Annotated in this window: 113 protein-coding genes, 6 tRNA genes and 2 pseudogenes; 55 read left to right on the top strand and 66 right to left on the bottom strand. The window is 44.0% G+C overall.

The features are described 5' to 3' along the window. Window positions 1-44: 44 nt before the first annotated feature. The 4 genes from arsM to NZ952_01435 form a co-directional block, all read right to left on the bottom strand. On the bottom strand, window positions 45-881 hold the full coding sequence (arsM, locus tag NZ952_01420; protein ID MCS7119856.1) for an arsenite methyltransferase: 837 nt from the start codon (window positions 879-881) through the stop codon (window positions 45-47). A 77-nt stretch (window positions 882-958) separates the two neighbouring features. After that, window positions 959-1,132 (bottom strand): HgcAB-associated protein, encoded by a 174-nt coding sequence (locus tag NZ952_01425; GenBank protein MCS7119857.1) that lies wholly within the window; start codon window positions 1,130-1,132, stop codon window positions 959-961. Between the two features lie 588 nt (window positions 1,133-1,720). Continuing rightward, window positions 1,721-1,817, bottom strand: a tRNA-Gly gene (locus NZ952_01430). A gap of 54 nt (window positions 1,818-1,871) precedes the next feature. Then, window positions 1,872-2,780 (bottom strand): tetrahydromethanopterin S-methyltransferase subunit H, encoded by a 909-nt coding sequence (locus NZ952_01435; GenBank protein MCS7119858.1) that lies wholly within the window; start codon window positions 2,778-2,780, stop codon window positions 1,872-1,874. Window positions 2,781-2,858: 78 nt separating this feature from the next. On the opposite strand from NZ952_01435, the gene tmk reads away from it, so the two are divergent. Further along, complete coding sequence (gene tmk / locus NZ952_01440; GenBank protein ID MCS7119859.1) at window positions 2,859-3,512, top strand: dTMP kinase; 654 nt, start codon at window positions 2,859-2,861, stop codon at window positions 3,510-3,512. On the opposite strand, the gene NZ952_01445 is transcribed toward tmk, so the two are convergent. The 5 genes from NZ952_01445 to NZ952_01465 form a co-directional block, all read right to left on the bottom strand. Next, window positions 3,494-3,925, bottom strand: a complete 432-nt coding sequence (locus NZ952_01445; protein MCS7119860.1) for a hypothetical protein — start codon at window positions 3,923-3,925, stop codon at window positions 3,494-3,496. The genes tmk and NZ952_01445 overlap by 19 nt on opposite strands. Before the next feature lie 108 nt (window positions 3,926-4,033). Beyond that, on the bottom strand, window positions 4,034-4,396 hold the full coding sequence (locus NZ952_01450) for a hypothetical protein (GenBank protein ID MCS7119861.1): 363 nt from the start codon (window positions 4,394-4,396) through the stop codon (window positions 4,034-4,036). Window positions 4,397-4,486: 90 nt separating this feature from the next. Next, on the bottom strand, window positions 4,487-4,696 hold the full coding sequence (locus tag NZ952_01455) for a DUF1922 domain-containing protein (protein MCS7119862.1): 210 nt from the start codon (window positions 4,694-4,696) through the stop codon (window positions 4,487-4,489). A 75-nt stretch (window positions 4,697-4,771) separates the two neighbouring features. Further along, on the bottom strand, window positions 4,772-5,758 hold the full coding sequence (locus NZ952_01460) for a rhomboid family intramembrane serine protease (protein MCS7119863.1): 987 nt from the start codon (window positions 5,756-5,758) through the stop codon (window positions 4,772-4,774). 271 nt (window positions 5,759-6,029) lie between these two features. Next, window positions 6,030-6,290, bottom strand: coding sequence for a hypothetical protein (locus NZ952_01465; protein MCS7119864.1), 261 nt, complete (start codon window positions 6,288-6,290; stop codon window positions 6,030-6,032). A 191-nt stretch (window positions 6,291-6,481) separates the two neighbouring features. On the opposite strand from NZ952_01465, the gene NZ952_01470 reads away from it, so the two are divergent. Continuing rightward, the gene (locus NZ952_01470; protein ID MCS7119865.1) at window positions 6,482-7,243 is read left to right on the top strand and encodes an orotidine 5'-phosphate decarboxylase; all 762 of its coding nucleotides are present in this window, start codon (window positions 6,482-6,484) and stop codon (window positions 7,241-7,243) included. 63 nt (window positions 7,244-7,306) lie between these two features. On the opposite strand, the gene NZ952_01475 is transcribed toward NZ952_01470, so the two are convergent. After that, window positions 7,307-7,450: a ribbon-helix-helix domain-containing protein gene (locus NZ952_01475; GenBank protein ID MCS7119866.1), complete on the bottom strand. Its 144-nt coding sequence runs from the start codon at window positions 7,448-7,450 to the stop codon at window positions 7,307-7,309. Window positions 7,451-7,608: 158 nt separating this feature from the next. Between NZ952_01475 and NZ952_01480 the strand changes: the two genes are divergently transcribed. The 4 genes from NZ952_01480 (at window position 7,609) to NZ952_01495 (ending at window position 9,981) form a co-directional block, all read left to right on the top strand. Continuing rightward, window positions 7,609-8,811, top strand: a complete 1,203-nt coding sequence (locus NZ952_01480) for a GMP synthase (GenBank protein ID MCS7119867.1) — start codon at window positions 7,609-7,611, stop codon at window positions 8,809-8,811. A gap of 55 nt (window positions 8,812-8,866) precedes the next feature. Continuing rightward, window positions 8,867-9,190: an arcadin 1 gene (locus NZ952_01485; protein MCS7119868.1), complete on the top strand. Its 324-nt coding sequence runs from the start codon at window positions 8,867-8,869 to the stop codon at window positions 9,188-9,190. Window positions 9,191-9,236: 46 nt separating this feature from the next. Then, complete coding sequence (locus tag NZ952_01490) at window positions 9,237-9,512, top strand: acylphosphatase (GenBank protein ID MCS7119869.1); 276 nt, start codon at window positions 9,237-9,239, stop codon at window positions 9,510-9,512. A gap of 112 nt (window positions 9,513-9,624) precedes the next feature. Then, a complete protein-coding gene (locus NZ952_01495) occupies window positions 9,625-9,981 on the top strand; it encodes a DUF2153 domain-containing protein (GenBank protein MCS7119870.1) in 357 nt (118 codons plus the stop codon). A 95-nt stretch (window positions 9,982-10,076) separates the two neighbouring features. Here the strand turns inward: NZ952_01495 and NZ952_01500 are convergent, their stop codons facing one another. The 8 genes from NZ952_01500 to topA all read right to left on the bottom strand — a co-directional run bounded on the left by NZ952_01500 (window position 10,077) and on the right by topA (window position 18,372). Beyond that, the gene (locus tag NZ952_01500; protein ID MCS7119871.1) at window positions 10,077-11,204 is read right to left on the bottom strand and encodes a TIGR04084 family radical SAM/SPASM domain-containing protein; all 1,128 of its coding nucleotides are present in this window, start codon (window positions 11,202-11,204) and stop codon (window positions 10,077-10,079) included. A gap of 52 nt (window positions 11,205-11,256) precedes the next feature. Next, window positions 11,257-11,697 (bottom strand): hypothetical protein, encoded by a 441-nt coding sequence (locus NZ952_01505; GenBank protein ID MCS7119872.1) that lies wholly within the window; start codon window positions 11,695-11,697, stop codon window positions 11,257-11,259. A gap of 125 nt (window positions 11,698-11,822) precedes the next feature. Then, window positions 11,823-13,127 carry a histidine--tRNA ligase gene (gene hisS, locus NZ952_01510; protein MCS7119873.1) on the bottom strand — a complete coding sequence of 435 codons (1,305 nt, stop codon included), beginning with the start codon at window positions 13,125-13,127 and terminating at the stop codon, window positions 11,823-11,825. Between the two features lie 75 nt (window positions 13,128-13,202). After that, the gene (gene endA, locus NZ952_01515) at window positions 13,203-13,766 is read right to left on the bottom strand and encodes a tRNA-intron lyase (GenBank protein MCS7119874.1); all 564 of its coding nucleotides are present in this window, start codon (window positions 13,764-13,766) and stop codon (window positions 13,203-13,205) included. Window positions 13,767-13,807: 41 nt separating this feature from the next. Continuing rightward, on the bottom strand, window positions 13,808-14,833 hold the full coding sequence (gene mtnA / locus NZ952_01520; protein ID MCS7119875.1) for an S-methyl-5-thioribose-1-phosphate isomerase: 1,026 nt from the start codon (window positions 14,831-14,833) through the stop codon (window positions 13,808-13,810). A gap of 78 nt (window positions 14,834-14,911) precedes the next feature. Next, window positions 14,912-15,343 carry a hypothetical protein gene (locus NZ952_01525; protein ID MCS7119876.1) on the bottom strand — a complete coding sequence of 144 codons (432 nt, stop codon included), beginning with the start codon at window positions 15,341-15,343 and terminating at the stop codon, window positions 14,912-14,914. Between the two features lie 705 nt (window positions 15,344-16,048). Further along, window positions 16,049-16,288: a hypothetical protein gene (locus tag NZ952_01530; GenBank protein MCS7119877.1), complete on the bottom strand. Its 240-nt coding sequence runs from the start codon at window positions 16,286-16,288 to the stop codon at window positions 16,049-16,051. Further along, on the bottom strand, window positions 16,285-18,372 hold the full coding sequence (gene topA, locus NZ952_01535) for a DNA topoisomerase I (GenBank protein MCS7119878.1): 2,088 nt from the start codon (window positions 18,370-18,372) through the stop codon (window positions 16,285-16,287). Before topA ends, NZ952_01530 begins: the two co-directional genes overlap by 4 nt. A 175-nt stretch (window positions 18,373-18,547) precedes the next feature. Between topA and NZ952_01540 the strand changes: the two genes are divergently transcribed. The 4 genes from NZ952_01540 to NZ952_01555 are packed head-to-tail and all read left to right on the top strand — an operon-like array spanning window position 18,548 to window position 21,239. Then, a complete protein-coding gene (locus tag NZ952_01540; protein ID MCS7119879.1) occupies window positions 18,548-18,748 on the top strand; it encodes a hypothetical protein in 201 nt (66 codons plus the stop codon). A gap of 8 nt (window positions 18,749-18,756) precedes the next feature. After that, window positions 18,757-19,143 (top strand): holo-ACP synthase, encoded by a 387-nt coding sequence (locus NZ952_01545; GenBank protein MCS7119880.1) that lies wholly within the window; start codon window positions 18,757-18,759, stop codon window positions 19,141-19,143. A gap of 21 nt (window positions 19,144-19,164) precedes the next feature. Next, window positions 19,165-21,000, top strand: coding sequence for an HAD-IIIC family phosphatase (locus NZ952_01550; GenBank protein ID MCS7119881.1), 1,836 nt, complete (start codon window positions 19,165-19,167; stop codon window positions 20,998-21,000). Beyond that, window positions 20,997-21,239, top strand: a complete 243-nt coding sequence (locus NZ952_01555; GenBank protein ID MCS7119882.1) for an acyl carrier protein — start codon at window positions 20,997-20,999, stop codon at window positions 21,237-21,239. Before NZ952_01550 ends, NZ952_01555 begins: the two co-directional genes overlap by 4 nt. A 4-nt stretch (window positions 21,240-21,243) precedes the next feature. Here the strand turns inward: NZ952_01555 and NZ952_01560 are convergent. The 3 genes and pseudogenes from NZ952_01560 to NZ952_01570 all read right to left on the bottom strand — a co-directional run bounded on the left by NZ952_01560 (window position 21,244) and on the right by NZ952_01570 (window position 22,999). Next, window positions 21,244-21,411: pseudogene (locus NZ952_01560) on the bottom strand (sugar O-acetyltransferase). 291 nt (window positions 21,412-21,702) lie between these two features. Continuing rightward, window positions 21,703-22,524 carry a polysaccharide deacetylase family protein gene (locus tag NZ952_01565; GenBank protein ID MCS7119883.1) on the bottom strand — a complete coding sequence of 274 codons (822 nt, stop codon included), beginning with the start codon at window positions 22,522-22,524 and terminating at the stop codon, window positions 21,703-21,705. A 22-nt stretch (window positions 22,525-22,546) separates the two neighbouring features. Further along, window positions 22,547-22,999, bottom strand: a complete 453-nt coding sequence (locus NZ952_01570) for a VOC family protein (protein ID MCS7119884.1) — start codon at window positions 22,997-22,999, stop codon at window positions 22,547-22,549. A 132-nt stretch (window positions 23,000-23,131) separates the two neighbouring features. Here NZ952_01570 and NZ952_01575 point away from each other — a divergent pair, with 132 nt between their 5' ends. From NZ952_01575 to NZ952_01590, 4 genes are all read left to right on the top strand, one after another. Next, entirely contained in the window at window positions 23,132-25,654 is a 2,523-nt protein-coding gene (locus NZ952_01575; protein ID MCS7119885.1) for a hypothetical protein, read from the top strand. A 149-nt stretch (window positions 25,655-25,803) separates the two neighbouring features. Continuing rightward, entirely contained in the window at window positions 25,804-26,307 is a 504-nt protein-coding gene (locus NZ952_01580; protein MCS7119886.1) for a hypothetical protein, read from the top strand. A 17-nt stretch (window positions 26,308-26,324) separates the two neighbouring features. Beyond that, a tRNA-Arg gene (locus tag NZ952_01585) sits at window positions 26,325-26,420 on the top strand. A gap of 39 nt (window positions 26,421-26,459) precedes the next feature. Further along, window positions 26,460-26,666 carry a hypothetical protein gene (locus tag NZ952_01590; GenBank protein ID MCS7119887.1) on the top strand — a complete coding sequence of 69 codons (207 nt, stop codon included), beginning with the start codon at window positions 26,460-26,462 and terminating at the stop codon, window positions 26,664-26,666. A gap of 212 nt (window positions 26,667-26,878) precedes the next feature. Here the strand turns inward: NZ952_01590 and NZ952_01595 are convergent. The 3 genes from NZ952_01595 to NZ952_01605 all read right to left on the bottom strand — a co-directional run bounded on the left by NZ952_01595 (window position 26,879) and on the right by NZ952_01605 (window position 28,150). Then, window positions 26,879-26,956: transfer RNA gene (locus NZ952_01595), tRNA-Gly, on the bottom strand. Between the two features lie 61 nt (window positions 26,957-27,017). Further along, the gene (locus tag NZ952_01600; GenBank protein ID MCS7119888.1) at window positions 27,018-27,908 is read right to left on the bottom strand and encodes a glycosyltransferase family 4 protein; all 891 of its coding nucleotides are present in this window, start codon (window positions 27,906-27,908) and stop codon (window positions 27,018-27,020) included. Further along, on the bottom strand, window positions 27,881-28,150 hold the full coding sequence (locus tag NZ952_01605; protein ID MCS7119889.1) for a glycosyltransferase: 270 nt from the start codon (window positions 28,148-28,150) through the stop codon (window positions 27,881-27,883). Before NZ952_01605 ends, NZ952_01600 begins: the two co-directional genes overlap by 28 nt. Window positions 28,151-28,490: 340 nt before the next feature. On the opposite strand from NZ952_01605, the gene NZ952_01610 reads away from it, so the two are divergent. From NZ952_01610 to NZ952_01620, 3 genes are read left to right on the top strand one after another with little or no spacing between them, the layout of a single operon-like run. Further along, window positions 28,491-28,949 (top strand): AIR carboxylase family protein, encoded by a 459-nt coding sequence (locus NZ952_01610; GenBank protein MCS7119890.1) that lies wholly within the window; start codon window positions 28,491-28,493, stop codon window positions 28,947-28,949. 24 nt (window positions 28,950-28,973) lie between these two features. Then, window positions 28,974-29,855, top strand: a complete 882-nt coding sequence (locus NZ952_01615; protein MCS7119891.1) for a phosphoribosylaminoimidazolesuccinocarboxamide synthase — start codon at window positions 28,974-28,976, stop codon at window positions 29,853-29,855. Next, entirely contained in the window at window positions 29,852-31,024 is a 1,173-nt protein-coding gene (locus NZ952_01620; GenBank protein ID MCS7119892.1) for an AIR synthase related protein, read from the top strand. Before NZ952_01615 ends, NZ952_01620 begins: the two co-directional genes overlap by 4 nt. Before the next feature lie 56 nt (window positions 31,025-31,080). Here NZ952_01620 and NZ952_01625 read toward each other — a convergent pair whose 3' ends face one another. Further along, window positions 31,081-32,451 (bottom strand): amidohydrolase, encoded by a 1,371-nt coding sequence (locus NZ952_01625; protein MCS7119893.1) that lies wholly within the window; start codon window positions 32,449-32,451, stop codon window positions 31,081-31,083. A gap of 130 nt (window positions 32,452-32,581) precedes the next feature. Here NZ952_01625 and NZ952_01630 point away from each other — a divergent pair, with 130 nt between their 5' ends. Next, the gene (locus tag NZ952_01630) at window positions 32,582-33,238 is read left to right on the top strand and encodes an ATP-binding protein (GenBank protein ID MCS7119894.1); all 657 of its coding nucleotides are present in this window, start codon (window positions 32,582-32,584) and stop codon (window positions 33,236-33,238) included. Here NZ952_01630 and NZ952_01635 read toward each other — a convergent pair. Next, on the bottom strand, window positions 33,227-34,279 hold the full coding sequence (locus NZ952_01635; GenBank protein MCS7119895.1) for a hypothetical protein: 1,053 nt from the start codon (window positions 34,277-34,279) through the stop codon (window positions 33,227-33,229). The genes NZ952_01630 and NZ952_01635 overlap by 12 nt on opposite strands. A gap of 100 nt (window positions 34,280-34,379) precedes the next feature. Here NZ952_01635 and NZ952_01640 point away from each other — a divergent pair, with 100 nt between their 5' ends. From NZ952_01640 to NZ952_01660, 5 genes are all read left to right on the top strand, one after another. Further along, window positions 34,380-37,067 carry an ABC transporter substrate-binding protein gene (locus tag NZ952_01640; protein MCS7119896.1) on the top strand — a complete coding sequence of 896 codons (2,688 nt, stop codon included), beginning with the start codon at window positions 34,380-34,382 and terminating at the stop codon, window positions 37,065-37,067. A gap of 100 nt (window positions 37,068-37,167) precedes the next feature. Continuing rightward, window positions 37,168-38,238: an ABC transporter permease gene (locus tag NZ952_01645; protein MCS7119897.1), complete on the top strand. Its 1,071-nt coding sequence runs from the start codon at window positions 37,168-37,170 to the stop codon at window positions 38,236-38,238. A gap of 3 nt (window positions 38,239-38,241) precedes the next feature. Further along, window positions 38,242-39,648: an ABC transporter permease gene (locus NZ952_01650; GenBank protein MCS7119898.1), complete on the top strand. Its 1,407-nt coding sequence runs from the start codon at window positions 38,242-38,244 to the stop codon at window positions 39,646-39,648. A gap of 32 nt (window positions 39,649-39,680) precedes the next feature. Continuing rightward, window positions 39,681-40,625, top strand: a complete 945-nt coding sequence (locus NZ952_01655) for an ABC transporter ATP-binding protein (protein MCS7119899.1) — start codon at window positions 39,681-39,683, stop codon at window positions 40,623-40,625. Next, window positions 40,618-41,607: an ABC transporter ATP-binding protein gene (locus tag NZ952_01660; protein MCS7119900.1), complete on the top strand. Its 990-nt coding sequence runs from the start codon at window positions 40,618-40,620 to the stop codon at window positions 41,605-41,607. Before NZ952_01655 ends, NZ952_01660 begins: the two co-directional genes overlap by 8 nt. Window positions 41,608-41,825: 218 nt before the next feature. Here NZ952_01660 and NZ952_01665 read toward each other — a convergent pair whose 3' ends face one another. Further along, window positions 41,826-42,968 carry a DUF763 domain-containing protein gene (locus NZ952_01665; protein ID MCS7119901.1) on the bottom strand — a complete coding sequence of 381 codons (1,143 nt, stop codon included), beginning with the start codon at window positions 42,966-42,968 and terminating at the stop codon, window positions 41,826-41,828. 59 nt (window positions 42,969-43,027) lie between these two features. Next, entirely contained in the window at window positions 43,028-43,519 is a 492-nt protein-coding gene (locus tag NZ952_01670; protein ID MCS7119902.1) for a phosphopantetheine adenylyltransferase, read from the bottom strand. Between the two features lie 171 nt (window positions 43,520-43,690). Between NZ952_01670 and NZ952_01675 the strand changes: the two genes are divergently transcribed. The 4 genes and pseudogenes from NZ952_01675 (at window position 43,691) to NZ952_01690 (ending at window position 46,105) form a co-directional block, all read left to right on the top strand. Further along, complete coding sequence (locus tag NZ952_01675) at window positions 43,691-44,557, top strand: ECF transporter S component (protein ID MCS7119903.1); 867 nt, start codon at window positions 43,691-43,693, stop codon at window positions 44,555-44,557. A 50-nt stretch (window positions 44,558-44,607) separates the two neighbouring features. Continuing rightward, on the top strand, window positions 44,608-45,501 hold the full coding sequence (locus NZ952_01680; GenBank protein MCS7119904.1) for an FGGY-family carbohydrate kinase: 894 nt from the start codon (window positions 44,608-44,610) through the stop codon (window positions 45,499-45,501). A 124-nt stretch (window positions 45,502-45,625) separates the two neighbouring features. Continuing rightward, a pseudogene (locus NZ952_01685) lies at window positions 45,626-45,844 on the top strand (hypothetical protein). Then, window positions 45,845-46,105, top strand: coding sequence for a DNA-directed RNA polymerase subunit H (locus NZ952_01690; protein ID MCS7119905.1), 261 nt, complete (start codon window positions 45,845-45,847; stop codon window positions 46,103-46,105). 26 nt (window positions 46,106-46,131) lie between these two features. Here the strand turns inward: NZ952_01690 and NZ952_01695 are convergent, their stop codons facing one another. The 3 genes from NZ952_01695 to NZ952_01705 form a co-directional block, all read right to left on the bottom strand. Next, window positions 46,132-46,350 (bottom strand): hypothetical protein, encoded by a 219-nt coding sequence (locus NZ952_01695; GenBank protein MCS7119906.1) that lies wholly within the window; start codon window positions 46,348-46,350, stop codon window positions 46,132-46,134. 82 nt (window positions 46,351-46,432) lie between these two features. Beyond that, window positions 46,433-46,852 carry a Zn-ribbon domain-containing OB-fold protein gene (locus NZ952_01700; protein ID MCS7119907.1) on the bottom strand — a complete coding sequence of 140 codons (420 nt, stop codon included), beginning with the start codon at window positions 46,850-46,852 and terminating at the stop codon, window positions 46,433-46,435. Window positions 46,853-46,859: 7 nt separating this feature from the next. Then, window positions 46,860-48,029 carry a thiolase domain-containing protein gene (locus NZ952_01705; GenBank protein ID MCS7119908.1) on the bottom strand — a complete coding sequence of 390 codons (1,170 nt, stop codon included), beginning with the start codon at window positions 48,027-48,029 and terminating at the stop codon, window positions 46,860-46,862. A gap of 248 nt (window positions 48,030-48,277) precedes the next feature. Here NZ952_01705 and NZ952_01710 point away from each other — a divergent pair. The 6 genes from NZ952_01710 (at window position 48,278) to NZ952_01735 (ending at window position 51,469) form a co-directional block, all read left to right on the top strand. Beyond that, window positions 48,278-48,368: transfer RNA gene (locus NZ952_01710), tRNA-Thr, on the top strand. 369 nt (window positions 48,369-48,737) lie between these two features. Next, window positions 48,738-49,055: a UPF0175 family protein gene (locus tag NZ952_01715; protein ID MCS7119909.1), complete on the top strand. Its 318-nt coding sequence runs from the start codon at window positions 48,738-48,740 to the stop codon at window positions 49,053-49,055. A 2-nt stretch (window positions 49,056-49,057) separates the two neighbouring features. Next, complete coding sequence (locus NZ952_01720) at window positions 49,058-49,570, top strand: DUF3368 domain-containing protein (GenBank protein MCS7119910.1); 513 nt, start codon at window positions 49,058-49,060, stop codon at window positions 49,568-49,570. Between the two features lie 39 nt (window positions 49,571-49,609). After that, entirely contained in the window at window positions 49,610-49,738 is a 129-nt protein-coding gene (locus NZ952_01725; GenBank protein MCS7119911.1) for a hypothetical protein, read from the top strand. 143 nt (window positions 49,739-49,881) lie between these two features. After that, the gene (locus NZ952_01730; GenBank protein MCS7119912.1) at window positions 49,882-50,505 is read left to right on the top strand and encodes a hypothetical protein; all 624 of its coding nucleotides are present in this window, start codon (window positions 49,882-49,884) and stop codon (window positions 50,503-50,505) included. A gap of 151 nt (window positions 50,506-50,656) precedes the next feature. After that, window positions 50,657-51,469, top strand: coding sequence for a hypothetical protein (locus tag NZ952_01735; GenBank protein ID MCS7119913.1), 813 nt, complete (start codon window positions 50,657-50,659; stop codon window positions 51,467-51,469). Window positions 51,470-51,498: 29 nt separating this feature from the next. Here NZ952_01735 and NZ952_01740 read toward each other — a convergent pair whose 3' ends face one another. From NZ952_01740 to NZ952_01760, 5 genes are all read right to left on the bottom strand, one after another. Continuing rightward, entirely contained in the window at window positions 51,499-53,379 is a 1,881-nt protein-coding gene (locus tag NZ952_01740; protein MCS7119914.1) for an ABC transporter ATP-binding protein/permease, read from the bottom strand. A 2-nt stretch (window positions 53,380-53,381) separates the two neighbouring features. Beyond that, the gene (locus NZ952_01745; protein ID MCS7119915.1) at window positions 53,382-55,187 is read right to left on the bottom strand and encodes an ABC transporter ATP-binding protein/permease; all 1,806 of its coding nucleotides are present in this window, start codon (window positions 55,185-55,187) and stop codon (window positions 53,382-53,384) included. A 7-nt stretch (window positions 55,188-55,194) separates the two neighbouring features. Further along, on the bottom strand, window positions 55,195-55,788 hold the full coding sequence (locus NZ952_01750; protein MCS7119916.1) for a winged helix-turn-helix domain-containing protein: 594 nt from the start codon (window positions 55,786-55,788) through the stop codon (window positions 55,195-55,197). A 72-nt stretch (window positions 55,789-55,860) separates the two neighbouring features. Beyond that, window positions 55,861-57,999: a CDC48 family AAA ATPase gene (locus NZ952_01755; protein MCS7119917.1), complete on the bottom strand. Its 2,139-nt coding sequence runs from the start codon at window positions 57,997-57,999 to the stop codon at window positions 55,861-55,863. 63 nt (window positions 58,000-58,062) lie between these two features. After that, a complete protein-coding gene (locus NZ952_01760; GenBank protein MCS7119918.1) occupies window positions 58,063-59,601 on the bottom strand; it encodes a carboxypeptidase M32 in 1,539 nt (512 codons plus the stop codon). 187 nt (window positions 59,602-59,788) lie between these two features. On the opposite strand from NZ952_01760, the gene NZ952_01765 reads away from it, so the two are divergent. Next, the gene (locus NZ952_01765) at window positions 59,789-60,415 is read left to right on the top strand and encodes a hypothetical protein (GenBank protein MCS7119919.1); all 627 of its coding nucleotides are present in this window, start codon (window positions 59,789-59,791) and stop codon (window positions 60,413-60,415) included. Between the two features lie 5 nt (window positions 60,416-60,420). Here NZ952_01765 and NZ952_01770 read toward each other — a convergent pair whose 3' ends face one another. The 5 genes from NZ952_01770 to NZ952_01790 form a co-directional block, all read right to left on the bottom strand. Next, entirely contained in the window at window positions 60,421-60,969 is a 549-nt protein-coding gene (locus NZ952_01770) for an MFS transporter (protein ID MCS7119920.1), read from the bottom strand. A 166-nt stretch (window positions 60,970-61,135) separates the two neighbouring features. After that, window positions 61,136-61,954, bottom strand: a complete 819-nt coding sequence (locus NZ952_01775) for a sugar phosphate isomerase/epimerase (GenBank protein ID MCS7119921.1) — start codon at window positions 61,952-61,954, stop codon at window positions 61,136-61,138. A gap of 13 nt (window positions 61,955-61,967) precedes the next feature. After that, window positions 61,968-63,347 (bottom strand): Gfo/Idh/MocA family oxidoreductase, encoded by a 1,380-nt coding sequence (locus NZ952_01780; protein MCS7119922.1) that lies wholly within the window; start codon window positions 63,345-63,347, stop codon window positions 61,968-61,970. 461 nt (window positions 63,348-63,808) lie between these two features. Beyond that, window positions 63,809-64,015 (bottom strand): hypothetical protein, encoded by a 207-nt coding sequence (locus tag NZ952_01785; GenBank protein ID MCS7119923.1) that lies wholly within the window; start codon window positions 64,013-64,015, stop codon window positions 63,809-63,811. Between the two features lie 135 nt (window positions 64,016-64,150). Continuing rightward, window positions 64,151-64,228: transfer RNA gene (locus NZ952_01790), tRNA-Glu, on the bottom strand. A 232-nt stretch (window positions 64,229-64,460) separates the two neighbouring features. On the opposite strand from NZ952_01790, the gene NZ952_01795 reads away from it, so the two are divergent. Beyond that, window positions 64,461-65,000, top strand: a complete 540-nt coding sequence (locus NZ952_01795; GenBank protein ID MCS7119924.1) for a metal-dependent hydrolase — start codon at window positions 64,461-64,463, stop codon at window positions 64,998-65,000. Window positions 65,001-65,039: 39 nt separating this feature from the next. Here the strand turns inward: NZ952_01795 and NZ952_01800 are convergent, their stop codons facing one another. Next, window positions 65,040-65,990 (bottom strand): hypothetical protein, encoded by a 951-nt coding sequence (locus tag NZ952_01800; protein MCS7119925.1) that lies wholly within the window; start codon window positions 65,988-65,990, stop codon window positions 65,040-65,042. A gap of 243 nt (window positions 65,991-66,233) precedes the next feature. On the opposite strand from NZ952_01800, the gene NZ952_01805 reads away from it, so the two are divergent. From NZ952_01805 to NZ952_01820, 4 genes are all read left to right on the top strand, one after another. Continuing rightward, window positions 66,234-68,276: an OPT/YSL family transporter gene (locus NZ952_01805; protein ID MCS7119926.1), complete on the top strand. Its 2,043-nt coding sequence runs from the start codon at window positions 66,234-66,236 to the stop codon at window positions 68,274-68,276. 41 nt (window positions 68,277-68,317) lie between these two features. Then, the gene (locus NZ952_01810; protein MCS7119927.1) at window positions 68,318-70,225 is read left to right on the top strand and encodes an OPT/YSL family transporter; all 1,908 of its coding nucleotides are present in this window, start codon (window positions 68,318-68,320) and stop codon (window positions 70,223-70,225) included. Between the two features lie 117 nt (window positions 70,226-70,342). Next, a complete protein-coding gene (locus tag NZ952_01815) occupies window positions 70,343-74,851 on the top strand; it encodes a M28 family peptidase (protein ID MCS7119928.1) in 4,509 nt (1,502 codons plus the stop codon). 355 nt (window positions 74,852-75,206) lie between these two features. After that, window positions 75,207-75,473, top strand: coding sequence for a hypothetical protein (locus tag NZ952_01820; GenBank protein ID MCS7119929.1), 267 nt, complete (start codon window positions 75,207-75,209; stop codon window positions 75,471-75,473). Window positions 75,474-75,519: 46 nt separating this feature from the next. Here NZ952_01820 and NZ952_01825 read toward each other — a convergent pair whose 3' ends face one another. Beyond that, window positions 75,520-76,092 (bottom strand): flavodoxin domain-containing protein, encoded by a 573-nt coding sequence (locus NZ952_01825; GenBank protein ID MCS7119930.1) that lies wholly within the window; start codon window positions 76,090-76,092, stop codon window positions 75,520-75,522. A gap of 75 nt (window positions 76,093-76,167) precedes the next feature. Continuing rightward, window positions 76,168-76,244: transfer RNA gene (locus NZ952_01830), tRNA-Thr, on the bottom strand. Window positions 76,245-76,382: 138 nt separating this feature from the next. Between NZ952_01830 and NZ952_01835 the strand changes: the two genes are divergently transcribed. Together NZ952_01835 and NZ952_01840 are read left to right on the top strand one after the other, a co-directional pair. Further along, window positions 76,383-77,528, top strand: a complete 1,146-nt coding sequence (locus NZ952_01835; GenBank protein ID MCS7119931.1) for an oligogalacturonate lyase family protein — start codon at window positions 76,383-76,385, stop codon at window positions 77,526-77,528. 92 nt (window positions 77,529-77,620) lie between these two features. Beyond that, window positions 77,621-77,902 (top strand): Lrp/AsnC ligand binding domain-containing protein, encoded by a 282-nt coding sequence (locus NZ952_01840; GenBank protein MCS7119932.1) that lies wholly within the window; start codon window positions 77,621-77,623, stop codon window positions 77,900-77,902. A 42-nt stretch (window positions 77,903-77,944) separates the two neighbouring features. On the opposite strand, the gene NZ952_01845 is transcribed toward NZ952_01840, so the two are convergent. Continuing rightward, on the bottom strand, window positions 77,945-78,922 hold the full coding sequence (locus tag NZ952_01845) for a radical SAM protein (protein MCS7119933.1): 978 nt from the start codon (window positions 78,920-78,922) through the stop codon (window positions 77,945-77,947). A 24-nt stretch (window positions 78,923-78,946) separates the two neighbouring features. Continuing rightward, window positions 78,947-79,888, bottom strand: a complete 942-nt coding sequence (locus NZ952_01850; GenBank protein ID MCS7119934.1) for a deoxyhypusine synthase — start codon at window positions 79,886-79,888, stop codon at window positions 78,947-78,949. 58 nt (window positions 79,889-79,946) lie between these two features. Here NZ952_01850 and NZ952_01855 point away from each other — a divergent pair, with 58 nt between their 5' ends. The 4 genes from NZ952_01855 (at window position 79,947) to NZ952_01870 (ending at window position 85,266) form a co-directional block, all read left to right on the top strand. Then, window positions 79,947-80,996, top strand: coding sequence for a radical SAM protein (locus NZ952_01855; protein ID MCS7119935.1), 1,050 nt, complete (start codon window positions 79,947-79,949; stop codon window positions 80,994-80,996). 61 nt (window positions 80,997-81,057) lie between these two features. Continuing rightward, window positions 81,058-82,266 (top strand): DNA repair exonuclease, encoded by a 1,209-nt coding sequence (locus tag NZ952_01860; protein MCS7119936.1) that lies wholly within the window; start codon window positions 81,058-81,060, stop codon window positions 82,264-82,266. Beyond that, a complete protein-coding gene (locus NZ952_01865) occupies window positions 82,263-84,350 on the top strand; it encodes an SMC family ATPase (protein ID MCS7119937.1) in 2,088 nt (695 codons plus the stop codon). Before NZ952_01860 ends, NZ952_01865 begins: the two co-directional genes overlap by 4 nt. 13 nt (window positions 84,351-84,363) lie before the next feature. Further along, window positions 84,364-85,266: a DUF72 domain-containing protein gene (locus tag NZ952_01870; protein MCS7119938.1), complete on the top strand. Its 903-nt coding sequence runs from the start codon at window positions 84,364-84,366 to the stop codon at window positions 85,264-85,266. On the opposite strand, the gene carB is transcribed toward NZ952_01870, so the two are convergent. The 4 genes from carB to NZ952_01890 are packed head-to-tail and all read right to left on the bottom strand — an operon-like array spanning window position 85,241 to window position 92,455. Next, window positions 85,241-88,567, bottom strand: coding sequence for a carbamoyl-phosphate synthase (glutamine-hydrolyzing) large subunit (gene carB, locus NZ952_01875; GenBank protein MCS7119939.1), 3,327 nt, complete (start codon window positions 88,565-88,567; stop codon window positions 85,241-85,243). The two genes, NZ952_01870 and carB, sit on opposite strands and share 26 nt — an antisense overlap. A 5-nt stretch (window positions 88,568-88,572) precedes the next feature. After that, entirely contained in the window at window positions 88,573-89,715 is a 1,143-nt protein-coding gene (gene carA / locus NZ952_01880; protein ID MCS7119940.1) for a glutamine-hydrolyzing carbamoyl-phosphate synthase small subunit, read from the bottom strand. Between the two features lie 55 nt (window positions 89,716-89,770). Further along, window positions 89,771-91,249, bottom strand: coding sequence for an argininosuccinate lyase (gene argH / locus NZ952_01885; protein ID MCS7119941.1), 1,479 nt, complete (start codon window positions 91,247-91,249; stop codon window positions 89,771-89,773). A 3-nt stretch (window positions 91,250-91,252) separates the two neighbouring features. Continuing rightward, window positions 91,253-92,455, bottom strand: coding sequence for an argininosuccinate synthase (locus tag NZ952_01890; GenBank protein MCS7119942.1), 1,203 nt, complete (start codon window positions 92,453-92,455; stop codon window positions 91,253-91,255). Between the two features lie 97 nt (window positions 92,456-92,552). On the opposite strand from NZ952_01890, the gene NZ952_01895 reads away from it, so the two are divergent. The 3 genes from NZ952_01895 to NZ952_01905 all read left to right on the top strand — a co-directional run bounded on the left by NZ952_01895 (window position 92,553) and on the right by NZ952_01905 (window position 94,844). Continuing rightward, window positions 92,553-93,242 carry a hypothetical protein gene (locus NZ952_01895; protein MCS7119943.1) on the top strand — a complete coding sequence of 230 codons (690 nt, stop codon included), beginning with the start codon at window positions 92,553-92,555 and terminating at the stop codon, window positions 93,240-93,242. A gap of 249 nt (window positions 93,243-93,491) precedes the next feature. Continuing rightward, window positions 93,492-94,043 (top strand): hypothetical protein, encoded by a 552-nt coding sequence (locus NZ952_01900; GenBank protein ID MCS7119944.1) that lies wholly within the window; start codon window positions 93,492-93,494, stop codon window positions 94,041-94,043. A gap of 564 nt (window positions 94,044-94,607) precedes the next feature. Further along, a complete protein-coding gene (locus NZ952_01905) occupies window positions 94,608-94,844 on the top strand; it encodes a hypothetical protein (protein ID MCS7119945.1) in 237 nt (78 codons plus the stop codon). A 44-nt stretch (window positions 94,845-94,888) separates the two neighbouring features. Here NZ952_01905 and NZ952_01910 read toward each other — a convergent pair whose 3' ends face one another. Then, window positions 94,889-95,518, bottom strand: coding sequence for a hypothetical protein (locus NZ952_01910; protein ID MCS7119946.1), 630 nt, complete (start codon window positions 95,516-95,518; stop codon window positions 94,889-94,891). Here NZ952_01910 and NZ952_01915 point away from each other — a divergent pair. Both NZ952_01915 and NZ952_01920 read left to right on the top strand, forming a co-directional pair. Further along, window positions 95,481-95,849: a hypothetical protein gene (locus tag NZ952_01915; protein ID MCS7119947.1), complete on the top strand. Its 369-nt coding sequence runs from the start codon at window positions 95,481-95,483 to the stop codon at window positions 95,847-95,849. The two genes, NZ952_01910 and NZ952_01915, sit on opposite strands and share 38 nt — an antisense overlap. Before the next feature lie 252 nt (window positions 95,850-96,101). Beyond that, the gene (locus tag NZ952_01920) at window positions 96,102-96,458 is read left to right on the top strand and encodes a hypothetical protein (GenBank protein ID MCS7119948.1); all 357 of its coding nucleotides are present in this window, start codon (window positions 96,102-96,104) and stop codon (window positions 96,456-96,458) included. Here the strand turns inward: NZ952_01920 and NZ952_01925 are convergent. The 5 genes from NZ952_01925 to NZ952_01945 all read right to left on the bottom strand — a co-directional run bounded on the left by NZ952_01925 (window position 96,445) and on the right by NZ952_01945 (window position 100,064). Beyond that, window positions 96,445-97,272 carry an ABC transporter ATP-binding protein gene (locus NZ952_01925; GenBank protein MCS7119949.1) on the bottom strand — a complete coding sequence of 276 codons (828 nt, stop codon included), beginning with the start codon at window positions 97,270-97,272 and terminating at the stop codon, window positions 96,445-96,447. The two genes, NZ952_01920 and NZ952_01925, sit on opposite strands and share 14 nt — an antisense overlap. Further along, window positions 97,269-97,751, bottom strand: a complete 483-nt coding sequence (locus NZ952_01930; protein MCS7119950.1) for an adenosine-specific kinase — start codon at window positions 97,749-97,751, stop codon at window positions 97,269-97,271. Before NZ952_01930 ends, NZ952_01925 begins: the two co-directional genes overlap by 4 nt. 133 nt (window positions 97,752-97,884) lie before the next feature. After that, the gene (locus tag NZ952_01935; GenBank protein ID MCS7119951.1) at window positions 97,885-98,700 is read right to left on the bottom strand and encodes a glycosyltransferase family 2 protein; all 816 of its coding nucleotides are present in this window, start codon (window positions 98,698-98,700) and stop codon (window positions 97,885-97,887) included. After that, a complete protein-coding gene (locus NZ952_01940) occupies window positions 98,666-99,394 on the bottom strand; it encodes a glycosyltransferase family 2 protein (GenBank protein ID MCS7119952.1) in 729 nt (242 codons plus the stop codon). The genes NZ952_01935 and NZ952_01940 overlap by 35 nt, the downstream gene beginning before the upstream one ends. 16 nt (window positions 99,395-99,410) lie before the next feature. Further along, window positions 99,411-100,064: a class I SAM-dependent methyltransferase gene (locus NZ952_01945; protein ID MCS7119953.1), complete on the bottom strand. Its 654-nt coding sequence runs from the start codon at window positions 100,062-100,064 to the stop codon at window positions 99,411-99,413. 169 nt (window positions 100,065-100,233) lie between these two features. Here NZ952_01945 and NZ952_01950 point away from each other — a divergent pair, with 169 nt between their 5' ends. Both NZ952_01950 and NZ952_01955 read left to right on the top strand, forming a co-directional pair. Next, complete coding sequence (locus NZ952_01950) at window positions 100,234-101,277, top strand: flippase-like domain-containing protein (protein MCS7119954.1); 1,044 nt, start codon at window positions 100,234-100,236, stop codon at window positions 101,275-101,277. A gap of 155 nt (window positions 101,278-101,432) precedes the next feature. Continuing rightward, the gene (locus tag NZ952_01955) at window positions 101,433-102,392 is read left to right on the top strand and encodes a radical SAM protein (GenBank protein MCS7119955.1); all 960 of its coding nucleotides are present in this window, start codon (window positions 101,433-101,435) and stop codon (window positions 102,390-102,392) included. A gap of 49 nt (window positions 102,393-102,441) precedes the next feature. On the opposite strand, the gene NZ952_01960 is transcribed toward NZ952_01955, so the two are convergent. From NZ952_01960 to NZ952_01975, 4 genes are all read right to left on the bottom strand, one after another. After that, a complete protein-coding gene (locus NZ952_01960; GenBank protein MCS7119956.1) occupies window positions 102,442-103,995 on the bottom strand; it encodes a tagaturonate epimerase family protein in 1,554 nt (517 codons plus the stop codon). A gap of 227 nt (window positions 103,996-104,222) precedes the next feature. Beyond that, window positions 104,223-104,618, bottom strand: a complete 396-nt coding sequence (locus tag NZ952_01965; GenBank protein MCS7119957.1) for a DUF4342 domain-containing protein — start codon at window positions 104,616-104,618, stop codon at window positions 104,223-104,225. Beyond that, window positions 104,615-105,079 carry a GNAT family N-acetyltransferase gene (locus NZ952_01970; GenBank protein MCS7119958.1) on the bottom strand — a complete coding sequence of 155 codons (465 nt, stop codon included), beginning with the start codon at window positions 105,077-105,079 and terminating at the stop codon, window positions 104,615-104,617. Before NZ952_01970 ends, NZ952_01965 begins: the two co-directional genes overlap by 4 nt. Before the next feature lie 43 nt (window positions 105,080-105,122). Next, window positions 105,123-105,653 (bottom strand): GIY-YIG nuclease family protein, encoded by a 531-nt coding sequence (locus NZ952_01975; protein ID MCS7119959.1) that lies wholly within the window; start codon window positions 105,651-105,653, stop codon window positions 105,123-105,125. A gap of 112 nt (window positions 105,654-105,765) precedes the next feature. Here NZ952_01975 and NZ952_01980 point away from each other — a divergent pair, with 112 nt between their 5' ends. Beyond that, window positions 105,766-106,044 (top strand): MoaD family protein, encoded by a 279-nt coding sequence (locus NZ952_01980; protein MCS7119960.1) that lies wholly within the window; start codon window positions 105,766-105,768, stop codon window positions 106,042-106,044. Between the two features lie 496 nt (window positions 106,045-106,540). Here NZ952_01980 and NZ952_01985 read toward each other — a convergent pair whose 3' ends face one another. The 3 genes from NZ952_01985 to NZ952_01995 all read right to left on the bottom strand — a co-directional run bounded on the left by NZ952_01985 (window position 106,541) and on the right by NZ952_01995 (window position 110,213). Continuing rightward, the gene (locus NZ952_01985) at window positions 106,541-106,834 is read right to left on the bottom strand and encodes a hypothetical protein (GenBank protein ID MCS7119961.1); all 294 of its coding nucleotides are present in this window, start codon (window positions 106,832-106,834) and stop codon (window positions 106,541-106,543) included. 68 nt (window positions 106,835-106,902) lie between these two features. After that, complete coding sequence (hdrA2, locus tag NZ952_01990) at window positions 106,903-109,332, bottom strand: CoB-CoM heterodisulfide reductase HdrA2 (protein ID MCS7119962.1); 2,430 nt, start codon at window positions 109,330-109,332, stop codon at window positions 106,903-106,905. 17 nt (window positions 109,333-109,349) lie between these two features. After that, window positions 109,350-110,213 (bottom strand): 4Fe-4S binding protein, encoded by an 864-nt coding sequence (locus NZ952_01995; protein ID MCS7119963.1) that lies wholly within the window; start codon window positions 110,211-110,213, stop codon window positions 109,350-109,352. A 130-nt stretch (window positions 110,214-110,343) separates the two neighbouring features. Between NZ952_01995 and NZ952_02000 the strand changes: the two genes are divergently transcribed. Then, on the top strand, window positions 110,344-111,093 hold the full coding sequence (locus NZ952_02000; protein ID MCS7119964.1) for a ZIP family metal transporter: 750 nt from the start codon (window positions 110,344-110,346) through the stop codon (window positions 111,091-111,093). Window positions 111,094-111,439: 346 nt separating this feature from the next. On the opposite strand, the gene NZ952_02005 is transcribed toward NZ952_02000, so the two are convergent. After that, a complete protein-coding gene (locus tag NZ952_02005; protein MCS7119965.1) occupies window positions 111,440-112,501 on the bottom strand; it encodes a radical SAM protein in 1,062 nt (353 codons plus the stop codon). Between the two features lie 85 nt (window positions 112,502-112,586). On the opposite strand from NZ952_02005, the gene NZ952_02010 reads away from it, so the two are divergent. Continuing rightward, window positions 112,587-113,972, top strand: a complete 1,386-nt coding sequence (locus NZ952_02010; protein MCS7119966.1) for a glycerate kinase — start codon at window positions 112,587-112,589, stop codon at window positions 113,970-113,972. A gap of 47 nt (window positions 113,973-114,019) precedes the next feature. On the opposite strand, the gene NZ952_02015 is transcribed toward NZ952_02010, so the two are convergent. Together NZ952_02015 and NZ952_02020 are read right to left on the bottom strand one after the other, a co-directional pair. Then, entirely contained in the window at window positions 114,020-114,499 is a 480-nt protein-coding gene (locus NZ952_02015; GenBank protein ID MCS7119967.1) for a hypothetical protein, read from the bottom strand. A 3-nt stretch (window positions 114,500-114,502) separates the two neighbouring features. Next, window positions 114,503-115,156, bottom strand: a complete 654-nt coding sequence (locus tag NZ952_02020; GenBank protein ID MCS7119968.1) for a hypothetical protein — start codon at window positions 115,154-115,156, stop codon at window positions 114,503-114,505. Between the last annotated feature and the right edge of the window lie 187 nt (window positions 115,157-115,343).

Below are 115,343 nucleotides of genomic sequence, written 5' to 3' on the forward strand. Positions count from 1 at the left end.
TTCAAGCTGCAAATTCTGAAAATAGTTTTCAAAGGCCATAACGTTTAGCACCGCCGCGGTTTATTCGGCTTAATTCCATAAACGGTTATACTTACGATTAAGTTGGCATATTCTTTTGCATCTCGATTTGAAATGCAAAATCCTTCCATGAGAGCCTTTGTTGTTGGATCGTCAATTATAAGGTCAGTTGGAAACTGTGACTCCCTTAATATTTTTACATTTCTGAAACCTGCGCTTTTGATCAGCTCAAGATATTCATTATTCAATACTGCTCCGGAGATGCAGCCAACATACGCTTGCTCGTTTTCCCTTATCGCCTTGGGCAACTCTTTCAGCAAGACGATGTCAGAAATTATTAGCCTGCCGCCAGGCTTTAAAACCCTAAAAGCTTCTTCAAATATTCGCTTTTTGTTTGGTGAAAGATTAATGACGCAATTCGAAATTATCACGTCAACGGAGTTATCTGCAACGGGGAGATTTTCTATTTCTCCAAGTCTAAATTCCACGTTTCTATAATTACCATTCCTAGCGGCTTTCCTTGCCCTATCGATCATTTCAGGCGTCATATCGATACCGATAACTCTCCCTTTTTCGCCAACCTTTTTCGCAGCTAAAAAACAATCAAAGCCGCTTCCTGAGCCTAAGTCAAGCACAGTTTCTCCTTCTTTTAAAGATGCTAAGGCAACCGGATTTCCACAACCTAGACTGAAAACCTCATCGGAGAGAGATTTTAATTCTTCTTCAACATAACCGGGCTTCTTGTAACCTTCTTCTATATCTACGGGCCCTTTGCAACATGAGCTTGAACAACAGCTACTTTTCTTTTTCGCTATTTCAGCGTAACTTTTCCTTATCATCTCTTTTAATTCAACTTCATCCATGGTCATTATCCCTAACCTAAAACTTCTTTAAGAATCGGGCCTAGGAAACTTTTAACGGAGCTTCCAAGATTTTCAGCCTACACCATGATAAGGCAACACGCCTCATCACCGCTATGACAACTAATAATCGCCAATTTATCATTAGGCCTAAGCTTAATTTTCTCTCTAACATCTTTCGGAAGAACTATCTGACCCTTCGAATCAAGTGTAACAACAGCATCAATCCCGCAACATTTCACTTTATCGTTCAATGTTTAGCACCGTATAAGTTTAACTTTTCCTAATATTTAGATTTTTCTGAAAATCATAAAAATTACTACACGATTCAGATAGCAACGTCCAAATGAAAGACTGTTAGGTCAATTTAACTTTCAATTTGTCATTTTAACCTTGAATCCTTATCATCCCTGTTTCTGATGCTGAAGCGGACAGCTTCGTGCGGTATGGGCGTTTTCTTTGCGCTGCTTCCACATTTATATTAAACAACTTTCATCGCAACGAATTTTAAATCATCATAGGTTGAAGTTTTATAAGGCTGTACTTATGTCTACGCGATTACCCTTTCCTCTCATTCTCTCGAGACATGCCGAGGAGCAAACAGGCACATCCTGGATAGGTTGGATAAATGGTTTGGGTACTCCGCATCCCATACCTCTGGAAAGGCCCAGAGCTTGCAGATGAATGATGAAGTTCAATAAACACCCCGACTGAAGCTGTCCTCAGCCTCCACTTAGCACTCTCAACCCAATTTGAGCAATCATGTATGTCTTACATTCATATACGAGTGAGTATGTGGATTTAAATAGCGCGTAGAGATAGCGCACTTGAACACGAGGTACTGGTGCGGCCGCCGGGATTTGAACCCGGGATTGCAAGCTTGGAAGGCTTCCTCCGTTTGGTCTGTTTGAGTCCTAAACCAGGCTAGACCACGGCCGCAATATTCTTGAAAACGATTTTCGGCATGTTGATCTTAAGTTTTTTGGATGCATGTTAGAACCTTGATATCTTAAATCTTGGATGCTTCGGATCCAGCTTTTTTCCCTCTTCCAGGAGGATCTGTCCGTAAGTAGCGTTAATCAGGCTGGCTGCTGGGAAGATGTGATCGGCAGCGTCTATCGGCCCATAAAGTATGAAGTCTGCGCCTACGGCGAGAGGAAGCGTGTTGACAACGGCGGACAGGGCATTTTTAAGGTTTTTGTCCATCTTCTCTCTTAGGCTTTTCCATGATGATATCGCGTTATGTGCTCCACATCCGGAGGGATAACCGAACCTTTCCTTCACTTCGCGGATAGCCTTGCATGCCAATCCTAATGTGGCTACATCGACGACTACTGTGTCAACAAGAATCTTTTCGATGCCAGCCGCCTTAACCTTCGGTATCAAAGTCTCAAGAATCTTAACTCTTTCCGCTGATGAGATTATAGCCCTTGCACTGTATGTGAGGATGATGGCTGACTTCAAACCGGCCTCCCTAATTTTCGCGTACACAGTCTCTTTTGTCTCAGGGCTTATCGAGTTAAAAACGGTCCTCTCCAGTATCCCAAGATCCTGAGCTGCCTTAATACCGCTCACAGCCGCCTCTTCAGAAACCGCATCTATAGATACAGGCAAGTTTGTAGTATCCGCAACAAACTCTACATACCTATGGGCGGCTTCTGGATTGCTGCATACAATGTCGATCATCGCTGCCAACCCCGTCCTATCTACGAGTTCCTCGACCATCCTAATGCGCGTCTCAGCCTCTTCGCGGCTAAACTCACCAGTCTTCTCATCTTCGACAATCTTGTCCCCCCTGTAAAAGATGCTTCCTATCATTAGGGATGGATTCTCATAGGCTTCGCCGCCCACCCTGAAACCACCTATATCATAAACCTTCTGTTCCATCGAGAACTTCCACATTCCAATCATCTCATTATGTCATATAGAATCAGGTCCATAAATATAAAAGTACGCTGAAGTTTTTGCCAGTTGAAATAGGTGAAGAAGGAAGTCTTTTATGTTGTTAGGAGGATAAAAGAAGTCGTGAAGAAAGGGTTCTTCATCTGTATAGAGGGGATAGACAAGAGTGGGAAGACGACCCAATCAAGACTACTTGTGGATGCGCTGCGCAGGGAGGGAATTGAAGCTTACTACACTACTGAGCCAAGCGAGGGTGAAATAGGAAGATTCATAAGGCGTCAAATTCTTTATACTACGCATCGCGCCCCAGCAGTCGTTGAGGCCTTGCTCTTCGCGGCTGACAGGGCCGACCACATAGAAAGAGAAATTTTACCCGCTATCTCAAAAGGAAGTACTATTATCTGCGATAGATATGTTTATTCTTCAATCGCATATCAGGGCGCAGCCGGGCTGAGTATCGAGTGGATTAAGGAGATAAATCGGTTCGCCTTAAAGCCGGATCTAGCAATATACTTAGATGTGCCAGTTGAGGTTGCATTGGGTCGTTGCGGTGTCAAGAAGTCCATTATGGAGAGCCGGGAAACGCAAGAAAGGGTCAGGGAGATATATTTGAGATTCGTCGATTCCGGGGAAATGACTTTGATAGATGCAAGCGGATCGGTTAAAGAAGTGGCGGACCGTGTAAAAGGATTAGTACTCCAGAAGATGAGGGATTATGCTGATCGTATATAGCTCTGAATTAAGGGTTTCATCTCCATCCTCTCCAATTCAACGTTCACCGCTTGAACGACGAATTCCAATAGATCCTCTATAGCCAAGCGTCTAGTCCCCCTCTCATGATAAACTAATATTTGCATTTCACGGTCTTCAAAAACAAATCTCACTATATAATAATCGAATCTTAAAGGTAACCTTTTACCGCCACGCAGATTATAATATCTGACAATGCATAAGAAATCCAGCACCCTAACCTCTTCCTTCTCAATAGCTTCCAGACATCGATTAAGGACTTCCCTATCAATATATTCGAACGTTATTTCGTCCGCAACTCCAAATTCAACTATAATCTGAATCATGTGATCCATGAATTCCGGGAGTGATGGTCCTCTTTCAGACTTATTAAGCGTGTGTAGGGCATTGACCACAGATCTCTGCACAGATCTTAGTGGTGCCGAATAATGAAAACTTGCTATACAGTGATAGGTTTGGGGAAAGTTTTCATATACCCCTAGCAAAAGACCACCATTAAAAGGTTATCTTGAAGATTTCGCTATTCTTCTAACCCTTTCTAAATTTTCAAGGAGCAGAGAGGTAACTTCGCTTAACCTCTTGAGTTCTTCAACATCAGTCTCATCTTTGATTCTCATCTGAATCTCTTCTATCTTCATTAGAAGAATTGACTCTAAAGTATTGAGCGAAGACACTTGAATTGGCATCTGCTCTGAGGAACCCTCCTTCAATATTATGACTTTCTTGTTACAATGCGCGCACCATAATGTTCCATCCTTCATTCTGAATATGGGCGAAGCGCATGCTGGACACGAAAGATCCGTAAGAGTTGCACCGCTCCTCAGCATATCAGCCATGAGGCGTATCTCATCATTATCGCCGCTCAAGAAAATTCTCCTCTAAATTTTCTAGTATCCCAATTTCTCTTATAAGATTTAAAATGCCTGAGTCGGAAGTAGCATATTAAGATTTACAATCTATCGAGACGAGTGTAATCTCATCTTATATTTCTTTACAGCCTCAATCGCCTCATCTAGCCTATCTGTTCTCAGCAGTACTTTTGTTCTTGAATCTTGAATTGATATTTTTAGACCGCATGTGAAGCATTCCGCTGTACGCTGGCCTTGTTTCGCATATCTGACAGCTCCGCATCGAGGACATGAAAATATCAGGTAACGCCTCTCCAAGCCAGATACGCCTCAAATATTCTGGATTTCCCCATTCGTCTCAAAAGCTTTAGGATTAAAAGATTAGTCCAATATTTATCCATGCAGTCTATTTAATGTGAAACTCAGGACTCCATTCCTATACATTAGATTCTCTGGCTTCGGAATGACTGGGATAGGTAAGCCTACCCGCCTGTAGAGCTTTATGTCGCGATACTCGGCAGAAATCTCTATCTCCCACTCAGAAGCCTTAATTCTTATGGCCTCCTCTTCCACTCCGGGCATATAGGCCAATACAGTTATTCTGTCATCCTCAACTATTAGATCCACCAAAGGCGTGATAACCCAAGGCGCAACAACAGGTCTCACCGTTTCTGGAGCAACAAGTAATGGTCTTCTTTTAGGTCTAATGCGTACTAACCTGACAAGTGCCGAACCATACACGAATCCGCCGATATGTGCCCAGAACGCAACTGTCGAGGGCATGCCCAGCAACGCACCAAATCCCATCAAAAGCTGATATACAAACCAGAAGCCAAGATAATAATAGGCAGGAATTTTGATCACCGTAACAATATAGAAGTACCAGACTAACGTTCGAATTCTTGAGTTTGGAAAAAGAAGAAAATAGGCTCCTAAAACACCTGAAATTGCCCCTGAAGCACCCAAGGAGGGGATTAGAAGATCTGGAAAGAATGGATAAACACCGGCGGAGTAATACATTGATAAAAGAGTAGACCCAATATGCGCTAAGCTTGCAACAACGCCGCCCATAATGTAAAAGGCAAGATATTTAATATGACCGAAAGTATCCTCAACATTATCCCCAAAAACGTAAAGAAAGATCATATTTCCGAGAAGATGAGATATATCGCCGTGCATAAACATGCTCGTTAAAATTGTCCAAACTCTCTCACCTCTCAATATCTCAGCGGGGATGGCGCCATAAACGTAAAAAGCTTTATACATCGAGTCTTGCCCCTGAAGGAAAAAATAGAAGAAAACGATTACATTCGCTGTTATCAGCGCGTAATTCACTAATGGTTTGCTCAACGGTCTGTTCTCATCTCGAATCGGAAACAATGTTTATTCACACCAGCTCAAAGCGGCTTTCTCTACATCCGCCTTCCTTTTATAGCCCATTAAGAAAGGAAAAGTGTCTTTTTAATGTTTATCATTAATAAACTACAACATTTTAAATGTATCCTTACTCTCTTGCATCAGCCTTTCGTAATGGATAATTGGATGGCAAATTGACGTATGTATGCTTACTTTGCATCAAATAGGAAATAGGAAAATTTGTTTATTAATAGAAAAAGTGGAGGAAAATAGACAGGGGTTGATGAGATTTTTTCTATTTAGAAACTGCCAGCATTATCTCAACATTTTTGAAATATTTCAGAAGATCTAACCCTCTCTCAGTAACTTCATAGATCCTTTTGTTTCCCATACGAATCTCTCTAATTAACCCTCTACCAACCATTGATTGGAGAATCTCCTTTAGCGGTATCCAAGAAAGGTTACATCTGTACATTATGTTCGTGGGCTTATTAACGCCTGAAGATATCACTTCGAGAACGTCGAGATACATTTCTAGCTTAGATCTTTTCCACATACCTATTACTACCCCTGTTACAACAACATGGTAAGGATTCTTATCTTAATTATGAAAACTAAAACCGTAAGAATTCTAAATATAAAAAATATGTATAGTCCAACAATTTCCATTTTTTTATGTTTGAAAGTGTAAAGCAAATATCGGGGAGAAAACCTTGATAATTAGTTAGGTAAAAGGGCGGCCGGAAATTGACATTCAAACGTGTGATTGAGGAATCATCTAGGAGTAAGCGCACAAACATAGTCGTTGCGATCGATCAAATTAATTATAATAGGCGGGATCTAATAAGAAAGAGCATAGAGATTCTATATAAGGTTCACAACCATATATGCGCCGTGAAGCTAAGCTATCACCTAGTACTTCCAGTGGGGCTGGATGGTGCTAAGAAGATAATAGATGCCGCACATGACCTAAACCTGCCAGTTATAATGGACTGCAAGATAAACGATATAGGATACACTAATCGCGTGCTTGCTGAAACATTTTTCGACGCAGGCTTCGACGCGGTAACAGCAAACCCCTTTGTCGGATGGGAAGATGGGCTTGAACCAGTCTTTGAGGCTGCCAGAAAAACTGGGTGCGGCGTCATTCTTCTGGTTTTCATGAGCCATAAATCTTCATTGGATGGATATGGACAAAATGTCTATGTCCCTGATGCTGGAAAATTGGAGCCCCAATATGTACTCTTCGCCAAAAGAGCACTAGAATGGGGTGCAGACGGTGCAGTAGTAGGCGCAACATTCCCGGAAAAAATTAGGGAAATAAGGTCTATTCTGAGAGATGAAGTTCCCATTTACTCCCCTGGCATAGGTTTTCAAGGTGGCGATGCTCAACTTGCCTTCTCCTCTGGCGCAAAATACATTATCGTAGGAAGGACTGTTACGCTAGCAGACAAGCCTGAAGAGATCTTATTATATCTGAAGAGCCAGTTGAATGCTAATTTAGTATAGCAAAAGTGGGCATAAACATTAATAGCGTGATAAAAAGGGGCTGTAAAAATCCGTTGATGGTATCTATTTAGTCCAGAGCTCTCGTCTCAAGAGATCACGGACTGCAGCCCTAATCGCTGCACTTCGACTTGGATACATGTTTTGTCTCACTAACTCATCGAGCCCCTCAAGATAGGCTTCCGGCAACAATACTGTGACAAGTCTCATCATCTCATCCTCTCGTTTCTGTTATCAATTAATTCATTTATATGAATTTTTAAGCATATAAGATGTTAGGGTTAAGTTTAAAAGGATTTAGTCTTAACCTATGAGAAATTCATCATCCTGCTTAATGAGGTAATAGATTAGTAGTAGAGGAAGAATGTATGGAAAATTTCGATCCTAAAGGGTTTGTTGAAAAGCAGATAGAGGAGATTCGCAGATTAATCGGTAAAGAGAAAGCCGTGATCGCTATATCTGGAGGTGTAGACAGCTCAACCTGCGCCGTCCTAACCCACATGGCAATAGGTGAGAATCTAATCTGCATAATGCTTGACGACGCCTTTATGAGGGAAGGTGAACCTGAGCAGGTTGCGGAAATACTTTCAAGACCTCCTTTAAGCCTTCCAGTCCGTATTGAAAGAGTACAGGAAAGGTTTCTGAAGGCGGTTGAGGGGCTGAAAGATGCTGAGGAAAAACGTAAAGCATTTCGCAGAACATTTTACGAAACTCTGGGCGAGATAGCAAAAAAGGAAGGAAGCAAATACTTAGTTCAAGGAACAATATTGGCGGACATCATCGAAACTGTTGGCGGAATAAAGACCCAACACAATGTTTTGGAGCAGATGGGGATAAGAACAGATGAGCTATATGGGTTCAAAGTGGTGGAGCCCCTAGCGACGCTCTTAAAATGGCAAGTTAGAGAAGTAGCAAGATATCTGAAAATTCCCTCTGAAATCTCTGAGAGACAACCATTTCCAGGTCCAGGATTATTAGTTAGAGTTGTCGGTCAAGTGAAAAGGGAGAAGCTTGCATCGCTTAAAAAAGCCACGTCAATAACCGAAAAGGAGATGGCCAAACATAAACCTGACCAATACTTCTCGGTTATAATGGATAATGTGGATGAAGTGGAATTTGGCGGAATCGGCGAGATAAAAAGATTAGCTTCCAAGTTTGTGGGCCTGCACCAAGACTTGTTAGAGGTTAGAATACTAGCCAACAAGGCAACTGGTTTGAAGGAGAAGGAACGCAGATACGGGAACATCGTCAAGTTAAAATGCATAAATAGGAAAGGTCGTCTACTTCGTCCCAAGATTAGAGATCTCATAGATCTCCAAAAAGCCATCATCGAAAAAAATGACTCGGTAACTCGTGTATTGTACACTGTTGCCGAAAAGGAGGGGCATCTACCTTACATAGTGGCTATAAGAGCTGTTGTCACAAGGGATTTCTTGAAGGCAGATGTGGCGGAAATTCCATGGTCAACATTAGAAACAATAGCTCATAGCATTCTGATGGAATGCGAAAATGTCTCAGAAGTTTGCTATGATGTAACGCCTAAGCCTCCGGCGACAATAGAAATGGAATAGTTGCGCCTCATAGTTTTTAAGTAACCAAACTCGTTTTCTATTGGAGTGATATGGCATGAGAGTGACAGTACAAAGAATTGAGTCAATAAGAGATCAAGGTGGAAACCTTGGAAAAAGAATTGAGCTTGTAGAAGAGAACGTTATGCCGACATTCGCGATCCGTCCGCCCAGCGAAGAAGCTCAGGTGGTTCAAGAGGTCTTTAGAGTTTTACAACAGCAACTACCAATGCTAGGAATGCAGGCAAAGTTCAGCAACCCAAAGATCATATTATTCCTGACAGAGGAGGAGTATGAGGAGCTCGGTGTACGTTTTGATGTAAACCAAGTCTATGATGTTATTTTGGAGGATGGTTCAATAAAGTTTAGGAAGGTAACGTGAAAACTAAGTTAACTGTCGCTAAAGATCAAGTGGAGGATACCGTTAAATGCGGGCCAGAGTTCACGTGTTTATTAGCGGGCGTGTTCAAGGAGTCTTCTTTAGGCATGAGATTAGGAAGAGGGCTACAAGCCTAAATTTGACAGGCTGGGTGCGTAACCTTCCAGACGGAAGGGTTGAAGCCATCTTCGAAGGAGAACGAGAAGCCGTCGAAGAGATTCTTGAGTTCTGCAGGAGAGGTCCTCCTGGCGCGCTTGTGAGGAATGTTGAAACACGGTGGGAGGAGCCAAAGTGTGAATTTAGCTCCTTTCAAATACGGTACTGAAATAAGCGGAGAAGATAGACCAAAATGAATATTAGGAATAATCTACTGTTAAATGCTTGGAAAGTAAGTTGTTAAGATTGCTCTAAAATATATACTGCTTGGAGCGGTTAGAATGAGTGAAGGGTGGATACAAACCTGCGAAAGAATACTGGATCAAATTAGAAGATTTTCAGAGAAGAAGGACAAGGATAGGCTGGATCTAGTCCAGTCTATGAGATTTGCCCTCTATGCTCTCCATAGGAGCCTGCTTGGATGGCTAAACTGGGTTAATAATCCAGATATAATGGCGTCGTTTAACAGGGAGGAACTGGAGGAGATGAACAAAAAGCTCACCGAATTTATAGAAGAATTCATAAAGTATGATATTCAAGTGACCGAGAGGGGCGCAGAAAAAAACTTGGCAATGCAAAAGGCAAGACAGGAAGATGAGAGAATTAGGAGAGGCCCCGAAGACATATTCTACATCTAAAACTTTAGCAATTTTCCAAGGTTATCTCTAAGGCTAAAACTTGATGCGAGTAACTGAAGTTACAGTTAAATTTTTGAATTAGCTTATGCCCCGACTTATGGTATCACTTCGCAGCCATTATACTTTATGTGGTTAAACTGATCTATACTTATCCTTCCGGTGGAGATCATACTTTGAACAATTGGCATTGCAGCTCTAAGAGAGTCAATCATGTTTCTTACGGTTTGACATACCATCGTATAGGTTTCATCAGGCCATCTCTTAGTCAGGTTTGCGTATAGACATCTTCCTCCACAATCACCTAAAATATCGCATTCGGTACACGGATGCCCAACAAAGAGTTTCCTCAGCCTAAGAGGATGGGTTCTATTAATATGTCCGAGATAGAAGTCGCGCATACCATTCATTATTGGGCATGGTATTATATGCCCATCAGTCTGTATGCTGTAATTGATCCATCCTGATCCGCACCGCAGCGAACTTCTCTCCCCCTTTAGTAGAGATTCCATAATGTCTAAGAATGGGTAAATTCGTAGAACCTGTCCGTACCTGCGCATGTTCTCTACCCAAAATTTAATGAGCCTGCTTATTCCCGGATTATACACATTCTGAGACCAAACTTTGAATTTATCTCTTCGAGCTGGTAGATCGCTTTTCCAAAATCCAGCGTCAATCTGCCAATGAATGGATGAGAAGGGAAAATCAGGGTTTCTTAAAAGCCACATGACCTGTCTATATATGTCTGTTTCCTCCGTTACAGTCATTCTTGCAACGATTTCGCCCTTAAATCCATTATGCCTAATCTTACTCAAATTATCAATTATTTTCCTGTAAACGCCCCTTCCACGATTATGATCCGTCAATTTTTCATTCCCATCTATGGAAACAAATATTGTGGATATTCTCTTCAAGTACTCTATATCAAGTTCGGCTAGGTGTATACCATTTGTCTGAACAGTAAAGCTGCCAACATTAACTGAATCCATTATCTTTTCCATTTCATTCATGCAGAGTAGCGGCTCGCCTCCGTAAAAGATGATGTGGGCGTCTGGATCTTTCTCGATGAAATTTTTTAGGGCGTCAATGCTGTAACTGATGGTTTTCGGAACAGAGTAATCTACTTCAAAATCTCCAAAGTCCGTTTCAATCTCCTTGATAGACTTATCGTAGCAATATCCGCATTTTAAGTCGCAATCAGTCGTAAGAAGTATGTGATAGAACATCCTACATCAGCATGTATCGTTCACGTTAGATTGATGTATCTATGGTTCACAATTATGGCTTTCTTGGAACACGAAAATGCGAATCTTTACCCGCGCTGACATATTCCCCGCCGAGTTGATCGCGAACAATTGTAGCTATTCGCCTAAAGTTATCGGCTCCAAGATACTGGCGCGGCTTTACCAACACATACTCTTCATCTTCTTCAAAATAGATAACTGGCCACAAGTCTTCTGGAAAGGCTTTTTGAACATCCATTGCGGTTCGTCGCTCAAGAGCCGTGGGTGAAGGTGCCTGGTCTTGTATAACGTTGGTATGGACAACTGAAGACGCGGGGTGTCCAGACAGGGCGTCAGGTGTTGTGGGAGCTGCAAGATATCTCTTCAAATTTTTAGATATTTCTGACAAATCTTCTGAGAGAAACTTCAGGATACTTAGAAGCTCATCCACCCTTCGAAGAAATTCTTCAAACCTCTGCTTATCCTCGGTGCTCATGCATCTGCCTTCCATAGCAGATTGTAATCATGTCGTCAGAGTATAATGGAGTACTCCGGACACTTATAATTTTTCGCGAATATCACCAAAGATGTGATCTTAACGCTCACCATGAAACTTCATTGTCATTCATAGACGGGAAGCACTCCTAATAGATCATTTATGTTAACAACGTTTTGTTCTTCCTTTACTAGATCTCGCAGAACCACTTTCCCTTCCTTCGCTTCTCTTGAACCTACTATTACGGCATATTTTATCCCTTTTTTAGGAGCGTTGGAAAGTGCTTGGGATAATGAACGCCCAGTAATTTCAATTTCCGTGCAGATCCCGCATTCTCTGAGTATCGAAGCAATATTGAACGCTTCTCTAACCATATCGTCCCCAACTGGGATGATCAAAACCCTCTCGAGGTGCGACATAGTTTTGATCGGAGCGCCCTGTTTCTTGAGCGCCAGCAATATTCGATCAAGCCCTGGAGCTACTCCAATAGCTGGCGTTTTTCCTCCACCGAAAAGTTCGATTAACCTGTCGTATCTTCCTCCACCGCCCAGTGCATGGGTCATCTCTGGGACAAAGATTTCGAAGATTACGCCCGTATAATACTCTAACCCTCTGGCAAATCCCGCCTCGAGAAGTAATGTTAAATTTGATTCAGTATCCCGGATAAGATTAACTATTGCTTTGAGATTTTCAATGGCTGCTAGTGCTTCAGGATAGTTCCTTACAACTTCCTCCATCTCTAACAGCAGGCGATCCGCATCTCTCCCGCCCAAAGTAAACAGAGTCTTCATATCGTCTAAAGCTTGCTTGCTTGCGCCAACACCTTTAGCAAGATTCAATGCTTCCTCCCAGCATTTCTTGTCAAGCAACTGCATTATAGTATCTTGCCTTTCTTCTGTAACTTTCTCATGCTTTAGTATCCCTCTCAAGATGCCTACATGGCCTACCTTGAATTGATAATTCTTCAAACCTACCTTTTTCAAAAAGCTATTCGCCAAACAAAGAATCTCTACATCTGCCTCAGGTCTGTTGGAGCCGAAAAGTTCATAATTGGCCTGCCAGAACTCCCGGTATCTGCCGAATTGCGGTTCATCGTAGCGGTAGAGGCTGCCAACGGAAAAAAGTCTTAAGGGTTTCGGTAAACTTTGCATTTTTGTTGCTACAACTCTTGCAACTGAGGATGTGAATTCAGGTCTAAGAGCAACCTTACGGCCGCCTAAGTCTTCGAAGACATACATTCGTCTCCTGTTTTCTTCTCCAATTTTCGCGGCAAGCAATTCATAATTCTCGACGACGGGTGTGATGACTTCTCTATACCCAAAAAGTCTAGCAACTTTTCTTGCTACATCCTCGATAGACCTGAGAGCCTCGGCCTCATCAGGCAGAAAATCCCTCATCCCTCTAACTGTTCTTAGGAACCCAATCGACAAGGCTAAAACCTCAACTGTACTTCTCCGCTTAACGGGCCAATTACATGCTGGATTAGAAAGGCTATAAAGGTTTCCTTACTCAATTCTAGGCATCGAAAGCTGAGAAAGGGAGTAATAAACGATCTCCCCCCTCCGGCTTAGAACAGAAAGAATCAGCATCTTCTTCATGCTCTGAGACTGCTTAATAATGCGAGCGAGATTCTCAACAGGGATCGGTTGTCCCTCCTTTACACAGAGTATTAAGTAATCTGCGGTTGACTTCCCATATTCTCCTCTCTCATACACGCGGAAATCGATTCCCAAACCAAAGCCTTCTCTCACGACATATCCTCTGCTTCTAAGATCTCGATACACTAGGTATTTCGTCCAAGCATCCTCGTATTTCGAGCGGAACCTTTCGAGAAGATCCTGAAATGCTAGTTTCTCATTAGTCTTCTCATCTTCAATTTCTATGATGCCCTTGTATACGAGATAGAGAGCTTCGTAGAAAGCAAGTTTTAGAGAATCATCTTCCTGAGTTCCATATCCCCTAGAGGTTAAGCTCTCGGTATTCTCATGAGAGGAAACAAAAACATCCCCGTCCTTAAGGAAAGCCTTAATTCTTTCTTTACTTTCATTCTTTTCTGATTCAGATTCCATGAGTAGCCGCCTCAGACCCGGTACTACAATTTAATCTAATCTTAAATCTTAACTATTCTCTTAAGATTAGCAAGATCTCTCCTATCCAAAACGCCATTCTCACTTATTATAGCACTAACATATTTTAGTGGAGTGACGTCGAAGGCAGGGTTCAGAACTTTGACACCGTGAGGTGCAATTCTGTAGGGACCAATCATGGTAATCTCGTCTGGGCTTCGCTCTTCTATGATCACATGCTCAGAGCGCTTAGATAGATCGAAGCTTGAAGTTGGAGCTGCAACATAGAATGGAACTCTATTCTCTTTAGCAAGGATTGCTAGCGAATAAGTTCCAATCTTGTTTATCACCGCGTCCTCTACTATCCTGTCCGCACCCACGATAATTTTGTTAACTAATCCTTTGGACATGAAGTATCCTGCTGCACTGTCCGCTATTAGAGTAACAGGTATCCCATCACGCATGAGTTCATATGCTGTTAGCCTAGCACCCTGGAGCAATGGTCTTGTCTCATCAACAATCACCCTTATCTTCTTTCCGTCATTCCATGCCATCCTAATGACGGCAAGGGCGGTTCCATACTCAACGGTTGCAAGACTTCCAGCGTTACAGTGGGTTAGAATGGTATCACCATCCTCTATAAGCTTTGAACCCTCCCTCCCGATACGGAGATTTATATTAACGTCCTCATCGACTATTTTATTAGCCTCCCTTATTACAGCATGCCTTAAGCACTCTACATCACCTTCAGTCTCCACCGCAGCACGCATGACCCTATCTACAGCCCAGAAAAGGTTAATCGCGGTGGGTCTCGTCGACCTTAAGATCTCAGCTGACCTTTCAAGTTCATTGAGAAATTCATCCCTATTTCCAGCCCTCGACTTATAGGCGGCTAAAGCCAGACCTAAGGCCGCTGCAACCCCGATAAGAGGAGCTCCTCTAATCTTCATGTCTCTAATAGCTGAAGCCACATCTTCAGGGGTTCTCAATTTTATCCAGACTTCTTGATGAGGCAGAGCGGTTTGGTCAAGCGTTGTTACAACACCGTCATTCCACTCGATTGTCCTCAAGTTAAGCCCCCCAACATAACGGGCTAATATTAACGAGAATACAATATCAGAGAGTATTTAAAAAGTGAACCATTGACACTAGCTGCTCGGATAGTTGATCTTCCAGAAAAGGATAATCTCAATCATGACAAATGCTACAAGCAGAAGAATTACCCCAATCTTCAATAGAAGCGACGCTTGTTGCGGATTACGCGAATACCTTATACTGTAATAGACCATCAACAGCCCGGCTGAACCAGTAGCGTAAAGAAGCATCACACCTAAGCTTTCCATGAGCAGCTGCTCATGAATTCTCCAAGGAAGGAAAGAGATTATCCGCCCACCCGATGGTATATATGTTATCGGTGACATGAAGAGGTCGAAGACTCCGCCGCCAATAAGGAATATTGAAGCGATCATAACAATCGTTGCTATTAGCAGGGGAGAGGGCTTATAGGCGCTGATCCTTGAATACGTCTTCTTAAGACCATAACTGAAGGAGCTTAATCTTCGTTTAAGAGTCCTTGACATCTCTTAACCTTTCTCTTATATTTTTCCTAACTAATCTACTAATGACTGAATTTAAATTTTGCCTTTTGATGGTGAACTGCTGACCATTGGCTCATAGATGTAGTGTAACTGAAGAAAAGAGATCCGGAAGGAACATATTTAAGGAAGAATGTTTCTGTAGCAGCCGCTTTCTTAACGCTATCCCCTTTACTTATATTTTTACCATAATGTCACAATCACGTAATACTGTGCCCAAAGAAATTTTTCAAATAACCCTTTTTAACATTATTGATCGTCTACTCAATGATTTATGTGCCCAGGCCCATTGTTACATGGCTCTTCTACACATGGTCGGCACCAATTGTGGTCTACGGCAAGTTTTTACCATATACATAACTTATCGGCCATTCTTATTCAACCGTTTTAGGTACTGCCCCTCATGCCCATTGGCAGAGGTTTACGGATTGCTTGACAGAATTAGCTTGCTTAAGAAGATGTTGTATTTATTTAATAAGAAACGAAACAAGTGTAATAAAATAAGAGATTGGGGTCTCAGCACACTGCATATGATGGATACTATAAAAGCTGTAACCCTAAATTAACTTTTATAATCGCTTTTTAGAATTTGGTAGGGTTCAGTTTGGCTGATGACCTAATCATTTAATGCAACTGGCATGCTAAACCACATGCGATTATTTTATGCTACCTTCATAATCTACCATTACTTTAGGAATGATCAATTTTTTCCCGGTTTAGAGTTCGGTTCGAAGTCAGAATTTTTTGGATGACTTCTTTAACCCAAACCCCGGTGAACGGGTTCTTTAAGATCTCTTCTAAGTATTCTGTCCATGAAATACTCATTGACTTCCTCCAAGATTCGTATCCTTCGATCAAATTCTTATACGCCTCTTCATGGAGCTTGCAGAATCTACTCTCTGCCTTTCTGCCACAAACTTGACATTTCATTTCTGTTTTCCTTCCTTTGATGGGCAATTTGGGTTGATGCAGAATGTCCAGGGACGGCGACCTTGAACCTTAAAGGTGATCATCGGCCATTCGCATAGATGACAATTTCTCGCTGCAGGTTTAACTGTACCTTTTTGCGGAAGGGGGAATGATGCTTTACATGTTCCCTCAAAGAAATTTGTGCATCCAATGAACCGTTTTCCAGTTTTTTTAGAGTAGAGTATTACAAGATCCCCTGTTTTGCATAAAGGGCAGTCTCCTATCAAACGTTGCTCCATGCGGGCCTTTCTTATGGCCTCGCTTAGCTCTTGACCTAAAGACTCTTGTTGACTCTTCAGTTCCTTCAAGACGGTTCTAAGCTCAAGTTCCGCTTTGCTCAATACATTCTCTTTCACCTCATTTCCGTTTTGGATCTCCTCCATACTCCTTTCAAGGTCCCTTGTTAGTTCAACCGAAATAACTTTAGGACAGTATTTATCTAAAATCTCTGTAATGTTGAAGCCTAGCTCCGAGACCACTGCCCTCTCCCCACTTACATATCCCCTTCTGTAAAGCGTATCGATTATCTCCGCCCTTGTCGCTTTCGTGCCAATTCCTTCCTCCTCCATTTTTTGGAGTAGGCTGCTAGGATTATAACGTGGAGGAGGTTTAGTGAATTTGTCTTCACGAATAACCTCGACGACCTCGACTTCCTGCCCCTCTTTTAGGGCTGGCAAAATAACGTCCTCTGAGCGTATGAAAGGCTTATAGAAAATAATCCAACCTTCATTGATTATGTGTCTTCCTCGAAGATAGAACGTGTGACCGTTAACATCTATTAAGACCTTCATACTTTGCCTTACTGATGGCTGACCGAAAACGGACATAAAACGTCTAGTAATAAGATCCCAAATTCTCCTCTCATGAACGCTTAATTCCCGTTCCGGCAGGTTGCCAGTTGGGTAGATAGCTGGATGTGCAGGGTCATCTTTCTTTCCCTCATTAGGCACAAGATTTTCCTGTTCTAAGAGAATCTGGCAAAGCGGCTTGTATGTATTCTCTCGGCTTAGAGACTCGATTATCTCCCGGTAATTTATGGAAGGAGGAAGTTTTTGGCTTGAGGTTCTAGGATAAGAGATTAAAGCGTCTAGATACAGCCTTTCAGCAATGTCAACTGTCTGTCTAGGTGTATATTTGAAGTAACTGTAAGCTTCGGCTTGTAGAGTCCCGAGATCAAATGGTGCGGGCGGGCTCTGCTGGATCATCCTTGTCTCAACACTCTTTATCCTCCCCTTTTTGCCTGAACACTCATTTACAATAGACTGCGCAGTATCTTTCATTTCTATTACTTCACGCTCGTATTCAGCCTCCAATATTGTGCCGTCAACATTGATTCTAGCTTTTATGCTCCAGTACGGGGTTGGGACAAAGCAATTGATCTGCTTCTCTCTCTCAACTAAGAACTTTAAGGTTGGACCCTGTACTCTCCCGGTGCTAAGCAAAGCGTATCTTCCACTATAATTCTTGGCTGCAACTGTCATCGCACGTGAAAGATTAATTCCATACATAGCGTCCAGGAAGTGTCGGCACTCACCAGCCTCAACAATCCGATTATCAATATGCTCCAACAAGTTGCTGTATGCTTCCCGGAGCTCATCTGCAGTTAAGGTTGAAAATTTCATCCTCTTTGCTTCTACATCTTTTCCTCCGCATGCAAACTTAAGAATCGTGTACCCAAGAGTCTCACCCTCAATATCATAATCAGTTGCCAAGACAAATTCGTCCGCTTCTTTAGAAAGAGTGGAGATTAAATCGATCCAATTCTTGGTCTCCTTCGCATCCTTTTCTACCAGGTATCTAGGAGCCCATTCAAAATTGAAGACTGGAAAAATACTTCTTTCACGTATTTTGGGCGCTACTGTGTATAAATGCCCTAAAGCCGCTACTATTATCAACCTTTCATTATCCCTAAATGCTTCGTAATATGGTACACCGTTAAACTCCCTCTTTTTCGGCGTCCCCTTCGCGTCCAGTGCCTTGGCTATACGCTCCGCCGCGTTCGGTTTCTCAGAAAGCACTAGTATGGTCTTTACGCCCTTATCCAACACCTTTGCGTCATCCCTTACTGCTTTTCCTCATGGACAGATTAGACATCTCTATTGGTATACTAATAAACTTCAAACATGACATCAGGTAAATTAAACTTGTCTTGCGTTTGCCTTATTAAGTGGATTCTCCTCTAATTCTCTTAAGTGTAGTGTATTCCTTGGAGGTTAAACGTTGCCTCAACAAATAATCTGCCACAAGTGTGGGCACGTCTTGTATTACGGAGGCGAATTGAAATCGCCAGAAGAGATACACCAGATGTATGAAGGGAAATGTCCAAAATGTGGGAGAGACCTTTCCTCTAGCCCTATTAATGTTGATGTCAAGCCAGCTAACAACTCCGCTGCTTCAAAATTCATAAAAAGTGAGGTTTAGGCGACCCTATGTGGAATATTGGAGTAGACATAGTTGAGGTAGAGAGATTCAGAAAGATGGATTATGAAACTCATAAGAACTTCTACCAGAACATATTTACACTCAAAGAGATCGAATACTGTCTTTCACATAAAGATTCGGCTCAAAGGTTTGCCTCGACATTTGCTGGAAAGGAAGCGGTGTATAAAGCGATATCTGAGAGACTTAAGGTAGGTCTTAACGAGATAGAGATTGTCAGAGATTCTGGAATCCCCAAAGTGAATATTTATCCGGTGAGACGAGATGAATTGAATAGTTCTACAATAAAGGTTAACGTAAAAGTAAGCCTTTCACACACAAGGTCATTTGCAGTTGCATTTGCAATTGCAACATTCGAAGAGAATGAGCAAACCTGAAGAATTCGAGGAAGAAGATGGATGAGTAGAGAGGAAGTATTCGGCGAGATTAGTAAGATTCTTCAGACTGTTAGGCAGGACCCCTCATATCTCAATTATTGGCATGCTTACAAAAAGATACAGAATCTAGCACGAACAATTGAAATCCCTGAACGAAGAGGAGTGAGGATTGCCTTACTTAGCTCATTCACTATTGAACCCTTAGTCGCATGTTTAGATATAGAGTGCAGGTTAGCGGGCTTAAATCCAGAAATATACGTTGCACCCTTTGGTCAATATTCACAAGACATTATAGACATGAACAGCCGTCTCTACATTTTCAAGCCGGACATAATCTTGGTGGCTATCGATGCTGAATCACTCTTAAAAGATGACTTTTTTTCGAATTTTCCAAAAATTGGTGAAGAAGAGAAAAGAATCTTCCAAAATGAGGTAATAGAGCATCTAACTGGTTTAATATCGAAACTGACGAGTCAAACGAATGCGCTGGTGCTCCTTACTAACTTCATAGTTCCAGTTTTCTCTCCATTCGGCATATTAGATAGCAAGATTGTATTAGGATTGAAGGAGTTCTTTGTGGATTTGAACACAAAACTATGCAACATTTACAGAGAGAGTAGACAAGTATATGTCTTCGATCTTGAAGGTCTCGCAGCCAAGCATGGAAAAGAAAGATGCGTTGAGGCGGAGATGCGTTTCAGAGGATCCATATTGCTCAGCAGGTCTTTCATGCCTTTAGTTGCTAAAGAGATCGCTGGTTACGTAAAGGCGTTGAAGAACCTTACTAGAAAGTGCATAGTGGTCGACTTGGATAATGTACTATGGGGCGGCATCTTAGGCGAGGACGGGTTTGACGGCATAAAGCTTGGCAGTGATCCTGTGGGGAAAGCATACGTCGATTTCCAAAAACTTCTCCTTTCTTATTATAACAGAGGAATCATTCTGGCTATAAACAGTAAGAACAATTACGAAGACGCTATGAAAGTCATAAGGGAACATCCGAATATGATTCTAAGGGAAAAACACTTTGCTGCCATGAGGATAAATTGGAAAGACAAAGTTGAAAATATGATCGAACTTGCACAGGAATTAAATATCGGCTTAGACAGCATGGTCTTTGTTGACGATTCGCCGCAAGAACGTGAGCGGATAAGACAGGCTTTGCCGCAAGTGTTAGTCTTAGAGGTTCCAAGCAGCCCCTTTAGATATGCTGAAGCGTTGATGGAATTAAATGATTTTAACACTCTGGCAATATCTGAAGAGGATAAGCTCCGCGGAGAAATGTACTACGCAGAAAGGAAAAGGAGAGATCTCATGAAGTCAGTGAGCAACATTGAAGACTTCTTGAGATCATTAGATATGACGGCGGAGATAAGATATGCAGACAGCTTCTCGGTACCTAGAATAACAAGCCTAATCAATAGGACTAACCAATTTAACCTTACTACGAGGAGAAGAACACAGGTCGAAGTTGAAAGGATATGCTCTGAAAAAGATAAATATCTAGTTTATAGCATGAGGGTTACCGACAGGTTTGGCGACGAGGGAATCGTCGGCGTCGCAATCATAAAGAAGGGAGAGAAGGAATGGATTATAGACACATTCCTGCTAAGCTGTCGAGTTATAGGGAGAAGGGTAGAAACAGTCCTCTTGGCTAGAATAATTGAAGATGCTAGAAGAAGCGGCGTCTCTTTCTTGATTGGAGAATACATTCCAACAGAGAAGAACCAGGTTGCAAAATCCTTCTATAGCGATCACGGATTTAAATTTGAAAATGAGGAACAAGGGGTAATGCGATGGAGGCTTAATTTGCAGGAGTCAACCGTCAAAATGCCTGACTGGGTGAAAGTAATATGAGTGGAGAAGAAAAAAAATTGAAAGAGATAATCTCAAAAGTTCTTCTCTTAGATGAGACAAAAATATATGACGGAATCTCACGAAATGATGTTGAAGCATGGGATTCTCTCACTCATCTTATCCTAATAAGTGAAATTGAAACAGTATTTCAGATATCTTTTAGCGATGAAGACGTGATAGAGATTAATACAATAGGCGACTTAAAAGCCAAAATGAGAAAACACGGCATCCAAATTTGAGCTCCTATTTTAGTGTTCTAATCGGCCTAGCCGGATATCCAGCTACAAGAGTGTAGGGAGGCACGTCCCGGTTAACGACGGATCCGGCGGCGACGATTGCACCCTCGCCAACTGTAACGCCTGGAAGAATTATGGAACCAGCCGCAATCCATGCTCCACGCCCAATCTTGACTCGGCGAGGCTCCTCGTAATAAAGTTTTAGTCTCTGATGGAATGGGCTGGCGCCTGAATGCGCCATTATAATGACACCGGGACCTATGCTAGCCTCATCTTCAATCTCGATATAATCAGGGTATTCCCCGTCAAACATGGCAAGAAATCCTATATAGACGTTTTTTCCTATCTTTACACCACATCTTCTCCATAGGCTGCTCCTAAACTGGTATACGGGTGCGATCCAAGCGAGAATGCGAAAAAGTCTACCTGTAATCTTGCCCATGAAATAGTATTATTGGATCTTACCCTAAAAAAGCCTTGTCAAATACTCGAACAAGGTAAAATTGTCTATGTCTCCGGTTAGCAGGCAGCAAAAGGCAGCTCCATCTTTCCAGCAACCAAACTTCAGCCAATAATCCACTGACTCTGTTACCTTGGGAAACCAGCAATTGAGTTTTTCCCCGTATGCAAGTATGTCTTCAAGGATGCCGATGTATTTTTGCTGTCCAATCCTTATTGGATGCAAGTCGAACATAATTACGCCATGATCTTCAAAGGTTTCCTTCATCGTCTTTATGAAGAGTCTTGCGATTTTAGTGGGGCTGAGACCGTAGATGTCAATAAGCGTATCATCGGACCATTTGCATTGAGGTATGCAAACGAAGCTTGATTCTTTTCCATTAATCTTTATCCTAAAGAATCTTCTTAATTCGCGGTACTGCGGCCTGAAGCCTATGCTTCCCTCCCAGATAAAACCGAAACTGTCCAGAATTCTTGCAGTTTCATCTGGGCATGTATTGTAAGGAGCCCTGAACCCAGTAATCTTAACACCTAAAGATCTAAACGCGCGCAGAGCCTCCTCAATATCCCTTCTCTGTTGTTCAACGGAAAGATACCTGTAATTAAGATGCTTAAAGCCGTGGCATGCAATTTCTTGATCGTAGTCGAGGATATGGGAGATTATATCTTCATGTTTCAGGGCTATTGAGCCAACGATTGGAAACGTGAACCCTGCCCCAAATTTTTCTGTAACGGGCAGTATTTTCTCGAGTAGTTTTTTAAAGGACGTTCTGTGATATTTGATCATGTGGATGGCTTGGTCTAAGAATAAGGTTCTTCTCTCTTTCATAAGATACCTTAGCCAAGCAAGATTAGGAGACACTTGAAGCAACCACATCCTCTGAGTTATTCTCAGATGGATCCTCAAGGAACTCAACGAGGTAGCGGTCCTTCGTATAGACAAATGCTATTCTCTTGCCGTCATAAAGTTTCGCTTGAGATGGTCCGAAGACTTTTTTCGCTCCACTCTTTTGAGCTTTTTCAAGAGAGAGCTCCAGGTTACCGACCACAAAGCATAGGTGATAAAGGTTGAAGCCTCTCTTGAGTAGATTAGATATGGGAGAATCTTCACCTAATGGGCAGACAAGCTCGATTGCCGGGCCGATACTTCTTGAGTCCGAAAGAAGAACTACTTTAACCTTATTTTGCTCGTCGGCGACGATGTCAGAAACAGGCTCAAAATTGAAAAGGCTCTTGTGGTTCCTAATGGATTCATCTATATTATTTGTAGCTAATCCTATATGATGAAGTCTCAATTTCCTCATCCCGCAAACCTTGATACCTAATTTTCCCTAATAAATATTTGAAATGACCCCTGGAGTATGTTTCAACCATAAATTAAATATAAATGGTAAGTCAACCAATCAAATTAAGTCTATCTGCGGAGTTCAAGAGACTTGAAAGTTACATCAACATTCATTCAAGGTCTTAAGAAGATTCAGGCTCTACGACCAACGATCTCTCATCAAGTGATTATACGATATGGTTTGTTAACCCTCATCCTCATCATAGCTTTCAGTATCAGAATGCTTCCTGCAAGATGGGGCTATTACCTCAATGAATACGACCCCTATTATCAATACCGACAAACTAAGTATATTGTTGAAAACGGATTATTCGGCGAAAAGGGATATCTAAGTTGGCATGACTACTTAAGCTGGTGGCCATGGGGAAACGAGATTCGAAACCACGCCTATCCTGGACTCCCCCTCACGGCTGCGTCTCTCTTTATCACATTAAAAATTCTTGGCATACCAATAATATCAAGTACTCAGCTCCATCCTGTCTTCTCTGATCCTGTCTACAACTTCTGCGTAATATTCCCGGTCCTGATGGGGACATTGTCCTGCCTCGCCATCTACTATCTTGGCAAGGATCTTGGCGGCGTCGAGGTGGGTTTATTCTCCGCCCTATTCTTGGCCTTGGATTCATCACATATAGCAAGAACCTCGCTTGGATTCTTCGATGACGAAACAGTCGGAATACTTGGGATCATAGTATACATTGTCTTCTTCTTGAGGTCAATAGATCCGGGGAAGCCTCGTAAGATATCCATGTTGTATTCAGTAGCGGCAGGTTTAATGTTAGGATATCTCTGCATATCATGGGGAGCCTCTCGATACCCTCTTGTCATGACCGCTTTATTTGCCTTTGTCCTTTTGATAATTGGCAGGTATACTTCGCGTCTCTTATTATCCTACGGAATAACATTCCTTTTAGCTCTTTCGATTACAGCGAGTGTTCCATATACTGGCGTTGACTTTCTACTTCTAACCGAGGTGCTTCCAGTCTACGGAATATTCTCACTATTATCTCTCGCGGAGATTATTCGCCGCCTAAGAACAACTAGATCAAGACTCATCCTAGGGGTCATCATTATTGGCGCAGCTACGGGTCTCATATTTCTCCTATGGTCCAGAGGGATGATGGGGTGGCTGGAAGCAAAATTCCTCTCAGTTATACTCCCCTCTACGCGGTTCCAACATGCGATAATCGTATCGGTTGCTGAGCATAGCACTTCGGCATGGGGAACGTTTTATTATAACTTTGGGATAGCCATGCTCTTCTTGCCAATCGGCTTATTCTTCGCGGCGATTATGGGGACAAATCTAGGAATCTTCATGACCATCTATGGATTGACATCGGTATACTTTGCAAGTTCAATGATTAGACTTACTATTATGATGTCGCCTGCGGTCAGTGTGTTGTGGGCGCTTGCAATAGTACGTATAGCGAGACCGGTTGCATCGATTCTAAGGGAGAGGCCAACGCCTAAAAAGAAGGCTTTAATGGGCCTTGCATTTAGTAAAGAGGCCGCGGCTGGTGTGCTGGTGCTCCTACTTCTTATGCTCACGCTCAACTATGTTTTGGGAACAGATTTCGTGGCTGGACCATATGCTCATGGGCCTAGAGTCTATGTGCAAGCCTATACGCCTACAAGCCTTGCCGCGGCGGGCATGGTTGTGAAGCCGGAGGGTATAGCAAGAGACTGGATTGATGCGTTAGCATGGATGCGGGAAAATCTCCCTCCATCGCCCAGTAGACCCGGAGAGCCTGGGACGGTTGTTGCCAGCTGGTGGGACTATGGTTACTGGATAACTGCTATCGCAAATAAGACTTCGCTTGCCGATAATGGGACTTGGAATTGGACCCAGATTGAGCAGATTGGACTCATGTTCATGTCCAATGAAACTGTAGCGCTAGAGATTCTGAGGAAGTATAATGTGACGCATGTCGTTGTATTCACTACTTTCAATACTCAAGGTCAAATGGTGATGGCTGGCGGTGACGAGGGGAAGTGGACTTGGATGGCTAAGATTGCTGGTCTAAATGATACTGATTTTGGAAACTATACGCTTGGATGGGACTATATAGACGCGGATAAGAATGGGCGACTAACACTATACCCATACGGAAGCGACTACACTGTCGCGAACATTAAGGGTCAAGACTCTGTACTCTACAAAATGATGACCTATGGCAGAGAGATGACCATACAAGGATATTCAAGCATTATGCTTGAGTACTTCGAGAAGGCATACTTCTCTCAAAAGCCTGGAAGCCCCAATCCCGCGCCTGGAACAAGTTACGTTCCTCTAGTCTGCATCTATGAAGTCAAATACCCGGTCATGACAGTTAGGCTCTCACAAAATAGCGGCACAGCCGGGGCTCAGGTAACGGTAAGCGGGACCTTAGAAAACATTGGCGCCCAATTTAAGATATTCTGGGATTACGTTGGAGACTGGGATGGAAGAGGCGGCCTCATCGCTGAGGGGTATGCTAAAGGTTATAAGTACTCTGCAAATGTGACGATCCCCTCCGCCCATGAAGGTGAACATTACATAATTGTTAGGGACGAGGTTAGCGGTCTTGAAAGTAGAGTTGGATTCACATTAACTCGATTAACAGGGTCAGAATAGTTCAAATATTCAAATTATTTACCGTCGTTGGGTCAAAATGCCGTAATGGATTGAGATGCGAACTGTTGAAAGGGATTTCTTAAATGCTTATTAATGCTTCTTGAGAGAAATCTAATCTGACCCATACTCTGCAAGTTGGGAGAGGGGCAATGTCGGATACTGTGACATTAACAGTAAAGGTGCCAAAGAATATTTTCGCTGAGATCGCGATAAGGGTGCCTGAGGGGGAGAGAAGCAACTTCGTAAGAGACGCTATAATCGAGAAACTTCAGCGAACACCTGCCCCGGACAAGATTCTAGAACTTGAACGGAGAATCCGCCGGATAGAGGATGACTTAGCTCAAATAAAGAAAAGTCTCGCCGACCTTGAGCTTCTAACATATGAAAGGGGTAAAGTGAATCCATATTCATTTTGCATAGACGAGATAGATCACAAAATAATGGACTACTTAACCCGCTATAAAGCAGCAACAACAACGGAGCTTTCTGAAGCATTAAAACTTAATAGGTGGCTCATACTGAACCGTTTGAAAAAGATTAAAAGAAGGGCGATGAAGCAGATTGGCGAGCCAATCGTGAATTACTTCAGGATAGAGAAATCTGGCAAAAAAAGAGCATGGTGGATCAATCAGGAATTAATCGAGATGGGTTGATAATGGATAATTGGACCGGGCCCGTGGCCCAGACAGGATTAAGGCGCCGAGCCATAAAATGGCGCGCAAGCCTCCGGAGCCGGAGATCCTGGGTTCAAATCCCAGCGGGCCCGCTTATAAGTCCAGAAGCCTCTTCAATTTCATGTGGGGAAGTGAGAGGCGGGACGTACGACTATGATGCGAGGCTTGAGCGGTATAGGCGCCTACTGCCGAAGATGCCTAACGGACAACTTGCCATCCTCTTCTTAGACCACCTTAGCAGTCTAGGCTTGAGCCTGACAGCGCTGAGCAACTATGCCAGCCACTTGGTGTCGGTTCTGCGGCCCATAGGCTTTAACCCCGGGCAAGGCGATCTGTAGTGACGTAAAGCGAGTTGTGGTCGCCATAAACCGGAACCGGCTTTGGAAGGGCTCAACCTAACACATAAAAGGATTATGCTGAAGTTCATTCAATCTGCAAAGAGTGTTCTCGTTGTTCCTAATGGTATTGACCTGAACAAGCATCTCACCAATTAAACAACCTGTAGACTTTAAAATCGCAGATACGGAAAGAGCGTTAGAACTTGAGGTACTGGTGCGGCCGCCGGGATTTGAACCCGGGTCGTCGGCTCGGGAGGCCGGCGTCCTGGACCAGGCTGGACTACGGCCGCTTATTATTTTAAGTTAAATTGTATGATTATTTGTGGGATATGCGATAAGTCTTTCGTTGCTTCAGTTCGCGATATTCTCGTATACGCGCTCTACTTCTTCAGCAACCACGTCCCAATCATATCTTTTCCTCACAGTATATTTAGCCCTTAAGCCAAGAAACTCTGCAAGTTTGCGATCGCTTAATAGATGGATTATTTTTTCCGCTAGGTCTTTTATGTCCCCTCTTCTAAAGAGGAGGCCATTTAGCCCATCGGTTATGACTTCGGGTATTCCACCGACATTGGATGCTATTACTGGCTTTCCCGCTGCCATTGCCTCAAGGAGGGTTATTCCGAAAGATTCACAGTATAGGGATGGTAGAGCAAAAATGCTGCATTGACTATATAGGGCTGGTAGTTTCTCGTCTGGAACAGGTCCGATTAGCTTGACATTATCTTTCAGATCTAGACTCTTGACAAGCATCTTGAGAAAGTCTTCCATAGGTCCTTTGCCAGCAATGATTAGACTGCAATCTGGAAATTCCTTAATAATCTCTGGCATTGCTCGAATTAGAATATGAACACCCTTTCTATACACAAGGCGCCCAACATACAAGATTTTAAGCGTCTTTCTTTGAGGATCGTCTAAACTCCCTGGACACACAAATCTGTCAGCGTCCACCCCATTGGGAATGACGAGTATTTCTTTTTCTTGTGTAAAATGTTCTATGAAATTTGCGGCTGCCCTGCTAACGGCCGTTATTACATCAGCCTTATTTATATACTTCCTATAGGGGTATAACAAATAGCTGGTAGGAATCCAGAGATACTTCTCATCACTTGCAATGAAGATTGTATGATTCGTTAAAACGGACGGTGTACCAAGCCTCTCAGCAATATTGAGCGAAATAAGAGAGGTAGGGGTAAAAGCATGATGCGCATGGACTATGCCGACTCTTTCCTTCTTAAGCACCTCTTCAAGCCTTGAAGGATTGGGGGAACAATTATGACTGGCAATGGAAAGATAGGCTCTAACGGGACAATATTTCCGCATCTTATCCGTGCGAGATGCTCATGGGAAATGACACCTGCCTTCTTAGCAATTATTATGACTTCATGACCCCTTTTATCAAGCTCTGATGCTAGCCCTGCGACATGAGATTGTACGCCGCCGATCGTGGGATAAAAGTAGTCTGTGCATAGGGCGACTCTCATCCTCTCCTCACACTCTCATATATAGACGTGTCTAGCGAAAAATATGAATGCCTCATTTATGTAAACTTTCCTTGCACGACTCATCATTTATAGAATAATAAGCTTACTTCTGACGTTACAAATTCAACTGCTATCGCCAACATCGCATTCGACTATCTCATGTGAGGAGGATGAATGATCATCAAGATCGGATGTGACTTATATAATTTATTCAGTATCAGCAGCGTCTCAGATCTCGAGGCTTATAATTTTACTCGAAGATTCAAAGCTGGAGAGTAATCCATTTATGGATGTTGCTTAATTTCTCTACCTTATGGGATCTGAGAGATTAGTCGTGATAATGGGTTCCAAGAGCGACCTATCTTTCGCCGAAAGAATTCGCGGCTTCTTGAAAGAGGAGGGCTTCAGTCTAAACTGTGAGTTCGCCGTTTCTTCAGCTCATAGGACGCCGGAATATCTTCTAGAGAAATTGAAAAAATATGAAGAATCCGGAGATAACGTAGTCTACATAACTGTTGCAGGTCTTTCTGATGCGCTTTCAGGGGTTGTCGCGGGTTCATCTACTCGCCCAGTGATTGCATGTCCGCCAGACATCGACAAGTTTGGATGGGCAAAGGCTTTCTCATCTTTCATGACGCCTAAGGGTGTCCCGGTCTTGCTTGCTTCGGGGCCGGAGAACGCTGCCTTAGCGGCTGTGAGAATTCTTTCACTAACAGTTCCACAGTTCAGGGAAGAGCTTAAAATTTATATGAGGAAGAGAAGGGAGGAAGTTTTGTCTTCAGATAGGACGGTTAGTTGATAGGCTAAACTTGAGGTGAAAAATATGGAGATAGATCCGAAAAAAGTGTTACTGTACTCAGATCTTCCATATAAACTATTGAGAAGGGGAAAGGTCAGGGACATATATGATCTTGGAGACAATCTCTTAATATTTTCGACTGACAGAATCTCCGCCTTTGATGTTGTCCTACCGAACGGGATACCCTATAAAGGTGAGTCGCTGAATCTGCTATCGATCTACTGGTTTGAACAGACCGAGAAGATTGTTCCAAACCATATTGTTAAAGTTGTCGATTCTAGGAGTGTTCTAGTCAGAAAGGCTGATCCCATACGGGTTGAGTTTATTGTGAGAGGATACCTATACGGATCGGCATGGGAACGATATAGTCGTGGAGAGGAAATTTGCGGGGTTAAGCTGCCTCCGGGACTGCGTAAAGCGGAGAAGCTTCCTAACCCTATTTTGACACCTACAACCAAGGCTGATGTTGGACATGATGTAGATATTACAATGGATGAAGCGGCTAAGATGATCGGAAGGAGTCTTCTGGATACAATTGAAGATATAAGCCTAAAGATTTATAGTGAGGCCGCAGCAAGAGCGGAATCTAGAGGAATAATCATCGCTGACACAAAGTTCGAGTTCGGCATATGCGATGGAGAACTATTCCTTATTGATGAGCTGCTGACACCTGACTCTTCACGTTTCTGGCCTAAAGACCTATACACTGTTGGTCAGGATCAGCCGAGCTTCGACAAACAATTTGTCCGTGACTACCTCACCTCAATTGGGTGGAATAAGCAGCCACCAGCGCCGAATCTACCTGATCACATCATCATTCGAACAGCGCAGAAGTATATAGAGGCATATGAGCGGCTAACTGGCATGAAGATTGATGAGGCTATCAGTAAGGCAAAGAAGGGATGAATGAGCGTTTGTCTTATGGAAATTCGAAGTATGCAGAGGCTGGCGTGGATGTAAGGAAAAAGGGGATAGAGATCTTCAAGACAACTGTTGATAACCTCTATCCAGAAGCCTTCTGCGTTGTCACCAAAGACCCTGATCTTCCAGGATATGGACTTGTCACGCATGCTGATAGTGCTGGAAGCAAACCAGTGCAGGCCTACCTTAATTGGAGAGAATCGGGTAGTCTCGAGTGGTTTAAGGGTCTCGCCCAAGATGTACTTGCAATGAATATTAACGACATCTCTTGCGTCGGCGCTAAACCCATAAATTTCGTAGATTACTTAGCGCTAAATCCATTACGCATTCCAAAAGTTGAACTTCTAAGAGTGTTAAATGAAGGTTTCAGGGAGTGTTTTGGAACGCTGGATAAGCTCGGCATGAAAATACTCTTTTCGGGTGGGGAAACAGCGGATCTACCTGATATGCTAAGAACTCTTGATATTTCTGGGGCGGTAAACGGGAGGGTAGAGCTGAAGAAAGTGATTACTGGGGTGAGAATTAAGCCTGGCGACATAATCATAGGGCTGAGAAGCGGCGGCAGAACACGATACGAAAAGAAGGAGAACAGCGGCATTATGTGTAACGGGCTTACATTGGCCAGGCTCTGCCTTATGAGTAAAGAATATCAGGAGAAGTATCCTGAAATCGTTGATCCGCAGGGTAGAGGATACTATGGCAGGTTCAGGTTTGACCAGTATCTCGATGAACTTGGTATGACTGTCGGAGAAGCCCTCCTCTCCCCTATGAGGTTCTATGCGCCTGTTATACACGAGATATTGAAGAAGTATGGGCACTATGTTTCAGGTCTAGTCCACAATATGGGCGGCGGCTTAACTAAGGGTTTAAGAATCGGGAGAAACATAAATTACGTTAAGGACAACCTGTTCGAACCTGACCCAATCTTTAAGCTTATTAAGCATGAATCCGGCGAGTCCTGGCGAAACATGTATGAGATTTATAATATGGGGGTCGGCTTCGAAATCATTGCACAACCTGAAGCGGCTGAAGAAATAATAAGCGTATGCGAGAGTTATGGACTCGAGGCAAAAGTAGTGGGGAGATGCGAAAGAAGTGACGGACAAAATATGGTGACGATAATAAGCTCTCAAGGCAATTTTCAATACAAATAAAATCTTTTTCTTTTGAAACAATCATTTAAGCAACTATTTTCCCTCAGGACATTTCATCATCGGTTTGATTCTAATTGGTCGAGAAGATTCTCTTTGGCTTTTCTCGCTTTTTCCATCACTTCTACCACATCAACTGACTTAACTTCGCGGTTTTCCATAACTATCTCCCCATTTATTATTGTTGTCTCAACATCCGCACCTCTAACAGCATAGACAAGATGACTGGCGATGTTGTAGACTGGACACAAATGAGGCTTCTTAAAATCGATTATGATTAAATCGGCTCTCTTGCCAGGCTCCAATGATCCTATCTGGTCTTCCCAACACAGCGTCTTAGCGCCCTCAATAGTGGCCATTCTTAGAACCGTTTCTGCTGGCAGTATTGTTGGATCGGCATTTATGCCTTTATGTAGTATAGCTGCGAGCTTAACTGTTTCGAACATGTCTGCAACGTTATTTGAGGACGGGCTGTCCGTGCCTAAAGACACTGTCACGTTTGACTTTATCAACTTGGTGACGGGGCAAACTCCAGAAGCCAGCTTAAGGTTAGAGACTGGGTTATGTGACACCTTCACCCCTCTCCTTCTTAGAACTTCAATATCCTTGTCCGTTAAGTGCACGCAATGAGCGGCGACTACATCTGGTCCCAAAACTCCAAGCGAATCTAGGTAATCAACCACACCGTCTTTAATACGGATTCCAAATGCTTCCTCAACTTTTTTTGGTTCATCAATTGTCTCGGCGATATGCATGTGCCAAATAATTGGATTTTCTGCAGACCCATATTTCTCATTTAATTCGGCAGTCCATGATCTGATCTCCTGAAGGTATTCTGGGCTAACCGTGTACGGGGCATGTGGATCAACACTTATACGTATTGTGCCGCCCATTTTACCATGCCACATTCTTGTCAGCTCTTCAAGGTCTCGTCTATCACTGTCTCTATGCCAAGATAGGCAGCCGTGACCCACAACGCCTCTAACCTTAGCCTCTGCGAAGGCTCTAGCCTCATTATACTCCCCACGGTAAAAATACATGGTGTTAATTGTTGTCGTGCCAGTCATTATCGACTCAACCGCTGTTAGAAGCGCCCCAACATATATATCATAACCAGTCATATGCCTCTCGATAGGCCAAATCCAATTCTCAAGCCACTCTCTAAGAGGATAATCATCCGCATATCCCCTTAGTAAACTCATTGCGGCGTGCTGATGAGTGTTGATAAGCCCGGGCATCACCACCCTCCCTGCGGCGTCGATTTTCTCATAGCCAGCATATTTACGTTTAAGGTCTCTTTCTTCGCCTACGTCTATAATCGTGTCACCCTGGATCGCGACTGCACCATTTGTAATTACTCCTTTAACGCCCATCGAAACTATCGTTCCGCCAATTATGAGAAGATCCATACTCGATTCCTTCTCATTCACTTTCTATTAACCTGAGATACGCCGAAGATATTAAAATCATTTACATTGGGCATCATAAATCCTTGGAAGCAGTCACCGTTGAAGGGATAATGTTTTAAGGATATTAATTTAAAGTGTCTAGGAGATGGGCATGCTGATAATAATATGCGGCCTTCCAGGAACTGGTAAGAGCACTCTCGCCAAGCTTTTGGCCGGGGAGATGGGTGCGGATGTCTTGAGAACAGATATTATAAGGAATGAAATGTTCAAAGAGGCGACACTGGACGAGGTTTTGATGTCAACCGATCCGATGCAGTACAATCTAGAGCAGGTCTTCAATGGACAAAGGGTCATACCTTCTGAATATCAGAACATGATATGGCGGCAGAAACAGATGGTATATGATGAGCTGCTGCGAAGGACTGAGTCGCTATTGAGGAGAGGTCGAACTGTTATTTTGGACGGAACCTTTTACAGACGAGACTTAAGAAATCAGCTATACTTGATGGCTAAAGCTGAAGGGGTTCCAGCATACGTGATCGAATGCCGCTGCCCAATACGTATATTGAGGTATAGATTTAACATGAGACAGCGAATTCCCGACGACGCCTCACACGCGAGTAGCATGAAGGTCTATCGAAAGGTAAAGAGTGTTTATGAGAGCCCAGCGTTGGACAATGTACCTCTAATCATTTACGATTCCGGAAGGCAGAGGGCTAAAACCCTAAATGTTGCTGAAGGAGATGGTGGTGCAAAAGCAATCTTAGACATAATTAAGAGGAACCAATTGGAGGAGTTATCGCATTAGGTTTGCATACTCGAGGCTCAGGTCAAAGTATCTCTTGGCGGTGTCTCTAGCTTCCTCCTTTTCCTGATCAGGTATATGAGGGTCGGCGAGCTTGAAACTCGTCACTTTCCCCCTCACATAGGCTCTGTAACATTTGTAGAATGGTAGAACGTCCAAGAAGTCTTGGCTTTCACCGCTTAGCTCCAAATATCTGTCAAGAAAAACGTTCGCAAGTTTATCCTTTCCCTTAAACTCTAGATCCATCAATAGGAATGCAATATCCGAAGCAGTATCTGAGCATCTAAACCTCCTATTGAATTCTATTGCATCATAAATGTAGATTTTGTCGGCGATGAAGATGTTTCCTGAATGAAGATCTCCATGGCACTCTCTAATCTTGGACGTTTTCATTCTCATCCTAAATAGGTGCCGCCTGTTTCTCAAGAACCAATCGACCCTTTCACGTATGAGCGTGTATTCGTATTCAGAAATTGTCTTTCCTATGAAATCTCTTGTCTGTTCAAAATTCTCTACCCAATTGTACGTGATAGTCGATAGAGATCCATATCTTCGAATTTCATTATTGGTTTCCGCGGATCTGTGAAAAGCGGACAGAATAGAGGCCATCTCCTCAATATGTGATACTGCAACTCTATTTTCACTTAGCATCTTAGACATTAAGGCGTCCTGCGGCATCTCCCTCATTTTTAAAGTATATTCCACAATTCTCCCATCACCGCTAATCTTCACTGCACCACTCCGAACCGTTATCGGAAGAACAGCGATATACATATCTCCACAGAGCCTACGATTAAGCCTAAGTTCCTCATAGCAGTAGTACCTCCTCTTCCTCAACGTTGTGAAGTCAAGAAAGCCGAAGTCGACTGGTTTCTTAATCTTATAGGCATATTTCCCAGTTAAGAAGACATAGGAAATGTGTGTCTGAACAAGCCTAATATCATCAACTTTCTCATCGTAGGATTCCGTATTTTTTAAAGCCTGAATCAGAATGTCCTGCTGCACGGTTAATATTGGCCAATTTACTGATTTTAAACTTTCCAATTGCTCATTAGGGTTTAGTTGTGTTATCTGTAATTAATGAGAAAGTTTTTTAAATAAAAAGAAGGAAATAACTCTGAATAAAAAAATGAGGATATAGAAAATGGTCAAGGGATTTCTCGGAAAGGTTTTACTAGTAATTTTAGTGTTCATTCTAATGCTTCCATTAATTGCCATCCCTATAGATGCGCAGCAGGTTCCGAATGGCCCTTGGGTTGACAAGGTCGTATTCTCTTCTGTCACAGACAGTGCGCAAGCAATAACTATGCTTGAGGCAGGTGATGCTCACGCATACTATTTTGCTCTGGTAGATGCCCAGTTATTCCAAAGAGTTCGAAGGTCAACAAGCCTATGGTATGCTCTATCCTATGGAACATATAACGAATTTACTTTCAATCCGGTGGGTCCAGAGTTTCCAACCACAGGAAAATTAAACCCATTCTCAGTTCCAAGAATTAGAGAAGCTATGAACTATCTCATAGACCGAGACTATATAGCAAATGAAATTTGCGGAGGACTAGCCGTCCCAAGATATACAGTGTTGACGCCATCATTTCCCGACTACGCCCGCCTAATAGACGTATGCAAGAAGATTGAGCTGCAATACGCGTATAACTTTGATAAAGCTAAGGCGATAGTGACAGAGGAAATGCGGAGGCTAAACGCCACTCTCGTTGGCGGAAAATGGTACTATAAGGGAGAGCCAGTTACAATAATCCTGCTTATTAGAACAGAGGACGAAAGACGCCAGATGGGAGATTATCTAGCCAACCAATTGGAGCTATTAGGGTTTACTACTGATAGACAATATAAGAGGAGTGCTGAGGCAGCTCCAATATGGCAGGGAGATCCGAAACTGGGTCTGTGGCATATTTATACTGGAGGATGGGTAACTACAGCTATATCGAGAGATCAATCTGGCAACTTTGAATTCTTTTATACTCCGCGAGGGTTAGCGATTCCGCTCTGGCAAGCCTATACTCCAGATCCGGAATTTGATAATATTGCCCTTAGGCTAACAAAGCGAGACTTTGGATCATGGGAAGAAAGAAATGAACTTATGGCACGTGCGCTTGAACTATCGATGAAGGATTCTGTAAGGATATGGGTTGTTAACAGGATTAGCGCATGGGTGGCGAGAAATGAAATAATACAAACCTATGATCTTGCCGGAGGATTCTATGGTGCAAGGTTATGGCCCTATACTATCAGATATAAAGGTCAGATTGGAGGAACCGTTAAAATAATAACGCAGGCTGAGATACCGGGAATTGATCCTTGGAACCCCTTAGGAGGAAGCAACTGGGTATACGACACAATGATATATAGGGCAACGTTTGATCCGGCTGCTATGCCAGACCCCTATACTGGATTATTCTGGCCAGTGAAATTTGTCAGTGCAAAAGTATACGCTAAGACAGGAACTCCCATGACTAAGACCTTAGACTGGGTTACACTTAGCTTTGTAGATAAAATTGAAGTTCCTACTGATGCATGGTACGGTTGGAATGCGACGACTCAACAGATAGTGTATGCTCCTCAAGGATTAGAGGCGACAGCAAAGGTTGTAGTTACCTTTAGGAGTGACCTCTTCCAGCAGAAATACCACGATGGCACAAACATTTCGCTGGCTGATTTCATATTCAATTACATTATTACCTTTGATCGAGCTGATAAAGCAAGTCCTGTCTATGATGAATCATACGTTTCCACCGCAAAGGCATTCATGAGCTACTTCAAAGGGTTCAAGATAATCAGCCAGAACCCACTTATATGCGAATTCTATACAGACAATGTGTATCCAGATGCTGAATGGGTAGTTGCTGATGTTACAGGCTGGTTCGATCCAACAGCAGCCTTCGGCCCATCACCTTGGCATATCGTAACCATAGGGTTGCTCGCGGAAGAGAAGGGTCTCGCAGCCTTCACTAGTGCCAAAGCAACAAAGCTGAAGGTGGATAGGCTAAACTACATAGCTGGCGGGACGCTCACAACGCTTATGAATATGCTCACCGAGGCTATCAGCAAGAAATACATTCCATATGAAAACGTACTCAAGAATTACCTTACTCAGGACCATGCATTAGCTAGGTATCAAGCTCTCAAATCATGGTATGAGAGGCGAGGACATTTCTGGGTGGGTGATGGACCCTTCTACTTAAAGACTGTTAATCCAACCGCCCATATTGTCGAGATTGAAGCAAACAGGGAGTACTCTGACAGAGCTGACAAATGGGGAGGGTTCGGAGAGCCGAAGTTGCCAGAAATTACTATAGAAGGTCCCATCAGAGTAATTGGAGGACTGGGCGCAAAGTTTAACGTAAAGATAACTACGAAAGGTACTGCCTACAAGGTATCTGAAATAGAGTCTGTGAGCTATTTGGTTGTGGATGCTAGCGGAAAAGTGGGGCTAGTCGGTAAAGCTGAGCCCGTCGAAGACGGTTTGTGGACTGTGGGGCTTGAGGCTGCAGATACATCCGCTCTACCTTCCGGATCCAGTAAGTTGCTTGTTGTGGCTTCATCTAAGCTTGTGAGCATACCATCTATGAAGGAAGCATCCTTTGTGATGCTTTCTCTCGATGCATATATCGGTGAAAGGATCAGCAGTCCCTTAGCTCAGGTTCAGGCAAAGATTTCCACACTAGAGGGCTCGGTGAGTAGCTTAGAGCAACAAATCAAATCTTTGCAATCTTCGGTTTCAACTATGAATACGTTTCTAATGGTGTCAATTGGTATTGCAGTTTTTGCGGTGGCACTTGCTGCATTTTCAATTATAGTCAAAAAGAAATAAAAACCCCGTGTATCTCTTCCCCTCCTTTTTTTATCGCGAAAAGTTTTTATTTTCACCGGATTATCTTAAAAGGACTATTGAAAAGGCTATGGGGAATGAGTTGGATCGTGGAAGATATAGATTTGCAAAATATGTGTTTACACGTGCATGTTCCCTCCTACTAGTTGTGATTATGGCGGTGTATCTAACGGTTCTGATCGCAGGAATGGGTGGTTACGTGGACCAGATCATTAAGAATGATATTTTATACAATATTGGTGTGGAAGTAAATCAGAATCCAGCATATAGATCGTTAACGCCGACTGAGAGGAGAGAGCTTATGGATAAAATGTACGAACAAGCTATAAGGGCATTGGGACTTGATACGCCTTTTGAATATAGAAGTTACCAGTATTTGATTCAGGCAATAACGTTGGATCTTGGAAGAGCAATGTATTTGACGAGCCCTACAGGATCCAGTAGCGTGAGAAACATAATCCTTGAAAGGCTTCCAGTAACAGTGCTACTTTTCACGACTATAAACATGATTCTTTTCTTTATGTCATTATTTTTCGGACTATATGCTTCGAGAAGATATGGAGGCAAGTTCGACAAGATCATAATAATGCTTTCACCATTATCCTCAATACCGGGCTGGTTCTATGGAATCTTTCTCATTATAGTCTTCGCTTCAATCCTACATATTCTACCATATGGCGGTCTTGTCGATGTCCCTCCGCCTCAAGACCCACTCAACTATGCCATAAGCGTACTTAAGCATATGGTGCTTCCAGTCTTCTCATGGTTAATAAGTTACTCATTCATACAGATCTATGTAAAGAGAACATTCTTTCTTATGTTTTCTCAGGAAGATTATGTTGAATTGGCAAGGGCTAAAGGATTACCTTCAAATGTGATCGAGCGGAGATATATTTTGAGGCCCACGTTGCCGCCCATAATGACTGAGTTTGCTCTAACCCTTATAAGCTCTTGGATGGGTGCAATAGTTACTGAGAGGGTCTTCAATTGGCCTGGAATAGGCACATTGTTTTATCAAGCAGCAACAATGTTCGACTCGCCTGTAATTATTGGGGAGGTGGTAATATACGCCTATCTATTAGCGGTCACAGTTTTCATTCTCGATATGATATATGCGCTAGTTGACCCCCGAATAAGGATGGGAGCGAAATAAGGCTTGTCTTACAAATTAAGGGATCAGATAAAAGAGATATTCCAGTATAAGTTGGCATTAGCAGGGATCGGGATTCTTCTAATATTGATCGGAATATCTGTTTACGCAGTAGTAGCGATACCATACGATGTAGCAACTTATCTGTGGCGTGGCGGGGAGGGAATTTGGCTAGATTGTCCGAAAAATGCGTTGCCTTCGTGGATAAGTCTTTTTTCAGCAAAGAAAATCCCTGAAACCATAGTACTCGACACACAGAAAGGACAAGTTGGCGTGACGAAGATCATTTTCCCTATAACTGCGAATATGAGCAAATTGAGAATAGAATTTAACTTCTATTACGATTATGATGACTTTCCAAGCGAAATAAATCTCTTCTATACTGCAATCTATAATGAGCGGTCTCCTCTAGTAACTATATATTGGACAAAACCCACGGGTCAGCAGATCAAGATAATCGATATGGTTTTGAAAAAGAGTGGAGCATACTACCTCTCAATCGATGCAGTGCTTGCAAACACACTCCAATCTTACCTAACGCAAAAAACTGGGACAGAGCCAGAATACGCCGTGGTTCCCGTAATTGGATTGTTTGCTGTAGAAGATTCCTCCGTCTTAAAAATAAGTACAGTAACACCATTGAAGGGCAAATACAACGTTGTAATTGAAGGCACCCTCTTTGAGGAGAACTCTAATGTTGATGTTAAACTTGTGGTCTATGGAAAAATATACGGGCTAGCAGGGACAGATCATCTAAGAAGAGATCTGAGCATTGCTCTATTATGGGGGACACCAATAGCCTTATCGTTCGGAGTGGTTGCAGCGCTATCCATAGCAGTTATTCAGATGATTATTGCGGCCTTAAGTGCTTGGTTCTTAGGAAAAGTTGATTTCACATTCCAGAAGATCACAGAGATAAATATGATCCTGCCGTTTCTCCCAATATTGATAATGTTATCTGTCTTCTACAGCTTCAGTATATGGATGCTTCTAATCGTTGTGATCGCGCTAAACGTTTTTGGCTCGGGAGTAAAGACCTATCGGGCCGTTTTTCTGCAGATAAAAGAGTTTCCATACATAGAGGCGGCAAAGGCCTATGGAGCAAGTAGTCTCAGGATTATCTTCCTTTATATGATTCCAAAGATTCTGCCTACAATCATACCTAACCTTGTCATGTCCGTTTCGAGTTTTGTTTTTCTAGAGGCTGCAATGGCGCTGCTCGGTCTCGGCGATCCCATGGCGCCCACATGGGGAAAAATTATTGATGATGCCTACTCCTCGGGGGCCCTTTACAAGGGATATTACTATTGGGTTCTGGAGCCATCATTTCTGCTTATTCTAACTTCTTTGGGATTCGCATTACTAGGATTTGCCTTAGACAAAATATTCAACCCCAAGCTGAGGGAGATGTGAGCAGCATATTCCTAGAAGTCAAAGACCTGTACATGTACTATCGCACCAGAATGGGGCCGCTAAGGGCAGTGGATGGCATCTCTTTCAACGTGGAAAGGGGAGAGTCGATAGCGTTAATCGGAGAATCTGGATGCGGAAAAACCTCCTTGGCGAAATCATTGATACGTCTCCTTCCAAGGAATGTTGAGTTATATAAGGGATCGATATGCCTAGACGGTGTAGACATAATGACTTTAGATGACGCTGAATTCAGAAGAACCATACAATGGCAAAGGATCTCAATGGTTTCCCAGGCAGCTATGAATTCTCTTAACCCAGTGATAAAGGTGGGCGAACAAGTCGCTGAGCCACTAATAGTGCATAAAGAAATGGATAAGAGATCTGCAATGGAAAGAGCAAGAGAAATCTTCTCCCTTGTCGGCATTCCTGAAATATTCATTGACAGGTACCCATTTGAATTAAGTGGTGGAATGAGGCAGAGGGTAGTAATAGCGATGGCTTTGGTAATGAATCCGGAAATAATAATTCTTGATGAGCCTACCTCCGCCCTGGATGTCTTAACACAGGCAAATATAATGAATCTGCTTAAGAAGATAAGGAGAGAATCAAAAATCAATTATGTTTTAATAACGCATGATGTTGGGTTATCAAGTGAACTTGCGGACAAGGTAGCGGTAATGTACGCTGGACAGATAGTTGAGTTCAGCGATGCTGATCGCTTCTATGCATCCCCCCTTCATCCTTACTCACAAAAATTGATGGCGAGTGTACCGACACTTAGACAGGACAAGATGCCGCAATTTATTCTCGGGGTTCCAATAAGCCTCATTAATCCGCCTACGGGTTGCAGATTTGCTGAGAGATGCCCATCAAGAATGGAAAAATGCAGGGAAGACCCTCCCCTAAATGAGTTAGGGAAAGGGATGTTTGTCAAATGCTGGTTATACTCAGGGCAGGGGAAAGAATCAAGTGGGTAATGACGTCCTTTTGTCCGTGAAAGATTTGCGAAAGTGGTACAGAATAAAGAGAGGTCTATTCGGTAGGGTAGATTATGTGAGGGCCGTTGATGGTGTAAGTTTTGACCTAAGAAGGGGAGATGCAGTCTCCCTTGTTGGGGAAAGCGGTAGTGGAAAGACAACGTTAGGTAGAACCATACTCGGGCTTGAGAAACCCACGTCAGGCACGATATCATTTGATGGAAAGAATTTGACAACATTCGATCAAAAGACGCTGGCTTGGTACCGAAAGGACACCGGATTTGTTCAACAAGATCCATACGGCGCTTTACCCCCATTCATGACTGTGCAACGAATTCTAGAGGAGCCTATGATCATAAATAACATTAGCAAAGATGAAAGGCGTGAAAGGGTTTTCAAGGTTCTAAATGAGGTTAAGCTTACACCAGTAGAGGACTTCTTGAGAAAGTATCCGCACATGCTGAGCGGCGGGCAACAACAAAGGGTGGTTATCGCCCGCGCCATGATACTAAATCCAAAGCTCATAATAGCAGACGAGCCTGTATCAATGCTTGATGCTTCTGTCAGGATTGAAATACTAACCCTGCTGAGAGAACTTCAAAAGAGACATGACCTCAGCATAGTTTATATCACGCATGATCTTTCAACAACCCGATACTTTTCAGAGTGGATTTATGTGATGTATGCCGGAAAGATTATAGAGAAGTCGCTGACGGGAGAGCTGCTCAAGAGTCCGCTCCATCCATACACAAGAGCTTTGCTTCAAGCTCTACCAGACCCAGACGCAGAAAATAGATTCACATATAGGGAAATCCCGCTTGGAGAGCCTCCCAGTCTGATAAATCCCCCTGCTGGATGCAGGTTCAACCCAAGATGTACATTTGCAATAAAGGGACTGTGCGACATGAAGGAGCCGCCCGAAATCATGGTTGAGAAAGATCACCTTGTGAGTTGCTGGCTATATGAGAAACATGAAAAGTAATCCATACAATTGGATAGTCATAAGTGCAATACTAGTTATTCTTGGATTTATATTATCTTTCTTGATGGTTATAAATGTGCTTGAGAAGAGTTTTTTCCTTTCCTTCTTATCTTACGCAATCTCTTTTGCAGGTCTTACGCTAGGGCTGTTCGCCATACATGACATTATATCGACGGAGAAACGGAAAAGCGAAGCCGAAAGATAGAAGGTTTCCATTCTTAATAGTCAACTTTTCGGCTTGGAGGCGCAAATCTCATAAGTCTTCTCAATGATGAGAGTTTCTCCTTGTTTCCAAGTCGGGCGATTTCAATGCATTCACGCAGGACCTGAATTGACTCATCCATTGCCCCTCTATCAACCGGGAATGGGACACCATCTTTCCCTCCATAAGCAAAAGAATACTTGACCGGATCTCTCCAGCTAGGTCTCTCGCCGTATATAAGCTCCGCAATTAATGCCAAACCCCTCACCGTCGCTGGACCGACACCTTTGATGCCTAGTAGATCTTCATAATTGCTTGGTTGGAACTCGTAGACTCTTTCAAGGGTTTTCCAATTAATAGTGGATGGCAAATAAAGGTAGGCCATAGACGATTTTTTAGGTTCAGGATCAGCGTCTACCCGAATCCACTCTTGCAGCGATCTTTGATACGCTGGGCGTATGGACTTAAGCATTTTTATTATCTTCCACGGTCTTTCCTTCGCGATGTCAACCGAAGCCTTTCTGCAACCCTCACTTTCCATGGCAGTCATATTCAGCGTTATCTCTCTTCTCTTATCTCCAACAATCGCTTCATGAGGCTCCTCAACAAAGCTTTCTAGATTTTTTGACAGCCAATGATATCTCCTTGCAGTTCGATCATCCAAGCTCATGCCCTGCTGCACAACGGCCCAAGACCCATCTTCTATAACGAAGAATGCATGGTGATAAAGTTTATAGCCGTCTTGGACAGCTGCGTTATCCACCTTCGCGCTCATACGACTTGCATACTTTAACCTGAAGATTTCCTGGGATGAGAGACCGAATTTTTCGCCTACACTCTCTAACTCAGAAAGAGTATTTTTCGAAGATTTTCCCTTACCGCCGCAGACCACAACCCCAAGCTTCTCGGGATCGATCGCGGATTTTAAGACGCCTGTTGCAACCGTTGTTACACCTGACGAGTGCCAATCGTAACCTAAAACGCAGCCCAATGCCTGAAACCAGTATGGGTCTGAGATCCTTTCAAGGAAGGCATCTCGTCCAAACTCGTCGATCAGAACTGTCACTATACCCTCTGCTAATCGGATCATCCGCTTCACAAGCCATTGTGGAGCATGCCCATTATGTAGCGGAAGCTCAGCGAATCCTGTCCGCCTCATTATATCAACTCTTAACTATAAGGAAGAAGCATCATAACTAAAATAATAAAATTCCACCCTTAAAGGTTAGCGGATCCGCGGGGCCTTAATAGGCGTCCCTCTCTATCTATCTCTCCAAGCCTAATTCTAGTCGAGGAGATTGGTATATGATTCTCGGCTGGAACCATATTGATTACAACAACCTCGAGAGGCGCCAGACCATACGACTTTCTGGCCTCGTTTATCCTGTGCGCCATGGGCTCGGTCTCCTGACTGACAACGATTGCCTCCAGCTCGCCGCTGATGGCTGCAGGCCCATATGGATCATCTATGGGTGTAACCTTAAAACGCCCACCAAAACCCATCCCTTCAAGATAACGTGTTAACTCCTCAAGCCGCTCAGAGTATGGTGCGATCTCATGGTTCTTCAGAAGCCGCTTTGCGAAATCATCGGTGACGAGACCTATCCAAACACTCTCTCCGACCTCGAAAGCCTTGTTCAGCAATGCCAAATGCCCCTTGTGAAGCTCGTCAAATGTTCCGCCCACGCCTACAAGCCTAAACTTCTTCAAGGCTCAATCGCTCACGTCGCTTTTCCAGCCAACCTTACGTTGATGGTGTTAGGAATCGCTATTATTTCTTCCTTTCAAATAATACATACCTATACATACTTTTCCAAGAAAATTCTTATAAGTTCATTCTCTGCCAAACATATGGCTCGTCTAGGTCTAAAGGTGAAACCATTGCATGAGATCGAGAGCATGAGGGAAGGGCAAAATCAGGAAAAAAGCGTTGCGGTAGGGGAAATGTACTCCTCCATGTCGAATGCACTTAAATTATCACTGATATCCATCAACGCCGCACTTTATGCCGTGGCTATATCTGTTACATCTCCGATTCCGACGCCATGGGGGGTGGGCCACTTTAGACCCGGCGTAGTTATACCGGCGTTCTTTTCTCTCGTCTTCGGCCCGCTGGTTGGAGGCTTAGGCGCCGCTATAGGCTGCTTTATTGGAGACTTTGCACTCTCATTCTTCGGTTTAACAAACCCGTTACTTAGTCTTATAGCAGGAGTTCCAGGAAACTTTTTTGGCTTCTATCTTCTTGGATGGCTCATAACCAAGAACCGGTCACTCTCCTACTTCATTATTGCTAACCTTATAGCCTTGATCGTTGGAAATCTCATAGCCGCACTCGGAGTCCTAGCATATTTTTGGTTCATAGTTCCAGACTGGGCTGTATGGCCACTAGAGCTTAAAGCCACTGTAGTATCAGGACTCACAATCTTCTGGGTGACGACAATGGTGATATTCGTTGTCCCACTTGTTCCTATCCTTGTTGCCTACATAGAGCCTAGGCTCGAGAGAATAGGAGTTAAAGGGCTCTATAATCTTGAATGGAATGAATCCTCCTGCCTGCTTAGATCGTCCGGGTTTGTTGCAGCATTTTTAGCACTTATATATTTTGTGGTCACGTTTGTTCCCGGTGGAAAAAATCTCTTCGCTGGAGTAGTCCCGCCTGAACTAATACTGATCTCTGCGGTAATAGTCCTCATTTCCGGCGCATTATTCGCGGTCTATGCAAAGAAGATTGTTAAACCAGAAACCTAACACTTCAATATGGCTTTTCGAAACGGATCGGATGGGAGGATTAGATCTGATTGATCTTGGGAGTAGACATTGGTGCGAGCACCGTAAAGCAGATTCTCCTAGATGGATCGGAGATTATTTTTAAGGGATTCTGCGAATTAAGCGGTGAGACCTTCGATCTGAAGAGTCTTCAGAACATAATCTCCGAGGCTGAGCGAAGATACGAAATCAAACTGGTGGCGCTCTCAGGCGGAGGTTCTAGAATGATTAATGAAAGTCCCCTAGGAAAGACAGTGATAAAAGTGGATGAAATATCGGCTATAGGAATAGGCGGCTTGCGATTAACGGGAAAGGATAAGGGGCTGGTCGTGAGTGCTGGTACAGGAACCGCAATGGTCGCCGTCTATGAAAATGGAAGAATCATAAAGCATGTTGGAGGGACGGGCGTAGGCGGCGGAACTCTGCTCGGTCTTTCTAGGAAATTGATCGGCGTAGGTGACTTCAGTCTGCTTGAGAGAATCGCCTCTCAGGGGAGAGCGGGAAAAGTGGACCTAACAGTCTGTGACATTGCAGGTGGACCAGTAGGAATAATCCCCGCAGATGCAACAGCCTCAAATTTTGGAAAGGTTTCAGCTGACTCGTCTAAGGAAGATATTGCAGCAGGCATATTTAATATGGTTTCGCAGGTCATTGGGGTTCTCGCCGCCATGGCTGCAAAGGCATATGGGCTGGAGAATGATGTGATTCTCACCGGGGGACTGGCAAGGAGTAAGCTAATCACGCAAAACGTTACAACGACGGCTAATCTCTTCGGCGTTAAGGTCAATGTGCCAAAAGACCCTGAATACTGCGCGGCGGTCGGCGCGGCGCATTATGCTCTAACCAAAAAATTAGATGAAAAAGATGAGAATATCATGAGAACAAAAATAGGCTCTGATGATAGATGCTTTAGCGTAAAGTTTTAATGCAAGTATCTGGGAATTTGCTTAGCAGCCATCTAGGAAAGTTTGAGGAGACTTGTGTTTGACTGACGGTTCACTCCTTGATAGGAAAGTTGAAGTTCTATTGAAGTTAAGGAAGTATAGGCTTTTGGAGAGGGAGGAGTCTGAGGAAGGAGCCTTCCTGAAGGTTGAGAGCCCGAGAGGCAAGAGGCTGCTGGTCTGGGCATTAAAGGGTGTTGATACGATAGGCATAAAATACATTAATATGCTATCCAAGAAAGTTAAGAGCCTTGGGTTTGATGGTGGGGTCCTGATCTCTACAGGAAAGTACACGTACTCCGCGAAGTCAAATGCTAGAAAGCGCGGGATAGAACTTGTTCCACCAAACTTCCCCTCATTCGATATATTTGAGCATTTTCTCGTCCCCAAACATGAGATACTTTCGCCCGAGGAGAAGGAGGAAGTCCTCAAGAAATACAAGGTTGAACCTTATCAGCTGCCCCTTATAAAGGTATCGGATCCAATCGCTAAAGTGATAGGGGCTAGGGTCGGCGATCTCGTAAAGATCACTCGAAAAAGCCCGACAGCTGGCGAGTATATTTCTTACCGATATGTGGTTGAGGGTTAATGGGAGAATGCCGACTCCACTTCGGTTCAGATCCCCATTTTGATCTCGTATAATATGACAAGGGCTTCTCCGAGGGGTATTCCAAGCTTAACTGCGAGTTTTCTAGGTGTTAACTGGGGAAGTTCATTCAACATTTTCTCGGCAACGTATGCTTTATGATATCTATACATTGGCATCGAATGTACCGTCTCAACAAGGATTGGCCAAAGCGGATCATTCAAGTATTTCTCAATTTCGTCGCTCATACTTGCAATCTCCAGATAGTCTATTTCACCATCAACCCTGTTCACCACATCCAAAGATTTTTTGATAAGTCCTCTTCTGGCTTTACTGCTCGCCTTTGCTTTTTACTGGTCTAAAATAGTACCTAGGCCACTGCGGCCATGTCGCTGGGGCTGTGGTCTCAAATTCAACCTCAAGCTCCATCCCTATCTCCGCATCATTGTTCGGCAAGCCCTTTATTATGCCGGGAAGCCTAGGTCCATCCTCGAGCTCGACGATACCATAGACGTATGGAGCTAAGTGTTGAAACTCTTCTGGCGCAACATAGATGACGGTGTAGGTTATGAGCTTCCCACGAGTCTTAATCTCGGTCCAACCCATTTCCCTGGAATCACATTTAGGGCAAATCGGTTTTGGCGGTATGATTTTTAAGCCGCAATGCTTGCACTCGGCTGCCATCAGCTTCTTCTCGCCGATGAATTTATAGAATTGCTCAATCGTTAAAGGAGATACAACATTTTCCATTTTTTCCTCACCTCCTATAAATGTGCACAAAGCATGTTGCGCCGCTACCGCCTATATTATGTGTTAACCCTATTTGGCAATCGTCCACCTGCCTCTTATCTGCCTCTCCAGTTAACTGTAGGAAGATTTCGTATAGCTGAGCGACGCCAGTTGCGCCTACCGGATGCCCCTTAGCCTTGAGGCCGCCACTCGTATTGACGGGCAACTCGCCTTCAAGCGTTGGTGCGCCGTCCTCAATGAATTTCCCTCCCTCCCCTTCACTGCAGAAGCCAAGATCCTCATATGCGATGAGCTCCGCTATTGTGAAGCAATCATGCACCTCGGCTACGTCAATATCCTGAGGCTTGACCCCTGCCATAGAATATGCCTCGCTTGCTGCTAACCTAGCCGCTTTGATGCTTGTCAAATTTTCCCTCTCATAAAGACCTAAGCAGTCGGTTCCATGTCCGGACCCTATTATGTATATGGGATCATCCGTGAACTTCTTCGCGATCTCAGGCCTGGTAAGAACTGCGCAGCTAGCTCCATCTGAGATCAGTGAGCAGTCGTATAGCTTGAGTGGATCAGCGATCTTTCTTGATTCAAGAACCTTGTCAACCGTAACTTCTTTTTGCATGTGCGCCTTGGGATTCAGGCTCCCATTATGATGATTTTTAACAGCTATAAGAGCCATCTGCTCCTCAGTAGTCCCATACCTGTACATATGTGCCCTAGCCATTAAGGCGAAGAGCCCTGGGAATGTGACGCCATTCCACTGCTCAAATGGGAAGTCTGCGGCCATGCCCAGATACTCGGTCGCCTCTGCTGTGGACCTTTTTGTCATCTTCTCGAAACCGCCGACCAAAACGACATCAACTAGACCGGAGAGAATGCTGAAGATCCCGAGCCTTATCGCGGCGCCCGAAGATGCGCAGGCAACCTCAGTCCTTACAGATGGAACGGGTAGAAGCCCTGCCCACTCTGAGGCAAGGGGAGCCAAATGGCCTTGATGTTCAAAAGACTCGCTCATAACACCAATAATCATTGATTTTATGTCCCTTCTCGGATTGAGGTTTGGGCACCTATCAAACGCTTCCCTAACAGCCTCAGCAAACAACTCCCTCCCAGTCAGATCCTCCATCTTACCGAACCTTGAAATACCAGCCGTCACAACTGCCGCAAGGGGTCTTCCTCTCATATTTTTTCCTCCCAAGACTTGACTTTCTAGATGATTTTCTATGCTAATTCAACTTTGACGAATATATTCTTACTGTAAATATCTGCTTTCACACTTAACAGATTAACATTAAAGAGTTGAATACCTGGGGAAATGATGCCCAGGTCATGTGATTCTTCCTTAATGGGTGGAGATCGCCCTAACCAAGGCTTTTGGAACATTAAACTAATAAAACACTTCATTTACTGAGATATCTAGACCGCATGTAAGCCCCGGTGGCTTAGTGGGTTAGAGCAACGGCCTTGTAACAAAACGCAGGAGAGCCGTGGATCGCGGGTTCAAATCCCGCCCGGGGCTCCATTACCTCTAGCTCTGAAGCCTTTTCCATACCCTCGATTTTAAAGTCCTATAGGATTGAATGCTCGTGAATTAAAGGACATACATTGATGCACTAAGAGACTTGAGACTGCACGTTTCTATTGGGAAGCCATACGCCAAATTTTCAGATGGAGTTTAGTATTTACTGGGTGCAAAATAAGGGGTCTGTGACCAATTTAATGATATGTTGAATTTCGGCTATCAAGTTAGTCTGCGACACTTGTCTTAAGGGTAGGCTGGAAGTTGGTAAGCCTAAAAAGTATGAGCCTAAACTGGGAAAAGAGAAGGCGGCTTATTTTGAGGCATAACTTTTATGTATGCGTTTGATATCTTTTGTTTACGGTGGCGAATTTGGCTCTTAAGCCTTTAGCCGTAAGAATCCCAGAAGAAATAGAGAAGGAGATTCAAGAAGTGGTTGAACGAGAAGGTTTGGATAAGGCTACGGTTGTTAGGACGCTTCTTGAGTTGGGTATTGGTGAATGGCGTAAACAAACAGCCCTAGAGCTGCTACGTGATGGAAAAGTAACTTTTGCTAAGGCTGCTGAGATGGCTAAGCTTTCCCTTTGGGAGTTTGGCGACTTGGTGAAGCAGCGCAATGTTGAGTGGGTTAGATATTCGCCAGAAGAAATTGAGGAGGATTTTAAAGAGGCTTCTGCGGCGGCAGAGTAGAAATGAAGCCGCTTGTGTTCAATTCGACTCCATTAATTTATATAACGAAGATTGGGTTGAGCAGAATTTTTGAAGAATTAGAAGGCGAAAAGTTAACTTCTCCTAGAGTTAAATGTGAGGTTGTGGATGAAGGCAAGCGTAAGGGCATCGCAGATGCAATCATTTTAGAAAGACTATTTCAAAAGTATGTTTTTAAGATTGTGAAACCTGGAAATGCAAGCCTCTTGGAAACCCTTTTGCAAACGAGGGGTCTTCATGTGACTGATGCTGAAGTTTTAGTTATAGCGAAAGAACGCGGCGGAATAGCCGTAATAGATGATGAAGTTACACGAAAGACGGCAAAAATTTATGGGATGGCTTACGCTGGGACCCCGTACATTTTGGTTAAGGCGTTTTCTCAAGGGCTCACTACAAAGGAAAAGACGAAACAGGCGATAAATGATATGGTTTTCGCTGGGTGGAGATGCAGCATTGAAACTTACGCGAAAATTATGGAAAGCCTAGAAAAGCTGTGATAGAGTAAGGAATGAGTGTTAGGCTTCATAGCAATGTTAATGGTATCCTTCTACATTGTGGGCTGGCCTATTATCTGGACTCTTCCAATATTACTGCTGTTCTTCGCCGTCGCTATCGGTCAGCTAAGAATAGTTGCGGTGGGCGCGTCATTCCTCTTTGCAACATAGGGTTTTGTTAACTTTGATCCCAACCAGCTATTCGGTTAACTGAATGCTGTTATTCGTTATATTGCACTGTTTCTTCTCCAATTAACGGGGATAACAGGCCCGTGGCATACTATGGAGCCCACTGTAAATACATGGTGCATCTTTTGTGGAGGGTTTGTAGAACATGGTGGCGGCTGATTATGGGCGCCATATCATCCCTTCTTGCATTCTATATTGCAAGTAAGGTGAAGTTAAGAGGAAGGGAGGTCTTGAGTGCGATTCTAATATTCACGCCGTTATCAATACTTTCCTTCGACTTATGGCATATATTATCACTATACCTTACAAATGTAGACTCAGGACTATTTTTCTCTAGGAGCCTGACGGGAAAAGTTCTGCAGAGAGCTTTTCTAAGGGCGATAGGCTCAGTAGGCTTCGACTGGCCCGCGGCACCGGATGCTTGGGCCGTCAAATTGACATTCATTTTTCTTGGTATGTTGATAACGACTATCCTTTATACTCTTAGAGACAGGTATCCGTGGTTTAGAATCTCTCCTGAAGGCTTCTGGTTTGGTGTAGCTATGGGCCCGACATGGACACTCTCATTGTCAATGCTGATTCTGAAATATGTTGCAACAAGGATTTGTGGAGCAAAGTTTTATGAGGAAATAGCCCAGCCAGTAGCCATAGGCATTATTCTCGCTTTCGGAGCGAACGTGCTGATACAGCATTCTCTCCAGTTGTCTTATAAGTGGCGAACCGCATTTGGGATAAATTACTCTCCTTGAGTAAGATATGCGTTGAATGCCTCCAGCTTAACCGCTATTGCCATTTTTAGACGTGTAAAAATTTTAGTTGTAGGAAACCGAACTGTGCTAACTGCCATATCTACAAAAGGCTTTTCTAAGACAACCATAAAAGATACTTCGGGTGAATCCGTTGTCGATATCTTCTAAGCTTGCGGACTACGAGGGAACGAAAGAGCTGCTTGACAGGTTAAGCACCGAGGAGCTTCGACAGCTCGCAGAAAAGAATAATATTGCCCTTCAAAGGGAGGATCTTGAAGGTAAGGTTAGACCGGTAACATCGAGAGAAGAGATTGTTGAGATACTTGTCAATTCGGAATTTAAAGAATCCGACCTCATAAACTTACTTGGAATAAATAGGCTTACAAAGGAGGAGCTTCTGAACCAGATGACTCTCAGCCAATTGAGGCAACTAGCGAAGGAGACAGGGGTCTCATTAGAGATCTCAACGTTTTTGGGAACGAAAAAGGCTGAGAAAAAGAGGGATATGATCAAAGCGTTAAGTGTTCTTTCTGAACAGAAGGTTAGAGAATATGCCAACAAGATAGGGCTGATCGGAAAAGCGAAGAAGAGTGCAATTAAGAGAAGACTCGCTAAGCCAGGAGTGAGAAGGACAAAGGCTAAGGCGAAAATGGAGGAGCGCAGGATAGCGAAGAAAAAGGTGAAGGAGAGGGAGAAGACCGCCATTGCAAAGGCGAAACCGAAGATGCCTCCCTCACTACTGAAGGAGCCTACGCAGCCTCCGCCAAAGGCTATCATTAAAGAAGAGGTTCCTGTTTCCGAGACCCCAAAGAAAGCTATTGGAATCGTTGAAGAGTTCGTGAGTGAAAGAATTATCGAAAGGAGGGTTGTTCGAAGGAAAGCTGTTATTTCAACTTCGAGGAGAAAAGATAAGAAGGGGGTCTCAGAAGCCCAGAAAAGGGAAGATGAAGCAGAAGTAAAATAATGGCAAATGTATAATGAGCAAATGAGAGCTTAACTCTTATCTGTCCTTTTACCAGTTTCCAGATGAATTGGTGAGGACACTTTAATGGCTGTCTTCTCAGGCTCTTTAAATTGCATTTCATACAGGTGACTGTATAATCCACCTCTTTTAATTAGTTCTCTGTGGGTTCCTTCCTCCACTATTCTCCCATCATCTATCACCAATATTCTGTCCGCATCCCTAACCGTTGAGAGCCTATGTGCGATCACGATTGAAGTTCTATCCTTAAACAGTAGCCTCATGGCTCGTCTAATGATGAGGTCGGTATAAGGGTCTATGCTTGACGTTGCCTCATCAAGTATAAGGATTGAGGGGTTGCGGAGTAGAGCCCTTGCAAAGGCGATGAGCTGCTTCTGACCGACGGACAGCCCTGCTCCCCGTTCACCTATCTTAGTATTATAGCCTTCAGGCAGTCTCTCAATGAATTCGTTGGCGCCAACCATCTTCGCGGCTGATATAACCTCCTCATCTGTCGCGTCGATTCTTCCATATCTAATATTATCCATAATCGTGCCGGAGAAGAGAAAAGTCTCCTGTGGTACGATACTTATATGTTTGCGAAGTGACTTTAGACTTATCTTTCTCAGGTCATGCCCGTCAATCATGATGCTGCCGGACTGTGGCTCATAAAACCTGCAGAGAAGCTTGACAATAGTGCTTTTTCCGGCTCCTGTGGGGCCGACAAGCGCTACCATCTCATGAGGTTTTACAGAGAAGCTTAGGTTATGTATGACAGGATGTTCTGGCTTATACCCGAAAGTTACGTTCCTAAATTCTATTTGCCCCCTTACTTGTTGTAGGTCCGCGGGTTCTTCGCAATCCACGATTTCAGGTTTTATGTCCAGTATCTCGAAGATTCTCTCCGAAGCAGCGAGGGCGGATTGCACAGTATTATAGAAGTTGGTGAGGTCCATTATGGGTCCAAAAAACATTCTGACATACATTATGAATGTTATTATCGTGCCGACGGCATCCTCTATTGATCCAAGCATGCCGTTGAATGCGAGCCATCCGCCGTATAATGTGACTATTCCAGATCCAGCCGCCTCAAGTAGCTGGACGGTTGGGAAGAATGATCCCCAAACTTTTGCTGCCTGTAGGTTCGCCTGTAGGTTCTCAAGGGACGCTGTTTTGAAGTCTTCTGTCGCGTCCTTTTCCTTCGTGAATGACTTGATTTCCCTAATTCCGGATATACTCTCCTGAAGCTTCGACGTGACCTCTGAGATCTTCATCCTTTGCAATCTATAAGCGGCTCTAAACCTTGAGTTGAACAAGACTGCGACAGCAACGATCAGGGGAACAACTGCCAAAGAGGCTAGGGTCAGCTGAACATTTAAGCTGAACATTACGATGATTATCATGAAAAGGCTGAGGATATCGCTTGCAACTTGCACTAAACCTGATGTAAACGCCTCGCCTATAGCATCAGTATCGTTAGTTAACCTAGAAATTAGGTCGCCGCTGTCGGATTTATCAAAGAAGCTGAATGATAGAGTCTGGAGATGCGAGAAAAGATCCGCTCTTATCCTCATAAGTAGCGACTGACCAATCTTTCCAAGACCATATGTGCGGACCGTATTGGCGGCCCAGTTGATGATTTGGATTCCTACGAAGATGAGTATTATCATGTGAAGTCCCGAGATGTCTCCTTTTAAGATGTATTTTGCCACTATCTCCCTGCCCAAAATGTACGGGCTTACGATCCCTGTAACCGACGTAATTAAGACAGCTATCACGACCCCAAAGATCAGCTTTCTATGAGGCTTAAGGTATCCGAGAAGCCTCGAAATTATCTCTCTACTGGACATTTTACGTTCTAGAGGTATATCGATGTATTCATGATGGTGAGGCGGGTGAGGGTGAAAACCCATAGCTATCCACCTACATTATGCTCAGTGATCATCGGCTGTTCTATTTCTCGCATCTGCCGCTTTGCAATGGCTTCAAGCACATCTCTCTGAGCCTCGTACAGAGTCTCATAAAGTCGATAATAGACGCCCCTCTTTTGCATGAGTGTCTCATGATCTCCATCCTCAACGATTTCGCCGTTATCTATCACTATAATCTTGTCGGCGTTGCGGATTGTTGAGATACGCTGGGTTATAACCAGCGTCGTCCTGTTTTTTAGGAGCTCTGCTAAGGCTTTCTGGATTTCATATTCTGTGTCAACATCTACGCTTGACGTGGAATCGTCGAGGATTAGGATCTTTGGATCCACGAGCAGAGCCCTCGCGATTGCTATCCTCTGTCTCTGTCCTCCAGAGAGGATGATCCCCCTTTCTCCGATTATCGTATCATATCCATTAGGCAGCTTCATTATAAATTCATGTGCCTGCGCCTTTTCGGCCGCTCTCACGATCTCTTCAAAGGTTGCATTTGGCTTTCCGAAAGAGATGTTCTCCTTAACCGTTTTGTTGAATAGAAAGACTTCCTGCGAGACTACTCCTATATGCCTTCTTAAGGATTTTAGCTTAACATCCCTTATATCATATCCGTCAACAAGGATTCTTCCGGATGAGACGTCGTAAAATCGCAGGAGGAGGTGAATTATTGTGCTTTTTCCAGATCCTGTGGGACCGAGCAGCGCTACAGTCTCCCCGGGTTTGACTTCAAAGCTAATGTTTTTCAGGACTGGCTTATTCGGATCATATCCGAATGAGACGTTTTCGAACTTTATGTGCCCCCTGACTTTTTCCATTTCAATGGCGTCTGGCTTGTCTTTCACTTCAGGTTCCTGCTCAATAATCTGGAAGACCCTTTCTCCTGCAGCTGCCATTTGCTGGTAGCCAGACCATATATTGCCTAGCATCGACATCGGCCTAATCAGCATTGAGACGTAACTACTGAATACATAAAGCATATCTATGCCGAATTGGCCTTCAATGACCCTTATGCCCCCAAGCCAGTAAACGGTGACCGTCACAAGGCCTCCTATGAGGCCGGTTAATGGAAGAAAGGTTGCCCTTAGGCTTGTGGCGGTCATCATTGCTTCATAATACTCGTTGTTAGGTTTGTGGAATTTGCTTCTTTCATAGTCCTCCATTCCGAATGCGCGCACAACCCTTATTCCGGAAATATTCTCCCAGAGAACTGATGTAATGTTGGCGTAGTGTTCGCGCGATTTGCTAATGATAGGTCTCACCTTCTTACCGAAGACTAGAAATGTTACGAGGATAAGTGAGACAAGGCAGAATGAGATAATAGTGAGTTGCCAGTCAATTATGACCATTGATGTTACAACACCTGTCAGCAGAAAAGCTGTTTCTATGAGCATTCTGAAATCCCCTCCCAGAAATCGGCCTATCCTCTCAGTGTCGGTTGTAACTCTTGACATTAGCTGTCCGGTTCCAGTCCGGTCAAAGAAGGCGAGTGACTGTCTCTGTATCGATTCGAAGGCGTCATTCCTGATTTCATATAGTACGCTCTGAGAAAAGTATCCGTTAAGATATCGTAGGAGAAATGAGAGAACTCCTGACGCAGCTGTAAAGCCTATAATTTGTAGGACGAGCCATATTAATGCGTTATAATCTCCGATGAGGATTATGTTCCTGATAACCTGCCCGCCAATTTGGGGAATATATACATTTAGTACAGTCGTGAGCGAGATGCATATAATTATGAATGCGAGTAGATGCCACCTTTTAATCATGTATCTGAAGAGCTTGCTGAAAAATGCCACCTTCGACTCACTGCTCCACGATTTCTATTCCGAGCTCCTTACATAATTCATCAATTATCCGCCTGTATTCTGGGCTTCGAAATAGGAAAGCGTGTGTAAGAACGGATAGTAAAAGCCTCATCGCAGGCTTACTGATCTCTACCGACTCTTTCTGATTAGAGATTATGCGTTCCAAAATCATGTTCTCAAGTATCGCGTGCCTTTCGATTAGGGAAAGTATCAGCGGCCTCTTCTCTTCCGGTATCTTGAAGCCGAAGATACCTATATTCTCAGCTGCGTTTCGACATATTTCTCTATTCCATCTTGAAACATCCTCAGATCCGGGGATCAACCCCTCACTTAACGTGTACGATATGATGAATTTCTCTGCCACTGCGCGATAATATTTCTCGACTAAATTTCCCTTCATGGAGGTTCGGGTCTGCTCGATCAGCCCAGCCTTCTCCAAAACTGAGAGATGATGCGATATTGATGAGACATTTTTGTCCAGCAGCTTGGCGAGCTGGCATGCGGTCATTTCTTTATGCCTTAGGTTGTGAAGAATCTCCGTTCTTACCTTGTCGGCGAATAGCTTTGCAACCTCCGGCTCCTTAATTATCATGAATGGTTTCATCTTGCTCAATGGCAAAAGATTGTAGCATTATATAAAAATGTATCGGTACAATTAATTGTACTATACCCTTTCTTCCTGAAAGGCTTTATACCTCTCCTCAACCTGCGGAGTTATGCTCGGTTTAATCTTCTGGAGAGCTTCTTGAAAGTCCTCTAATGTAACTTTTTCCCTATCCTTTCTTATAGCATTAAGGCCGGCTTCTCTACAGAGCGCTTCTAGGTCCGCGCCTGAGAACCCTTCAGTCTTCTCGCTCAGCTCATTGAGATGAACACGGTCCTCAAGAGGCATATTTCTCGTGTGAACCTTCAGGATCTCCAGTCTCGCTTTATGATCTGGTTTTGGGATGTAAACTAGGTAGTCAAAGCGTCCTGGTCTGAGAAGGGCGCTGTCTAGCATGTGTGGCTTATTGGTTGCTGCCATTACTACAACGTTTTCAAGGGTTATTAATCCATCCATCTCTGTTAGCAATTGGCTGATAACTCTTTCTGAGACTGCTGAGTCGCCGAATCCGAGCTCCCTCTTAGGTGCGATGGAATCTATTTCATCTATAAATATTACTGAGGGTGCAGCCATCCTCGCCTTTCTGAAGATTTCTCTTATCGCACGCTCCGATTCTCCAACCCACTTGGAGAAGACTTCTGGGCCTCTAATCGTTATGAAATTGGCTCCACTCTCTGTTGCAACTGCTTTCGCTAGAAGAGTCTTCCCGCAACCGGGTGGTCCATATAGGAGTATGCCTCTCGGCGGCTTTATGCCTATCCTCCTGAATTTCTCAGGATTTTTCATCGGCCACTCTATCATTTCCCTCAGTTGCTGTTTCACATCATCTAGGTTTCCAACGTCATCCCAGTGTACGTTTGGAGATTCAACGTATACCTCCCTCATCGCTGTTGGAACTATCTCCTTGTAAGCGTTCATGAAGTCCTCCATCTTAACCTGCATCTTTCTCAGCACTTCTGGAGGCACCCTCTCCTTTTCTAGGTCAATCTGTGGTAGATACCGACGCAGAGCCTTCATTGCAGCCTCCTTGCAGAGTGCTGCGAGATCCGCCCCTGTGTAACCGCGCGTTATTTCGGCGATTCTATCCATATCCACATCGCTGTCAAGAGGCATATTTCTTGTATGAATTTGTAGTATCTCAAGTCTCCCTCTCTTGTCAGGTATTCCTATCTCTATTTCTCTATCAAATCTTCCGGGTCTTCTTAGGGCAGGATCGATGGCGTTAGGCCTATTAGTTGCGGCTATAACGACGATCTGCCCCCTCGACGTGATTCCATCCATTAGGGTTAATAGCTGGGAGACTATTCTCTTCTCAACTTCTCCGCTTACTTCCTCACGTTTCGGCGCAATCGCATCTACTTCGTCTATGAAGATTATGCTTGGAGAGTTCTCCTGTGCCTCCCTAAAGACTTGTCGAAGACGCTCCTCGGATTCTCCATAGAACTTGCTCATTATCTCTGGACCGTTTATTGAATAGAAGTTGGCCTCTGCCTCGTTTGCCACAGCCTTTGCTAGGAGAGTCTTCCCACAGCCGGGTGGCCCGTGAAGCAGAACTCCCTTCGGAGGTTCAATTCCCAACCTCTCGAAGAGTTCTGGGTGCCTAAGAGGTAATTCTACCATCTCCCTAATACGCTGAATCTCTTCACGTAATCCGCCAATGTCCTCATATGTTACGCGTGGAACCCCTATCTCCGCCTCTCTTGGCTCCGGAGATACCTCTACTTTTGTGTCTCCTGTTACGATCACTATCCCTTTCGGTCTTGTGGAGGCGACAGTAAAATATAATGGGCTTCCGCCGAAGATCGGCAGAGAGATGAAGTCTCCTATCGTGTACGGTTTGTCGAGAAGTACTGATTTAACATGCATATTAAAATCTTCATCAATCTCGCTGAGCTTATATCCACTCGGCGAAAGCATTATATGGATCGCGTCTCTAGTCTCCGCTTTCTTGACTATTACATAATCGCTTAGGGAGACTCCGGCACTTTTCCTCAATAATCCATCAATACTTATTACTTCATTCTTTTCTTCTGAGCCCAGCGGCCAGACAATTGCGCATGTTGCACGTTTCCCCATTATCTCGATTATGTCTCCTGTGGACACTCCAATCTTAGACATGATTGAGACTGGGATCCTGGCGATTTTTCTGCCTACGTCTCTGGGTGAGGCTTCGCTGACCTGCAGCCTTGCTTCTTCCATACAATTATGTCTGCTGATAATCAGTCATTTATTATCTTTGCGTCGCAAGGGTTAAAAGAACATTCACGCTGGAGGTTGGGTTCCAAAATGTTTCTCGGTCAGGTATCTTAGGTAAGGCTCCACCTGCAAGTCTCGTCCAGTGATCTTCTTGATGAGATCGGTGGGATCATACAGGTTGCCCCAGGCGTAAATGTTTCTTGCCAGCCATTCTATTATCGGTCTTATTTTACCCTCTGCAATTAGGGTTTTCCAGTCCGGAATATCCTTCACTAGTGCTTCTAGGATCTGCCCGCCGTAAATGTTTCCTAGGGCGTAGCTTGGAAAGTAGCCGAAGAGTCCGCTTGGCCAGTGGGTGTCCTGCATAACTCCTTCCGAGTCATTTTCAATCTTTACTCCCAAATAATCGTTATACATTTGTCTCCAAAGTTCAGGTAGATCCTCTACAGATATTTTTTCCGCGAATAAGTCTCTTTCAAGGTTAAATCTAATTATGATGTGTAGGCAGTATGTTACCTCGTCAGCCTCTACACGTATCTTCGATGGCTTAACAATGTTTATGGCTTTGACGAAGCTGTCGAGATCAACATCTGAGAGCAGTGAACCAGCAATCTCTTTCAGCCTAGGGAGGAAGTAGACCCAAAACTCACGTGAACGGCCAATAATGTTCTCAACGAATCGTGACTGTGACTCGTTGAGTCCATAGGAGCATGGTGAACCGACAGGTTGATACATCCATTCCCGCCTGATGTTCTGGTCGTATAACGCATGTCCAGCTTCGTGGAGGACGGAAAATATTGACGAGGTAAAGTTGTCCTCGTAATAGTGTGTAGTTATCCTGACATCGTCGTAATATCCGGTTGTGAATGGGTGTTCTGTCTCATCGATCCTTCCTCCTGCCTCGCTTGATGTCACGTCATATCCTAAGCTCTCTGCAAGTACTACGGCGATTCGACGCTGAATTTCTACTGGAATCCTTCTCATTAGAAAGTCTGGCCTTTGCTGTTCACCGAGTCGCTTGATATCTTCCATTATCCTGGTCAGGCCTTGTTGGAGATGTTCAAATATTTTCGTAAGCGTTCTCTCAGTCATTTTCGGCTCGAATATGTCTATAAGCGCGTCGTAAGATGTCTCCGTCCCCTTAACATCCATTAGGATCTCAGCGGCTTCTCTCCTAAGCTCAACTAGCTTCGCAAGTTCGGGTTTAAGGATCGAGAAGTCCTTGGCTGCCTTAGCCTTCTTCCAAGTTTCGGTGGTTATAACACGCTGCTTTGCAGTCTTGGCTACTAAATCCTCGGGGAGTGCTGTCTGCTCATCATATCTCTTCTTTATTAAGTAGATGTTCCTCTTTTGCACTAAATCTAGACTATCGTAGTCAGGGTGTTCAATAATCTCCTTTAGAAGACGGCCTATTTCTGGGTCGGTGCCCATCCTATGCTCTATTCTTCTCATCAGCGACATCTGCTCGCTGCGCAGTTTAACCGCCCTAGGAGGCATCATAGTTTCAGTGTCCCAATGGATGACGGCGACCGCGGAGCCAAAGACTATTAGCTCCTTAATCTTTTCCATAATCCTTTCATAAAGCAGGGTTATGGTCTGACTCATTTTCTCCAATTCCTTATGCCTTTTAATTGCTGAATGTCGTAGCAGTATATAACGTTAACATCATCACTAGTGGAGGATGGCATGAAGCAGGGTGCTGAAAGCGAAAAGTGTTAAATATTTTGTATTGGTAAGCAGCTATAGAAATGTTGAAGCGCAACAATCGTTTTGTGAAGCGGGTGGGAAAGTGATGAGAGAGGAGAAGATCATCTATTTTGAGGAGCATAGGCCGGAGAATACGGATCTTTTATTACAAATTGTGAAAAAGAAGGCTCTTGAACGCGGTATTAAGCATGTGGTCGTGGCCTCGACTAGGGGTGAAACAGGCGTGAAGGCTGCTGAGTTGTTTAGTGGGACAGGGATAAACGTTGTTGTAGTAACCCATATGGTTGGTCCCCAAGGCCCGGAGCTTCTTGAGGAGAATGAGAAAAAGATTAGGGCGCTGGGAGGGAAGATTGTTACCTGCACGCATGCCTTTGCAGGTGTGGGCAGCAGTCTGAGGAGGATGCCGCCTAGGCAGCCTGACCAGCCTATGCCTCAGCCATATTGGCCTCCATATGTTCCGCCAATAGGGGAGCTTATTGCCAATGTTCTTCGTCTCTTCTCTCAGGGAATGAAGGTCGCTCTGGAAATTACTGTTATGGCAGCGGACGCCGGCGCCATCCCAGTAGGCGAGGACGTCATTGCCGTTGCTGGGCAGGGTAGAGGTGCTGACACGGCGGTAATTGTTAGATCCGTGAATACGACGAGCTTCTTTGATCTTGACGTTCAGGAGATCATCGCTAAGCCTATAAGAAAGTTGCTTCCGAGGCCTTAGATTCTTTATATTTTTCTCGACTTTAGAACGAAGATGCCTGTTGTTGCGTGCAGCCCGGAAGCCATGTAAAAGATTGCTTCAAAACCAAATTTAGCTACGATGAGTGCTGAAACGAGGGCTGCTACTGCACCTGCTAGGTCGTAGGCGGAACTCAATATTCCCAAAAAGAATCCTCTCTTCTCTTCGTTGCTCAGGTCTATCGCCAGGCTTAGTAGTGAGGGTTGTTGTAGGGCATAGGCAATGCCGAACAAGAATTCGATGAGGTATAGGTGCATAATGTTATATGCGTAGATGTATGATAGGGATGAGATGGCGCCGAGAAGTACTCCTGCAAGTAAAACCTTCTCTTTGCCAACTAGGTCTACGATTTTCCCCGCAGGTGCCTTGAAAACGGCGGCGGTGAGACTGAAGACCGCTGCGAGAAAACCAACATCCACTATTGAGGCGGAGAAACGGTTAAGGACGAAGATGGGGTATACAGGACCGAGCAAGCCCACTCCTAAAGCGCTTAGAGCGCTTACCGTGACCAAGAGGAGTGCCGGCGATCTCCGCATAGTGTTTCCTCCCCAAGTCTTCCATCTTGCTGAATCTTCCATTCATGAGATCGTTATGCGACAATTTGGAGTGGCTTGCCTCGGCGAACTTCTAATAACTCTAATTTTTAATATAAAAATAAGCCAAAGATAAATGTTACTTTAGAGACAGTCCGTCATAAATCTCTTATTTAGTTTCCTCGTCAATTTTTGCGAGTAGATTCTTCAGGTTATTCCAGCATTTCTGCGAGTTCTTTACCTTGTTTGGGCTTATATGGGTCTCTATGGAGACAAAGCCGCCATAATCATGCATCTTAAGTTTTTCTAATTGGCGTAGGATGTTCACTTCCCCTTCTCCAAGGGGGACGTAAACCTTCTTTCCTGTTCTGCGATCTATGACCGCATCCTTCAGGTGCACATGCATGATTGTTTCCTTCACATGCTCGATGCCCATAGATGGATCCTCACCGGAGACGTATGCGTTACATGGATCCCAGTTTATGTGTAGATTGTCCTTTTCCACTAGTTTGAGAAGTCTCGCAGTTCTCTCTCCAGTATCTGCGAGGTATTGGGGTTCATTCTCAAGTGCGAGGTGAATTCCCATACTGGCTGCATAGTCCGAAGCCTTTCGTAATGCGCTGACGGCCCTTTCAATATACCCATTATTGTTTGGGTCTTTGCAGTGGAAGCCGAATACAATTATGAAGCCGGCCTTCAATTCTTTTGCGAGATCTATTGAGCGTGGTAGCCTCTCCTCTAAATCTCTCTTTATGGTCTCTTGGTCTTCTATGTCGCATTTGAATATTCCCGGGGATATTGCGACTACTTCGGCGCCGTAACGTGAGATTATGCTTTTAAGCCGGTCTATTAGCTGGGGTTCAACATCTGGAACCCTCTTACCCAATAGTCCCCTTATCTCGAAATGCCTGATCCCCCAGTCTGAGGCGAGTTCTATTGCGGTCTCCGGATCTGAGCTTATCTCATCCGTTATTATGCTGACCTTCATTTAGGTTTCTCCTTCACATTTTCAGGTTGAACATGCGGTAGCCCTTTAGTGGGAAGTAATCTGTCCTATAGGCCCACTCGACCCCCATGTCGGAGTACATCTGCTGTGATTCATAGGCCTTGTCAATTATTTCTTCTATGCCGATGATTGTTGTCGATATGGAGCCTGACTCCTCCCTTTTAATGAGGAATCTGTCTGGGATGTCCTTTATCATCCTGGCAGATTCATATGCCCCATTGACCGCTAAGACGAATGGTCTGGTCATCTCTAGTGGGCAGTTAATCTCTTTATCAAGGCCCCTGACGTATCTGGCTATGTTTCTGAACATTTCGACTCTTTCATCTTTCCCGTCCTCTCTTATCAATTCTCTCCTGCCGTCTGAGTAGATTATTTGTGCGTCACCCCCAACTGTCCACTCGGCGACACCCTTAGTCCCAACGATCCTGTGAGCGGGGCTGCTCTGGACTGGGTTGCAGAGTGTGGTGTAAAAGTAGATTCTTGCGCCGCCGCTTACCTCTACCTCAAGGCAGGCGGTATCCTCGCCCTCTATCCTATGCCCTCTATAAAGCTCAGCCCTTACCTTGATTGGATCTGCAGCCCTGCCCCATTCTCTGCTTGCGAGGTATAGGGAGTTCATTAGGTAGTGGGCTAGGGGGTTGCTGATCGATCCGTCTAAGACGTACTCTCCGTCACACATGAGCTTGCCTGCCCAAGTGTTGCGTGTATAATATGAGTCGAGCCTCTTCCATTTGCCCTTAGCGGAGACTGAGACTATCTCCCCCAACCCATCCTCACAGATGAGGGTCTTCAGTCTGCGGACAATGGTCTTCGACTGAAACTGGAATCCGACTGCGCAGAATCTTCCCGACCTCTTCTCAGCCGCGATCATTGCGTCAAGGTCCTGGATTGTTACAGCGGGGGGCTTCTCGACCAGAACATTGAACCCCGCCTCAAGTGCCATGATCGTCATGTCCCTGTGCTGATGTATGGCCGTAGGCAATGCGATAATCTCGGTTCTCCCTTTCTCCCCCACTAAAAGATCCTCAAAGTTATTATATACTGTCACGCCCTTCCCACGGAAGTCAGCCACCTCTCTAGGATACTTTTCCGGGCTTCTGATAACGACGGCGGAGATTCTTATAAGCCCCTCACCCTCCAGCGCTCGGGCGGCCCTGACATGAACCGCGCCGTATCCGCCTACACCTACTATGGCGACCGTGACAGGCTCCATCATAGTTTCACTCACTGGAAACCTGTGACAGAATATCAGATCATCATATTTTAGCCTTTTCCGTCCAAAACCATTCTCGCCGACTCTAAGCGAATCGAAAATAGAAGTGAAATTCTCTTTATTTTCGATCCCCCCTCCTAGGTGTTTATATACTCTAATCATGCTTTGGCTCTGATCAATGTTCCTAAAAAAATAACCACTAAACTACTATTGCTGTTGAAAAATTCACATTCCACGAGCCAAAAAATAAAACATGCAAGATTTCTAGTGCAGATAATCAACCTGCCGAAAATTTCGACGATAACATCCTGAACGGATTATCTTTCGGTTAACAATCATTTGACCATGGTTATTATCAACAACAAAAGTGAAAGTTTTAAGGCGAGCATCTATGAAATAGGCAAAGCCCCTCATAACAGAAGATTTAAATCATAAATCACTTCTAAAGTGCATGATATAGTCTCATCTTCAATAAGATTAGTGACCCTGTATACAAGATTTAGAATGGATAAATTGAAAGTCTAAAAATCGCGTCCATGGAAAACGCTTAGAATAAATTTAGACCGCCTAAGTAACTAATTTCGTAATCCAGCAGTATCTAGGTTGCATTTTCAGCCCTAAATCTAGGTGGAGTAAACTCTAGCCCAAGACAGGTCGCAGCAGAACTTAATATCGGATATGTTCTGAGATGAGGGAAGTCGAAGATCCGACCTTTGCATTCTCCTCACGTCAACCCAATCGGGCATGGACAGTGCCAACAGGTCCCTCACAGAGGACGTAATATTCCTATTATCAACCGTCCCCCCAAAAATATCATTCGCGAGTCTCATAACTATGCCCTATTCTCATTTCTCCTCTTTTTGAAACCCCTAGAATAGACCCTTTGCATAATGCGTTCTAGTCCATTAAACAATCCAAGGACTTAAAAATTGCAATTATGAAAGGCACACCAGAACTAGAGGTGCTGGTGCTCCGGCCGGGATTTGAACCCGGGTCTCCGGCTCGAAAGGCCGGAATACTTGGCCGGACTATACTACCGGAGCCCTGAACTATACTATCTCGGGTCCTTTATTTCCGTTTTCTTATTTTATATTGGGGAGGCATCATATTTGCAATGTCTAAAATTCAAATACTGCTTCAATTAATTTCTTTTTCCTTTCCCGCAACCTAACGATTAATCTTTGCAAAAAGTTCAGTGAGGTCTAACTCCTTTTCAGGTCTGATAAGGCTTATGAGGCAGTGCAAAGTAGTTTTTGCAGTTTGTGGTGGCGACTTATGCCGAGTCCGCTCGGTCACTATACCCTCGCATATTTGATCCACAGGGTTGAGAGGAGGCTTAGCCTTCCAGCGCTCCTTATCGGGTCAGTCCTTCCAGATCTAGATATCATTTTAGCAATCTTGACAGATGGGCTATGGATGAGGGGGCTCTTTCACAGCATAATCGGCGGAGGGATGATAGTCGCATTCCTATCTATTCCAGTAACAGTCCACCTTTATCCATTGATAGCCTCACTATTTGTCCGTATGCGTAGAGAGGATTTGAGGAGGGAGTGTGGTTCGGCAAGGGTCATATTTGCCTCATCACTCTTAGGCGGTTTGTCCCATGTTCTAGTAGATTCCACATGCCACAATTATAATCCGCTCTTCTATCCAATTGTGAAAGAATCTGTAGATTTTCTGCTTCTACCATACGATTGGGATGTCTCATATGCGATGGTGGAGGCGACACTCCTCACAACGTTTCTCATTATCATTGCCTTTAATTTGAGGAGGGAAGATTGTAAAGGGTTCTGGAGAAGGATGCTTCTCGGCTAGACCTGTAAAAAAACCAGTTTTTAATGAGTGCAGCGTTATTTAAAGATTGAACCTTTTGATGGCTGCAACGAGGCTCTCCAGCTTCTTGACGGATATCATGTAAGCTTCATCCTGCCCAATATTTCCGGAGGCGAGTTTTCTGAATCCGCAGTCAGGCGTGAAGATCAGTCGGCTCCCATACTCCCGGAACCTATTCATCAGGGCCAGAACTTCCTCTGGAGTTTCAACAATCGTTTTACTCGTTGAAAGGCAGCCGACTGAGAGAATCTTTCCACGATCCCTAACATCGTCAGCATGGTAAACATTAATGTTTTCCGGGGTATCATGGAACTCGTGGCTTAGAAAGTCTAACTCGGACCTTAGGAGAATTTGCGCAAGCCTAGGAGGTATCCTGCCACATATGTGTGTTCCGACAAGCCGATCCCCGCAGGCGTTCCGAAGCCTACTAAACACGCTGAGGATGTAGTCTTCACTATAACCGAATAGGATCCGCGAGCCGACTAAAATGCCCAATACAGGCTCATCAATAGAAATCATCTCAGCATACTTTGAAGCCTCACGGCAGGTTGCCTCCAAAACATCCGTGAGCTGATCCACAATCTTAGGGTCTGAAGAAGCCGTATTATATGGAAAGACTCCGCCACCCCTCTGGATAAAGGAGGCCAAAGTGAAGGGTCCCGTTATAGGCGCCTTAATTCGAACCTTCGCGCGGAGCCCCTTCTGGCTTAGATACCTAACCGCCCACACAAGCTGATCTAAACCTATGGGCCGAATATCCCAAGAAGGCACGCTTACAACTAAACGGTACACGTCACCATGGCTAACCAGCCCCGAACCTGTGGATGCCAAATCTCGGAGAAACTGGTCCCCCATCCCTATGAGCTGAGGGTATGCGGGAAAATCAATCCCAATCCTCAATAGATCATCAATACACCTTCTCCTATTATCCTCACTATCCTCAAGGGGGAAGCTCCCGATAGTCGATGTCACGGCGCCAACAAACTCCAGTTCCCAGCACCCCCATATCATAGAAAAGAGTTAGAATAGAAAAAGATATCCTTAAAACGGCAGGCACCTCAAGTCAGGATGCCAGTCGCCTACAAAGATGTACTGCATAAGCTGCAAGTCCTCCATTAATACAAAAAATTATCGCTAATATTTCCACCTTAGAAAAAATATGGAAAATCTTTTAAACGAACAATAAAAGAATTGGTGTAAAAAGGTGGTCCGAAAATGTCAGAGCAAGAAAGACTTTCCGGATTTACTCTAAGATCATTCATTTTTAGCATTATCTTCTGCGTGATTAGCGCAATCGTCTTGGTCTATACGGGATACATAAGTTTCTATAATCCAGTAAAGGCATCAGCAAGCAGCGCTTGGACCGGGCCCTTAAGCGGTGCATTAGGAGCCGCGGCGAAAGAATACAATTCAGGGCTCATGACCTACATCCCCATCCTAATGATCTTCTCCCTTTTAGCCATCATCTTTTCGATGGTTCCGGCGAAGTGGAGGTTCACAAAGTCTGAGATGGCATTCATCTATTCCATGGTTGCCGCAACACTAGTCTGGGTTCAGGGTGGATACATATGGGGACAGTTACTGATGCAAGCGCTCAGTCGCCCAAGCCTATTCCTTAACGTCCTGGGGAATATGTATCCAATTAAGGATACTAGCGAGATGCTTGCATTGGCCAACAAGTTCCGTACCGGCGGGATTGCAATCAACTGGGCAAGCTGGATAATGCCAATCGCCATTACAATATCGATCTTCTGCTCAATGTCGTTGCTAGGCAACTTTTGGGCGTTAATATTGAATAAGATTTGGGTTGAACAAGAAGACCTGCCATTCCCAATGTCCGTGCCAATATCCGAAATGATAAACATGTCGTCTGAAGGCATACGCAGACTTGCCAAAGAGAAACTCTTGTGGCTCGGCGTAGTCCTATGCGTAGCATTTGCCTTCTCAAACTGGGGTAATCCTTCTGATCCCTTCCAAAACACGTATCGGGCCAGAGACATCTTCACCATATACTCAACCAATTTCGGGCCCGCATACTTCGGTATAGGCTTCTCATTACCCGAACTGGGACTCATACTCCTGCTCCCACCTTATGTGTCCCAAAGCATGGCGATAGGCGCGCTGATAATATGGACGGTATATCCTCTAGTAGCCACCGCAACAGGGTTTATGGCAAATAAGCCGGCTCCTGGACAGTGGTCCGTATTCATGAATGATTTCTCACCAGATAGCCCGACCTATAGGCTAGGATTAGCTCCAGCGGTCTGCGGGGCCCTGATAGGATTCGCCCTATGGCCGCTGATAGTAAACTGGCGGCAATTAAAGGAGTCGCTGACAAAATCATTCAAGCAGCCGAAGAATGAGTATGGAGATCACAAAATAGCATGGATTGGAATGATTGTATGCGCCATCTGGTTTATAGCGGCGGCCATAGGCTGGGGGGTTCCGCTACAATACACAATAATTGTTCTTGGAAGCGCGATGCTGATACACACAGCATTCGCTAGGATCATTGCAGAATCCGGCGGAGGATGGTACGGGCTAATAGGCGACCCTGTTGCAAACATTCAAGGCGGATACATAGGAATGTTCGTATTGAACCAGCCGGAAACTGTTACGCTGCCCGTGATGACGTTGAACGTACTATACACTCAATCATATAACGGGATGAATCGTAACACACCAATGTACAGAATAAATGAGGCCTATGCTGTTGGTAGACAGATGAAGACAAGAATGCGGGACCTCCTACTAGGCTCCACACTGGCAACAATTATAGGTGTAACAGTAACAACGGTGCTGACCCTCTGGCTTATGGGCACATACGGATGGATGCAGAGGTACCCAGGCCCATGGTTCATGTGGCCATCATACGAAGATCCAACGAAGGGAAGCATCCAGTGGGGAATGGGAGCAGTTCCATTCAATCCAAGCATATTCATATGGATCTTCGGATTCGGCACCCTCCCAGTAATCGCTCTTTACCTCCTAAGATCCACGGTCGGCGGAATCTTCCTCCAAATTTCGCCGGTAGGATTATGGTCAGCTGCACATTATACATCATACATAACATGGATCACATATTTGATAGGTAGTTTAATCGTGAGATTAGCCAACAGAATTGGTGGAAGAGAATATTACGAAAAGAAAATAATGCCCCTCGGCGTCGGCCTACTCTTAGGCTGGGGGGTAACATGGCTTATACGATATAGCATCATGTGCTGGCAAGCCTTCATCCTCAGAATGGGTTTCCCATAGACTAGCGTCCGCACACTCCTCCCTTTTTGGAAGATGGGAAAATGAGTGACAAGTGGGTCCTCCACAACATAGATAAGTTTGAGAGCGGGCTCACATGGCGGTCAATATTAGCCATGCTCTACTGCCTATTTGTCATAACCCCCGCAACCTTATGGATGAACCTTGTCATAGTTGGCGGCGAAGGATTCGGCGGGGTCGTTGGATTATTTCTACTACTCATATTCACGGAATATTCAAGATTTTCATCTAAACGCTTGACCCCCCAAGAGGCGACCCTAATATTCGGACCAGCAGCTATCGCTGGTAGCGGATTATTCATAACCCTAATATACCGGGCATACTTTATGCAAAGCCCATTACCAAAACTCTTCAATATACCGATTGAAGAAATACCTTCATGGTGGGCGCCGCAGCCAACATTCGACGCACTTAGAGCCAGAACATTCTTCACCCCAGAATGGCAGCTCCCAATCCTAGTCGCGGTCGTCGCAGACATAGCCGGATATTTGGGCGCATTCTTCTTCGGTCTTCTACTTAGAGAACTCTATATAGAGAATGAGAGGCTCCCTTTCCCAATCCAGCAGATACGAGCCGTTGCCATAGTAACACTCGTTGAAAGAGAAGAAAAAAGGATGGAAGTGTTGTCGTGGTCTTTTCTCGTCTCATTCCTTTATGGTATGGTGCTGCATATCCTGCCCACGGTAACGTTAGCGCTTGGAAAGGAGGCGAGGGTAATACCCCTACCATGGATTGACTATTACAAGATTATTGAGCCAGTTCTGCCCGGAGGTGCCTTCGGATTGGCTACAAGCCTCATCATTCTCGCGCAGGGGATAATGCTGCCCCCCATTATTGTTATCTGTATATTTGCAGGATCAATCCTGAGGTTTCTAATAATCAATCCATTATTGGTGAAGATGGGATGGACCGAATGGGCCAATTATTACATGGGCGGAATGGACATCACAAAGATCTATCAGTACTCAACCCTCTACTACTGGCTGAACCCATTAATTGGAGTAGGCTTAGCCTTGGGGTTCGTTCCGCTTCTGCTCCGCATAAGAACACTTGCACATCAAGTCAAGGATATTCTCACTGGCAAAATATCTGCTGATGCGGATAGAATAAGCGGAGAAAGATTCCCCGGATGGTTTATGGCTGTATTGTTTGGAGGGGGCATCCTACTACCCATAATCATCGATTATCTTCTCGTTCCGGAATTCCCAGTATGGGGGCTAATACTATACGAGTTCATATTCCCCCTAGCCATAGGATTAATGTCTGGGAGGATGGTAGGCGTTACTGGGCAGGGAGCAACCATTCCATACACTGGCCAGCTTACAGTCCTCCTGAGTGGAATGGCCGATAAAACGGCTGCCTGGTTCCTGCCGCTCAGGCTTAATACTGGAGTCGAGATCCTAACAGAACTTAAGGTATGCCAATTAACTAGAACAACAGCCAGCAGCTTCCTCAAAATGAATATGCTCGCCTACCCACTTGCCCTCTTAGCCGGCTTAATATTTACACAGATGTTCTGGGCTCTGGCTCCAATACCGTCAAGCCTTTTCCCAGCTCCAGCAATCAGCTGGCCCATATCAATAATGAACCAATGCGCCTGGATAACTAGGCCGGAGAGGTTCTTTAGAATACCAGATATCCTTACATGGCTGATTGGATATGGCAGCTTGATCGTAGTCCTTAACTTCATGAATATGCCAACATTGGCCGTGGGTCTTGCCGCAGGCCTCCAAACTCCCATACCGATCCCGGTGACTATGCTGATAGGTCTATCTGCGGGTAAAGTATTAGCTAGGATTAGTGGGGAGAAATGGTACGGTGAGAACCGTACAAGCATCGCAGCTGGGCTCATGCTGGGTGAAGGAACAGCGATAATCTTCGCTGTTGCAGGCGGATTGGCGATAAAGGCGATATGGGCTTCACCATTCTAGCAGGGCTCAATGATCAGATATAAGAGGATTGTGGGGCAAAAATTCATAAATGAAATCTGGAAAACGCCTTAGGTAGGCTGGCTGTGATGAAACGTAGGATTCGCGGGAGGACTGGAAATGAGAAAGAGTGTTAACATACATTACACTTTATCTCTCCTTATTCTACTCATGGTGCTCTCCCATGTCTCAGCGAAGACTTGCGCATATTCTGAGGGAGACCCTGCAGGCGCCGATTACGCCAGATTCGCTGAACTTTTCAGCGTCTCTAACGTCGAGGAACACCTACGATCATTGGTCACATTCTCTCCTAGAGTGACAGGTTACAACGGCTGTTCACTGGCCGCCGAATACATAAAAAAACATTTTGAAAGTTTAGGATTAGAATCCAGCCTGCACGAGTATGAAGTAGTGGTGCCCGTTAGCTACGGAGCAAGTATAGAGCTCCTAGACCACCCCGAGGTGGAGCTCAGAATTTATCCGATGGTGCCAAACCTCGTCTCACCAGTCACGACTACCGGGACGTTAGCACCGATAATCGACGTGGGAGACGGAGACCTAAGAAACATCGAAGGAAAAGAAGTCAACGGCAGCCTTCTACTCATGGATTGGAATAGTGGGTGGAATTGGCTTCAAGCCGTAAAGTTCGGGGCCGCTGGCGTAATATTTGTGGAACCAAACTCGGAGCCTATCTCCGTCATGGACAAATGGGTTGACATACCTATTAAGTTCCTCAGATATTACATGACCTTCGATGACGCAGTTAAGCTGCGGAAGATCCTATCTTCTGAAGGTCAAGTAATGGCCCATATTAAATCAAAGATGGCTTGGGAGAAGCGAGGTGCAAGTAATGTAATCGCATATTTGAGGGGAACCGTTCGAGCAGATAAGATAGTGATGGTAACCGCGCATTACGATTCATATTCCGTAGCGCCTGAGCTCTCCCCAGGTGCAAACAGCGCGGTAGGAGTCGCAACTCTTCTCGAACTAGCACGCGTAATAAAGGAGGTTGGATCCAAGTACACGATACTATTTGTGGCATATTCAGGTTATTACCAGAACCTTTGGGGAGCCAAGAACTTCGTTTTTGACTATTTCTATGATGAAAACTCAGATTTACGCAGTAAAGTGCTGATGCAGATTCACCTCCAAATATCAACAGAGACCGACATATTAGCCACTAACAACATTATGGGTGAGATAGCGGAGTCAATGCTCACACTAGGCGGTTTACCCGGATACAGTTACACAGTCAAGGTTAACAATTACGTTCATCAGATAATGAGTATAATTAATCGTGCGACCGGCAAATCTTACAAGCTAGTTTCAGCCCTAGTTGGTGTTCCAAACGATTATGGGATGAGCATATACTTCCCTGCATTAGCATGGAATAAGGGAAGTGATGGATCAGTTTTAGTTGCCCATGGTGTTGCGGGTCTCTCCATATTGACAGTTGAGCGAGCTGCCTATGACTGGTTGCCAAACGATAACCTTAATCGCCTAAACCTAGAGAATCTCAGGAAAAATTCTATGGCAGCCTCCCTCCTAGTATATGGAATAGCGGCTACTGAAGGACTTGAGGAATATGTCAGAGACTTCAAATATAGGAATGCATGGAACACTTGGAGGGGTAGAACAGCCATCTTCGATGAAGCGTCGAACGAGTATAAGCCACTTCCAAATGCCCTCATAATATTCTCTTCAGGCCATTCAAACCTTAAATACGTTGGCAACATCATTCAAATCGAAGATTTTGCAAAGCCGACGAGCTCGACAGTTTCAATAATAATGTCTGATGATGAAGGGAGATGGGAGTTCACTGCACCGCTAGGAGATCTTGGTCCAAGGGATAAGATAATCTCAAACCCAGAGCGAGTTCCAGCTTACGTATACCAAGCCTTCGTTTTAGATGAGACTACAGGCGAGATAATTTATGCTCCAACATATGGAAGGTTCAGCTGGCCCAGCACTAATCCCCCGACGATTACCAGCGGGCCAGAGATTCGACAATATGACCTAGGCTGGCTTACGCTGGGCGAATGCGGCACACTCATCCTAACGGATCTGATCTATCCAAATTCACTGGACACAAGATACGCCGGTAGACATCTCCAACTATCCGTGGAAGTCCTAGATGCTTATACCTATGTGAGACCAGACTTCTATGGATATTTTTATGCATGGCATGAAACATACGGTATCGGGATCGCATCTATTTACGTCCCCCCAGAAACACCAGTAATGATTATGCTAAGGTACGATGGGCTAGGAGACATTCCGTGCGGATTTCTCATAAATGCAAGTGAAGAGAAACCGGGGGGACATGGCTACAAACTGCGACGTGGAGAACAGTTTATAATACCACTTTCATCCTACCGCATTGCAAGGGACATTTACTACGTCTCAAGTGCCCGTCTGTGCGAACTTGAGCGTTATGGACTTGCAGGAGAGTTATTAGATAGGAATGAGGAGCTAGCCCTTACCCTCAGGAGGATAGAATATTATATTGCAAAGAAAAATTATTGCGAAGCCTTCAGCCTCTCATACCATGCTTGGGCTCAAGCGTTAAACAACTACATTGATGTCCGTCTCCGATATTTCGATGTTATTGGCACTTTGCCCTTCCTCGCAATCCTGCTTGTGCCGTTCACGGTTCTATTCGTGCCCCTAATCTTCGGTGCAAGCGGACGTAAACAGATAATCCTCATCTTAACAGTCTTCGCGGTAACCCTAACGGTCTTCACTATACTGCATCCCGCATTCAGCTTGGCTTCTAACGGACCTATGAGTGTCGTAAGCGTCAGCATAATATTAATGACTATGCCAGTTCTTCTAGTTCCCATCTCAAAGTGCCGAGACAGCATAAAACGTTTAGCAATAAGGGTTGGTGGAATACACTTCTCCGAGATTAGCATGGGCTCAGCCTCTATTCTCGCATTTCAAGTTGGCCTAGAGAATATGAAGAAAAGAAAGGTTAGATCGCTGCTTACCTTCCTGACGGTGATTCTTGTCGTGATGGCCTTCACCTTGTTTGCTTCCATATCCGCAAGCCGGATCGTCCAACCTTCGTTACTGCAATACCCTCCTTCATATTCTGGAATACATATTAGAACTTCAGATTGGATTCGCACAGGTGGGCTCAGCCAAACACTCCTTCATTATATTGAAGGAAGATATGGCGATGAGGCGATAATACTCCCCAGAGCATGGAAGTACTGCCCCGCCCCTGGAAGTTCAGAGGGAACCGAGTTTTACTCCTACTTCAGGCTCTATTCAGGCGGCAAAAACGTGACATATTATGGTGTTCTCGGAATATCTCCTGAAGAGAGCCATATAAGATCAGGAATAGAATTCGCAATCCTATGGGAACATCCGGACTTCGGCCACAGCAGACCATTCCATAAAGGTGATGAGGGCAACCAGGTGATTCTCATCCCGTCGAGAATGGCGAGGGAACTTAACATAAGAGTGAATGATGTAGTATTTACTCTGCAGCGAAACTGGACCGTGATAGGAATATACAATGAGACGATTCTAGACAAGTTCAGGAGCCTTGATGATGAAATGATAACGCCATGGGACCAAAGGATTCCGCAGCAAAATAATGTTCATGTCAGTTCCGCTGAGATCGTAATAATCCCATTCTCGATGTTGATGCAGTTCAACGATGTCTTTCTTGCTTCAATAGACATAATCCCATATGATCTATCTATGGTGGATGATATCGCAAGTGAACTTTTCGACTCCTTCCACCTACTCCAATTCTATGTTGGATATGACGGCAAAGTTACTTACTACAGCAAAAAGATCATCTACTCAATAATTGGGTGGGAAACCCAGATAGTGCCTATACTGCTATGCTCGCTCTCTATCCTCAACATAATTTTAGGATCCGTCCAAGAGAGACGAAAAGACATATTCACATACTCATCAATCGGACTCTCACCATTTCACATATGCTTCATGTTCCTTGCTGAATCATCCGAATTTGCGATTGTAGGCTCAATAATCGGCTATTTGCTGGCAATGGGTTCCATCCATGTATCCCGATTAATGTTCCCAGCGTCTGCTGGTCCAATGATGCTTAATTACTCCTCTACGACTGTAATATACGCCATCGGAATCACAATGGCTCTAATACTTATATCGACACTGTACCCAGTTCGCATCGCATCGAGGATTGTGACACCGTCGCTGCAAAGGGTTTGGAATCCAACGACAAAGCCTATTGGAGACGAGTGGACGATTCCAATTCCATTTACCGCCCAAAACGCCGCCGAGGCAAAAGCCATCTCCAATTACATTGGTGAATGGTTGAAGATGCATGGGAAGGGCGCAGAAGTTTTCTCAGCCGACGGGCTTAAACTTGAAGAAAGAGAAGACTTGATTCTGCTATCATTCATCGTTAGGCTTGAACCATATGAATTAGGGATCCAGCAATCCTCAATGCTTATACTTACCAAGGACGCGGAGTCCAACAGGTGGTATATGCAGATCTATGCCAAGAGGATAAGCGGTCCGAATCGCATCTGGAAAAAGATGCACCTCAGCTTCGTCGATAAGGTTCGAAGACAGCTCCTCATCTGGGGTTCACTAAACCCTGAACAGAAAAGCCGATATTACAGTTAAGTCGGCCATAACAAAAGAAAATATAAGTATCACCCTATCTATCCCTTCAATGATAGTTATTCCCTAACCTTCCTAGGCAGCATGATAAAACCTCTAAAAACTTAATATTCACTACTAGTAGGTTCTGTCGCTGCATCTATTCGATTTGAAATGCTTTAGCAGGGTTTTCCACTAGAATTTTGTCGATTAAATCTTGGCTGAACCCCCTCTTCTTCATTCATTTAGCCAAAATGACTTACCGATAAATAATCGGGGGTAGCAAAGTATAGAATTTTACTTAAACCCAAATTATCACGCACAATCTTTACGCAAAACTTATAGAAAATCTGCAATTAAAACATGTGTAGGTAGTTAAATGAGCTCCCTTAAGAACGCAGTTATAATGGCTATAAAAGAGTATAACACGTATAGAAGCCCAGAAGCTAAGGCAAAACTAATTAAGGCAAGTGAAAAAGAACTAGTTCTGGATTTTGAGGGCGCCTTTTGTAGTACTTGTGGCGCATACGACTATCTTGAAGACTTCATTTACGAATTAAAGAAATTTGCAGATGTAAATATAAAAATTGCAAGTTTCAAAGAATACAAACCTGAAATCATAAGAGTAAAATATGAAATTAAATAGCAAGCATTAAGAGAAGTCTAACCTAGCAGCACTCCTCAAGAAGATTTTACTCGGTGCTTGTGGGCAGGTAGCGAATTTCCAATGGTGTTTCATATACATCAAAGCTGGCCTGTTTGGCCACATCCACCATCTGCCTCACGGCCCCCTTACCCCATCCATATGAACCAAAAAAGGCCCAAAGTTTTCCCTTTGGCCTCAGCCCTGTAATATACGTTAGAAAGGCGCCTACCGACGGGAACATAGAATTGTTAATGGTTGGAGAACCAACAATGACGGCCTTGGCTTCCAAAATTTCTGTCACAATCTCCGTCACATCGGATTCTCGCAACTTAAAGAATTTAACTTCTAATCCTTGGCTCGCAACACCTTCGGCTATGGTTCTTGCCATAATTGTTGTGCTTCCCCACATGCTGTCATAAACTATCACAACCTTGTCTCTATGAATACCTTCACTCCATCTCTTGTAGGCTTCAACGATTTTCATTGGGTTAGAACGCCAAATAACCCCGTGACTAGGAGCAATAATTTTAATGGGAATCTCCATGCCTCTCAACTCCTGAAGTTTTCTTGTAATAAGTGCTGAGAACGGCATAAGACATCTTAGCACATCCGTGTACATTCTTCATTCCACAAGCACCTAATCCCACAGACTCTAAATTTTGAGGCATGAGAAAGAATCCATAACCAGATTTGATGGAGCCTCGGGCGGGATTTGAACCCGCGACTTCCGCCTTACCAAGGCGATGCCCTAACCGGCTAGGCCACCGAGGCGTAGACCCGCCTTTATGTTAAGCTGATGAATAGAGGTGTGAGGAATATAAGATTTTATTTGGTGCCGAGGTTTTCGTTTGAAGTAAGGCTTAAATGCTCAGTTGTTTAAGGGGCTCTATAACACTAAGCTGATGCTGGATGGTTGTTGGTATGGCGATAGGCGATGTTGTGGACCTCGAGTTTCGCAGTTTTAGAGACGAGGTTACTGGCATCGAGGTAACATGTCTCTCAGACGGTTTTGGGAATACGATGCACCCCTATTTTACACAAAATTTTATGGATCGGGCTGGAAGGAAGATTCTCTGCGTTTCAGATAGAACGGGATGGTGGCAGATTTACCTCCTCAACTTGGAGGAGGAGTCGATGATCCAGCTCTCCGAAGATGCCTTTGTTAGACCTCATGCTCCCTGCCTTAGCTATGACGGTAGGGTTGCATATTATTGGGATGGGTGGGTATTGAAGGCTGTTGATACCGAAAGCCTACAGGGGAGAACCCTCTATATGACGCCGAATGGCTTCGACCCCACAATCCTTTCTATCACGCCGGATGGGAGATACCTCGCCTTTGCATACAGCGAGTCAATTCCCCAAAGTGTATTGAAGGGGAGGATCTACTCCGGTCAGCTTGAGCGTATGTACCTAAGGCCTAGAAGCGTTGTGATGAGATTTGATTTGGTGAAGGAGGAGGCTGAACCGCTCTGGGGAGAATGCGAATGGATATCGCATGTTAACATTAGCCCAGTAGATCCTGACATAGTCCTATTCTGTCATGAGGGACCCTGGCACCTAGTACAAAGAATGTGGATCGTTAAGGCCTCTACGCATGAAGTGTATCCCCTACTTAGGCAGGAGAGGTATGTTGAAAGGGCTGGGCATGAGTTTTTCACGGAAAGCGGAAGGGTTGCGACGCAGTTCTCGAGAAGAGAGTCGCCTAACTCGAAAAACTGGGTCTTCTACGACGCATATTTAAACGTGGACGGCTCAGGCTTGAAGATGTTCAAGTATAGGTATGCGGGTCCAGGTCACATGCACAGCCGGAACGAAAGATTCTCCGTTGGCGACAGAGCCTTCACCGACAATTCGAAAGAAGGAAGAGCCTTCATAGGCCTTACAATCTATGAGGGTGAAGAAGCCATAGTGAAGCGTATATGCAAGCATGACTCGTCATGGCAGACGCAGAACTCTCATCCCCATCCAGTTATCACCCCTGACAATAAGAATGTTGTCTTCAGCTCAGACCGTAAAGGTAGATGCAACCTTTATATGGTTCCCATCGAAGCATAAACGACTACGCATCCCGAGAATGCGGCGATTTTTCCAGAGGAAACAGATAAATCTGAGAGATAGCATAATTAGATGACGATTGGGGTGAACAGATGCCCATTAAAGCCTATATGCTTCTTAACGTTAGCTCAGGTTCAGAGAAGGAAGTCTGCAAGAAGATATCTGACTTCGATGAGGTTCTTGATGCAAGCATAGTCTACGGAGAGTTCGATATAATAGTCAAGGTAAGCGTCGAGGACCTTGACGCCCTAGAGACATTATCCGAGAAGATAAGGACGACAGCAGGGGTAATGATGACCTCAACGATGATCGTGGCAAGAGAGTACAAGGGAAGAGTAATAAGGAACTCTCTAAAGATCGAAAACCTAAAGTAGATCTATCACCCCCAATCTTTCTAAAATCGCCATAATCCCAAACTAGCAATATTGGAACTCCTTGAAAACCTGTGAGCAGCAAGTCGGGGAGAATTTAACCTCTAAACCCAAATCTCTCGCCTTCTCGACCGCTTCAGGAGAAGGGTAGGCGATAGCGTTGACACCAGCCTCAACCGCTAGGACATCTGTCCGGATGCGGTGAGCCCCTTTTGGTCTCGCGCAGCCTAGGGCGATGGGAACATTAGGCATAATCACCCTAGCATGAGAAAGAATATTGACCACTTCTTCCGGAGGAGGAGGTCTAACATTCTCCATCAACGTCCCCTTAATGGGAAAGAAGACTATGATTATGAGCGCAGAAGGCTTATGCTTCGCAATCATTTTTAAAGCTTCAAACTCTCCTTTAATAGATCCTAAATGTAGCCCTACAAGAACATGCGGTGTGAAGGGGACACCTGATCTGCTCAACGCCTCAAGCGTCTCCTCATAACGCTTTGACGAGACATTAAGATTGTAAATGCTTGATATGGTGTCATCCGAGCCTATTATATCGACGGAGACGGCATCGACCCCGGCATCTTTAAGCCTTGAAGCGGTCTCAAAATCGATTAGCCCACTATGAACAACAACCGTGAGCCCAAGCTCCTGCTTAACCTTTGCAATAACATCGATGAACTTGCTTAGCGGCACCGAACCGTCAGGGAGGCATCCCCCACTAATCAAGCATCCGATTGCACCCTTCCTCTTGATTTCTACGCATAGGCTGAGGAGATCATTAGGTGTACGAACCGGGATCATGGTTCTCAGAAGTCTTCCACCGCAATGCTTACAATTTAAGGCGCAAGACCTGCCAGTCACAGATATAGATGGAAATGAGAAGGATGGGACCTGATAGTAGTTGCTTTTATAGGCAGAAAAGCTCGGAACATAGAAGACTATCTTCCTACCAAAATTCCTCCAGCCTACAATGCATGCTTCGGAAATTAACTGATTAGACGACTCGGAGACCAATTTTTCCACGTAGCCCTTCTGGCTAAACTGAGATCAGGAGATCACGGCGGCGACGATCAGGGGCAGTAGAACAGTAGCATCCCCCTCAACTGTGACATGCTTAGCAGTCTCTTTAACCTTCCCCCATGAGATCGCCTCTCGCAGCCTAGCTCCAGACAGGCTTCCATCCCACTCAACAGCCGTTGTAACATGGACCGCGTAATCCAAACCATCCTTGAACTGATTCCACCAAATGACATGATGCTTCGATATCCCCCCGCCAATTATTATTGCACCAGTTCTCTTAGACTCGAATATTAGGTTGCTGAGCTCACTCTCATCCCTAAGTAAGTTCAATGTTAAATTATGATCCTGCGAAAACTCCCATATCTGATAGCCTACAGCGCCGTCGACTATTCCAGGGACGTAAACGGGAATCCTGTTTCTGTAAGCCCAATAAAGGATCGAATCTTTACCGCATATTCTCTTACCCATCTCCCAAGCAAGCTCCTTCGTAGAAATCTCCCTGATCCCTTCATCCCAAATCTGAGATAGGAACTCCTTCATCTTAGTCTCAATAATTAAGCCGTAACATTCGTTAGGTACGAGAATGTTCCCCAACCGATTTACACCTCTCCTATGCAGGTCCACGTCGTCCATCTCAAATGAACCTCTAAGATATTTTTTCCAGCTCCTCGCAAGATCGTGATCAAGCGTCCCGCATGTAGTTACTATAACATCAACCATTCTCCTCACAATCATCTCTCTTATGATCCCCCTAGTTCCTGAAGCCACTATGGATCCTGGAAAAGAAAGAAACTTGACACATTCGCGATCTGTTATCATATCTTCAATAATGCTTACGGCTGATGAAACCTTCTCTGCAGTGAAGCCCCAGGCATCCCTCATTTGCGTCACAAGCTCACGAACTGTGATCCCTTCATGTATTCTATAATCCCTAATCTCATCAGACTTTTCGCTTACATCACCCTTCATATCGTATCTTACTCCTTACCTTTCAAAGGGTCTAAAGTGGTAACCTTTCCTAAATGGTTTGCGGGGTGCCCCAGTAACCATTATAGACAAGTATCATGAATACTATGCTGGAATCAGTATGCTCGGAAAAGTCAGAGTCTCACTTGGCTCCGCAGTGGTTCTAGGGCTCTCTAAAGCCAGATTAGATTCTCCGCCAACTACGATTTATCTCTTAACCTACAGAAGTGGAAAGTGCTTAGCCAGCTGCGCCTTCTGTCCCCAATCGAGGATTAGCCGGGGAAGAAGAGATATGCTTTCAAGAATCATCTGGCCTGTATTTAAGGTTGCCGATGTTATCTCAAGAATCCCAACAGCATACGATTCGGGAGCAATTAAACGAGTATGCATACAAGCAATAAACTATCCTGGCGTACTTGATCACATAGAATACCTTGTGGATCATATACATTCATTGTCTGATGTCCCAATCTCTGTCTCATGCCAACCTATTACTAAAGAATGGATGGCTAGGCTTGCCGATAAGGGGGTGGAGAGAGTAAGCATACCTTTAGACGCAGCAAACAAAGCAATATTCGAGAAAGTTAAGGGAGACCTAATTGGTGGTCCCTACAGATGGGATGAACATATGAAATCATTAAAGGATGCTGTAGACGTCTTCGGATGGGGCATGGCAACCACACACCTTATAATAGGCCTCGGGGAGACCGAGGAGGATATCGTTCGGATAATGCAAGAGTGTGTAGATATAGGTGTCTACCCAAGCCTATTCGCGTTCACACCCATACCGGGCACGAAAATGGAGAGACATCACCAGCCGACCCTTTTAAGCTATAGGAAAGCGCAGGTAGCTCAATACCTGGTAACTAGGGGGCTATCCCGATACGAGGAAATGAGATTCGCCGAAAAATGCCTAATAGATTTCGGGGTCTCCCGTGAAAAGCTTAAAAACATCATATCATCGGGAGAACCATTCAAAACGTCCGGTTGCCCGGGATGCAACAGACCCTACTATAATGAAAAACCCAGCGGACCGATCTACAACTTTCCAAGGGATCTTACTGAGCAGGAAATCGCCGAAATACAGGCGCTGTTTAGGGGTTTTACATAACGCGGTCTTAACGATATGCATTTATGATTTTCGGTGATCATCATAATTTAGGAGAAGCAGATTGAAACCATTCAGTTTTGCACATGTTGCTGACATTCACTTAGGATACGAGCAATATAATCTTGCAGCCAGGCGCGAAGACTTTGACCGTGCATTCCAGGAAGTGATAGAAAAAATTATTGAATTAAAGCCCAACTTCGTAATAGTTGCAGGCGACCTATTCCATCACGCCAGACCGTCAAATGCAACACTGGAGGTAGCCATAAAGAACTTTAGGCTACTTATGGAGGCTGGGATCCAAACCCTAGCCGTAGAGGGCTCACATGACGCTGCACCGAACCTTATAACTGGCACAATCCTGAACCCATTGGATTCAGCCGGACTAATATATTATCTGCCGAGGCATGAATATGCAAGCTGGGAGACGGAAGACGTCTACGTCTATGGGGTTCCTAACTATAGGACTAGAGAGCGCACTGAAAAGGGTCTACAAGAATTTTATGGACAGAAAAAGCCGAACCCTAGAGAGGACAAGTTCAATATTTTCGCGTTCCACATGGCTCTAGACATTCCGGAAATATTAGGGGGTCGACCACGATCGATCGCTGAAGCTTCACCCAACATCATTCCCGAAGGCTTCGATTACTATGCCGGCGGCCACCTCCACACGCCATGGCAGTTCCCATTCAAAGGTGCACTCCTAGTATACAGTGGATCAACCGAAACTGTCACTTATGAGGAGGCCGAGGTCAAGAAGGGGTTCTATCATGTGAAGGTATCAGGAAAAAATGATTTTGAGATCGAGCGGATACCACTTGAAACACCTCGAAGGTTCAAGGTTCTAGAGAAAGATTATACAGGCCTGACGCCGCAGCAGATAGTCGAGAAAGTAGTCGAGCTTATCAGGGAGATCGATGAGGACGGCGCGGTTATAGTTCCAGTGATTAAGGGGACACTTGCCGCTGAGACCACGAAAAGAGAGCTGGATCTCACAAGGATTAGGAATGCAGCTGAGAAGGCGTTAATAGTTCATCCAGTTGTAGCAGTTGGGGAGAGAGGACTTCCAGAGGAGACAATAAGATCAATCTTTGAAGGCGAGATGCGGGATCTCAAGAACAAGGCTATAGCATACTTTACGGAGTACTTCGCGCAGCGCCGCGGGGCTCAAGAAGCGGAAAGGTATGCTCACATAGCCGTGGACTTGATCCAGCACCTACTAAAAGGGGATGAAGAGGCTGTGAGAAGAATACTTGAGGAGGCAGCTGAATGAAGATATTGAGCCTAGGACTAGAAAATATCCGTTCGCATACGAAGAGCCTAATCCACTTCGGCAGCGGCTTCAACTGTCTAGTAGGTGGTGTAGGAGCTGGAAAATCCACAGTGTTATACGCCATTGATTTCGTCTTCTTCGGCGACCCTATCGGCAGAAGCTATGAGTATCTGCTTAGAGAGGGGGCTGATGTAGGGAGGGTCGCCGTCAAGTTCACGAAAGATGGAAAGGAGTATGTGGTCCAAAGGGTTTTAAGGAGACACAATGACCGAATAGCACAGGATTTAGAACAGCTAAAGCTCTTCGAAGGCGACCGTCTGATCGCTGAGATGAAGAGCGACGCGGTTGTGGAGCAACTGCAGGCAATTCTAGGGTTCGATAAGGAAATCTTTAGAGAGATAATGTGGGTGCAACAGGAACGTCTAAAAGAGGTTTTAGACCTAGCGCCGAGAGAGCGGCAGCGGAGACTCGATCAGCTCTTTGGCCTCCAAGATTATGAGGATTCTTGGGCTAAGATGGGGCCCATAATCCGATGGTTTGAAAGCGAAAAGAGCACTCTTGAAAGGGATCCTGACATACTCAGGATTGGAGAAATGAGAAACCAGTATGAGGAATCCGTGATAGAGGTGGCGGCGAAAGAATCTGAGATAGATGAGATGAAGTCAAGGCTAGCCGAGGCTGAAAGAAGATTTCGAGAAGTCTCGACCCGTTGGGAGCAGCTTGATAATCTAAGGCAAAGCAATGAGAAGATCCTTAGAGAGGAGACGGAAACACGTGCTAGGATTACAGGAATTCGCGAATCTATCAAGAGACTTTCAGATGAAGTTGAGGGCAGATGGAGAGTTGTGGAGAATCTGGAGTCGCAGTTAAAAAGTCTTGAAGACCAGGAGAACCTGTACAGGAAAACTCTTCAGGGTTCAGGCATACAGCAAGATGCATCTCTGGAAAAGCTGCAAGAATACCTAGAAACATTACAAAATCAAATATCAAGATGCCTTGGCGAAGAAGAATCGATAAAGACCGAGATCAAACGTCTAAATCAGCGTATATCTAACCTTACTAGGGAGAGCGAGTGTCCACTCTGCCTTCAGCCACTATCCGCCGAGTACAAGAATAGGCTCCTGAACCAGCTTAATCTGGAAATATGCGAAAATGAGGTGCGGATGAAAAGCATTGTCGAGGACATAGCGAGGCTTGACTCAATCCGCACCACGGTTAAGTCGACCATTGAAGGTTTAAAAAGGACACGAATGGAATTGGATTATACGCGTAGGCAAATTGAGTCTGAGAAGACACGTATTAAGGAAATGAAAGCGATGATTCTCGAGAAGGAAAATGAGGAGCAGAATTTACTACGTCATCTTGAATCTCTTCGGTCTAATATTAGAGAAGTTGACGCAAAAGACCTTGAGAAGGCAAGCAGGGAGCGCGCACAAGCCTACGAGCAACTCTTAGATCTGCAGCACAAATTAAGTAGCCTAGAGTTCCAGAAGAGAGAGATCTTGAAGAGGCTTGAAACGTTAAAGGAAAGGTTAGACGCTGCAGAGAAGAAGATAAGCCGGGTTGAAAGGATAGGGAAGATAATTGATCTGGCCCAAGAGATAAGGGCTGCCTACAGGAGCATACAGCCTAAACTTAGAGGAGAGTTTGTAGCATATCTTGAAAGGTTTACTCAACAGATTTTAGATGACCTCATAGGTTTCGAAAGGACGCCCTTAGAAATTAAGATCGACGAAAATTACACACCGATAGTTTGGGGGCAGGAAGGATATGAAAGGAGTGCAATGAACCTTTCCGGCGGTGAGAGAACGCTCCTCGCATTCGCCTATCGCATAGCCATAGGACAGCTTGTAATGCAGTGGAAAGCGGGGCAGGGGCTCCCCCTGCTACTTCTTGACGAACCGACGGAAAGCTTGGGCAGAGAAGACGGATCTGTTGATCGTTTGGCAGAATCTTTATCCCGTCTTAGAACGGTTGAACAAATAATAGCAGTAACACATAGTGAAGCCTTCGCTGATAACGCGGAACATGTAATCAGGATTGAGAAGCAATATGGTGGAAGCGTAGTCTCGGTGGTAAGATAGGGAGGTTCATTAATTGATAAGGGTTGGATGCTGCGGCTTCCCAACCTCAAGAGACACATACATAAAAAACTTCAACATGGTTGAGTTGAACAGCACTTTCTATAAGTACCCAAACGATAAAACAGTGAAAAAGTGGAGGTCAGAGGTCCCAGCGGAGTTTGAATTCACAGTTAAGGCACATCAGGATATAACACATAAATTCAGATTCGATCTAGAAGCCTCAATAGAGCCGTTCGAAAGGATGAAGAAGATCTGCAAAGGTCTGGAATCTGCAATCCTAGTCTTTCAAACACCGGCATCCTTCAAGCCTGAGTTTCTTGAGCAGGCAACAAGATTTTTTGGCGCAGTTAATCGTGAGGAATTGATTCTGGCATGGGAAACCCGCGGCCCATCATGGGAGAGCAGAGAAGCATCCGAGAGTCTGAAAGCATCTCTTGAAGTATTGGAAGTTGCACATGTGACTGACCCCTTTAAGGTCATGCCTGTCTATGTTGGCCGCACAGCGTACTTCAGGCTCCATGGTCTGGGAAAAGATCTTTATTATTACCAATATACCGACAGAGAATTGATAAGATTGCATGATCTCATAAAACCCTTCTCAATAAAGTGTAAGCAGGTTTACGTCCTGTTCAACAACTTGTCCATGTTCGAGGATGCAAAAAGGTTCCAATCCTTATTAAGAGAGGGGAAGGTTCCCCCTCTCAGCAAAAAGAAGGGTTTGGAAGCAGCAAAAGAAATTCTTGTTAGAGCATCTTTCCCAACCACGAAAGGTACACTAATGAGGAAGGTTGGGTGGAGGGTCATCGAGACCGAGGATAATATTCAAGTGAGACTGGCTGAAATTATGGAAAAAATATCTCCGCGAACTTATAAAAGTGCAGATGACCTAATCAGCGAATTGGAGAAGAAACTTTAACTTCGGCGCTAGAAAGCTTTTGTAGCGAATTCCAGAACCTAAATGGTAGGCTATCCATATACTCGTTAAGAGATTTGATAGATATCTCGCTTTGCGCCTGGTAACGAAGAATCTTAACGATGGCTGAGGCAAGCTCGAGAGTTGTGACGACGGGAATATTGAATTCGACGGCCAGCCTCCTAATTGTGTATTCGTCCTCCATAATATCTGGATTCACTTCAGAATCCGTTGAGGGTATGTTGATCACTAGGCTAATCCTTCTCTGGATGAGATAGTCTAGGATATTGGGCTTCTTATCCCTCTCCTTAACCTTATACAGAATCTGTATCGACTCCAATCCTGCTCTTCTAAGAGCATCTGCAGTGTGCTCTGTAGCATAAACCTCGAAGCCTAAGTTCTTCAGCTCTCTCGCTAACGGGATGATCTTCTTTTTCATTTTTTCTCCGCCGACGGTGACTAGGACTGAACTTCCACTCTTCGGAATCTCGAACTCCACGGATTCTAACGCCTTAAGGAGCGCGTCGGCAAAGTTCTCGCCTATACACGCCGCCTCGCCTGTGCTCAGCATCTCTACGCCAAGCAGAGGATCCGCTCCTGTTAGACGCATGAAACTAAATTGTGGAACCTTTACCCCGACATGCCTTATTGGCGGAGGCCTGTTGATCCCTATCTCCTTAAGCGTCTTTCCAAGCATTATTGCTGCGGAGACCTCGATGAGGTTTATCCCTCGAACCTTGCTCACGTATGGAAGAGAGCGTGAAGCTCTTAGGTTGCATTCGATAACTGAGACATCACCATTCTTGACTAAAAATTGGATGTTGAATGGTCCCTTAATCTGGAGCGCCTTCGCAATTGATCTAGTATAATCCTCAATTCGGCTTATAATGTCGCTGCTCAATGTTTGCGGCGGTATGCTCATTACTGCATCGCCGCTATGAACCCCAGCCTGCTCGACATGCTCAATCACGGCGCCTATCAGTGTTTCCTCACCGTCCGATACGGCGTCAACTTCAACCTCCTTGGCGCCCTCCACAAACTTTGATATGACAACGGGATGCTCTCTCGATACACTAGCCGCCAACTCTAAATATTCCCTTAATTCATTTTGGCTCCGTGCAACCCTCATCGCATATCCAGATAGAACATAGCTTGGGCGGACGAGAACCGGATATCCGAGCTCCTCAGCGAATCTTTCAGCGTCCTCTATGGTTGTGAGCTTACTCCACTCAGGCTGCGGAATTCCGAGACGATCTAATAGAGAGCTGAACTTAGACCTGTCCTCTGCAATGTCTATGCTGCGGCTTGAGGTTCCAAGGAGGTTTACTCCAGCATCCGCAAGCTTGAGCGCAAGGTTGTTCGGGATTTGTCCCCCCACGCTGACTATGACACCCAGCGGCTTCTCTTTATCGTAGATGTCAAGTATTCGCTCCAATGTCAACTCTTCAAAGTATAGTTTATCGGAGATATCATAATCCGTGGATACAGTTTCAGGGTTATAGTTTATCATGACTGTCTCGTCGATACCGAGATTTTTAAGAGCCCAAATCGTATTTACGCCGCTCCAGTCAAATTCAACGCTTGAGCCGATTCTGAAGACACCGGCTCCCAGAACAATAACTTTTCTCTTATTCCAGTCGAACTGAACATCATCTTCATCCCCATGGTAAGTCAAGTAGAGATAGTTAGTCTTGGCAGGCCATTCCGCGGCTAACGTATCAATCTGTTTTACAACAGGCACAATACCCTTCTCTTTTCTATAAGATCTTACAGTCATCTCATCGGTTTTTAGGCACCTCGCGATCTGCCTATCCGAGAAGCCTAAAAGTTTCGCTTCAAATATAATATCCGCTGCATCTTCATCTTTCAGGTCAAGGCTTCTAAGCTTTTTCTCCATATCGATTATATTCTTGATCTTATAGAGGAACCATGTATCAATGCCACTAAGTTCGTATATCTTAGTGATTGGAACACCAACCTTTATTGCCTTCACGATCTTGAAGAGCCTCTCATCCGTAGGATTCTTTAGACCTTCAAGAATTGCTTCTAAGGGCTCCGGCTCCTCATCCTCATCATTCCCGACAAGTCCTATCTTACCTATGTCAAGCATTCGAACTGCTTTCTGGATGGCCTCCTCGAAGTTTCGACCAATAGCCATAACTTCGCCTACTGACTTCATTTGGGGCCCGAGGTGAGGATCAACGTTTCTGAATTTTCTTAGGTCCCATCGTGGAATCTTGACGACTAAGTAGTCTAGTGCAGGTTCAAAGCATGCAGTTGTAATGCCGGTAACCTTATTGATCAATTCTGGGAGGAGGTAACCAATGGCGAGCTTCGCCGCAATATACGCCAACGGGTATCCAGTTGCTTTGCTAGCCAAAGCGGAGCTCCTAGACATTCTTGCATTCACCTCTATCGCTCTGAATTCTTCAGATTTTGGATGTAGGGCCCATTGTATGTTGCATTCGCCTACAATGCCTAGGCTTTGGATCGCCCTGATCGAGGCTGATCGGATCAAGTGATACTCTCTATTCGTCAATGTTTGCGATGGGGCGACAACGATTGAGTCGCCTGTATGTACACCCATAGGATCAAAGTTCTCCATGTTGCAGACTGTGAGGCAGTTATTCTCATAGTCTCTCATCACTTCATACTCTATCTCTTTCCACTTCCCAATATACTCCTCAACTAGTACCTGCGTAATCATGCTTTGTGCTAGAGCCCTGTTCACAATTTCCTCAAGCTCTCTACTGTTATGGGCAACTCCAGAACCCTTACCGCCAAGAGTGTACGCGACGCGGACTATGACGGGATATCCAATTTCTTCGGCAATCGCCAAAGCCTCGCTAGTCGATGTCGCCGATTTACTTCGCGGTACTGGTATTCCGACGCGGATCATCGCCTGCTTGAATAGCTCCCTATCCTCGGTCTCCTCTATCGCACGGATAGGTGTACCAAGAACTTTAACATCATATTTCTCAAGGATGCCTGCTTTGGCAAGCTTGACGCCGCAGTTGAGAGCAGTTTGACCTCCAAAGCCGAGGAGTATCCCATCAGGCCTCTCCTTTTTTATCACCATTTCGGCATACTTCGGCGTGACTGGGAGGAGATACACTTTGCCCGCGAGGCGTGGATCAGTCTGGATCGTCGCGATGTTAGGGTTAATTAGAACTGTCTCTATGTTCTCCTCCCTTAAGGCTTTCAGACACTGACTTCCAGAATAGTCAAACTCTGCGGCCTCACCGATCTTTATCGGACCGCTTCCAAGGATCACGACTTTTCTAACCCACTCAAATTTCGGCATGAGCCTCACCTCAGATTATTGACAAACAGGTCAAACATGAATTCAGTATCATATGGTCCAGGAGAGGCTTCTGGATGCCACTGGAGTGCAAAGATCTTCCCGTCCTCGCTTCGTATTCCCTCAACAGTCTTATCGTTTGCATTTATGAACCATAGCTTCAGAGGTGTTTTATTTAGCGACTCAGCTTTGGTCGCATAGCCGTGGTTCTGGGTAGTTATGTAGCAACGTCCACTCTCAATATCTAGGGCCGGCTGGTTCTGGGACCTGTGGCCGTACTTGAGCTTATATGTATCCCCGCCGGCCGCCAGAGAAATGATCTGATTGCCTAAGCATATCCCCATGATTGGCAGATTTTCTCTTATGAGATTATGAACGGTCTCTATGGTTTCTTCACATTTTTTCGGATCTCCCGGACCATTGCTTATCAATATTCCGTCAGGTTTGTACTCCATGATCTCATGTGAAGAGAAGTTGTATGGTACTCTTGCAACGTTGACTTTACGTTTAAGAAGATTCCTGATGATGCTTGCTTTTGATCCACAGTCTATGAGGACGACTTTCTTTCTTCCCCCTACATCATATGTTATAGGCTCGCTGATCGTTACTTCACCTGCTAAATCCCTTTTGTTTGGATCTTCCACGGTCTTAACTTCCTTTAGGAGAGAATCAATCTTTGGTTCCTCTCCTCTGTTGCATACTTCGAGGATGCCTAGCATTACTCCCTTCTCCCGTAGCTTCTTCGTCAGCTTTCTCGTGTCAACTCCAAAGATTCCCGGTATGCCCTCGCTCCTTAACCATTCATCAAGAGTTCTTCTCGAAGCCCAGTGGTGCGGTTTAATACAAAGTTCATGAATGACAAGACCTGTAACCTTTATTCCAATGGACTCAAAATGGATTGGAATGTGAAACCCATCTGTTTGATAATCCGGAACGCCATAATTGCCTATCAATGGGTATGTGAGGGTTAAAATCTGACCATGATATGAAGGATCGGTTAACGCTTCGGGATAGCCAACCATGGACGTCGAAAAGACAACTTCCCCAGAAACCTTGCCTGTTGAACCAAAGCCGTAACCGAGAAAGAAGCTACCGTCCTCAAGCACTAAGACGGCTTTTCTTTCTCTTTGAGGGCATTTTTCAGTTTTCAAGTGACCCTTCCCCAAGCATTAAATGATCCTAAATTTAAACGTTACGGTAGGACTCTTATCGATCACTCGTCATTGACTCCAACATTTTATCTATCTTAGCTGCGGACTCATCAAGAAGCCGCTTCTTACCTTTGGCCCATTCGCCGAAAAAGTTCAGAGAATCTAGGCGAGATTCTATCATCCTTTTAACCTCATCCTTTGCGGGTCCACCCTTCACTCTGTGAGATTCAATAAAGGTTGATTGGTCAATTGCAGTTTTGATGTCATTTTGGTCTAAGCAAATTTTATGAGGCCAAAAATCTTCGGAGATCTCTTTCAGAGTCTCTATGGTCAACTCATGCAAAGATTTGTTTTTCTCAATTAGTCTCTTCACGGCTGCTCCAACGATTTTGTGTGCTACGCGAAATGGTATTCCGCATTTTCTGACTAGAATGTTGGCTAACTCTGTTGCGGTGGTGAAGCTAATGTGCGGCTTGTTTAGGGCATCTGGTTTAACCTTGACCTCGATCATGAGTTCTGTTAAAATTCTGAGTGAGGCCTTCATTTCGTCGATTGAATCCCATAGTTTCGGGGTTATCTCTTGAAAATCAAGATTATAGCTTGAGGGAAGCGATTTCAACACGATTGCAGATGAGAAGAAATTGCCGATAATGAGCCCCATACGAGCTCTTATAACTTCGAGGACATCAGGGTTCTTCTTTTGAGGCATGATGCTGCTGGTTGAGGTGAATTCGTCTGGGAGGTCAATTATCCCGAAGTCCGCTGAACTCCACACTATTAGGTCCTCTGCGAGGCGGCTTAAATCTACAGCCATTATTGAAAGAGCAGCCAGAACCTCCAATATGAAATCTCTTGAACTTACAGCATCAAAAGAGTTTTCGACAAGTCCATTGAACCCAAGCATATTTGCAACTTTTTCCCTATTTATCGGAAAGCTTGTTGTTGCTAGGGCTCCAGAACCCATTGGGCAAAGGTCTACACGTTCATAAGCTTCCCTCAGCCTCTTCAGATTCCTGCTGAATATATCGCATTGCGCCACAAGATAATGGGCAAATGTGGTCGGCTGGGCTGGTTGAAAATGAGTATATCCGGGAATTATGGTTCCAATCTCGTTCTGAGCCTTTATAAGAAGAGATTCTTCAAAACACAGGATTGCCTCAACTAATTCTAATAATTCCTCTCGAAGTTGCATCCTTATAGCGGTAGCCACCTGATCGTTCCTACTTTTGGCGATATTCAGGTTTCCGCCAACATCCATCCCTACTGCCTCAATTACTGCTTCCTCAACGGCCATGTGAATGTCTTCAGCAGCTGTTGCTTCCTTCAAGTGCTCGTCCAGATTCCTTAATGCTCCGAGAATCTTCTTTCCATCAGCCTCGCTGATTATACCTTCCTCGGTCAGCATCATAACATGTGCCTTGTTTATCCTGACGACCTGCTTTAAGATTCGGGCATCATCCATCCTTGACGAGATGAAATCAGAAATGTCCTTCTGAGTTGGTCCAAGCCGGCCATCTCTTAAGAGAGTAGACATTTGCTATTTCCTCTTCATCCTCTTTATCGCATTAGCAACTCTTGTCGGTAGGCCCCAAAGCTCTATGAAGCCGGCTGAGGATGCTTGATTGAATGTTGTGCCTACATCGTAGGTGGCTAGGTTTATATCATAGAGCGAAAATGGTGATGAGCGGCCGACAACCTGAGCGTTTCCCTTGTAAACTTTGACCTTTACAGTTCCGCAGACCCTTTCCTGTGTTTTATCTATGAATGCGTCGAGGTCCTCTCGTAGTGGATCCATCCATAATCCAGTGTATACAAGGTATGCCCAGAGACTATCCACTTGCTGCTTGAATTGGAGTTCATGCCTGGTTAGAACCATCTTCTCAAGGTCTTTGTGAGCTTCAATAATCACTGTTGCTGCTGGGCATTCATAGACTTCGCGGGATTTTATCCCTACCAACCGATCTTCAATGTGGTCTATTCGTCCAACCCCATGTCTTCCAGCAATCTCGTTAACTCTCTCTATTAATGAGACTGGATCCATTCTTTCACCATTTACGCCCTCTGGGGTGCCATTGTAAAATTCAATTGAGAGGTATTCTGGTTTCTCCGGCGCCTTCTCAGGGGATGATGTCCATTCATACGCGTCTTCAGGAGGCTCTTTTTCAGGATGTTCCAGAACCCCGCACTCAACCGATCTACCCCAGAGGTTTTGGTCTATGCTGTACGGTCGATCCAAGTCGACTGGGATTGGAATATTATTCGCTTTTGCGAATTCTATTTCCGCGTCCCTAGTTAATCCCCATTCCCTAACTGGTGCAAATATATCGATGCTTGGATCCAGCGCTTTGACGGATACCTCTATTCTAACCTGATCGTTTCCTTTGCCTGTGCACCCGTGGGCTACGATCTTAGCCCCTTCCTCATGCGCGACCTCAACAAGCTTCTCAGCAATCAATGGTCTCGATAGGGCTGTGCTTAATGGATATTTCCCCTCGTATAGGGCGTTAGCCTTTATCGCTGGGAGGACATATCTTCGCGCAAACTCCTCCTTTGCGTCTATCGAGTAATGCTTTAATACTCCTAAGCTTAGCGCTTTTGCCTTTATCTCCTCCAGATCCTCCTTTTGCCCCACATCTAATGTTACTGTTATAACATCCGCGTCCAGTTTCTGTTGTAGCCATTTTATCATAACTGATGTGTCTAGGCCGCCTGAATAGGCGAGCACTACCTTCTTAGCCATAGGGCATTCTCCTCAAATTTTAGTCTGAAGGGAAGGGAAAAATTTAATAAATTCTTTTCGGTCATTTTTAACCAAGAATGTGAATTGATGACCGAAATTGGTCGATTCGCTCTCGAAAGCCGTCCAGACGCTCATCGATAATGACTCCTCAATTCGGGACGCGCTGGAGAGAGGTTACGCCAACTATTCAGCGGTCGCTCGCCTACTAAAACCGAAGATCGAAGAAGTCTTGGGCAGAACTGTCACAATCAGCGGTTTGACGACTGCTGTCAAAAGGGCAAAGAGATATGGAACCCCAAGAGCGGATTCTCTAAAGATTATAGCGGAAAGTACAATAAACCTCAGAACACATGTCGCAAAGATATCTTTGGAGAAGACGAGAAGGAATCTGGAAAAGGCAAGGCTCCTCTCAGCAGATTTCCCAGAAGCCTTTTTCCAAGTTCTAGAGGGCGCGACAACCTTAACATTAATCACAGATCAGAAGATATTTGGAAAAGTGTGCTCAACATTTCCCAGCGAGGAAATCCTTGAGAAAAAAGAAGATTTGGCGGCGATAATTCTTCAAAGTCCCAAGGAAATCGTTAATACTCCAGGATGCATCTCAATCTTTTACAGTCTCCTCTCAAGGTGGCAGATAAACATCGAGGAGACAATCAGCTGCTACAATGAAACCATCATTATAATAAGGATGGAGGACGCCCCAAAATCTTTCAGCCTAATGACCGAACTAATCTCCAACACGGGAAGGATGCTGAAGGAAACTGTGAGAGAACATATGCGGTGTTGATCACCCTTAAACGATGAAAAATTATCTTAAACGTGACGCAAAAAGGGGAATTCAACTAGTCAAGCCAGTGTTCGAATATGTCTGCGACTATAACGGCAATAAATTCTTCAGGAAAAGAAAGTAACCATTACGATATTTTTAGCAGTGTCCGGGGTCGTTGTAAGCGGGGTAGGTGCCCGCTTACCAAATGGGCGCGAATTACTTTCCCCGCTTTTAAGTTCAGGGGCCTCTTCGCTTCCGGGTGTTGAAGTGAGGGGTGGAATATACGACTTCGAAGGGAGGGTTGAGTGTTATAGGCGGCTGATTGCAAAGTTGCCCAACGGCCAGATGGCCGTCCGCTTTCTGGACCACCTTGGCAGTTTGGGCCTAAGCCAAGCGGCGCTGAGCAACTACGCCAGCCACCTTGTAGTGATCCTGCGGCTGATGGACTTTGACCCGGCTAGGGCAACCCGCAGCGATGTGGAGCGGGTTGTGGCCGCCATAAACCGGAACAGGCTCTGGAGGGAGGCAACTAAGCATCATAAGAGGGTTGTGCTGCGAAAGTTAATACAATACGCCAAGTATGGAAGCTGCGATAAGACTAATCCGCTGCCGCCTGAGGTAAGCTGGATCAAGCTTGCAAGGCAAGATAAGGGCTCGCGTATGACGCCTGAAAAGTTTCCAGGAGCGTCCGTCAAACTCGGGGATAAAACCATCCTGGTCTTATCCTCAGGCCGCCTCGTATGCGTAGGATCCAAATCGCTTATGGAGGCAAGCCAAACGATTTACCAATTTAAGCAAATGCTCGCTTCCATGCGGTAAATAACTTTATATGTTTCCCGAACCCATTTTTGTTCGTGGTGATTTAGGTGTCCCGCCTTCAAAATGTTGAGGGAAGGCGGGGAGAAGTAATTTGCACCCAAAGTGACAGTAGGAGGGGTTGGATTTGAACGCTTCTAAGGCATGGCGAAAACTTCCGCAAACACCCTCTTTTTCGTGGTTAAGAGTTTTGGTGGTTCTTTTTAGCGGAAAGTCCAATGATAGTTTTTAGGTTTAGCTGCTCGCTTGAGCATATAAATGCTCGTTATTAGCGAATGCTATATTTTCAAGTTTGATATAACGTGTTTTAAGAATACATTTGGTTCTTGCGTAACATCTGCGTTTATGTTTGTGCCGATTAATCAGGAAACTGAGTGCACACAGTAGGAGTCAAGCGTTTCGAAAGCTTTGCTGATTATTTCTAGGCTGTGGCCGTATTGTCGTTGTCTCTTTTTTGGTTAGTTTTGTTTTACTGATGTTGTCTATGTATACTTTTGCTGTTCATTTGGGTATGACGGCTACGCCTAAGCGGATGACAACATTGATACTTATGCCTATTTTGGTGAGATGGTCTACTCTTATAGTATTGGTAAGGCTATTGAGGATGGGTTTTCGGCGCCTTTCCAGATTTTTAAGGCGTTTACGAATATTGACCGTGATGGTTTGCACATCAAAGATGCGTTGTATCAAGGTGCTCAGTTCTATATTCCTGAAGAGGCTGATTTGAAGGAAATTTATACTTTGGAGGATTTTGAGCGGGAGATTGTTTTGCCCGATAGGACGGCTAAGATTTGTGACTATTGACTAATTTGTTCTTCTCCTTGATTAACTCTCGGCCCACCTAATTATTAGATCTCTATCTTTAAAGATTCCGTGGTTAATCTTTTGGAGAGAAAATGGTAAACAAGATATGAGTATAGCATGATGACGGGAGACACGATCATATTAGTGACCAGGTCGATATTAAGGATTGACATAATAATCATATAGGTAAATACAGGAGAGAGCAGTAGACCATATAGAATCATCGTGAGAAGTGCTAGGAGAAGTGAAGATACAGGTTTTCTGGACTTACTAATAAAATGTATGATGGTGTAAAGATTTAATGAGCAGCCTATTAGCGAGTTCGAAGCGATCACCACAGTGTACGTCAAACTATCCCTTAGTGAGAAGAGGCTTGCTGCATATAATGCTGTGAGGATTATTTGCGGAATTGCATAGGATAGCAGGATTAAATCGTAGAGTAGCGCCTTCAAAGTTTTTTCAAGACCATCAATCGTGGTGAGAGGTATCCAAAGATTATTGAATTCCCCAAGCCTCCACTGGCTCGCAAGAATGTTGGGGACGAGAAATGAATAAAAGATGAGTAAGAAAGGTGCGATGGATACAGGCGCATTCCTTAACCCCGTACCGAAAAATATGGCGACGTAGATGATAAATATGAGTAGGGTTCCGAAAAGGCTGCCATCCCTAGCCATCCTGATAAACTCCTTCTTCATGAGGAATAGAATCAATGGCTTTGGGGTGAAGCCTAAAGTGATTCTTAACCCGCCGATCTTTGAATACTGCCTAACTGAAGTCTGGAATCGAATGTTTTGCATCCTCATCGAAGTGTCGAAGGGAGATATTAAGGGTGTGGGCTTTGTGTATGGAAAGAAGTTTTTTGAAGATGCAGACAGAAACGGCAGAAACGTCATAATGAAGAAAGTTAAGAGCCCAATTACTGACTCAAGAGGCGGCGGCCTATCATATAGAAGGTTTATGATAGACCGAGCTAAGATCGATGAGGGAAGTGGAATATCTCCATAGCCAATTGGAAAGTATCCAATAAAATTGAAGGCAGGCATGACAAATATTGCAAGAATCCCAGCGGAGAGAGTATTCGCCAACAGCCTATGACCTATCGACCTAAGTATCGAAAAGAAGATCTTCAGGAAGATAAGCGAAAAAAGGAAAAGGAAAGAGAGAGCCAAGGTAATGACCAGCGTCGACACTGATACGCTCAACATAACCGATGCGAGAGGCAGGATGGCGAAACACACAAAGTAGAAGATTGAATACATGACCAGATCGGAAAGTATGCTGGCAACCAAGTATGTTCGTGGAGAAACAGGTGAAGTTAGAATCACATCATACTCATATTCAAAAACCATCATGCCCCTAAACGAAGTTAGTATTGTAATGATGATGAAAAAGCTGAGAAATGCCGACAGTTGGTCAATATATGGGAGCAGATTAATTCCGGTCTTAATAGCATTTGCCGCTGCAAAAGCCATACCCGCACTTGCGAAAAGGAAATACACGACCCAAAAGATGGTTAGAGCCATATTCGCCTTTGACGCCCTTAACGTTCCAAGGAAAACTTTAAGCTTGAATCTGAAAATACTCCAGAGAATGCGCATCATCACACTTTCCTAAACCTGTGCCAAAGGCTGGGTCTCTTCTTAAGTGGTTCCTCTGAAGTCTGGATCTGCGATTCCTTTTCCGCCTCCTCAGTGAGTTTAAGAAAGACCTCCTCCAATGTGGAACTCTCCCCAGACCTGGACATCTCCCGTAGACTTCTTAGATCTCCAGCCGCTACATTCTTTCCCTTATGAATGATTGCAACCCTGTTACAGATTCTTTCAGCGGTATCAAGCATGTGAGTGGATATGAAGACAGTTTTTCCTCTCTCAATCCTTTCACTAAAAAGTTCTTTGAGCTTATGCTGCCCAGCCGGGTCGATTCCCACTAACGGCTCATCCAAGATGAGTAGTTCAGGATCATGAATAAGGGCTGATGCAACGGCAACCTTTTGCCTCATACCTTTTGATAGGCCAAGGATCAGGGTCTTCCCCTTATCGCTTAGATCAAATTCGTTAATGTAGAAATTCATTCTCTCTCTTATCTCCTCGTCTGGAACACCCCTAATTCTCCCCGAATATATGAGAAACTCTTCTATGGTAAGATAATCTGGGAGAGTGACAACCTCCGGCACATACCCGATGAACCTCTTGTATTGTATAGGTTCATCTTCAATATTTACGCCATTAACTCTAACCGCCCCCCTATCCATTTTCAGAAGCCCGACAATTATTTTAAGGGCGGTTGTCTTACCAGCGCCATTCGGCCCAACAAGCCCAAAGATCTCTCCCCTCAAAACTTCTAGATTAAGCCCCCTTAGAGCCTGCACACCATTATATGCTTTCCAAACGTCAAAGAGTTGAAGAATCTGCAATGCCTCAGTCGTCATCTCTTATACCCCAACCTTCTCAAAAGATTCTTCCGCCACTCAACCCCCTTCTCATCCTCGATTCCACGAGGCTTAAAGCCATCAATGACGCCTAAAATCCCCCTTCCACTCTCGGTTTCAGCGACAATCACATCTAGAGGATTCGCGGTGGCAGCATAGATTGTACAAACCTCTGGAACCCTCTTAATAGCATTCAGAACATTAATCGGGTAGGCCCCCCGTAGAAAAATGAGAAAGGAATGCCCACAACCAAGCCTAAGCATATTCTCAGCTGCAGCCTTCTTAAGATCCTCATCCGTGCCATCCACTCTTACGAGACATTCTCCGCTACTCTCACAAAAGGCCAGACCAAACCTGATGCCGGGCACCGAATTGACCATTGCTTCATAAATGTCCTCAACAGTCTTTATGAAATGAGACATGCCTATGATAACGTTGCATTCTTTCGGCGTCTCAATCCTTACAGATTTAATCTCCAAAAATCCTCACCTAAAACAATTACAATAATAGTTTCTCTCTCCATTACGATTTAAATTTTTATTAATCCTAGAATCCTCACGCCTTAGGCAACAATACTTCTATAAGTAGTGTCCACTTTAATTAATTAAGATGTCAGAGAGTACGTTTGATCTTCCGTAAAATTATCTGCTGCAATACGATTAGGGTGAAGAATGCGTAAGAGAGTATGAGTTGCGGATGGTGAATCGCATACCTGATATCCTGAATTATTAAATTCATACTCCCACTCACTGTCCATACGTTTTCAGGTCTGTAATGAATGCAGTAGGGGTCATAAACAGGGATTACGCGATATCCATTTTTATGAATCCAAGACCTGATGAATGAGTCTTCGTATGTATGGAGATGTGGCGGTATCCTGATACCTTTGATGGCTTCTCTTCTAACAAGTAGATCATGGGTTCCACCGCGCCTATTGAAGATCTTCAAGTTCACCCTTTCAAATAAGCCTAACATTCTAGAATTAAGCAGTACAGACCATATTTCCATCCCCCATATTGCACCAACACGATCGTCATCCATAATGTTCTTTACTTTCTCGAACCATCCGTCACATAATATTACGTCGCTGTCCACGAACATGAACCAGTCAGTCTCAACCTCACTGAGCGCCCTCTGCCGCGCCATCCCCCTTGTTCCCTCCTGCTGGATTAACACGATATTCTCATGTTGGCGTTGAAAACCGTTTATAATCTTTATAGTGTTGTCAGTTGAGAATCCGTCTATAATGATCAACCGCCTTACAGGGACATTCTTATATATTGATTGGACGCATTCCTTAAGTATCCTCTCGCTATTCTTGGTCAGCATGACCACATCAATTAATGGTTGAGAGGGTTTTTCGACCATAACTCTCTCTTCCCAATTTTGATCTTCAATTCTTTCTTCTCCGACTTGCTTCTTGCGCAAACCATGCTGCTGCAAATATGGCTGCATAGACCATGCGTTCTTGCATATATCTCATCCGCTTAAACTCGTTGATGGTCGCCAATCGGTTTTCCCTAGATACCAGATTACCTATTTCTTTGAAATGCTTGCAGTAGGCGTCGAAGCTTACAACAACCCTAAAGCCCTTCGAGAGGATCCACTCCTTTATGTAGGCATCCTCAAGGGTATGCAGTTCTTCAGGGATCTTTATGTCCTTTACTGCATCATATCTTATGAGCGTGTCCTGGCATCCGCCTCTAATGGCAAAAACCCTAGTCTCCATGCACTGAAAAACTTTCCTCAAAAAATTATTATTGATCTCGCCCGGTATGTCCGCGCCCCATACGGCCCCAGTGTCCTCTCTAACATGGTTCCACGCCTTATTGAACCATCCGTCACATAATATTACGTCGCTGTCCACGAACATGAACCAGTCAGTCTCAACCTCCCGTATTCCAATATTCCTAGCCTTTCCACGGGTACCGAACTCTTGGATAATCTTGACGTTGCCATATTTTGTATCAAACTTTTTTAGTATCGTAAGTGTCCCGTCCGTTGAGTACCCGTCAATAACAATGAGCCTATTTACCGGTATGTTTGCATACACAGATCTAACGCATTCTTCAAGCCAACGCTGACTATTCTTTGTAAGCATCACTACATCTATCTTGTTCATCTACGCTTATCCCGTATCACTTCTTAATTATAATCCTTAAATCTAAACCAAGAATAGGAGCTTTAAAAGATTTGAAGAATAAAAGCCTATTTCCAGCCATTAAGCTTGCGTCCAGGACTGACTCAATATGGAATGACGAGCAACCAATGTTCGAAAGATTCCTTCTCCATTCACTTTCGCTCCTAACATTAATATGTGTCTCATCATAATTGCCAATGATCTTTTTGATAGGCTTCTCGACGAACCTATTCGGCGTGGTTAGAAGAACGATGCCGCGGCAGCAAGACAATACATTCATTATGGCTTTAAGGGGGTCGTGAAGATGCTCTACGAGACCAATGCATAATGAGAGATCAAAAGAATCCTCCTCAAAGGGTAGACCCTTTTGAACGTCACAGACTATAAATTCTCCTAGCACAGTCTTCTTAGCCCTTCTTATAGCATATCGCGATATATCGACTCCGAAAGCATTGTAACCCAAAGACTGGAGTACGTCGACCCCATAGCCATAGGCGCAACCTACATCTAAGGCACTTCTTCCGTTTCCATCAAGAAGGTTGCATCTTGAGATTTTAGCCCCCCATCGAATGACATCGAGGATATGCCTTCTAATTAGCTGCTCTCTGCGAGAATACATCCGATCTCTATAGTATTCTTCATTAAACGGCAAATCTTCTCTCCTTCTAAGACTTCCTTCCGTAGGATTCACCAATAATAAAGTAAGTTATTTTAGACCGGATTTAACAGTGTCGATAGACATTTCGAGAGGCAACAGGGATTTTTGGACAAAACATAATAATGCTTTTCTCCGCTATCCATTAAGTGACTGGTGCAAGAGATTGCCATTTGAACGTGGAAACTTAGCTAAGACGATTCCGCTTCTAATCCTAGGGCTGCTCGCATTCATTCTGTACATAATCTACTTCGTTGACATCCAAGAGATGGCTGAAATATTCAGGCAAGTCGATTTATTCATCTATTTAATTTCGTTAGGGTCAAATGTTTTGGAAATGATATTTTTTGCACTTGCATGGCAATACTTTCTAAATTCTCTCTCTGTGAAGATAGGCTTCAAGAAAACCTTCATCTATTCCTGGATAAGTAACTTTGTAGATCTGCTTGTGCCTGCAGAGTCTTTAAGCGGGGAAGTAACCAGAATATTTCTTATTTCACGTGAGGGGATCGACGCGGGTAAGGCTACGGCGTCAGTCGTAATCCAAAGGATTCTCGGGATGGTTCTCATAATTGTTGGATTGTTAATTGGAATAATACCTTTGGTTATTGGGAATTTTTTTCTCAATAGCCTCGTTCAATACCTGATTATTTTGGTGATGACCGCAGCAACGCTTTTTCTGCTCATCATTGTCATCATATGTTTAAGGGAAAACTGGACTCGAGGCATTGTTAACCGATTATTCATGCTTTTAGAAATTATCGGAGGTCGAAAATGGAAAATTCAAGAATGGAGAGAGAAGGCATTTAGGGAAGTAACTGCTTTCCATGAGTCTATAAAGATCTTTGGCAAACGTCAAACTGATCTTCTTTTGCCAATCGGATTCTCATTGCTCGCATGGTTATTTGGGATCTCAGTTTACTATATCGTCTTTCTGGCTATTGGCCAAAAATGTCTTGACTGGCCAGTGCTCTTCACGGTCTATTCATTAGTTATTGCAATAAAATCTATCCCTGTTGGAGTACCTGCTGAGGTAGGAGTAACAGAAGTCGCTATGACTACACTCTTCGGGGTCTTTAACGTACCGCTTCACATTAGCGCCGCTGCTACTGTATTAATAAGAATTAATACTGTTTGGTTTAGGTTTCTTGCTGGTTTCATTGCAACCCAGTGGCTGGGTATCAAAACAGTCACAGGCAGAAAGGGGTAATATTGGTTTAAGCATAAATTTATCTCTGCAAGTTTTTTATTACATCTTCAATTGGGAAGAAATGCGGTGGACATGGTTTGGTCATGGATCTTGGGAAAGCCGCTAGTATCATCCGGCGTTCGTTAACGCCTAACAGACCATATCATGTCCAATGGATGCTTACGAGGAGATGTAACTATCATTGTCAAGGATGTAATGTCTGGAACGAACCAAGTAACCGTGAAATGTCAACGGAGGAGATTAAGAAAGGCTTAGATATCCTCAGAGATTTAGGCACAGTTGAAATAGTCTTTTCGGGAGGAAACCCGCTCCTGAGAGATGACATAGGCGATATCATAGATTATGCATCCCGCTATTTTGTGACAACCGTCTATGATAACGGAAGCATGGCTGCAAAAAAGATAGATGCTCTCCGCAAAGCTGACTTTGTCGCGATTTCTATCGACAGTCTTGATCCGGCAAATAATGATTATATTAAGGGTGTAAAAGGCGCTTGGGAGAACGCGATGGAGAGCGTCAACAAGCTTCATGAGGAAGGGATAAACGTCAGCGTGACGCCGACAATATCCCAATTAAACCTATATGAAATTATAGACATTACAGAATATTTTTCGCGGAAAGGGATCCCACTTTGGTATTGCCTTTACTCTTATGATCTTTCGACAGATGGAAGTCAGCTTTTCAAGATCGGCAAATTTAGAGATGAATTCGCGATAGCTGATAGGGAATACATGATTAAACTTTGTGACGAACTGGCATCTATGAAAAGGAAAAAACAAACAATATTGATGACGGATGAAATTCTTGATGCAATGAAGGAACTCTATAAGAGCGGGAGGAGAAAATGGAAATGCCAAGCACTCAGGAGTTTTCTAGTTGTGGATCATCTGGGCAATGTTTCCGGCTGCCATCTACACAAACCAGTTACCACAATATTTGAGCTCCCCAAACTATGGAATAGCCAAGAGTTTGAGGAGTTGAGAAAGACATATAGTAGATGCACTCAATGTACATATCTTTGCTATATCTTTTATTCCATACATGCAGGGGTTATAGGCAACCTTAAAATTGCGCGGGAGCAGTGGAGAAACGCAAAACTTCTATTTAGATCCTAGTAGACATTTCCGCCAAACTGCACATATTTTGCAATTTTCATTCATAACCTTATCCCCATATGAGCTTTGCATGGCGGCATATGTGCTCCGCGACAGTATTGTAATGTTCTTCCTCATACTGGATCAGAAGTCTCCTTAATCTATCCCTGAATAACCATTTCCCATCAGATCTTGCCGTAAGAATTGATCCATAAGTTATGTGCAAAAGCTGCCTAGCATTATTCTCCTCGAGAAAAGTTTTCTCTAAATCCTCGTCGGGAACATCTGCAGCATCCGGAATCTTAGATAGATCGGTGCTGACATGATAGCTCTTCCTATCTCTCTCAAAGGTTCTTAAGCTATATGCCACTATCTCACGAAAGAGGCTTGGATCATGCCTAGCTACTATGCGTAGAGCCTCCAAATAGCTTGTGCCAGCAGTTTTTAAGTGAACGATGTCCGACGCGTACTTGCCAAGGATGGGATAGATGGCGAATTTATCGCTGCCGGAATGGATGCTTATCTTGTATGGACCCATCGCCCTAGCAATAATCACGTGACGCTTGAATGTCTCCTCGAACTCTTTAATGTCGCCAATATAGTCGATTGCCTTTTCAAATCTTCCTATGAACCTCAGCGCCAACCCTGTGAACCTCACCTTAAGCCTTTTTAGCTCAGATGTTATGAAAAAGTGCTCTAACGGTGAAGTCGGAGTTTCCGTCTCATCGATTGACATTTCAAGATCGAATCTCTTACGGCCAAAAGACTTCTTTAGATATGAGAATGCCTTTTTAGTGAAAAGAATTGCTTTAGAATATTTTACGGCGGCCCGCATGAGATTCTCTTCTGAGAATCGAAGGACATAATATTCGCCAGAAGATTGAAGTTTATATTCCTTATCAAGGTAAATCTCCAAAAATCGATTCATATTGCACTTAATTTCTCTCCACGGCAAGGCCTTAAACTTATCCATTAAAATTTCAGGGCTATAAACGTCAGCCTGATTGTCAACATAATCTGAAGGGTCAATAGTAAACATCCTGAATCCGATCTTTACTGCAGAGTCGATATCCTCTAATGATTTCAAGTGATCAGCATCTGCGCCAAAGCCCTTACGATATCCCTCCTGAAAGACTCCCCATGTTACGTCGTCAAGAACATCTTCGGGTGTTCTCTCGGTTCTCTGCATCTCTCGAACAGACTGCTGCGCAAATATGGGGAAGACGGAGAAATTTTTAATGGCCCTAACGTGGCCTGGTGTTGCCAGACCAATACGGTCTCCTGTTCCTATTGCTGGTCCGATATTACCCAGCCGAGGCCTAGTAAAATCAAAGACCTTGCGTATGAGGTTAGCATTATGATGGTTGCATGGACAAACATTGTAGGCAAAAGTCTCCCTTGTGATGGGATCCATGAATTGACCAGTTTCAGAAGATTCGAACTCTTCGATGAGTTTACTTGTAGCTGATCTTAAGGGATGAAGGATAATGATCCTCCTGTCCAAATCTTCACGAATTAGGAAGAAAATGCAATCTTTGTATCTTGCTACGGAGTTCTCATAGAAATGGAGTTGACGCCTCTTAGAATAAGAATCTAGGAAATTACGCAGGACTGATTTCCTCATAACAAGTCACATCTGCCAGTCGAGTTCCAAAAAAATAGTAAGGGAAAGATATGTGTTTACTTTGAACTGCAGGTCTTTTTCTCTTCCTCTTTCTTCTCTTCCTTCTTCTTTCCTTTCTTAGCGCATCCCGACATTGAATCATCACCTACATCTTTTTCTAAGCGATTGAGTTGCAATTTAAATTTTTCGTGACGTGACTATGGGCTACTAGAATTTAAATGGCATGATTAATCTTGACTTTTAGGCTCTTTTCTTTCAACAATTATATTACAATTTATGACTAATGCGGCGATTACGCCGAGAGCTGCCATCCACGGTGCAAGTACAGTTCCTATCAATCCAACGGTCATCGGCATGTCAAGCAGCGTCTCCCCCCGCTCAGTTTTTACGATGATCCTCGTAACATTACCTTCGCGGATAAGTTCTTTAATCTTCTTAACCAGGTCCACCGATGATATTGAGTATGCCTCTCTTTCTATCTTCTTTACAGAAACACCGCAATAAGGACAGTAGTAGGCATCATCAGGGAATTCCCTACACAATTTAAGCAGTTTTTCATAATTGTTCTCCTCATCTATGTCTAAAGTATAACCGTGGAGTATAATAGCCTTATTCTTTATCATTCCTGCTTCAAACGCTTTTCCAACAGAATTCCATCATGGCCTCTGCCATAATAATTGTGCAGAACACGGATCTTCTTATACCCAAATTTCATGTACAAATTCAGGGCTTCAATATTTTTGATGCTGACCTCTAACCGACATAATTCAGCACCATCTTTCAAGAATGCATTCTCAAGCGTGTGTAGAAGCCTAGTTCCAATACCTCTCCTCCTAAAATCAGCCTTCACATCCAGCGTGTAGATGACGCCAACCGGCTTATCCCTATCTCGGTATATACGTCCGATAATGAAACCGACAGGTTTATCGCCAAAAAATGCGATGTATGTCTTAGAATTTCCGCTGGAACGGACAGCATACTCTATCATCGCTCTTGGGAAGGCTTCCTCTCCAAAACACTCAACCTCAATTTCATAAATGCTGCTTAAATTTTCGATCCTTCCCTCCTTTACTATTATTTCCAACAATTTTCCCTCCAATATGCTGTCTCACAGCAAATTAGCTGGATCATAGATCATTTCCTAATTCTATAATAATGGCCTTCTCAGCGAACAAGTCCTTATATGTCTGGAATAATCTACGCTTCTGGTCTTTTTCTAGCCCTAGATATATTAAGTGACTTCTGCATTTTAACTTGCAATCTGTTGCTCCGAATTTTGGAACAATTATACTCGCATGAAGCATCTCAAATAAACGGAGATTTACATCACATTCAATTTTCTGGTCAGTTTGAACCGCAACTATCGAGACTATTCGGGCATCTTTATGGGATAAAAGATGATCAATATGCCACCTCATATGCTTATTTTTTATCATGTGCCTCCTAAGACGCCCAAACAAGCTAAAAGCTCCACGCCCTAAAGCTGAGCCAGTATAAGCATAGTATCCTCTCATAAAGAATCGTTCACCAAGTCTTCCTACTTTAAGACTGCAATCATTTGAAATGTAGATTATGAGTGTGTATATGCCTTTGGCATGAGGCCCCATCTTTGATTTTTCGTTTATCTCTTTAAGCATTTGACTTTCAGCTCGATCCATCCACGTCAACACCAGATCTCACAAAAATTTGAGATGAAGAAAACATAAATTGAAATGCTTATGACGTAAGATATAAAATGATTAGATCACTAAAGGTGTGATTGTGGACCTCATGGTCTACCTTAAATTTCTAGGCGTTTTCAAAAAGGTCGTCGGTTTGGGAGAACTATTCTTAAGCTTTAATGGAGGGGTATTAAGTGATTTGATAAAGAAATTAGTTGAGCTTTATCCCAACTTAAAGAAGGCATTGCTTGATCCCGATTTGGAAGATCCACGACCCAATGCTCTGATTCTCGTGAACGGAAAGGAGATAAGTGTTCTAGATGGCTTGAATACTAAAATAAAAGACGATGATGAGATCATAATCATCCCGGTAACGCACGGAGGTTAATGAGCCCTTTCCCTAATATCTAATGCCTTCCGAATCTTTGCCGTTTCTGGAAGGTTTTAATGTTAAGGTCATTATAGTCATGGTGATTGTTAAGGCCCAGACTACAACACACAGAATTGGTAATATCGGAAACTTGAGCAGAGTGGTATATAGAAACCGGTCTGTCTCACTCATATTAGATAACGCTTGCAGCATTCCCGACCTCTTTGGCCAAGGAAAGAGGGAACCTGCAGGTGACGTACGCCAGAATGGTTCACCCTCATTTATGATATCTAATGCTAATATACGGTAGGCTTCAAAAGTATATGTTGTAATCAAGGAGGATGAAAGAGCCAATAGTAAAACTATGGCGATACGTCTCATTCTGTTCAGCGGTGTCACCGCAAAAAATTATGTCACTATCACGTTATAATTCTAACCTTTAGAACACTACTCAAATGAAGTAGCGTCTAGTTATTACGCACTGATATTTTTTTAAGTTGTAAACTTATTCATCCTATGATCTGAGAAAGGGGAATTGCTTCTCATACAATTTCTTGTTCTTGATCACTTCGGCTCCGAAGGATGTTATTTTTGCCCATAGCCACAACACATTTTGCGCTTCGACAAGTTGTACGAGGTTTCTACGAGCAAGATAGAGCATATTAGCATCCATGTCCTTTTCAGGAATCCCAAGTTCTCTTTGAAGAGTGTCCCTGTCGACACCCCAATCGCTAATTCCTTCAACAGAAGCCTTGTAAAGGTATTCTAAAATCTCTTTCCTTACCCTTTCATGAGTTACTGTAGACATGTTTAAATGTTAGACTAACTGGTGCTTAAAAATATTTTTGCATGCTTTAATAGCCGCAACAAATTTGTTTAGGTCATCGTACCTTTTCGGGAAAAGATTTGATCTATATACGTCTTCAGCCTCTCATTTTCAGACTTAATCCTTTCTATGCCCAGTTCTTTCATCTTTTCATACATCTCTTTTACTGTCTCTGCGAACTTTATACCCTCCGCAGCGGATATAAATTCCACTCTAAATCTATCAGGTGTCAGCCCCATTTTTTCAAGCGTCTTACCCAGCGCCTCCATGCGTGCCTTCATCTTCCAGTTTCCGTCAATGTAGTGGCAATCGTATGGGAGGTGGCATGCACCAATGAGCACCATACCTGCCCCCCTTCTAAAGGCTTCTAGAACAAAGTCCCTATCTACTCTTCCAGAGCACATAACCTTAATAATTCTAATATTTGTTGGATACTCGAAGCGGCTTGTTCCCGCAAGATCTGCTCCAGCATAAGCACACCAATTGCAACAGAAACCTATGATTTTGCTCTCAGGATCATTCTCCAAGGCGGCTTCAATCTGCGCAAATATTTGCGCATCTGTAAAATGCATTTGCGTTATTGCATCGGAGGGACACTCTGCAACACAAGTTCCACATCCATGACACATGGCAACCCTCACTTCGGCTGGTTTTCCAATTTCAACTTTTATTGCACCGTAGGGACACTTGGTTGCACAAACACCACATTTGACCCTAACATTCCTGCATTTCTCCGAATCGACAATGGCGACTATAGGCTCTATCTTAACTTTTGGCTTAGAGAGTATGGTAGCAGCTCTCGCAGCTGCCGCGCTGCCCTGAGAGACACTGTATGGTATATCCTTTGGACCTTGGCAGGCACCTGCGAGGAATATGCCGTCAACTGGGGTGTCAATCGGCTTTAGCTTTGGATGGCTTTCCATAAAGAAACCATCCGTTCCACGGGTCAAATTAAGAATCTTTGAAATCTGCTCTGCATCTCTTCTTGGGATAGCAGCAGTTGCTAGGACTACCATTTCAGCTTCTAATCTTACCTGTTCGCCTAGAAGCGTATCTTCGGCATGGATTATGAGATTCTTGCTTACAGGAATCTCCTCAACCCTTGAAACTCTTCCCCTAATAAAGTTAACCCCCATTTCCCTTGCCCTAGAATAAAACTCTTCATATCCCTTAAAGTTGGTTCTCATGTCGATATAGAAAACGAATACTTCAACGTCTCTTCCATAGTGTTCTTTGAGCTGAACAACATGCTTAAGAGTATACATACAGCAGAACCCTGAACAGTAGGAGTGGAGGTTTACATCTCTGGAACCTACACATTGTATGAACGCGACTGTTTTCGGCCTTTTCCCATCTGAAGCTCGGATAACATGGCCGCCAGTTGGTCCAGCTGCTAGGATTAATCTCTCAAACTCGAGGCTTGTAATTACGTTATCATATTCCCCATATCCATAAATGTTCCATTTACTTGGTAGGTATATATCATAGCCAGTTGCCACAATTATTGTTCCGACCTCTAATTCGATCTCCTCAGCCTCTTGGCTAAAGTCAATAGCCTTCCGAGGTCCACAGGCATCTACACACTTGTAACATTCTATGCAATAGTCCCTGTTGATTCGATAGATTAAAGGAACGGCTTGATCGAATGGGACAGAAATGGCTTTTCTTACCCCTAGATTCGCATCCCACTCGTTAGGATATTCAATTGGACATACATCTCGACACTCACCGCAACCAGTGCAATTCTCTTCAATAACATAACGTGGATTCTTTCTGATCTTAACCCTGAAATTTCCTATATAACCATCAACATTGATAACTTCCGCGAAGGTAATCAGTTCAATATTTGGATGGCGTGAAACATCTACCATCCTAGGCCCTTCGATACATATTGAACAGTCCAACGTTGGAAACGTCTTATCAAGCTGAGCCATGTGCCCACCTATACTCTCGCCTTTTTCAACAAGATAAACCTTAAAACCCATCTCTGCAAGGTCCAACGCTGCATTCATACCTGCTATGCCGCCGCCAATTACTAGGGCCCTATTTATCACGGGAACCTCCATTGGCGCCAGAGGCTCGAGGAGCCTAGCCTTAGCAACAGCCATCTTCACGATCTCCTTTGCCTTCTCAGTCGCTTCATCGGGAGCGCTTTGATGGCACCAAGAGCATTGTTCACGGATGTTAGCCATCTCAAGAAGGTATGGATTCAAACCGGCTTCAGCAATTGTTCGGCGGAATGTAAATTCATGCATCCTTGGCGAGCATGCTGCAACGACCACTCGATTCAAATTGTGTTCTCTTATTGCCTTACGGATCTCATCTTGGCCAGGGTCAGAACATGTGTAGCGGTTGTCGGTTGCAAATACAACTCCTTTAAGTTTTCGCGCATACTCAGTTACAGCTTGGACGTCAACCACTCCAGCTATATTTAGTCCACAATGACAAACAAAAACCCCTATTCTCAAATCATTTTCCATCAATCTCACCTGATAAACTACTGCAATCTGTCAACTGAATCGCGAGCTTTGGCCGTGAGCCTACTGTACAATTTTTTTGCCATGATTTTCGGCGATGTTAGTTTTTCTAATGCCTTATTCCACGCGCCTGAGTGGACATCTGTGCTGCAAACGAATGTTCTTGAGAACTCTAATGCACTATCGACCGGACAAACAACCTTACATGCTCCGCAATAGATGCAAAAGGTCTGATCTACTTCTACTTTTCCATTATTTAAAACTTGTAATACATTTGGGATTGGACAAACATCTGCGCAATCGTGGCATCCTTCTTTGCATCTCTCCATATTGATCCGGATGGATCCATAGAAGATTTTCTTCACGGTTATGGCATTGTAAGGACATGCTATTTCGCATAGGCGGCATGCTGGACAATGTTCCTTATCAATGAAGACCTCTATCTTTCCTTTCTCTTCATCAAATTTGACCTCTATGAGGTTGAATGGACATGCCTTTACACATATGTCGCAATCTCTTGGGCACTTGCCATCTATAACCTCAATATGACGTATTATTTTCGGAAAAGCCTCTTTTTCAATAACCGGAATCGTCTCCATCTCATTAATTTTAAGCTTGAATGCGCCACGGGGGCATATTGCGCTACATATCCCGCAGTAGTTGCATCTGTTTTCATCAATATCAATAACTGAACATCCTAGTTTCGCGTTATGAGCTCGTGAAGGTATAACGATTTTTATCGCCTCTTTTGGACAAACCGTTTGACAAATATCACATCCAATGCACTTATCTCTGTCAAGACTAAGTGAAAAACGCTTTACGTAAGTGGCTCGCCAAACCATCAAATATTTATCAACCACAGTCTTGAATGCTTGTGCCCGCATGATTGATGACCTCGCGGCGGAAATGTCCGTTAAGATCCCTTAAACGTTACTGTTAATATTCAAGTCCTCAATAATAATATTATCAAAAAATATGCGATATTCATCACGTGCTAATAGGGCGGATTTGCTTATGTCAGTTTGGCTGTACGGTGTTTCCAGCTCTATTCTTGTTAGTCTGCTCTCTTTAGTTGGCATACTCTATTTTTTGATAAGCGAAGAGAATCTTAAGAATATTATTTTATATCTAGTTAGTTTTTCGGCCGGAGGTTTATTTGGAGATGCATTTATACATATTATTCCGGAGTTAGGGGAGCATAGTGGTTTTACTCCAGATACATCCATCTTCATTCTACTTGGCATAGTTTCATCATTTATAGTTGAAAAATTCTTCCAATGGAGACACTGTCACATTCCGACGTCTGAGGAGCACCCTCACTCCTTTGCGTATGTGAACCTTTTTGGCGACTCTGTTCATAATTTTATTGACGGTTTGATTATTGGTGGTAGCTATATGATGGGCACTTCTGTTGGTGTGGCAACTACGTTAGCTGTTATGTTCCATGAGATTCCACAGGAAATGGGAGACTTTGGGGTCCTCATCTATGGAGGTTTCACCAAGAAGAAAGCTGTTATGTTCAATTTACTAACAGCCTTCACGGCACTTATCGGTACAATAGCAGCGCTGATGATGGGGACAATGATTAATAGTTTCACCTCTTATTTGATGCCATTCGCGGCCGGCTCATTCATTTATATTGCCGGTTCAGATTTGATTCCAGAAATAAGAAAGGAGGAGCCCAATCTGCTGAAGTCTACTACTCAGCTGTTATCCCTTACATTAGGTATACTTGTTATTTTCTCACTTAGCTTTCTGGAGTGATCGTTTTCAGTAACTTATGATTTTTGCATTTGCAGAAAAGATTGGTCGAATTATTAAACCGAAAATCGAGAATAAAAGTTTTTAAAATCAAGATTCAGATATAGATGAAAAATTGAACCTAAAACAGTACCTGCAGCATTCTAAGCATCTTAGATAGGCCGCTATGGAAATGTTAGAGACATTAAATTTCGGTTCTCACCAAAAAATTGACATACAATTTTTATCGTCGTCTCTATGAATATTTTTTTGATCTGAAAATAAGCCTAATTTACCTTTCTTTTCACCAGATAATGAAAAGGGTCAATTTATTGCCCATTATTGAATGGACGGCGTGAGCACAGGATGGTTAGACTTGCCTCCTAACTTTATATCCTCTAATAGGTATCTCTACCCCACACTTCGGACACTTCTTCTGCTGAGTAATATTATACTTGATGATGCTGGGGCCATAACGCTTGATCAGGGTTTCGCCACAATTAGGACAATAGGTGTTTTCGTACTTATGTCCAGTTACATTTCCAATGTATGGAAATAGAACCCCAATCTTCTTAGCCATACAGTATGCCTTTTCAAGTGTACGAACGCTAGTTGCAGGTTCATAAAATTTGTAGGCTGGAAAATATCGAGTAAAATGTAAAGGAGTTTCCGGACCGGCCTCCTTTATATGTTTCTCAATCAGCCATCTCATGCATTCATCATCGTCATTAACTCTCGGGATCACTAAATTAACAACCTCTACATGAATTCCCATACGCTTAGCTTCCCTAATATTTCTCCAAACTTTCTCAACCTCTACACCACCACAGTATCGCTCATATGTTTCCTTGTCTCCTTTGACATCCACCTTCAGCCCATCCATACCCGACTGACGCAGCATTTCCAGGGCTTCTAAGGTCATGTAACCGTTTGAAACATAACAACAATATAGTCCAGCTAAGGATCCTAACTTGAATAATTCAACATTCCAGTCGCTCAATAAAGTTGGCTCTTGGAAACTTGAACAAAGACCATTTGAACCATAGCGAAAGGCGAGACCCAAGACTTCATCAACCGAGATATATCTATAGTTTGAGATATCCGGGAACTTCTTTGAGATATCCCAGTTCTGGCACCAAGGACAATTAAAATTGCAGGACCACGTCGAAAATGTGAGTGCAGTAGACCCCGGCCAGTAATGAAAGAAAGGCTTTATTTCAATCGGTCTATTCTCAATTGCACTTATGTTACCATAGACTAATGTTAGTAATTTTCCATCGACATTTATACGTGTTCCACAATAGCCTTTCTCATAATTTATAATTTCACATCTTCTCTCACAAAGTATGCAGCGTACCCTTTCATCACTAAGTTTCTCATATAATATAGACTCATAAACTATTGGATAACAAATTAAGCCTCTAGGGTTCATCTATGCTTGATCTGCCCTTAGAAGAGAATATAAATTCTCGCCATTTATCCTTATCTATGGATCTTTAGGTTGGTGGCGGAGCAGATTGACTATAATAATAAAGAATAAGATGGAATTGCTTAGTAATGCAGAGACGAGTTATATTCGAAGGGCTAGAGAGATTATTTTGGATGTTATTGAAAAATCCCTTAATTCTGTAGACCCAAGAACCATAATAAAATCCAAGGTCTTGCTAAAAGACAACAGACTCATAATCAACGATAAAATCTTCAATCTAGATGAGTTTGACAAGATATTTGTTGTTGGAGGAGGAAAAGCAAGTGGAAGCATGGCTAAAGCGCTAGAGGAGATTCTCGGGTCAAGGATAGAAGATGGAGTGATAGTTGTTCCACGCGGAGAATCGCAGAGATATAAGATGCATAGAATCCGAGTCGTAGAGGGTAGTCACCCGATCCCGGATGAAAGAAGCGTAGCAAGCGCCAAAGAGATTTTGAATTTGGCGGGCAGGGTCGGAGAAAAAGATCTTGTTATAGGTCTCATTTCGGGAGGCGGCTCAGCTTTGATGGCGTTACCCTACGATGGGATAACTTTAGGCGATAAGCAAAGAGTTACTGATCTATTGCTTAGATCAGGGGCGACTATCAACGAGATAAACATCATCAGAAAGCATCTTTCAGGGATTAAAGGAGGAAGATTGGCAAAAAGTCTATACCCAGCTACAATATTATGTTTGTTGCTCTCAGATGTGCTTGGTGATCCCTTAGATGTGATAGCATCAGGTCCCACAGTTCCAGATTCATCAACTTTCAGCGATGCGTTAGATATCCTTGAGAGATATGATCTCCTTAGCAAAATTCCTGTGTCAATTAGAGAGCTATTAATGAGCGGGGCCAAAGGCCTTGTTGAGGAGACACCGAAAGCTGATGATCCAGCATTCAAGAAAGTGCATAATGTGGTGATAGGCAATAATAGGTTGGCATGTGAAACCGCAGCCGAAGAGCTGAAGAGTTCGGGGTTTAATACAATGCTGTTAACCTCCCTTTTGGAAGGGGAAGCTAGGCATGTAGGAACAGTTTTCGGTACAGTTGCTAAAGAGATATCCAGATCTGGAAACCCTATCTCTCCACCTGCAGCCATAATAGCTGGGGGAGAAACGACGGTGACTGTTACAGGACAGGGCAAGGGTGGGAGAAATCAGGAGCTTTGCTTAGGAGCTGCACTTAAGATTCAGGGACTTGAGAAAACGGTTTTAGCGTCTGTAAGCACTGATGGAGTCGATGGACCGACAGACTCTGCTGGCGCATTAGTAGACGGGTGGACGATTGCCCGTTCCAAGAGGCTAGGAATGGAGGCTAATGATTACTTAAGGAACAACGATTCATATTCATTCTTTTCGAGATTAGGCGATCTGGTGATGACAGGTCCTACAGGGACGAATGTCAACGATATTACTATACTCCTTGTCATATAAAAATAATAAGGATCGGGTTGTTACTCCTTTCCATCCTTCTGCATGTTCTAATCGCTTTCCTCTTCCGTCGGCCAGTTGGCGGCATAACCTCCCAGATATGAGCCCAAAAAGTTACCGCATAGAGGAGCAAGTATAGTGTCCAGTACAGTTGTCATCGTGAAATTGGCGAATGCACCCTCGAAAAATAAAAGTATAATGAAGGCTGAAAAGATGACTACACCCGGAATGATTAGTATAAATTTTAAGTTTTCCTGCACTTTATACCCAGTATAAAACCCGCCACAGAATGAGCCAATTAAGTGAACAAGGCCAAACTGTAGAATCGCAGATGCGATTCGAAACTCCTCTTGAAAGCTTAGGACGCCCAATATCCCCAAACCTGAAAGTGACCAATAAAGGGCGCCTATTCCTCCGGGAGAAAATATTATGCTGTACAGGGTGTAAACAGCAGCAAACCCCAAGCCTCCGCCTATGAGTGCATAGATCAGATCCCACTTTCCAATTTTGCTCGAGTTTGATTCCTTCATTTCTTATCCAACCCTCAATAAGTTTATTATGGCTTGGAAAATTTCATAATCAATCAGCCACCGAGATTCATCTGAAGTGAAGAATATTAGAATTAATTCCCGGTTATGGAGGCATGCTCCAATAAATCTTGTTAAGTTATAATAATTGTTTGTTCCACCTGGCACATTTGTCACAGTAATTATAGAATAAGTGAAGTCGAGATTCGAGACTTTCATGGTGTCATTTTTCTGGAAGATAAGTAAAGAACTATTATTATCCTTTAAGACAGCTGCGTATGTGTCGTTAACGATTTGCATTACAACTGAAGAAGTGTCAGTAAAACTTAAAGTCTCCCATAGGAATCTAGTTGCGTTTTCATCATAAAGTTGTATGCCGAAAAATGTTCCAGTTACCGGATTAAAGGAGACCACGGTGCTAAACGACCCACTCTCATTTTGAAATGCTCCTTTAAATGCAACCCAATTTTTTGGAAACTCAAGGCTCATACGATCTGTTTTAAGATGAAGAAAGTCCGAACGCAAGGTTGACTGATGAGAAGATGCAATTACATACATATATCCATACCCAGTAAGTGATGAAAGACAAACAGAAATCAAGAATATTGCTACAGGCGGTTTACGAATCGCCCTTCTGAGCCAATCGAGGACGAAGCTCATCAAAATCCCACAGGCGTTACCCTCTTCTAATGGCCTATTAATAGATATAAAGGTGACGGTGAAACGATCAAAGCGGAATGTTGATGCTTTTGTATACAATTTACGCTTAATTGGACGATCACTCAGCACCAACTTTAAACAATCTAAATGCTTAAGGTGTTCTTCAGCTATGAAAAATGCTTATCCA

The sequence above is a fragment of the Candidatus Bathyarchaeota archaeon genome (assembly GCA_025059045.1).
Taxonomy (GTDB): domain Archaea; phylum Thermoproteota; class Bathyarchaeia; order Bathyarchaeales; family DTEX01; genus JANXEA01.

Excerpts from the sequence above, each read along its gene's own strand:
- arsM (MCS7119856.1), bottom strand. The coding sequence starts at position 881 with ATGGATGAAGTTGAATTAAAAGAGATGATAAGGAAAAGTTACGCTGAA.
- NZ952_01435 (MCS7119858.1), bottom strand. The coding sequence starts at position 2,780 with ATGTGGAAGTTCTCGATGGAACAGAAGGTTTATGATATAGGTGGTTTC.
- NZ952_01465 (MCS7119864.1), bottom strand. The coding sequence starts at position 6,290 with ATGTGGAAAAGATCTAAGCTAGAAATGTATCTCGACGTTCTCGAAGTG.
- NZ952_01475 (MCS7119866.1), bottom strand. The coding sequence starts at position 7,450 with ATGAGACTTGTCACAGTATTGTTGCCGGAAGCCTATCTTGAGGGGCTC.
- NZ952_01480 (MCS7119867.1), top strand. The coding sequence starts at position 7,609 with ATGGAAAATTTCGATCCTAAAGGGTTTGTTGAAAAGCAGATAGAGGAG.
- NZ952_01485 (MCS7119868.1), top strand. The coding sequence starts at position 8,867 with ATGAGAGTGACAGTACAAAGAATTGAGTCAATAAGAGATCAAGGTGGA.
- NZ952_01490 (MCS7119869.1), top strand. The coding sequence starts at position 9,237 with ATGCGGGCCAGAGTTCACGTGTTTATTAGCGGGCGTGTTCAAGGAGTC.
- NZ952_01495 (MCS7119870.1), top strand. The coding sequence starts at position 9,625 with ATGAGTGAAGGGTGGATACAAACCTGCGAAAGAATACTGGATCAAATT.
- NZ952_01500 (MCS7119871.1), bottom strand. The coding sequence starts at position 11,204 with ATGTTCTATCACATACTTCTTACGACTGATTGCGACTTAAAATGCGGA.
- NZ952_01505 (MCS7119872.1), bottom strand. The coding sequence starts at position 11,697 with ATGAGCACCGAGGATAAGCAGAGGTTTGAAGAATTTCTTCGAAGGGTG.
- endA (MCS7119874.1), bottom strand. The coding sequence starts at position 13,766 with ATGGAATCTGAATCAGAAAAGAATGAAAGTAAAGAAAGAATTAAGGCT.
- NZ952_01525 (MCS7119876.1), bottom strand. The coding sequence starts at position 15,343 with ATGTCAAGGACTCTTAAACGAAGATTAAGCTCCTTCAGTTATGGTCTT.
- NZ952_01530 (MCS7119877.1), bottom strand. The coding sequence starts at position 16,288 with ATGAAATGTCAAGTTTGTGGCAGAAAGGCAGAGAGTAGATTCTGCAAG.
- NZ952_01545 (MCS7119880.1), top strand. The coding sequence starts at position 18,757 with ATGTGGAATATTGGAGTAGACATAGTTGAGGTAGAGAGATTCAGAAAG.
- NZ952_01550 (MCS7119881.1), top strand. The coding sequence starts at position 19,165 with ATGAGTAGAGAGGAAGTATTCGGCGAGATTAGTAAGATTCTTCAGACT.
- NZ952_01555 (MCS7119882.1), top strand. The coding sequence starts at position 20,997 with ATGAGTGGAGAAGAAAAAAAATTGAAAGAGATAATCTCAAAAGTTCTT.
- NZ952_01565 (MCS7119883.1), bottom strand. The coding sequence starts at position 22,524 with ATGAAAGAGAGAAGAACCTTATTCTTAGACCAAGCCATCCACATGATC.
- NZ952_01570 (MCS7119884.1), bottom strand. The coding sequence starts at position 22,999 with ATGAGGAAATTGAGACTTCATCATATAGGATTAGCTACAAATAATATA.
- NZ952_01580 (MCS7119886.1), top strand. The coding sequence starts at position 25,804 with ATGTCGGATACTGTGACATTAACAGTAAAGGTGCCAAAGAATATTTTC.
- NZ952_01605 (MCS7119889.1), bottom strand. The coding sequence starts at position 28,150 with ATGAGAGTCGCCCTATGCACAGACTACTTTTATCCCACGATCGGCGGC.
- NZ952_01610 (MCS7119890.1), top strand. The coding sequence starts at position 28,491 with ATGGGTTCCAAGAGCGACCTATCTTTCGCCGAAAGAATTCGCGGCTTC.
- NZ952_01615 (MCS7119891.1), top strand. The coding sequence starts at position 28,974 with ATGGAGATAGATCCGAAAAAAGTGTTACTGTACTCAGATCTTCCATAT.
- NZ952_01620 (MCS7119892.1), top strand. The coding sequence starts at position 29,852 with ATGAATGAGCGTTTGTCTTATGGAAATTCGAAGTATGCAGAGGCTGGC.
- NZ952_01630 (MCS7119894.1), top strand. The coding sequence starts at position 32,582 with ATGCTGATAATAATATGCGGCCTTCCAGGAACTGGTAAGAGCACTCTC.
- NZ952_01640 (MCS7119896.1), top strand. The coding sequence starts at position 34,380 with ATGGTCAAGGGATTTCTCGGAAAGGTTTTACTAGTAATTTTAGTGTTC.
- NZ952_01655 (MCS7119899.1), top strand. The coding sequence starts at position 39,681 with ATGTACTATCGCACCAGAATGGGGCCGCTAAGGGCAGTGGATGGCATC.
- NZ952_01665 (MCS7119901.1), bottom strand. The coding sequence starts at position 42,968 with ATGAGGCGGACAGGATTCGCTGAGCTTCCGCTACATAATGGGCATGCT.
- NZ952_01695 (MCS7119906.1), bottom strand. The coding sequence starts at position 46,350 with ATGAGCGACGAAATTGAGAAATACTTGAATGATCCGCTTTGGCCAATC.
- NZ952_01700 (MCS7119907.1), bottom strand. The coding sequence starts at position 46,852 with ATGGAAAATGTTGTATCTCCTTTAACGATTGAGCAATTCTATAAATTC.
- NZ952_01705 (MCS7119908.1), bottom strand. The coding sequence starts at position 48,029 with ATGAGAGGAAGACCCCTTGCGGCAGTTGTGACGGCTGGTATTTCAAGG.
- NZ952_01720 (MCS7119910.1), top strand. The coding sequence starts at position 49,058 with ATGAAGCCGCTTGTGTTCAATTCGACTCCATTAATTTATATAACGAAG.
- NZ952_01725 (MCS7119911.1), top strand. The coding sequence starts at position 49,610 with ATGGTATCCTTCTACATTGTGGGCTGGCCTATTATCTGGACTCTTCCA.
- NZ952_01740 (MCS7119914.1), bottom strand. The coding sequence starts at position 53,379 with ATGGGTTTTCACCCTCACCCGCCTCACCATCATGAATACATCGATATA.
- NZ952_01750 (MCS7119916.1), bottom strand. The coding sequence starts at position 55,788 with ATGATAATTAAGGAGCCGGAGGTTGCAAAGCTATTCGCCGACAAGGTA.
- NZ952_01755 (MCS7119917.1), bottom strand. The coding sequence starts at position 57,999 with ATGGAAGAAGCAAGGCTGCAGGTCAGCGAAGCCTCACCCAGAGACGTA.
- NZ952_01760 (MCS7119918.1), bottom strand. The coding sequence starts at position 59,601 with ATGAGTCAGACCATAACCCTGCTTTATGAAAGGATTATGGAAAAGATT.
- NZ952_01765 (MCS7119919.1), top strand. The coding sequence starts at position 59,789 with ATGAGAGAGGAGAAGATCATCTATTTTGAGGAGCATAGGCCGGAGAAT.
- NZ952_01770 (MCS7119920.1), bottom strand. The coding sequence starts at position 60,969 with ATGCGGAGATCGCCGGCACTCCTCTTGGTCACGGTAAGCGCTCTAAGC.
- NZ952_01775 (MCS7119921.1), bottom strand. The coding sequence starts at position 61,954 with ATGAAGGTCAGCATAATAACGGATGAGATAAGCTCAGATCCGGAGACC.
- NZ952_01780 (MCS7119922.1), bottom strand. The coding sequence starts at position 63,347 with ATGATTAGAGTATATAAACACCTAGGAGGGGGGATCGAAAATAAAGAG.
- NZ952_01785 (MCS7119923.1), bottom strand. The coding sequence starts at position 64,015 with ATGAGACTCGCGAATGATATTTTTGGGGGGACGGTTGATAATAGGAAT.
- NZ952_01795 (MCS7119924.1), top strand. The coding sequence starts at position 64,461 with ATGCCGAGTCCGCTCGGTCACTATACCCTCGCATATTTGATCCACAGG.
- NZ952_01805 (MCS7119926.1), top strand. The coding sequence starts at position 66,234 with ATGTCAGAGCAAGAAAGACTTTCCGGATTTACTCTAAGATCATTCATT.
- NZ952_01810 (MCS7119927.1), top strand. The coding sequence starts at position 68,318 with ATGAGTGACAAGTGGGTCCTCCACAACATAGATAAGTTTGAGAGCGGG.
- NZ952_01815 (MCS7119928.1), top strand. The coding sequence starts at position 70,343 with ATGAGAAAGAGTGTTAACATACATTACACTTTATCTCTCCTTATTCTA.
- NZ952_01820 (MCS7119929.1), top strand. The coding sequence starts at position 75,207 with ATGAGCTCCCTTAAGAACGCAGTTATAATGGCTATAAAAGAGTATAAC.
- NZ952_01825 (MCS7119930.1), bottom strand. The coding sequence starts at position 76,092 with ATGTACACGGATGTGCTAAGATGTCTTATGCCGTTCTCAGCACTTATT.
- NZ952_01835 (MCS7119931.1), top strand. The coding sequence starts at position 76,383 with ATGGTTGTTGGTATGGCGATAGGCGATGTTGTGGACCTCGAGTTTCGC.
- NZ952_01840 (MCS7119932.1), top strand. The coding sequence starts at position 77,621 with ATGCCCATTAAAGCCTATATGCTTCTTAACGTTAGCTCAGGTTCAGAG.
- NZ952_01850 (MCS7119934.1), bottom strand. The coding sequence starts at position 79,888 with ATGAAGGGTGATGTAAGCGAAAAGTCTGATGAGATTAGGGATTATAGA.
- NZ952_01865 (MCS7119937.1), top strand. The coding sequence starts at position 82,263 with ATGAAGATATTGAGCCTAGGACTAGAAAATATCCGTTCGCATACGAAG.
- carB (MCS7119939.1), bottom strand. The coding sequence starts at position 88,567 with ATGCCGAAATTTGAGTGGGTTAGAAAAGTCGTGATCCTTGGAAGCGGT.
- argH (MCS7119941.1), bottom strand. The coding sequence starts at position 91,249 with ATGTCTACTCTCTTAAGAGATGGCCGGCTTGGACCAACTCAGAAGGAC.
- NZ952_01890 (MCS7119942.1), bottom strand. The coding sequence starts at position 92,455 with ATGGCTAAGAAGGTAGTGCTCGCCTATTCAGGCGGCCTAGACACATCA.
- NZ952_01905 (MCS7119945.1), top strand. The coding sequence starts at position 94,608 with ATGGTCTACTCTTATAGTATTGGTAAGGCTATTGAGGATGGGTTTTCG.
- NZ952_01915 (MCS7119947.1), top strand. The coding sequence starts at position 95,481 with ATGAGTAGGGTTCCGAAAAGGCTGCCATCCCTAGCCATCCTGATAAAC.
- NZ952_01910 (MCS7119946.1), bottom strand. The coding sequence starts at position 95,518 with ATGGCTAGGGATGGCAGCCTTTTCGGAACCCTACTCATATTTATCATC.
- NZ952_01920 (MCS7119948.1), top strand. The coding sequence starts at position 96,102 with ATGACCAGATCGGAAAGTATGCTGGCAACCAAGTATGTTCGTGGAGAA.
- NZ952_01925 (MCS7119949.1), bottom strand. The coding sequence starts at position 97,272 with ATGACGACTGAGGCATTGCAGATTCTTCAACTCTTTGACGTTTGGAAA.
- NZ952_01940 (MCS7119952.1), bottom strand. The coding sequence starts at position 99,394 with ATGAACAAGATAGATGTAGTGATGCTTACAAAGAATAGTCAGCGTTGG.
- NZ952_01955 (MCS7119955.1), top strand. The coding sequence starts at position 101,433 with ATGCTTACGAGGAGATGTAACTATCATTGTCAAGGATGTAATGTCTGG.
- NZ952_01960 (MCS7119956.1), bottom strand. The coding sequence starts at position 103,995 with ATGAGGAAATCAGTCCTGCGTAATTTCCTAGATTCTTATTCTAAGAGG.
- NZ952_01965 (MCS7119957.1), bottom strand. The coding sequence starts at position 104,618 with ATGATAAAGAATAAGGCTATTATACTCCACGGTTATACTTTAGACATA.
- NZ952_01975 (MCS7119959.1), bottom strand. The coding sequence starts at position 105,653 with ATGGATCGAGCTGAAAGTCAAATGCTTAAAGAGATAAACGAAAAATCA.
- NZ952_01980 (MCS7119960.1), top strand. The coding sequence starts at position 105,766 with ATGGTCTACCTTAAATTTCTAGGCGTTTTCAAAAAGGTCGTCGGTTTG.
- NZ952_01985 (MCS7119961.1), bottom strand. The coding sequence starts at position 106,834 with ATGTCTACAGTAACTCATGAAAGGGTAAGGAAAGAGATTTTAGAATAC.
- hdrA2 (MCS7119962.1), bottom strand. The coding sequence starts at position 109,332 with ATGGAAAATGATTTGAGAATAGGGGTTTTTGTTTGTCATTGTGGACTA.
- NZ952_01995 (MCS7119963.1), bottom strand. The coding sequence starts at position 110,213 with ATGCGGGCACAAGCATTCAAGACTGTGGTTGATAAATATTTGATGGTT.
- NZ952_02000 (MCS7119964.1), top strand. The coding sequence starts at position 110,344 with ATGTCAGTTTGGCTGTACGGTGTTTCCAGCTCTATTCTTGTTAGTCTG.
- NZ952_02005 (MCS7119965.1), bottom strand. The coding sequence starts at position 112,501 with ATGAACCCTAGAGGCTTAATTTGTTATCCAATAGTTTATGAGTCTATA.
- NZ952_02015 (MCS7119967.1), bottom strand. The coding sequence starts at position 114,499 with ATGAAGGAATCAAACTCGAGCAAAATTGGAAAGTGGGATCTGATCTAT.
- NZ952_02020 (MCS7119968.1), bottom strand. The coding sequence starts at position 115,156 with ATGAGCTTCGTCCTCGATTGGCTCAGAAGGGCGATTCGTAAACCGCCT.